The following is a 113701-nucleotide window of genomic DNA, read 5'->3' on the forward strand; positions in this document are numbered from 1 at the left end:
GGTCAACGCCGGGCTGGGTCTGCTGACCGTCATCGGGCTGCCGTTCGGCCTCACCTACGCCGGCGGTGCGGTCCTCGCCGACCAGAGCCTGACCCTGTTCCTCAGCTGCACCGGCGTAGCGATTCTCCTGGTCGCGCTGCTGCTGTTCCTGTTCCCGCCGCTGCGCCAGATGGTCGACGCGCTCGGGCCGCGCACCCGCCGGCGGTCATAGCCGCGGTTCGGTGGATCGCGCGGGTGCGCGATCCACCGGCCGGCTCACAGCGCGACGAACTGCAGGCCGCGGGCCTTCAGAGCGGGAATCACGACGCTGAGCGCCTGGTACGTCTGCGAACGGTCGCCACCGCCGTCGTGGCAGAGCAGGATCTGACCCGGTTTCGCGGCCAGCATGCGGTGCTCGATCGTGGTGGCGCCCGGCGTCGTCCAGTCGCGCGGGTCGTTGCTCCAGTCCAGGGGCAGCAGGCCGGCGTGGGCGATGTCCTTCAACAACTGCGGGGACCAGTCGCCACCGGGCGAACGGAACAGCTTGGGGACGTACCCAGTCGTCTTGTTGATCTTTGCCTGGGCCTTCTGGATCTCCTTGCGGGCGACCCGGCTCGGCTTGGCCCCGAGCTTCGTCGGGTGGCTCCAGGTGTGATTGGCCAGCTGGTGACCGGCGTCGGTGACCATCTTCGCGACCTGTTCGTGGCCGAGCACCTGATTGCCGATCATGCAGAACATCGCCGGTACGTGGTACCTGTCCAGCAGCTCCAGGATCTTCGGCGTCCAGATCGGGTGCGGGCCGTCGTCGATCGTCAAGGCGATCGCGTCGGTGGGGAAGGCCGGGGTGCCGGCCGCCTTCGCATACTCGGCCAGGGTGGAGATCGGCTTGCGCTGGACCGGGATCGGGGAGGCGGTGACGGTCGCACTCTCCGGGGCGCGCGACGTGACGACCGCCGATGGGGCCGGGGCGGGCTTCGCGGAGTCCTGCCCCGAGTCGTCGCCGCCGGAAACCACGGCGACGGCGGTCGCGGTCGCGGCGACGCCCGCCACCCCGGTGAGACCGAGCAGCAGCCGGCGGCGGGTGAAGGCACCGCCGACCGGCCTCGGCGGCGCCTGCTCCGGCGCCGGTTGGGGCGCCGGCCGGGTTGTTCTCGCCGGTGCCGGGGACGCCGCCGGCGCCGGCGCGAAGACCGAGCGCTGCGTGACGGGGCGCGTCACCATCGCCGCGGGCAGCGCGATCGTCGCCTCGTCCGGCGGGGTGCCGATCCGCATCGGCGTGGTCGCCTCGTCCGCGGGGGTGCCGATCCGCATCGGCGTGGTCGCCTCGTCCGCGGGAGTGTCGATCTGCATCGGCGTGGTCGCCTCGTCCGCGGGGGTGCCGATCCGCATCGGCGTGGTCGCCTCGTCGGCCGCGGATTCGATGCGGAGGGGCGTGGTGGGCTCGTCCTGCGGGGCGCCCGCCTCGATGAGCGTCGTCGTCTCGTCGTCGACGGTCGCGGCGGGCATCGCCACGGTTGCCTCGTCCGGCGGGGTTTCGGCCGGAATGGCGGTGGTCGTGTCGTCCGTGGGGTTTCCCGCGCTGATCACCGTGGTGGTGTCGTCAGCCGGAAGCGCCTTCGTGGGCTCTTCCGCCCCGCTCTCCGCTTTGATGACCGTGGTCGCCTCGTCGGCCGCGTTGTCCGCGGGGATCACCGCAGTGGCCTCGTCGGCCTCGGCGTCGGCGGAGATCGCCTCGGTCGGCTCGTCCGCCGGGACCGCCTCCGTCACCTCGTCCGGTGTCTCGGTGGCTTTTGCCTGGTCGGACGGGACGTCTCCAGGTTTCGTCACCCTGGACTCGTCGGACATCAGTGCCTCCCCATAGGCCTTGCGGCGGCCGGCCCGCGGACTACTGGCTCGCCAGCGGGCGACGCTATCACTCCCGGTCAATTTCAGCCGAAAGGATGACATTTATCGATCACATTCGGTCGCTGAGAAGCAGATACGGCGCGCCCGGCACCGCCGGGCCTGCCTCTCACGCTGGTCAGGCGACCAGGAACTTCGCCGACATGAAGACCACCAGGCACACCGCGTGCAGCGACACCCCGATCACCAGCACCGCGCGATCGACGGCCGGCCGGTCGCCCATCCGGGCCAGCACCAGCAGCACCGCCACCGCCTCCATCACGTACCGCGCCGCGGACTGCATCGACCGGCCGCCGACCTCCGTCGACAGCAGCAGCACCAGGGTCAGCGCACCCTGCACGACGAGATAGACCTGGTCCCGCCGGAACTTCCACGGCCCGGCCAGCGTGAGAATCAGCAGCACCACCGCGAGCAGAGTCGTGCCCGCGTCGATCAACGAGCCCAGCGTCGACGCGTCCAGCGGCCCGCCGATCTGCTGCACGGCGATGACCCACGCGCCGCCGGGGAACGTGTACCGCCGCCCCCACTGATCCTGCGCGACGCTGAACGCCAGCGGATTGCCCAGCTCGATCGCGCAGTACACGCTGTAGGCGATCACCCCGAGCGGCACCAGAGCCAGGCTCAGCACGTCGGCCCGGATCCGGCGCGGCTGCCAGCCGAGCTGCCGCAGGTACTCGATCGCCAGCGGCGCGATCAGCAGCAGACCGAAGAGCCGGGTCGCCGACGACAGCGCCCCCAGGGCTCCGGCCAGCCACCAGTGCCCGCGCCGGCCGGCGTACAGCGCACCCACCGCGAGCAGCAGGAACAGTGACTCGTTGTAGCCGATGAACAGGAAGAACCCCATCGGGAACGCGGCCAGGTACCAGGTGGCACGCTGAGCCACCCGCGGCCCGAACTCGTACTCGGCCAGCCGGTGCAGCACGGCCAGGGCGCCGAACGCGGCCAGGTTGGCGACGACCAGCGCGGCCGGTACCCCACCCCCGAACAGGCGAATGAGCAGCGGATACAGCGGGAAGAACGCCGGGAAACCGGGCCCGAGGTGGTAGCCGCTCTCGGCGATGCGCACGTAATGGCCGGCATCCCAGCTGTTCCAGCCCAGCACCATCGTCCACAGATCCGGCGCCTTCCCGCCGCGCGGCAGCCACGCCAGCGCGCTCACCGCCAGGTGCGTCCCGGTGAAGACCGCCCACACCGTCAGCGCCGCGCGCAGAGCCGCAGGCCACGGACGCCGAAGAGTCAACAGCCGCTTTTCCCGTACGTCGATCGGGGGCGCTGTGGGGTGCTCGATCAGAGTTTGCACAGCACGTCCTCGGTCGACTTGTTCCCGGACACGGAATCGAACGTGACGACGTACGCGGGACGGCCCTGCAACGTCGTGAAGACGCGCGCCACGTACTCGCCGAGCAACCCCAGGCAGAGCAGTTGCAGCGCACCGAGGAAGAGCACCGCCACCAGCAGCGACGTCCACCCCGGCACCACGTTCCCGGACAGGTAGGCCGCCCCGCCCGCGCCCGCCAGCACCGCACACAGCACGATGCCGCACAAGCCCAGCCAGGTGGCGACCCGCAGCGGCGCGGCCGAGAACCCGACAATGCTGTCCAGCGCCAGCCGGACCATCTTGGCCAGCGGATACTTCGACCGGCCGGCGGCCCGCTCCGCCCGCGTGTAGGTCACCTCCCCGCTCGGCAACCCCAGCCACGGCACCAGCAGCCGGTAGACCGGCAGGTGCTCGGGCAACTCGGCCAGCGCGTCCACCGCCGTCCGGCTGAGCAGCCGGAAGTCACCGGCGTTGTGCGGCACCGCGGTCCCGGCCACCCGCCGGATCAGCCGGTAGTACAGCCCCGCGGTCCAGCGCTTGAACGGGCTGTCGCTGCTGCGGTCCGCGCGCACCCCGTGCACCACGTCCAGGTCCGCGGTCTCGGCCAGCCGCAGCATGTCCCCGATCGTCTCGGGCGGATCCTGCAGATCGACGTCGATGCTGACGACGTACGCCCCACGCGCGCGACGCAACCCCGCGGTCAGAGCGTTCTGGTGCCCGCTGTTCCGCCGCAACCGGACCACCCGCAACTCGGGCCATCGGTGCCGCAGCCACTCGAGCACGACGGGAGTGCTGTCCCGGCTGCCGTCGTCGACGGTGACCACCTCGTACGACACCCGGAGGTCGTCGAGCACGGGCCGCATCCGCTCAGCGAAGAGCGGCAGCACCTCCTCCTCGTTGAAGACCGGTACGACAACGCTCAGTCGTGGCGCCTCGCTACCCATGTGGGGCTCCCCTCGTGATCGGTTACCGCGGGGATGTTGACCGAGGCGGAGGCCCGTTCCGGGGCGCGTCCGGCAGGCCTGGCACATTCAGGGGATACGTACAGCCACCACACAGAGTTCTATGTCTCAACCTTCGCTTCCGTGCAACCGATCGCCCACCCCGGCGAGTCAGGGGATGATGGGGTCTTCGTCAGCGGCCGGCGTGGGCCATGGTGTCGACGACCGCGGCGACCGCCAGCAACAGAACCGGGTTCTGCCCGGGCGCGACCTCGACGCCGTAGGTGTCCGCGATCCGGAACCACTTCTTCGACACCTCGGCCACCGTCGCGCGGCCCTCCGTGATGGTGTACTCGTGATCGAGCACGTTCCCCTGCACGTCCAGGTCAGGATCGTCGTTGACCTTCACTGTCCACCGCTCGCGAAGCGGGGTGATCATCGCTGCCGCCGGCGTCCCAGCATGGCCGCCTCCCGATCGAATCGATGCGCGGGCACCACGCCGGAGACGACACGCCGGCGCACCCGCTGTCAACGCTTGCCGGGGCCAGCCTCGCTGCCGGTCCGCTCCCGGGCATCCTCCCGGCGGAGTGAGCCGCGACGACCGGACCGGCCGGGACGTCAGCCGGTCCGGTCGGTCGAGGCGGCCGGCTCCTCCCGCGGCTCGATCGGGGCGAGCCGCTCCCACAGGGCGGCGGTGACGAAGCGGTACGAGTCGCGCTCATCCGAGGCGATCCGCTGCCGGTGGGCGGGGGGTGAAGCGGGTGCCGGACCCGTTGCCTGCGGTCGTGAGACCGTCCCGCCCGCGGGCCTTCGCGTCGTACATCGCGACGTCGGCCGCGTGCAGCAGGGCCGCCCCGCTCAGGCCGTCCCGGGCGGTGGCCACGCCGATGCTCGCGCCGACCGTGACGTCGTGGCCGAGAACGGTCATCGGCACCCGGATCTGCGCGGCCAGTTCCGTGGCCCGGGCCCGCGCCTGCTCGTCGGTGAGCGGCCCGGCGCTGAGCACCGCGAACTCGTCGCCGCCGAGCCGCGCGACCAGGTCGCCCGGCTCGGCGCAGGAGCGCAGCCGCACGGCGACCGCGGTGAGGACGGCGTCGCCGGCGGCGTGCCCGTACGTGTCGTTGACCGGCTTGAACCCGTCCAGGTCGAGGAGCAGCACCGCCCGCTCGTGGCCGTGCTCGTCGAGGTGACGCTGGAAGAGCGCCCGGTTGGCCAGCCCGGTCAGCGCGTCGTGGAAGGCCAGGTGTTCGAGTTCGGAGGCGAGCCGCTCCCGTTCGGCGAGGGACGCGTTCAGCTCGGCGACCTTGGTGTCCAGCATGCTGAGCAGCCGGGCGTTGTCGGCGAACGCGGCCAGTTGCCGGATGACCACCAGCACTGAGCTGACGACCGAGCCGGCCACGACGATCCAGGTGGCCGGCTGCCACCCGCTGACCGCGAGCACGCCGATGAGCAGGGCGAAGGTCCCGCCGACGGCGGCGTAGGGCAGCAGGCTGTACGGCCGCCGGCTCGACCACAGCCGGGCCGGCCCGCCGGAGCGCACCCGCAGGTGCTGGACCCGGGTCGCCGCCGTCAGGGCGGCCACGGCGACGACGGTGGCGGCCTGGTCCCAGGCGACGTGGCCGTGCGTGATCAGCAGCGGCCGGAAGCCGGTGGCGGCCCCCTCGAACGCCGCGGAGAGCGACAGCAGCCCACCGGCCAGCGGGATGAACGGCTTCACCGGCATCAGCAGCAGCTTGACCAGGGAGAACACCGCGACCATGTAGATGGCCGGGCCGAACAACAGCGAGATCAGGCGGCCGCTCCCGGCGACCCCGGCGGCGCCCGCGGTGACCGTGAAGTAGCAGCCCAGCGTCGCGGCGAACACCAGCACGGTCGCCGCGTCCAGCAGGAACCGGATCCGTTCGTGCCGGGTTCCGAGCCCGACCGGCACGGTGAGCAGGGCCGCCAACAGGCAGAGCGTGCCGGCGAAGATCCCGGCGCTGTAGACCGGGCCGCCGACCGTCGCCTCCGTCGTTCCCGGCGCCCGCAGGTACACCACGAACTGCCAGGTGTCGCTGATCAGGAAGATCGTCCCGGCGAGCCCGACCGAACCCCACATCCGGCGCTCGGGTGCGGTGACGCGCGGGCAGCGCCCGACCCGGAGGCCGCTGACCGCGGTGACCAGGCACAACACCATCAGCGCGGGCCAGACCAGCGCGCCCATGACGTGACCGCCGGTGTCCAGCACCGCGGTCACGAGGGTGCCCAGCGCCGTGAGCCCCAGCGCGACCAGCACGGGGTCACGGCGCAGCGGCGACCGGACGGTGTTCACGACTACGCCTATCGGCCCGCGGCGGCCTGCCATGAGACGGTCGGCGGAACCGTCGTACGGCGGCATGGTGGTCACCCGCCCGGCGTGAGGCGTCCGATCATCGCGTGCGCGGCCGCGGTGACCAGGGCCCGGTCGTAGGTGACGACGAACTCGAACTGCCGGTCGGGGTCCGGTCCGGTGTCACCGAGGTCGCGGGCCATCAGCGCGGCGGCGGTGTGCGCGCCGAGCACCACGACGGTCCACTCGGTGGCCAGCGGGTCGTGCACGGACAGGTTGCCGCCGCGCACCCCGGGCGCCGGTTCGGCCGGCATGTCGACGCCGAACGCGGCGACGAACGGCAGCGCGGCGGCGAGATCGGTGAACCGCCGGTGCGTCGACGGGCGGAAGAACTTGACGTGTTCGAACGCCCCGAACAGCACCGGTGGCACCGCCGCCTGCATCGCCATCAGCTCCAGCGTCTTCGACAACGGCACGAGCAGGTGCTTGGGCGCGTGCCGGATGTGGCGGCCCGCGCCGACCGACTGGTACGGGGTCGCCCGCAGGCTCGCGCCGATCGGGCGGGCGGCGAACCGTTCGGGCCGGAACGTCGAGGGCGTGAACCGGCGCTCCCCGCGGCTCCACAGCCAGCCCTGACCCAGCGTCGCGCCGAGCACCATGGCCCGGGTCAGGTCCTCCGGTGTCTCGATGCCCTCGGCGACGACCTCCGCGCCGGCCTGCTCGGCGTAGGCCCGGACCGCGCCGGCCACCGTCACGGTCACCGGGTCCTTGACCGTGCGCAGCAGTTTGAGGTCGAGCTTGACCACCTCGGGCCGCAGCAGCGGGATGAACGCGAGCGATTCGGGGTGCACCCCCACGTCGTCCAGGGCGATGGCACAGCCGGCCGCCCGCAGCCGTTCCGCCCCGGCCAGCACCCCGGCCAGGTCGTCGGCGAGGGCCCGCTCGGTGATCTCGACGACCACCTGGACGTGTGGCGCGCGTTCGGCCAGCACCGCCACGAGCATGTCCAGCCGCCGGGTCAGCGTGGTCGGCTCGACGTTGACGAACAGGGTCACCGGCCGCCCCTGCGAGAACGCCGCGGCGTCGGTCAGCGACGCCCGCAGCGAGGCCCGTTCCAGGTCGGCGAGCCGGTCGAGGCGACTGGCGGCGTGCAGCAGCTCCATCGGCGACTGCCAGACGGTGTTCGCCGGCCCGCGCAGCAGCGCCTCGAAGGCCAGCACCGCCCCGCTGTCGACGTCGACGAACGGCTGGTAGACGCAGTGCAGCAGTTGCCGGCCGAGCACCTCGTCGAGGCTGAGTTCGGACCCGTGACGCGTATCGACGACACCCATGTCCGACCGTTCGGCATGCGAGGCGCGGATCTGAGTGCCGGCGATCAGGGCGGCGCGTCCGGCGGGTTCGGCCCGGTGGGTGCTCGCGCGCGTTGGTCAGCGCCTCCTGTGCCACCCGGTGGAGCGCCGGATCCACGGCCGGGTCCTGGGCGCCGGGGGCGCCGTCGACGCGTGCCGCCGGACGGGGGCGCGCACATCCGGCGCGGGCCGGCAGCCGGGTCCACCACCTCCGGTGGAGGCGAGCGCCGTCAGGAGGACGCGGGCGCCGCCGTCGGCTCGCCGACCGGACTCTGCTCGCCGGGTGTCCGGGGCAGCAGCGCGGCCAGCCCCACCATCACCGCCGCCACGATCACGATCCCGACGAAGATCCGGTGTACGGCCGTGGTCAGCCCCGCCGCCGTCACCGCCCCCGAGCCGAGCACCGCGTTCGCGACCGCGCCGAACACGGCCACGCCGAGGGCACTGCCGAGCGACCGCAGGAAGATGTTGTTCGCCGTGACCACCCCGCGTTCGGCCCAGCCGACGCTGGATTGCGCCGCGATCAGTGTCGGCGACGCCGTGAGCCCCATGCCCAGGCCGATGATCAGACAGAACGCGGCCACCTCGAGCACGCTGGAGTGCCGCCCGAGCAGGAGCAGCAGGGCCGACCCGGCGAACACCAGCACGGTGCCGGCCAGCGCGCACACGCGGAAGCCGTGGCGCAGGTAGATCCGGCCGGCCTGGCTCGCCGAGACCGGCCAGCCCAGGGTCAGCGCGGCCAGGGCCAGCCCGGCCACCAGTGGCCCGGCGCCGAGCACCTCCTGGGCGTAGGTCGGCACGTACGAGCTGAGCGCCATCAGGATCGCGCCGATGCCGACGGAGAGCTGGCCGCTGGTCACCAGCAGCCGCCGGCGGAAGATCCAGAGCGGCAGGACCGGCTGGGTCGCGGTCCGCTCGACGAAACCGAAGGCGACCAGCATCGCCGCGCCGAGCCCGAGGATCCCGATGCCGGCCGGTGACGCCCAGCCCCAGGCCTGGCCGCCCTCCAGCACCCCGAGGACGACCAGCGTCAGCCCGAGCGTGAGCAGCACCGAGCCGCGGTAGTCGATCACCGGGCGCGCACGGTCCCGGCTCTCGTGGAACTTGCGCATGATCATCCAGGCCGCCAGCAGGCAGAGCGGGATGTTCACGAAGAAGATCCAGCGCCAGCTGACGTACTCGCTGAAGACGCCGCCGAGTGTGGGGCCGACGACCGAGGAGACGCCCCAGACGCTGGCCACGTAGCCCTGGACCTTGGCCCGTTCCGCCACCGAGTAGAGGTCGCCGACGATCGTGATGGTGGTCGGCTGGATCGCCCCGGCGCCCAGCCCCTGCACGACGCGGAACGCGATCAGCATCCAGATGTTCCATGCCGCGCCGCAGAAGATCGAGCCGAGCAGGAAGAGCGCGATGCCGAAGAGGATCACCGGCTTGCGCCCGAACATGTCGTTGAGCTTGCCGTAGATCGGCACCGACACGGCCTGCGCGAGCAGGTAGATCGAGAAGAGCCAGGGGAACTCGTGGAAGCCGCCGATGTCGGCCACCACCGACGGCACCGCCGTCGCGATGATCGTCGAGTCGATCGCGATCAGCCCGGTCGCGAGCATCATCGCGCCCAGGACCGCACCCCGGTCACCGCGCAAGCCGAGTGTTCTGTCCGCCATTTTCGTCACCATAAACCCCGCTTCGGCGTACGGCCGGGTGGACGCCCCCGGGGTGGCGTGGCCCACGGCACTCCTTACCTGGGCCTCGCGTGCAACCATCCGAGCCGTCCGCAGCGAACACCGGAGAGGACCTACGTGCGGAAGGGAGGTCGATGAGCTCCGACGACGAGCTCGCCGGGCGGTTACGCGCCGGCGACCAGGCAGCTCTGCGAGTGGCGTACGAGCGGCACGGCGCCGCCGTGCTCTACCTGGCCCAGCGGCTGCTGGGCAATCGGGCCGACGCCGAGGACGTCACCCAGGTGACGTTCGTCGCGGCATGGACGGGCCGGGACGGCTTCGACCCGCAGCGCGGCACGATGCTCGGCTGGCTGCTGGGCATCGCCCGGCGCAAAGCCGTGGACCGGCTGCGGTCGGCGGCCCGCGAGGAACGCAAGGCGGAGACGGTGGCGGCCCAGCCGGCCGCGCCGGTCGAGGACACGCCGGAACGGATCGTCGACCGGCTGGTCGTCGCCGACGAACTGGAACGGCTGCCCGAGGACCAGCGACGCACACTGGAGCTGGCGTTCTTCGACGATCTGACCCATCCACAGATCGCGGCGGTCACCGGGCTGCCGCTGGGCACGGTCAAGAGCCATATCCGCCGGGGTATGGCGAACCTGCGACGCCGTTGGGAGGTGGACGGTGCAGCACTTGGATCCCGATCGGCTGGTCCTTCTCGCGCTCTCTGAAGAACTCGAGGAGCTGTCCGAATCCGACCACCTGGTGACCTGCGCGAGTTGCCGGCACGAGATGCGGGCCCTGCGTGAGGTCGCCGAGATCGGCGCGGAGGTGCAGGACCTGCGGGACCTGCCCGCGCCACCGGAACACATCTGGCAGGCCGTCGCCGAGGGCATCGCCGCGGCTCCGGCCCCGGTGACCGACCTCGCGGAACACCGGGCCCGGCCCCGGCGGCCCCGGTCGCGCTGGTTGATGCCGGTGCTCGCCGCGGCCGCGGCCGCCATCGTCGCGGTGGCCGGCACGGTCACCGTCGAACGGTTCACCGGCCGGGACGCCGGCGAGCGGGTCACCGCCCAGGCCACGCTGAGCCCGCTGGCGACGGTGCCGGCGAGCGCGGGTGGCGACGTGCGGGTGCTCGCCGACGGGCAACTGCGCATCGACGTACGCAATCTGCCGTTGACCACCGGATTCCACGAGGTGTGGCTTCTCGATCCGGACGACACGACGAAAATGGTCGCGATCGGTAACCTGCCGGACCGGCCTGAGGCCGTGCTGCCGCTGCCGCCGGGCACCGATCTGAACCGCTATCGCCTGGTCGACGTCAGCGACGAACCGCACGACGGCGACGCCGCGCACTCCGGCAACAGCCTGCTGCGCGGAACTCTCACGAAATAGGTGCATCCACGGCCGCCGGGCCGGACGAAGTACGGGGTGGTGGCACCGAAGCCACCATCCCGTACTCCGGAAAGGACGCACGACAATGAGGATCACCCGAGTCGGCAAGCGGGCCGCCGCCGTAGCCACCGCCGCGATCGTCGCCTCCGCCCTCTCCACCGCCCCGGCCGCCGCGCACACCAAGACCAAGCCGCTGGGCACGAAGTCCCTGGCGGCGGTGCTGACCGCGGACAAGAGCGGGTTCGACCGCAACGGCCACGACTACGACATCCTGACCGCCGCGGTGCAGGCCGTGCTCAAGGCCAAGCCGAACAGCCCGGTGAAGGTGCTGACCGACGGCAAGACGGCACTGACCGCGTTCCTGCCCAACGACCGCGCGTTCGAGCTGCTGGTCGCCGACATCAAGCACAGCAAGCGCCTGCCGGGCGAGAAAGCGGCGTTCACCGCGGTCGCCGGCCTGGGCATCGACACCGTCGAGACGGTGCTGCTCTACCACGTGGTCCCGGGCGCGACCGTCGATCGCAAGGCCGCTCTCAAGTCCGACGGCGCCAAGCTGAAGACCGCCACCGGCGCGACGATCAAGGTCGACGTGTACGGCCGCTGGCACAAGCGCATCGCGCTGATCGACGCCGACCGCAGCGACCGCAACCCGCGCGTCAACCGGTTCGACATCAACAAGGGCAACAAGCAGATCGCGCACGGCATCGACCGGGTGCTGCGCCCGATCGACCTGCCCTGACGGTGACGGCGTGGGGCGCGGAGGCGGCAGACTCGCGCGTCCCACGCCGTACCCGGGAACAAGGTCCTTCCCGGAATACGCTGAACCCTTCGTGATCATCGCTGAGCCCCGGCTCTCCCTGCTCGATCGCTCCCGCACGCGGATCGGCGAACCGGACGCGGCGGCGCTGCACGGCACCGTCGCGCGCGCCGCCGAGGCCGAAAGGCTCGGATATCACCGGTTCTGGGTGGCCGAGCACCACGGGGTTCCCGGCATCGCGGGCGCCGCGCCGGCCGTGCTGCTGGCCGCGGTCGCCGGCGCCACGACGGTCATCCGGCTCGGTTCGGCCGGCGTGATGCTGCCGCACCACCAGCCGCTCGTCGTCGCCGAGCAGTTCGCCACGCTCGCCGCGTTCGCCCCGGGCCGGGTCGACCTGGGGCTGGGCCGCTCGCCCGGGTTCACCGCGCCGGTCCGGCGGGCCCTGCGATCGACCGACCGCGACTTCGCCGCCGACCTGGCCGAGCTCCGCGGTTTTCTCACCGGCACCGCCGAGATCACCGTGCACCCCCGACCCGACCGGGCCATTCCCCTGTACGTGCTGGCCACCGGATCCGGACTGCCGATCGCCGCCGAGCTCGGCCTCCCGGTGATCGTCGGCGGCCCACTCCTGCGCGACGGCGGTGAGCGGGCGCTGGCCGACTACCGGCGTGCCTTCCGGCCGTCCGAGCAACTACCCGAGCCGTGGGTCGCGATCAGCCTCGACGTGCTGGTCGCCGACACCGACGCCGAGGCCGCCGACCTGCTGTTGCCGGAGGCCCGGGCGATGGCGCGGAGTCGTACCGCCGGGGTGTTCCCGCCGCTGGAACCGGTGGCCGCGGCCCGGGGCGCCACCCGGACCGCACGGGAGCAGCGGTACGTCGAGGAGACCGTCGCGGCGGCGGTCACCGGCTCCCCGGACCGGGTCGGGAGCCGGCTCGCCGAGTTGTTCGACCGCACCGGCGCGGCCGAGCTGGTCGCCGCCGGCAGTACCTTCGACCGGGACGCCCTGCGCGCCTCGGACGCGGCGCTGGCCGCCCTGCTCGGCAGCCGATCAAGATCGTAATTGCTTCACGCCTTAAGTAATTCTTAGACAGAAAAGCTTGAGGCTTGAGGCGTCGGTGCCCTAGCTTCACTTCAACGTTGAAGTCAGCGAAGGGGATCGACATGACCGCGACCGCTCTGCCCGCCGCCCGCGTGACGTGGAAGGCGACGCTCGCCGCGCTCGGCCTCGCCGTCGTCGGTGCCCTGGTCATCAACACGGTGATCGCCCTGGTCGCCCGCGCCCTGGGCGTGCCGAGCGAGTTCCAGCAGCTCACCCTGCCGGTCTACGGCCCGCTGACGGTGATCGGCACGCTGATCTCGGCGATCGTCTGGCGGGTGGTGGTCAACCGCAGCGCCCGCGCCGGACGGGTGCTGCGCGTGCTGGTGCCGGTCGTCCTGGTGCTCTCGCTCATCCCGGACGTCATGCTGCTCGTCTCGAAGTCCCAGCCCGGCACCACCACGGGCGGCGTGATCGCGCTGATGCTGATGCACTTCGGGGTGGCCGCGGCGGCCGTCCCGGCGTACCGGAGATTCATGCCCCCGCGCGGCTGAAGCCCGACGCGGTCAGGACCTGTTCTCGCCGGTCCGCCCGTGCTGCAGCCGGCTCTGCTCGCGGATCATCTCCTGCAGACGGGCCTCCGCGCGCCGCCCCGGCGGACGGCCCGTGCTCACGGCCCGCAGCCGGGCGGTCTGCCGGGCCAGCCGGCGCAGGCGATGCTCGACGAGCCGGTCGACGTGCAGCGCGATCCACCCGCAGAGCACCGCGAGCGGAACCTCGATCAGCACGGCCGAGACGATCGCCATCGGCCGCTCGGCCCGGCTCGACAACGTCACGTCGAACCACGCGTCGACCAGCAGCAGCGTGGCGGTGGAGGCGGCGAACAGGCCGACCCGCTGGCGGCCGCGCCACGCCGTCCATGCCGTCGCGAGCAGGCCCAGCACCAGCAGCACGTCGAAGCCGACCCACGCGGTCCGGTAGTTGCCGATGTGCATCCGCTGCGGCAGCGTGAGCGACAGATAGACCGTCCACGGGATGGTGGCCACACCCAGCACGGCGAAGACCGGCGCCACCCACCTCGGCGTGGGGCGCCGCTGCAGGCTGGTCACCGTGGCCTCGGACTCGCTCATCCTCCGAGCATGCCACCACAACCTCAGAAGATCCTTCGCGCGTACGCCATGAGCCTCACAGCCATCCGGCCCGGCGCAACAGCCAGTAGAGGACGGTGGCGCCGAGCACGATCAGCAGCATCGCGTCGGCGTAGCCGTGCTGCCAGGTCAACTCGGGCATGTGGTCGAAGTTCATGCCGTAGACCGCACCGACCGTGGTCGGCACCGCGGCGATCGCGGCCCACGAGGCGATCTTGCGCATGTCGTCGTTCTGTTCCACGTTCACCTGGTTGAGCCGGGCCTGGAGCAGGGCGTTGACCACCTCGTCGAAGCCGGTGACCTGCTCCATGACGGCGGTGTGATGGTCGGCGACGTCACCGACGTACCGTCGAATGCCCTTGGGCATCTCGGTGAACCGCTTGTCGAGCAGGGTGAGCAGTGCCCGGTGCAGCGGCACCACGGCCGCCTTGAACTTCATGAGCTGACGTTTCAGCTGGTAGATCTGCTCGACCGAGACCGGCGTCTGCGCCTCGAACAGGGCCTCCTCGGTCAGGTCGAAGTCGACCTGCATCGCGGCCGCGATCTCGACGTAGGCGTCGACGAGGTGATCGACAATCGCGTACGCCACCGACCACGGGCCCTGGGCCAGCAAGTCCGGCTCCGAGTCCAGCCGGTCGCGCAGCGAGCCGAACTCCATCACGTTGCCCTGACGCACGGTGATGACGAAGTGCGGGCCGATGAAGAGCCGGACGAAACCGGTGCTGACGATCTCACTGGTGGCCAGGATCCGCTCGTGCTCGACGTAGCGGGCGGCGCGCATGACGAGGAACGTCACCTCGTCGTACCGCTCGACCTTCACCCGCTGCTCGCGGTGCAGGACGTCCTCGACCAGCAGCGGATGCAGGCCGAACACGTCGGCGACGCGGGTGAGCGCGGCCTCGGTCGGCTCGTGCAGGCCGAGCCAGACGAACCCGCCCTCGTGCTCCCGCGCCTGCTCGTGCAGCCGGGTCAGGTCCGCGGCCGAGCCGGGGCTCTCGACGGCGACCCCGTCGACGAACAGATCGCAGCCCACGATCGCGGTGTGGTCGGCGCGGCGCTGGCCGGGCGGCCGGGGCGGTTGCCAGGCCCGTCGGGCATCCAAGATCTCGTCACCCCCGTTCGCAGCGTACTGCCGCGGCGGTCAATTGGAACTGAACTGTTTGTGCACTGCCTCCTCGTAGCGTCCGGTGTGCCGACGTCGGCACTACCGAGGAGCCGCACCATGACGAAGACCATCGCCCGCCGTCGGCCGGCGCCGCGCGCGAGCACGCCTGACCGCGCCTCCCGGGGAGCCGGGCGACCGCACTGAAAGCCCACTCCCCGCTCCTGGGGTCCATCCCCTGTGGTGCCCGCCGGGCGGTGGCGGGCACCACCCTCTCCTTCAGGAGGACCGATGTCCGGCATCCCCGCGAACAGGTATCCATGACGACGATGACCGTCACCCCGGGGCTGGACCTGGAGGTGACCGCGCTGACGAGTGCACCGGGGATCCGGCTGCGCGGCGAGGTGGACATGTCGACCCTGCCGCTCCTCGAACTCGCACTGGACCTGCTCACCGACACACCCGGCGACGTCAGCGTGGATGTGCGCCTGCTGACCTTCATCGACGTACCCGGGTCACGGGCGCTCGCGCACGCCGCCCTCCGGCTGCGGGCCGACGGCCGGAGGATCCGGCTGGACGGGGCGACCCCATCGGTCCGGCGCCTGCTGGGGGTGCTCGGCTGGGCCACGCTGTTCGACTACTGACCGGCCGGGGGTGTCCAGTGGTAGTGCGTCGACGTGGTGATCTCGTGGAAGCCGCACCGCCGCAGGATGGGTGCGCTGTCCGGCGACGCGTCCACGTGCAGCAGCCGGAAGCCGCGGGCGACCGCCTCCCGCGCCCGGGCGGCGAGCAGCGCGCGGTAGAGGCCCCGCCCCCGCCACTCCGCTGCTGTCGTGCCGCCCAGCAGCGCGACGAACTCGGTGCCCGGGTGGTAGAGCGCCCAGGCCGTGCAGACGACCTGGTCGCCGGCCTCGGCGACCAGGATGGTGATCTCGTCCGGGGCGGTTACGACCCGGGCGATGAGATCGTCAGCGATCCAGGAACCGTCGATGTCCCAGACGCGGGCCTGGTGGTCGCCGATGCGGCGCAGGTCCGCCTCGGCAGTGACCTGCCGCAGCACGACCCCCTCGGGCAGGACCGGGTCGGCGGCCACCTCGGCGGCGAGACCGATCAGCACCGTCGACGGCCGCTCCGGGACGAACCCGGCCGCGACCAGGCGTTCGGGAAGATCCGCGGGCCGGTCGTGGGCTCGTACCTTCCATTCGACGCCCTCGCCGCGGGCCTGGAAGTAGTCCCGCTGGCGGGCGATCAGACGGTCCAGCTCGGGACCGGTGACCCCGGGGTCGCGCGGCGCCCGGATCCGTCCGACGGGCCCGCCGACGACGCGGCGGACCGGACCGTCGTACTCGTGGGTGATGCCGGCCGGGGCGGCACCGGGCGGAGTGCGCATCTGCGCGTCGTAGGCGTCCAGCAGGGCGGAAGTATCGACCATGGTCACATGGTGCCGGACCGCGCGGTCACGTGGTGGCCACCAGCAGGCTCTCGCCGCTGGACGGCCGGAGCCCGTCGGAACGGCCGGCGAAGTACCGCTCGGCGAGCGCGGAACCGGGCACGTGCCGGACACCGGCGAAACCGGCTCGGCGGGCCGTCTCCAGCATCTGCGCCGGGGTGTAGAAGCTGACGAAGGGTGTCCCCGACGCCTGCGCGCCGGCCGTGCTCGCCCGCAGGCCGGGGCGGTCGGCCTCGTCGACCAGCTCGATCGGCAGCAGGAACGTCATCGCCAGCGTCGAGCCGGGCGCGCACCCGGCGACCGTACGCAGGGTGGCCGCGGTGGTGTCCCGGCTCAGGTACATCGAGACGCCGGTGGAGACGACGACCGCGGGCCGGCCGGGGTCGAAGCCGGCCGCGACCACCCGCCCCAGCCAGTCCGGATCGTGCTCGAAGTCGACCGGGACCAGCCGCAACCAGTCGGGGACGCCGTAGCCCAGCTCGACCAGACGGCGACGCTTCCACGCCTGCGGGCCGGGCTGATCCACCTCGAAGATACGCAGGTGGGCGGCGATCTCCGGCCTGCGCTGGGCGAACGTGTCCAGGCCGGCGCCGAGCACGACGTACTGCGTGACGCCGCGGCCGGCCTGCTCGACGACCAGGTCCTCGACGAAGCGGGCGCGGGCGACCATCGCGGCCCGGAAGGCGCGGGTCACCCGCGGGTCCATGTCCGGCCGGCGGCGCCAGTCGTCGCCGGGGGCGGCCAGGCGCAGGCCGATCGTGTCCTCCAGGACATACGGCGCGTCGTCGGCCTCGACGTGCATCGCGCGCCACAGGGCGGTCCGCACCGCGGTGCTGTCCGGTGCCTCGATCCGCTGATCGGTCATCGCGCGCTCTCAGCTCTTCGCCGGGGCCTGCAGGCTCCACAACCGGCCGTCGGGATCGCGGACGATCGCCGCCCGGGTGCCGTAGTGCGTGTCCTCGAACGGGGACACCACCTCGACGATGGCGGCAGGGTCGAACGCGTCCGCGTCCGGGACCCTCAGCACGATCTCGGTCCGCGGTTCCCGGGACTCGGGGACCTCGGCGACGAACACGTACGGCCCCGGGCCGTTGCGCAACCGGCCCGAGTGGTGGTCGGTGGTGAACTCCAGCTCGAAGCCCAGAGCCTGGAAGAACTGTGCGGCCTTGCCCCAGTTGTGAGTCTCCACGAACACGGCCTCGATGCCCTCGGTCGCCATGTCAGGTCTCCTTCTCGGTCGGCGGCTGCTGTTGTCGATGCGGGTCCTCGAGGTAGGCGCTCAGCGCGGCGGCGACCAGAGCCGACAGGGACGTGCCGGTCTCGACGGCGCGGATCTTCACCTGCTTGATCAGGCCGATCGGCAGGTAGACGTTGAACTGTTTGACTTCCTCGGCACCCACCGGACGAAGCTAGCATGCTAGCAAGCTAGCCGGAAGTCACCGGACGGCACTGCGCCGGGCGACAGTGGTGGGATCGGCGATCGGGCGACCCGGGCTTGTGGTCCGGCCGGCAGCGCGCCGTACGCTCCCGGCCGGCTCTCACCGTGGTCATTCCGCTCGGACAATCCCTTCGACCGTCGCGAACGGCCGTCTTTCCGATAGCGCGTTCGGCCGGTCGGGGCGACCTCAGCCGTTCGGGGGCTCGGCGGACCCGGCCGATATGTGAGTTCCCGGCCGCTGAGCCGATCCGGCTGTCGACGGGACCGGGTACGTTGCTGATCCCCACGTGCCCGAGGATGGCTCATGTTGCGTCTGTCCCGCTCTGTCGGCGGCCGGCCGGTTCGCCCAGCCGAGTTGAGCTCCCGGCGCATCAGTTCACGCAAGGTCGTCCTGACGGCCACGTTTCTCGCGCTGGCGGCCGGCGGTGCCGCGGCCTGTGACAACAGTGCCGTCGACGAGCAGGATCACGCCGGAGAGCCGGCCTACGTCTACGACTCCGGCAGCGGCGGCAGCGGCAGCGGCAGCGGCGCCGGTGCGGTGGCCGAGGATCCGGTCACCGAGGAGGAGCCCGTCGACGAGGATGCCGCCGACGAGGATGCCGCTGACGATGAGCCCGCCGACGAGGTGTTCTACTGCGCGGACGAGGAGGGGGAGATCGTCGACGAGGAGAGCTGCGACGACGACGACACCGGCCGGTATTTCATCTGGCACTCCACGTCCTACTCCCGCGGCCTCGGACCGGGGACGTACCTGGACGGCGGCGACTATTTTCCACCCGATGACACCGCGAGCCGGCGCGCGTTCAAGCTGCCGACCGCCGGGCGGGTCTCCAACGGCACCGTGAAGACCAACGTCGTGGGCCGCGGGAGCAGCGGTTCCACGACCGGCGGTTTCTCGTCGTCGGGAGGCTGACCGGCAGCCGTCAGCTCACCTGCGGAAAGGCGCTCAGGAAGCGCGGGCCGTCCGCACGAGAGCTGCGCGGGCCGTCCGCACGAGAGCTGCGCGGGCCGTCCGCACGAGAGCTGCGCGGGCCGTCCGCACGAGAGCTGCGCGGGCCGCCCGAAAGTCAAGAAGAGATTCCTGCCGGGCGGGACGCCGGGGCAGCCCTTGAGCTGACCGCCGCCCCGGACCAGGGTGATCCGCCTGACCGGCGCCTACTGCCGCCCGGCGGCGGTGGTGAGGATCTCGGTCACCACCCGGGCGGCGGCGTCCGGCCGGCCGTGCGCCGCGGCGGTCGCGGCCATCGTGGCCCGCCGCTGCGGGTCGGCCAGCAGCGTGGTGAGGGTGGCGTGCAGGTTCTCCGGGGTGGCGGTGTCCCCGTCGAGCATGATCGCGGCGCCCGCCGCGGCCAGGTGCCGAGCGGTGATGCGCTGCTCGTCACCGGCGGAGACCGGGTACGGCACCAGCACGCACGCCTTGCCGAGCGCGGTCAGCTCGGCGACCGTCCCGGCCCCGCTGCGGGCGACGACGACGGCGGCCGCGGCCAGCACGTCGGGCAGTTCGTCGTGGATGAAGTCGACGACGTGGTACCGGTGGGCGAGATGCGCCGGGAGTGACGCGGCCACCTGCCGCATCTCGTCCAGCCCGTGGCCGCCGCACTGGTGCACGATCTGACAGTGCTCCAGCAGGTACGGCAGCGCGCCGGTCAGCATGCGGTTGATCTGCTGCGCACCGGTGGCGCCGCCGGTCACCAGCACCACCGGCACGGCCGGGTCCAGCCCGTACGCGGCCAGGCCCGTCCCGGCGTCACCCTGGAGCACCGCCGGCCGGATCGGGTTGCCGGTGACGACTGCCCGGCTGCGCGCCCGCGGCGACAGGTGGTCGAGCGACGCCTCGTGGCTGAGCAGGATCCGGGTGGCGAATCGGGCCAGGATCCGGTTGGCGAGGCCGAGGCTCAGCGTCTGCTCGTGCATCAGGTAGGGCACCCGGAACAGGGCCGAGGCCAGTCCGATCGGTACCGAGACGAACCCGCCCGTGCTGAGCACCACCGACGGCCGGGCCCGGGCGACGGTGAACGCGGCCTGCGCGATGCCCAGCGGGATGCGGAACGCGTCGACGAGGTTGCGGGCCAGGTCGCGCGGGGACAGCGAGCGGCGCAGCTTGCCGGTGGTGACGGCCTTGAACGGGATGCCGTTGCGTACGGCGATCTTGGCTTCCAGCCCGTCGGCGACCCCGACCCAGAGCACCTCGGGCGTGGTGCCGGTCTCGGCGAGCCGGGCCTGGACGGCGTTGACCGTGGTCAGCGCGGGGTAGGTGTGGCCGCCGGTGCCGCCGCCGGTGACGATCATCCGCAGCGCGTGCAGCCGCTGGGTGCTGTAGATGGACATGCCAGGTCACTTTCGGATCGCGGTCACGGACGAACCCGGGGCAGTCTAGTCAGGCAACGGACTGTCAACGGTGGGCAACTCGGCGTGGACGGCGCAGGTGCCGTCCGGTCGCATCCCGCTGCTGATCGTCCCGCCCGCGGCTTCCGCGCGCTCGCGCATGCCGGTCAGCCCGTGCCCGGTGCACTCGCCGCGACGGCCGTGCCGGGCACGTTGCTCGTCGACGTGGCGCGACCACGGACCGTTGCGTACATGCTCACCAGTGCATAATTGCGGGACCGCCGCGGCTGAAGCGCCGCCGTACCGTGACGGAGCCCATCGTGAAACCGACACCCGCGCCCCGTAACACCCGCCAGCGTGGCGAGGTGATGGCGCTGCTGCAGGAGGTCGACGGGGCCCGCAGCGCCCAGCAGCTGCACATGCTGCTGCGCCAGCGGGGCGCCAAGGTCGGCCTGACCACGGTCTACCGGACACTGCAGATGCTGGTCGACGCGGGTGACGCCGACGCCGCGCGGCTGCCCGGCGGCGAGCAGCTGTTCCGGCTGTGCAGCCGCGACGGTCACCACCACCACCTGGTGTGCCGTGACTGCGGCAAGACGGTGGAGATCGCCGGCCCGGCGGTCGAGCGCTGGGCCGACGAGGTCGCCGAGGCGAACGGGTTCACCGACGTGCGGCACACCATCGAGATCTTCGGAACCTGCCGCGACTGCACGGGTCCCGGTTCCGGGGTGGCTTGCGGCTGACCGGGCTTCGCGGCGCGTCCGGGCCGGGCCGGAAGGAAAGGCCGTCGGATGAACTGATGGTCATCTTGCCATTAGACGATTATTTTTGAAAACGATTATCGTTCTGCTCCTCAGTGACAGGAGTGGAATCGATGAAAATCCGGCACGGCATCCTTTGGTTCGCGTCCCTGACCGCCGCGACGACCGTCCTGGCCGGCTGCGGGTCCGGCGACGCGGACACGGACGCCGCCGCGGCGACGGGCGGCAAGCCGCTCGCGGTGGTCGCCACCACCCCCGAGGTCGCCGACTTCGTGCGCAACATCGGCGGCAGCGACGTCTCGGTGACCCAGATCATCAAGGTCGGCGTCGACCCGCACGAGTACGAGCCCACCCCGGCCGACATCCAGGCCATCGGTGCGGCCGAGGTGGTCGTCAAGAACGGCGTCGGCATGGAGAAGTGGCTGGACCAGACCATCGAGTCGGCCGGCTTCAAGGGCACCGTCGTGGACTCCGGCCAGGGCGTGACACTGCGCAAGGGCGACCCCGGCGACGAGGAGGCGGCCGACGGCGACCCGCACATCTGGCACAACCCGCAGAACGCCAAGATCATGGTCACCAATATCGAGAAGGCGCTCGCCGTGGCGGACACCAGCCGGGCCGCCGCGTTCGCCCAGAACCTCACCGCCTACTCGGCGAAGATCGACCAGCTCGACGCCGACAACGAGGCCGCGTTCGCGAAGCTGCCCGAGGCCGACCGCAAGCTGGTCACCAACCACGACGCGTTCGGCTACTACGTCGACCGGTACAAACTGCAGTTCGTCGGCTCGGTCATCCCCAGCATGGACACCTCGGCCGAGCTGTCCGCTCAGCAGCTCACCGACCTGGTCGCCAAGATCAAGGAGACCGGCACCAAGGCGATCTTCACGGAGAGTTCGCTGCCGGCCAAGACCGCCGAGGCCATCGCCGAGCAGGCCGGGGTCAAGGTCGTCGGCGGCGAGGACGCCCTCTACGGCGACAGCCTCGGCGCCGCCGGGACGCCGCAGGGCACCTACCTCGGCGCCGAGGCGCACAACACCCAGGTCATCGTCGCCGCGCTGGCGGGCTGAGATGACGCCGGCCCTGACGTACTCGGGGGTGAGCGTCGGCTATCAGGGCACCCCGGTGCTCACCCACGTCGACCTGGAACTCGCCCCGGGGCAGCGCCTCGCCCTGGTCGGCCCGAACGGGGCCGGCAAGTCCACCCTGATCAAGTCGGTGCTCGGCCTGGTCCCGGTGCTCGCCGGCACCGCCACCGTGCTCGGCGACCACCCCGCGGCGGCCCGGGGCCGGGCCGGTTACGTGCCGCAGACCGACACCCTCGACGGCGACTTCCCGGTCAGCGTCCGGCAGGTGGTGATGATGGGCCGCTACCGCCGGATCGGCTGGTGGCGGCCCGCCCGCAAGGAGGATCGGGACGCGGTCGCCGACGCCCTCGACCGGGTCGGCCTCGCCGATCGGGCCGGGCACCGCTTCGGCACCCTCTCCGGCGGCCAGCGCCAGCGCGTCCTGCTGGCCCGTGCCATCGCCGCCGAACCGCGCCTGCTGCTGCTCGACGAGCCGTTCAACGGCGTCGACGCGGTCAGCCAGGACGCGATCGTCCGGGTGCTGCGCGAACTCTCCGGCAGCGGAACCGCACTGGTCCTCAGCACCCACGACCTCGACGTGGCCCGGAGCCTGGCCGACCTGGTGTGCCTGATCAACGGGCGCCAGTGGGCGGCCGGGCCCCCCGCCGGGACCCTCAACGAACAAAACCTGCGCCAGACGTACGGCGGTAGCACGATCAGCCTCGCCGACGGCCGGATGGTGCTCGTCGAGCCATGATCGAACCGTTCACGGCACCGTTCATGGCCCGGGCCCTGGCCGAGATGGTGCTGCTGGCACTGATCTGTGGCCCGGTCAGCGCGTTCGTCTTCGCCCGGCGGCTCTCGTTCGTCTCCGACGCGCTGACCCACACGATCTTCCCCGGCGTGGTGATCGGCTTCCTCGCCGGTGGCCTGGACGGGCTCTTCGCCGGTGCGCTGGTGGCCGGGGTCGTCACGGCGGTCGTGCTGACCCTGCTGACCCGCGGCGGGCGAGTCTCCGACGACGCGGCCACGGCCGTGGTGCTGACCGCGATGTTCTCCGTCGGGGTGGCGATGGTGTCGCGGCGATCGTCGTACACCTCGGATCTGACCTCGTTCCTGTTCGGCCGGCTGCTGACCGTTTCGCCGCGGCAGATCGCGGAGACCGCGGTCCTGGTCGTGATCGTGCTGGTCGCCCTGCTGATCGGCGCCCGGGCGCTGCTGTTGCGCACCTTCGACCCGGGAGGCGCCGCAGCCGCCGGCTTCCGGGTCGGCTGGCTCGACCTGTGGCTCAACATCCTGGTCGCGCTCGTCGTGGTCGCCGCCGTCCGCGCGGTCGGCACCATCCTCGTGGTCGCGCTGCTGATCGTGCCCGCGGCGGCCGCCCGCATGGTCACCGACCGCCTGGCGGTGATGGCCGCGCTGGGCACGCTGCTCATCCTCGGCGCCGGTTACGGCGGACTGCTGCTGAGCTGGACCGCCTCCATCCACCACGGAGTGTCGCTGACCTCCGCCCCGGCGGTGGTGCTGCTGCTGGTGGCGGCGTACTGCCTGCTGATCCCGGTACGCCTGATCCGTGACCGCCGCCGTCGCACCGCGACCGTGCCCCGACCGAGGAGCTCCGTCCATGAACTGGTGGGATGACGCCCTGCACCGGGCGACCGCCGAGGTGATCCTGGTCGGGCTCCTCGCCGGGCTGATCGGGGTGCAGGTGGTGCTGCGCCGGCTGTCGTTCTTCACCATGGCCCTGACCCACGCCACCTTCCCCGGCGTGGTGGCGGCCTCCATCATCGGCGTGAACATCCTGATCGGTGGCGCGGTGGCCGGTGCCGCCGTCGCCCTCGGCGTGGCCGCGCTGACCCGCCGCCGCGGCCAGGACGCGGCAGCCGCCACCGGCGTCGTCCTGTCGGCCGGGTTCGCGCTCGGCGCCGCACTGGTCGCCACGCAGAGCGGATTCAGCCGCGACCTGTCCTCGTTCCTGGTCGGCTCGATCCTCACGGTGACCGTGCAGGATCTGATCACCACGCTGGTCGCGCTGGTCGTCGCCGGGCTCGTCCTGACACTGGCCGCACGCCCGCTGCTGCTGGTCGGTTTCGATCGCACCGCGGCCCGGGCAGCCGGGCTGCCGACCGGGGCGTGGGACGTCGTGCTGCTGCTGACCATCGAGGTCGTCGTGGTGACGCTGGTGCCCGCGGCCGGGACGATCCTGGCGCTGTCACTGATCGTCGCGCCGGCCGCGGCCGCCCGGTTGTGGACCGACCGGCTGCCGGTGATGACCGTGCTCGCCGTGGTGTTCGCGGTGGGCAGCGGGCTGGCCGGGCTGTGGGCCTCCGGCCGGTTCGACATCGCCGCGGGGGCCGGCATCTCGCTCACCGCGACCGCGGTCCTGCTGGTGTCCTGGGCGGTGACCCGGCTGCGGGCGATCACCGCGCCGGCGACGGTGGTGGTGCGGGCATGACCACGACGCGGCCCCGGCTGCGACCCGGACGTCAGGCGGTGCGCAGGTCGAGGCTGTGCCACCTGGTGGCCTCGGCGGTGCCGGTGGACCACCACAGCATCCCGCCGCGCGCGGATGCGGAACCGGCGGCGGGACTCAGGCCGACGGTGTTGCCGGTGCTGAGGTCGTACACCCGTAGGGCGGCGACGCCGGTCACGTCCGATCCCGGGACGGTCCGGGACAGGATCTCGAAGCGGTCCAGAATCGCGACGTCGACGACGGCGGCGAGCGCGTCAGCCCCGGCGATACGCCGCCGGTCAGCGCCACCGACCTGATCTCGGTGGCCGCGTCCGCGGCCGCCGCAATCATTCCGCGCTCGAAAGAGCGAGCGTTGTCCATTCTCCGAAGAATTGCTCATATGTTCGATTGCGCATGTGGTTCACCACTCGTGAGCGGCGGATTGTGGGCGTACGAGCGGTGAGCGACCTCGTGCAGGGCCAGGTGATGCGTGGCGACGAGGTGGTGCGGCCGGAAGCGGATCAGGCGGCCGCTGTGCCCGTCGTCGCCGGGCCGGCCGGCCTCGCCCCACTCGATCCGCGCGGTGCCGGACAGGTGGAGGCTGCCGCCCGTGGCGAAGTCGGGGAAGAGCAGCGCTGCCTCGGGGTTCACGGCCAGGTTGCCGAGGCTGTTGAACATGTTGTTGCCCGGGTAGTCGGGCCACCACAGACCGCGGTCGTCGACGCGGACGAAGCCGGGCGGGCCGCCGCGGTGCGAAGCGTCGGCGCCCCGGTCGGGGTGTGCGGTGCCGAGGAAGAACGTGTCGGCCGCGCGGATCAGCGCGAGGTCCGCCGGCTCGGGCGTGGTGCCGTGGCGCGTGTCGTCCTCGGCGGTCGCCGGCGGCGCGGCGTCGTCCGGGGCCAGCAGGCGCGGCTGGATGAACTGCGGACAGTTCCCGTACGCCTGCTCGGCGTCGACGACCAGCAGTTTCGCGGTGGCGACGGTGAGGGTGCCGTTGATCCGGACCCGCCGCTGCCGGGCGAAGTCGACGCTCGTCGTGCCGACCTGCTGCCCGGCGGCCAGCCCGGTCAACGGGTCGCCGGCCGCGATCCCGGCGTGCACGGCCAGTTCGGAGCCGGACCGGACCTCGAGCAGGCCGGGCCGGCCGGCGACGGCGGTGGTCCACAGCCGGCCCGCCCCGTCCCGGGCGGTGAGGGCCAGGAAGGTGCGCTCGGCGAGGAAGCGGGCGATGCCACCCGACAGCTCCGTCGGTTCGAGCATGCGCGAGAGGCGGGCGGCCTCGTGCCGTACGCCGGCCTGGCGCTGCACCGCGATCTCGCCACCGTGAAATCCCGTGTCCGTTCCCATCCGCCGATGGTGGCCGGGATCAGTGAAGATCTAGTGGACTTCGCCTTCCGCGCCGGGTTCAGCCCGCGCGGCCTGCTGATCACCGACGACGTGGAGCGCGACGCCACGGCCGGCTTCGGCACCGGCCCTCGCCGCCGACCTCGCCGCGGGCCCGGTCGCCACGGTGCGTCTGCCCAGCCGGGTGCCGTTCGGCTGCCACGGCAACCGGCTCGCCGAGGACGAGACCAGTTTTTCCGCGGCGATCCAGTCGAATTCCACAAGTCCTTCACTCCTGATCTTTACCGTGGGGCCTCAATTCACTCGAAGGAATCTCTGTTGACCTCTCCCAACGCGGTGCGCCTGCAGGTCATGGGCTCGTTGCGGGTCTGGCGGGGCGGCGTTGAGCTCGATGCGGGCCCGCGTCAGCAGCGGTGCCTGCTGGCTCTCATGGCTGCCCAGGTGGACCGCCCGGTCGGGATGTCCGACCTGATCGATCTGATCTGGGGCGCGGGCCCACCGGGTAGCGCGGTGAATGTCATCCACAAGTACGTCGGAGCCCTGCGCCGCCTGCTCGAACCGGGCCTGGCGCTGCGGTCCGGCGGGTCCTTCATCACGCGCCGGGACAGCGGGTACCGCTTCACGGCCGGCCCGGAGTCGCTCGACCTCGTCGAGTTCCGCCAGGGGGTCGCGCTGGCGAAGGAGTCGCTGGGGCGGGACCGGCCGGACCGGGCGCTCGACCACTACCTCGACGCGCTGCGCCTCTGCGAGGGCCCGGCCGGTGGCAGCCTCGCCGACAGTGCCGGCGCCACCGCGGTCTTCGCCGGCATCGACGGCGAGTTCCTCGACGCGGCCATCGCCGCCGCCGGGGTCGCCGTGACCCAGGACCGCCCGGCCGTCCTGCTCCCGGCGCTGCGGCTGGCCGCGCGGATCGGGCGGCTGCACGAGCCGGTGCACGCCGCCCTGATGACGACGCTGGCCGCCGGTGGTCATCAGGCCGAGGCGCTGGAGACGTACCGCAGCATCCGGGAACGGCTCGTCGAGGAGCTCGGCATCGACCCGGGACGCGAGCTGCAGGAGGCCCATCAGCAGGTGCTGACGCAGGCCTCGCCGTCGGTCGTGGTGACCAGGACGCCGGGTGCGTTCCCGGCGGCCGAGGACGCCGCGGCCGGCTCCGCGCCGCTGATCGTTCCCGCCCAGTTGCCGCCCGACCAGCCCATGTTCGTGGGCCGGACCGTCGAACTGGGTGTCCTGCACGACCTGGTCGACTCGATGCGCGACGACCGGCGGACCAGCCCGATGGTGGTCGCGGTCGACGGCATGGGCGGCGTCGGCAAGTCGACCCTGGTCACGCACTTCGCCCACCAGGTCGCCGGCGAGTTCGGCGACGGTCAGCTCTACCTCGACCTGCGGGGCAACGAGGGCGAGGACGGCAGCGTCCCGGCCGCCGAGGCCCTGCGATCCCTGCTGTACGGCCTGGGCCTGCGCGCCGCCGACGTGCCGGACACGTTCGACGCCCTGGTCGGGGCGTACCGCAGCCTGACCGCGGGCAAGCGGATCCTGGTGACGCTCGACGACGTGCGCGACGCGTCGCAGGTGCGGCCGCTGCTACCGAACTCGGCCGACGGTCTCGTGCTGATCACCAGTCGCCGCCCGCTGGTCGGGCTGGCCGCCTCCGACGGCGCCCGGCTCTACCGCGCCTACGTCCCGGACCTGGCCGAGGCCCGGCAGCTCCTCTCCAGCCGCTTGGCGTACCTGCGCAACCCGCGGGCGATCGGCGTCGAGCCGGACGTCATCGACGAGATCATCGAACTGTGCGGGCGGCTGCCGCTGGCGCTGGCGATCCTGGCCGCGCGACTCAGCGTACGCCCGCAGTTGTCCCTGGCCACGGTGGCGGCCGAGCTGCGTGACCTCGACCAGCGCCTCGCCGCCTTCCCCGAGGGGCGCGGCGTCACCGACCCGCGGACCGCCTTCTCCTGGTCCTACCGGCAGCTCAGTCCGGGCGCGGCCCGGATGTTCCGGCTGCTGTCGGTGGCGCTGGTGCCGGGCATCACGATCGACGCCGCTGCCGCCCTGGCCGGGCAGGACCTGGAGTGCGCCCGGGCGCAGATCGAGGAGCTGACCGAGGCCGCGCTGGTCGCCGAGGGGGAGAGCGGCTGCTTCACCTCCCACGTGCTGGTGCGGGCGTACGCCGGCGAGCTGTTCCGCACCGTCGACCCGGTCGCCGCCCAGCGGGCCGCGATCACCCGGCTGCTGCAGTACTACCTGCACAGCAGCTACAACGCGCAGGTGGTGCTGGAGCCGAACCGTACGCCGATCGCCCCCGCGCCGCCGGAACCGGGCGTGGTCCCGCGCCGGCCGCGCTCCTACCGCGAGGCGATCGACTGGTTCGCCGGTCAGAGCGAAGTGCTCAAGGAGGCGGTACGCGTCGGGGCCGACCTCGGCTACGGCATCGTCCCGTGGCAGCTGGCCATCACGATGCAGCAGTACTTCGAGTGGTTCGGCCACTTCCAGGACTGGGAGGACGTCATGCGGTTCGCGTTGCGGGCCGCCCGCGAGAAACGGGACGTGGTCGGCGAGGCCCACGTGCTGCGCAGTCTGGCCGGCGCACGGTGGTTCCTGAACGCGTACGAGGAATGTCTTGATCTTCTCTCGGCCGCCCTGCGGGTCTTCGTGGAGCACGGCATGCTGCTCGAACAGGCCCTGACGCACATCAACTTCCACTCGGTGCACACCGCGCTCGGCGAGCACGAGAAGGCGCTCGAACACGCGCGGATCGCGGTCGGGCTGTGCCGCGCGGCCGGCAACGAGAAGTCGGAGATGCGCTGCCTGGACTGCATGGGGCGGTCGCTGACCCACCTCGGCGAGTACGAGAGGGCTGCCGTCGAGCTGCAGCAGGCGCTCGACCTCAACCTCGCCGTCGGCCGCCGGCACGAGGAAGCCATGATCCGGGTGTCGATCGCGCACAACCTGATCGAACGCGGACGCACCGAGGACGCGGTGGCGGAACTGAAACGGGCGGTCGAGGCGGCCCGGTCGGTCGGCCAGGGGCCGTACCACTTCGAGGCGTTCCGCAGCCTGGCCGAGCTGCTGATCGAGACGAAGGACCTGGCCGGGGCCCGGGAGGCGTTCGACCGGGCCGGCGGGGTGCTGCAGTCGTTCCAGGGCGGCGGGCCGCGGCACATGCGGGCCGCGCTGAGCCGGCTGGCCGCGAAGCTGCCGGGCCGCCCGTAGGACACCGGGGTCGCCGGGCGCCGCAGCCGGGGGTCACCTGCTTGATGATCGTGCCGCTCACCCCGGGCCGGCCGGGGTGGCCAGGGCCGTTGTGCCGGCCGCGACGGCGGCGGCCGGGGTGCAGGCGAGGGCCGCGCCGGCGATCGTCCGATTCCGCAAGGTTCTTCCTTCCGTGGATGCGCTGTCGAGGCCAACGGTAGGGACTGTCGGTGAGCGATCAGTTGATCTGCTTACGAGAACTATGAAGTGGGGATACATCGCGCGCCCGTACCGTCCGTTCCGCTGACGAACGGAAGGTGAGAAGTTGACTGTCAACGTTTTCTACGACGACGACGCCGATCTGTCGATCATCCAGGGCAGGAAGGTCGCGGTGATCGGCTACGGCAGCCAGGGTCACGCGCATTCGTTGTCGCTGCGTGACTCGGGCGTCGAGGTCGTGGTCGGTCTGCAGGAGGGCTCCAAGAGCCGTCCGAAGGCCGAGGAGCAGGGCCTGACCGTGAAGACCCCGGCCGAGGCGTCGGCCTGGGCCGACGTGATCATGGTGCTGGCACCGGACACCGCCCAGCGCGGGATCTACGCCGAGTCGATCGCCCCCCACCTGTCCGCGGGCAAGGCGCTGTTCTTCGGCCACGGCCTGAACATCCGCTTCGAGCTGATCAAGCCCCCGGCCGACGTGACCGTGGCGATGGTCGCCCCGAAGGGCCCGGGTCACCGCCTGACCTGCCCCACCCATCGATGAGGACCGGCACGGGAAACACCCCGGTGCCGCCGGCACAGCGCGGCGTACCGGTGACCGCAGCCGGTGACGACGGGCGTCTGAACCCGTCCGTCCGGGTCGGCCCGGGTCTCCGGCCCGGACCACCCCGGACGGACGTACCATGATCGGGTTGTTCGTGGCCGTGAGCTCGTCCCGCTGATCTGAGGAGTGTTGCCGGCATGGCCACCCCGGGTCCGGCCTCCTCCGGCGGCGACGGGCTGTCCCTCTGGATCCTCGGCCCGCTGCGGATCTGGCGCGACGGCGCCGAGGTCCCCATCCCGCCCCGGCACCAGGCGCATCTGCTCGCGCTGCTGCTGGCCCGGGCCGGCCGGTCGACGAGCACCGACGAACTGATCGACCTGCTCTGGCAGCACGAGCCGCCGGTCAGCGCCGTGAACGCCCTGCACCGGTACGTCGGCGCACTGCGGCGACTGCTGGAACCGGGGCTGCCGGCGCGCGCGGCCGGGTCCTACCTGACGCGCCGGGGCAGTGGTTACCTGATCGAGGCCGGACCCGGAACCCTGGACCTGATCGCGTTCCGCCGGCTCGTGAGTGCCGCCGCGGAGTCGCGCGCCGCCGGCTGCCCGGAGGCGGCGCTCGACGCGTACGCGCAGGCCTTGAAATTGTGGAACGGGCCGGCCGGCGACGGACTGCGCCGCGAACCGGCTCTGGCCGCGGTCTTCGCGGCGCTGGACGAGGACTTCCTGAGCGCGTGCCGGGCGGCGGCCGAGCTGGCGAGGTCCCTGGGCCGGCCCGGGGCGGTGCTGCCCGCGCTGCGGCTCGCGGCGGTGATGGCGCCGCTGGACGAGGCGGTGCACGCGAGCCTGATCGCCACGCTCGGCGCGGCCGGGCAGCAGTCCGAGGCGCTGTCGGCGTTCAGCGCGGTGCGTCGCCGCCTCGTCGGGGAACTCGGCGCCGAGCCCGGCCCGGTGCTGCGGGAGGCACACCGGCAGGTGCTCACCGACAGCGCGGCTCCGGCGCCGGCCCGGGTGACCGGGGTCTTCGTCGGGCGGGAGGCCGAGCTGGCCGCTCTGGGGCAGGCCCTCACCGCCGCGATCGGGGGCGCGCCCGGGCTCGTCATGGTCGAGGGTGAACCCGGCAGCGGCAAGACCCGCCTGCTGGAGGAGGCCGCCGAGCAGGCCCGGCGGCGCGGGGCGCTGGTGGTCTGGGGCCGCTGCCTCGACGGGGCCGGGACACCGTCGATGTGGCCGTGGGCGCAGGCGCTGCCGGCGATCCTGGCCGAACTGCCCGCCGCCGCAGGGGCCGGGGAACTGCGCCGGCTCACCGACCCGGCCCGGCCCGCAGCACCCGACCAGGGCACCCGCTTCCGACTGTCCGAGCAGGTGGCGGCCGTGATCCGGCAGGCCGCCGCGACGCGCCCGACTCTGCTGATCATCGACGACCTGCAGTGGGCCGACGTGGCCTCCCTGGAACTGTTCGGCCACCTCGCGACCCGGCTGTCCGGCCGGACCGTGCTGGTCGGCGCGTTCCGCGACCGGGCGCCGGCGCCCGAACCTGAGCTCGCCGGGCTGCTCGCGACGACCGCCGGGGTGCCGGGGCGTCGCCGGGTCCGGCTCGGTCCGCTGAGCCCGGCCGAGGTGACCGACCTGCTGCGCGAGGAGGCCGGCACGCAACCCGATCCGGCCGTCGTCAAGAGCATCCATTCCCGTACGGCCGGAAACCCGTTCTTCGTCCGCGAGCTGTCCCGTTTCGTCGACGAGAACGGGATGCTCGCCCCGGAAGTGCCCGCCTCGGTGCGTGACGTCGTCCGTGACCGCACGGCCGGCCTCGACGCCGACGCGCGGGAGTTGCTGCAGGCCGCCGCGTTCATCGGCCGCGACGTCGACCCGGCCCTGCTCGCCCGGGTGATCGGCGCCGGCGTGCCGGACTGCCTCGCCCGGGCCGAACCGTTGCGGGCGCTCGGGCTGCTCGCCCCCGTCACCGGCACCCCGGTCGCGCTGCGGTTCGCGCACGACCTGGTCCGGGAGGCGATTGCCGGGACGACGCCGTCGCCCGGCGCGAACCACCTGCACCTGCGGATCGCGGACGCCCTGCAGGAGACGGGGGCGGGCGGCGCGGCGGTGGAACGGCTGGCGCATCACCTGTGGTCGGCCGGTCCGCTGGCCGACCCGGCCCGGACCGCCCGGGCCCTGCTGCACGCGGGTGAACGGGCGGCGTCCACGTCCGCGCTGGAGGCCGCCACGCATCACCTGGGGTCGGCCGCCCGTACGGCCCGGACCGCGGGACTGGCGGAGCTGGAACTGGCGGCGCTGACCCGGCTCACCGCGGTCGCCGGGATGCGCGCCGGCTACCACACCTCGGCGCCCGGGATGCTGCAGCGGGCCGAGCAGCTCGCCTGGTCCCTCGGCCGCGAACGGGAGGCCACCGACCTGCTGTTCTCCCGCCGCGCCGCCCACTCGCAGGCCGTGCAGCTGGGCGTGAGCGGGCGGCTGGCCCGCCGGCTGGCCGACCGGGGCAACGCGTCCGGCGACCCGGTCGTGCGCGCCTACGGCCTGCACGCCTGGGGCATCCACCAGTGGGATCTGGGCCACGTGGGCGAGGCGTTCCGGCACCTCAGCCGGATGAGCCGGGTGATCGGCGAGGATCGCGGCCGTCGTGGCGAACAGCCCCTGCGGTACGACCTGCGGCTGATGTCGGCCGGGATGCTGGCCGAGACCACCGCGCTGCACGGGGACGTGCCGGCCGCGCGGTCGATGCTCGACGCCCTGGAGGCCGAGGCCGGGGAGGACCCGTACGCGATCACGGTCGCGGCCAGTTTCGCGGCGCGGACCGCGACGATGGCCGGCGACCCGGGGTGGGCCCGGGCGGCCGCCGAACGGGGGATCGCGGCCGACCCCGGGTTCTCGTACACCTTCTTCGGCACCTATGCGCGGCTCGCGCGGTGCTGGGCGGCGGCTCTGACCGGCGACGACCCGGCCGGTGCGGCCGCCGAGGCGGAGAAGATCATCATCGGGCGGCTGCTCGACCCGCCCCGGTCCAACCTGCACCTCTGGTACGGACTGCTCGCCGAGATATGGCTGGCCGCCGACCGGCTCGACGAGGCCACCGGTGCGCTCGAGCAGGCCGGGCACTTTCTCGAGGCGCACGGTCAGCGTTACGCCGAAGGCCTGCTGCTCCTGCTGCGGGCCCGGCTCCTGCAGGCGCGGGGCGAGAGCGCCGCGACGGTCCGGGCGGCGGTGCGAAAGGCCCGCGCGCTGGCCGTCGAGCGGGAGGCGCACCTGTTCGCCCAGCGCTGCGACGAGGTCCCGGGCTCGCCGATCAAGTAGTTTTCCAGTCGCCGTTGCGAGGATGACCGGCAGCGGGAGGGGGTGCGAGCGTGGTGGGAACCGGTCGTCCGATCGGATGCCTGCGCCTGCGGATCCTCGGCCCGCCGCGGATCTGGCGCGACGGCGTCGAGCTGGACCCGGGGCCCCGGCGGCAGACCTACCTGCTGGCGCTGCTGCTCGCGCGGGCCGGCCGGCCGATCCCGGCCCGTGAGCTGATCGACCTGATCTGGGACGAGCACCCACCGGCCGGTGCGCTCAACGTCGTCCAGAAGTACGTCGGCGGCCTGCGCCGGCTGCTCGAACCCGGCCTGACCGCCCGCGGATCCGGCTCGTACGTGCAGCTGCGCGGCGCCGGGTACGTGTTCGCCGCCGACCCGTCGACGCTGGACGTGACCGCCTTCCGCGACCTGGCCGGCATGGCCGCGGCCGCGCTGGACGAGCAGCGCCCGCAGGAGGCGCTCGACGGCTGGATCGAGGCGCTCGCGCTCTGGCACGGGTCGGCGGGGGAGGGGCTCGACCACGGGCCGGCCGCGATACCGACGTTCGCCGCGCTCGACCGCGAGTTCCTCGACACCGTCGTGGCCGCCGCCGAGCTGGCGGTCTCGCTGCGGCAGCCGGGCCGGGTCCTGCCGTCGCTGCGGCTCGCCGCGAAGATCGCCCCGCTGCACGAGGCGGTCCGGGCCGCGCTGATCGCCGCGCTCGCCGCGACCGGTCAGCAGGCCGAGGCGCTCGCCGTCTTCCACGACATCCGCGGCCGGCTCGCCGGTGAGCTCGGCGTCGGCCCCGGCCCGGCGCTGGAGTCCGCGCACCGGCGGGTGCTCGACCAGGTGGCGCAGCCGGTTCCGGCGGTGGTGCCGGCCCCGGTCGTCCGTGGCCCGTCGCCGCCGGTGTCCGAGCTGGTCGGGCGCGGCGAGGAGCTGACCGCGTTGCGGCAGGCGATCGAGTCGGGGCTGACCGGCGGCACCGGGCTCGCGGTGATCGAGGGCGAACCCGGGTCGGGCAAGACCCGGCTGGTCGAGGAGGCCGCCGCCGACGCCGGGCGGCGCGGCGCCCACGTCGTCCGCGGTGACTGTTACGAGGGCGACGGCACCCCGTCGATGTGGCCGTGGGTGCGGGTGATCGGCGCGATCCTCGACAGCCTGCCCGGCCCCGCGCGCGAGCGGTGGACCGCCGGGGAGCTCGGCAGCCTGGTCGAGGCCCGCGACGACGTCCTGCCCGGGCCGATGATGCCGGAGAACGACAGCCAGTTCCGCCTCTTCGAACGGGTCGCCGCGGTGGTCGCCGAGGCGTCGCAGCTGCGCCCGCGCGTCCTGGTGATCGACGACCTCCAGTGGGCCGACCTGGCCTCCCTGCACCTCTTCGCCCACCTGATGACCCGCCTGCCCCGCGGCACCGTGCTGATCGGCACGCTGCGCACGGTCGCGCCGGCGCCCGGGCCGGAACTGACCCGGGTCCTGGCCGCCGCCGGCCGCGTGCCGGGGCTGCGCCGGGTCCGGCTCGGTCCGCTCGGCCCGGACGAGGTGGCCGAGCTGGTCCGCCGCGAGACCGGTCAGGACCCCGGCCGGGGCACCGCCCGCAGCATCCACGCGAGAACGGCCGGCAACCCGTTCTTCGTCCGGGAACTGTCCCGCCTCTTCGCCGACTCCGGGGTCCTCACCAGCGAATCGGTGATCCGGGCGGGGGTGCCCACCACCGTCCGCGACGTCGTCCGCGACCGGATGGCCGGGCTCGACGAGCACGCTCAGGGCCTGCTCCGGATCGCCGCCCTGGCCGGCCGGGACATCGAGATCGGCCTGCTCGCGCGGGTCGCCGGCCTCGACGCGCAGACCTGCCTCGACCGCCTCGAACCGGTGGAGGAACTCGGGCTGCTCGGGCCGGTGCCGGGCCACCCGTACGCGGTCCGGTTCACCCACGACCTGGTCCGCGAGTCGGTCATCGGGTCGACGCCGCGGCCGCACGCCCCCGCGCTGCACCTGCGCGTCGCCGACGCCCTCGAACAGGCCGGGCCGGGCGACGACTCCACCGCCGAACGCCTCGCCCATCACCTGTGGGCGGCCGGTCCGCTGGCCGACCCGGTCCGGACCGCCACGGCGCTGATCCGGGCCGGGCGCCGCGCCGCCGCCAAGTCCGCGGTGCAGGCCGCCGAGCAGCACCTGCGGTCGGCGGCCCGGACCGCCCGCAACGCCGGTCTGCCCGAACTGGAGCTGACCGCGCTGGCGCTCACCGCGGCGGTCGGCATGCAGTCGCGGTACGGCGCCGCCACCCGCGACGTGCTGGAACGGGCCGAGGAACTGGCCCGCGGCCTCGGCCGGGAACTCGAGGCCACCGGCTTCCAGTTCTCCCGCTGGCTGGTCCACGCCACCCTCATCGAGCTGGATCGCAGCCGGCCGGTCGCCCGCCGGCTGCTCGACCAGGGGCGGGTTTCGACCGATCCGACGGTACGGACGTACGGACTGCGGGCCTGGGGTCTGCACCAGTGGCACATCGGCAACATCGGTGAGTCGTTCCGCTACCTCACACGGTCGAGCGAGATCAGCGCCGCCGGCCGGGAGGACGAACCGGTCCGGCACGACGTCGAACTGCTGATGGACGGCATGCTCGCGGAGACCACCGCACTGCACGGGCGGATGAGCGAGGCGCGGGCGATGTTCGACCGGGCCGAGGCCGCCGCCGACGACCCGTACGCGATCACGGTCTGGTCCTCGCTGGCCGCCCGCACCGCGGCGATCGCCGGGGACCCGGCCTGGGCGCTGCACGCGGCCGGACGCGGGATCGCCGCCGACCCCGGCTTCTCGTTCGTCTTCCTCGGCAACTACCAGCGGCTGGCCCGCTGCTGGGCCCTCGCGGTCACCGGCCGGGACGCCACCGGTGCCATCGCCGAGGCGCGGCGGCTCATCGACGTGAACCTGCTCGACCCGGTCCGGACCTGCGTCGCCACCTGGCACGGGCTGCTGGCCGAGATGGAACTGGCGGCCGGGCGGCTCGGCGAGGCGGAGGCGGCCCTCGACCGGGCCGATCACTTCCTTCAGGCGTACGGGCAACGCTACGCGGAAGGCCTGATCCTGCTGCTGCGGGCGCGACTGCTGCACGCGCGCGGCGCCCCGCCCGGCGCGGTGCGGGCCGCCGCCGAGTGGGCCTTGACGCTGTCGGCCGAGCGTGAGGCCCACCTGTTCGTGTCCCGCGCCGAGGAGTTCCTGGCCACGCTGGACCGATAGCACCTATGCGGCGCGGCGCAGTTCCGGCCGCTGGTCGTCCCGCCAGCTCGCGGTTGCGGTGGCGGTTCCGCCGGCGCTGAGCTGCCCGGCCACGAGCGCCAGCGCCAGCGGCAGCCGCTCGCACCGCTCGACGACCTCCCGGACCAGCTCGGCGTCGGCGGCGAGCGCGGCGACCGGCCGGTGCGGCGAGTGCGCCAGCCGCCGGCGGAACAGCGCGCGGGCGGTCGCCGTGTCCGGCAACTCGACGTGCAGCAGATCGGCTCCCTCGAACGCGGCCAGGTCGATCAGCGGCTCCCGGCTGGTGACCAGGATCAGGCATCCGGCCGAGTTCGGCAGCAGCGGCCGTACCTGGGACACGTCGGACACGTTGTCGAGCACCACCAGGACGCGCTTGCCCGCGATCCGGCTGCGATAGGTGCCGGTCCGCGCCTCCACGGTCTCCGGCACGGCCGCCGCGGGCATCCCGAGCGCGGTGAGGAACGCGTGCAGCGCCCGGGTGGGCGACAGCCCGGCGTGTTCCGGTGCACTCCCGCGCAGGTCGAGGTAGAGCTGACCGTCCGGGAACCGGCCCGCCACGAGGTGCGCGAACTGCGTGGCCAGCGTCGACTTGCCGACCCCGCCCACGCCGTGCAGGGCCACGATCATCGGACTGGTCCGGGACTCGGCGAGTCGTCCGGTCAGCGCCGCCAGTTCCTCGGCCCGGCCGACGAAGGCCGGCAGTGCCGGGGGCAGCTGGGCCGGTCGCGCCGGTCGGACCAGCGCAGCCGCCCCCGGCGCGGCCGGTCGCCGCAGGACCCGCCGGTGCGCCTCCCGCAGCACCGGACCGGGGTCGATGCCGAGGTCCTCGGCCAGCAGGTTCCGGATCCCCTCGAACGCCGCCAGCGCCTCCGCCTGCTGCCCGTCCGCGGCCAGCGCGCCGATCAGGTCGGCGCGCACCTGCTCGTGCAGCGGGGCCATCCGGGCGGCCATCCGCAGGGCGGGCAGCACCCGGCCGGGGCGGCCCAGCTCGGCGGCGAGGACGGCGGCCCGGCCACAGGCGGCGTAGAACTCCTCGTCGAGCGCGATGGCGATCGGCGTGGTGGCGGGCCCGGGCGGCAGCGACTCGGCGGTGGAACCCTGCCACAGCCGCAGCGCCTCGGTGTAGTGGTCCAAGGCCTCGGCAGGACGGCCGGCCGCCTGTTCGGCGCGGGCGCTCCGGACCAGGTGGCGGAAACGGGACAGGTCCACGGCGTCCGGGTCGGCGGCGAGTGCGTACCCGTTGCCGCGGCGCAGCAGGTAGGCGCCGGTCTCCCGAGGAAGCAGCGCCGGTTCCAGCAGCCGGCGCAGCGAGCCGACGTACTTGTGAAGGATGTTGAGGGCACTCATGGGCGCTTCCTCACCCCAGACCATGTCGATCAGCTCGCCGGCGCTGACCGGCCGGCCGGCACCGGCCAGGAGCAGGGCCAGCACGTGGGACTGTTGCGGCGGGCCGATCTCCTGCTCGGCCCCGTCCCGCCGGAATCGCAGGGGGCCGAGGATCTGGAAGCTCGGGGCGCCGGCCCGATGGGTGTTCACCACTGCTGTCACCGGGCTGATACTCGTCGCCGTGGTACGACCGGGGAACGCCTCGCTGGGCAGACCGGCCAGATGCGCCGGTCACACTGGCCGGTGGCTAGCGCCCCGGTGCGGCCCGGGTTCCCGTCCCCGGTCAGTACAAGTTCAGTGCGGCCGTCAGTGCGGTCGAAGTGAACCTTCAGTCCGGTCGGTCAGACTCCGTCCGAAACCTAGGACGGGGGCCGAAATGGTTGTGGCGTCGACTGTGTCAGCACGAGTTTCCCGGCCGGTGGTCACCTTGGTCGGCCGTGCCGACGAGTGCCGGATCCTCGACGAGCTGACCGCGGCGGTCCGTGCCGGGCACAGCCGCGCGATGGTGCTGGTCGGCGACCCCGGCATCGGCAAGACCGCGCTCCTGGGCCACGTCGTCACCGGTGCCGGCGACACGGAGGTGCTGCGGGCGACGGGCATCCGGGTCGAGGCCGACCTGCCCTTCGCCGGCCTGCACCAGCTGGTCGGCTCGATGGACGAGCGGATCGAGAGCCTGCCCGCACCGCAGCGCAAGGCGTTGCGCGTCGCCTTCGGCAGCGAGGACGGCGACGCCCCCGAGCCGTACGTGGTCGGCCTCGGCGTGCTGCATCTGCTCGCCGGCCGGGCCCGGCAGCGCCCGGTCCTCTGCGTCGTCGACGACGAGCAGTGGCTGGACCGGGCCACGGTCCTGGTGCTGTCGTTCGTGGCCCGGCGCGTGGAGGCGGCGGTCGGCTTCGTGTTCGCCTCCCGCCGCGCCGCGCCCGAACTCGACGGGGTCCCGGCCCTGGTCCTCGCCGGGCTCTCCGCCCACCACGCCGGGGAACTGCTGGACTCGGCGCTGACCGGCCCGCTCGACCCGAGCGTCCGCAACCAGATCGTCGCCGAGACCCACGGGAACCCGCTGGCGCTGCTCGACCTGCCCCGCGGGGTCGCCCCGGCCGAGCTGGCCGGTGGCTTCCGCTTCCCCGGGGCGTTGCCGATGCCGGAGCGGGCCGAGGCCGCCTACCGTGCGCACCTCGACGCGCTGACCGGCTCCGCGCGACAGTTCCTGCTGCTCGCCGCGGCCGATCCGATCGGTGACCCGACGACGCTGTGGTCCGCCGCCGCCCGGCTCGGCCTCGACCCGTTCACCGCCACCCAGGCGCTCGCCTCCGGCCTGGTCACGATCGGCGCCCGGGTCGAGTTCCGCCACCCGCTGGCGCGGACCGCCGTCTACCGGGCCGCGGGGCTGGAGCAGCGTCGCGCGGTCCACGACGCCCTCGCCGCGGTCACCGACCCGGGTTCCGACCCCGATCGCCGGGCCTGGCACCGGGCGCACGCCGCGCCCGGCCCGGACGAGGAGACCGCCGCCGAGCTGGAACGATCCGCCGACCGGGCGCGGGCCCGGGGTGGCCTGGCCGCGGCGGCCGCGTTCCTGGAACAGGCCGCGACGCTGACCGCCGACCCTCGGGCCCGCGTCCGCCGCCTGCTCTGCGCGGCCGAGGCGGCCCGCGACTCCGGGTCGCTCGACGCCGCCCTCGCGCTGCTGGACGGTGCCGGGCTGCGGGCGCTCGACGAGCTGGACACCGCGCGGCTGATGCGGATCCGGGGCCTGATCGCGATCGAGCGGCACGGCCGGGCCGAAGCCGTCGGTCTGCTGCTCGGCGCGGCCGCCCGGTTCGCCGCCGCCGGTGCGCCCGAAGCCCGCGAGACGACCCTGGAGGCACTGGTCAGCGCGCTCTACGACGCGGAGTCGCACGACGAGCTGGTGGCCCGGACGGTCACCGCGGTCGCCGACACCGCGTGCCGCCCGGCCGACCCGGTGACGCTGACCGACCTGCTGCTGCGCGGGCTCTACCTGCGCGTCACCGAGGGGTTCGCGGCGGCGGCGCCGACTCTGCGGCGGGCGCTGCATGTGATGGCCGAGGCGCCGACCGGACGGCGGCCCGCGTTCGGTGCGTTCCGGCTGATGGCGATGCTGCCGATCGAGCTCTGGGACGAGCCGGCCTGGGGTGCGCTGGCCACCCGCCTGGTCGCTGTCTGCCGGCGCGAGGGGGCGTTGGGCGTACTGCCGGCGGTCCTGAACTTCGCGGCTTTTCATCGGCTCTACCAAGGGGACTTCTTCGCGGCCGGGGCGTTGCTGGACGAGGCCGACGCGGTCGCCGTGGTGACCACCGGTTCGTCCAACCGCTACACCGAGCTGGTGGTCCGCGCGTGGCGGGGCGACGCGGCCGGCCTGGGCGCACTGCGGGATCAGCTCGGCCGGCAGCTCGCCGGGACGGCCGGGCCGTACGCCTTCTGCGCCGGTTACGCCGAGGCGGTGCTGGCCAACGGACTCGGGCAGTTCGACGTCGCGTTCGAGGCGGCCAAGCGGGTGTTCGAGGCCGGGCCGACCGCGGCCGGTTCTGCGGTGGTCTCCGAGTTGCTGGACGCCGCCTCCCGCACCGGCGACACCGCGGAGCTGCGGACGGTACGGGACTGGCTGGCCGCCCGGGCCACGGCCGCCCCCGGCCCGTGGGTGTCCGGCATCCACGAGCGCAGCCTGGCCCTGCTCGCCCCGGAGGACAGCGCCGAGCACCACTACCTCGAGTCGATCTGGCACCTGACGCTGACCGGCGCGCGGCTCGAACTGGCCCGGTCGTACCTGCTGTTCGGGGAGTGGCTGCGCCGCCGGGGCCGTCGTGCCGACGCGCGCCCGCACCTGCGGCAGGCGCAGCAGACCTTCCAGGAGCTGGGCGCCGAGGGTTTCGCCCGGCGGGCGGCCCGGGAGCTGCAGGCGACCGGCGACGGCACGGCACGGATCGCGGAGAAGCGGCACGAGGCCCTGACCGCGCAGGAGGCGCAGATCGCGAGCCTGGCCAGCACCGGGCTGAGCAACCCGGAGATCGGCATCCGGCTCTTCATCAGCCGCCGGACCGTTCAGTACCACCTGCGCAAGGTGTTCCTGAAGCTCGACATCTCGTCCCGGGCGCAGCTGCGGCTCGCCCTGCGGGACACCGATCTAGAGGTAGCCCTCGCGTAGGGCGTGGGCGACGGCGTGCGTCCGGTTCCTGAGCTGGAATCGGACGGTGACGCCGTGCAGGACGTTCTTGACGGTACGTTCGGACACGGCCAGCCGCCCGGCGATCTCCCGGGTCTCGAGGCCGTCGGCGAGCAGCCGGAGCACGTCCAGTTCCCGGTCGGTCGGCGGCTCGGCCGTCTCCTCGCGGCCCGGTGTCTCCCGGCGGGCCCGCACGAGGGCGTCGACCAGGTGACCGACGGCGTCGCTGGGCAGGTCCGGGTCGTCGCGGGCGGCCGCCCGGACCGCACCGACCAGCCGTTCCCGGGTGATCTGGTGGCGCAACACGATCGCCGAGACGCCGCTGTCCAGTGCCCGCAGCAGTTGCTGCTCGTCGAGGCGCGCGACGACCAGCACGACCCGGCCGGTACGGCTGAGCCGGCGCAGCGCGGTCAGCACGAGACGCCCCACCCGCTCGGCGAACAGGACCGTGACCGCCGCCGGGTCCTCGCCGTCCCGGACGTCGACCAGTGGACTGGATCGCAGCAGGCAGGTCAGTCCGGCGTGGATCAACGGGTCCTCGTGGTACACGGTGACCGGGATCGGGGCGGGTCCGGCGCCGGTGCCCGGCATCGCGGCTGCTGACACCGACGTGCTCCTGACTGTCTTCGAACCCGGCTCGTTCCCGGCGGACGGAGGATAGGAGTCGCGCACTGAAGTCTCACTGACTCCGGACTGGAGTTCCCCGCCCATCGGCCCGGATGCATGCCCGATCAGGCGTGATCGCCTGGTCCGGACGCCCGGCCCGGGCCGGCCCCGTTGTACGATTCGGGACGTCGGCTACCTGCGGTGACGACCGGATGGGAGCGATCCCGGCGATCGTCGGCTCACCCGAGCCGAGTTGCCCGATCGAGCAAACGGCATCGGGTCTGGGGGTGGTCGGGGGATGGGTGACGGTGCGCCGCGCCTGGCGATTCTCGGCCCCCTGCGCGTCTGGCGCGACGGCGCCGAGCTCGATCCGGGTCCTCGCCAGCAGGTGCTGCTGCTCGGTCTGCTGCTGGCCCGGGCCGGGCAGCCGGTCAGCGTCGGCGAGCTGATCGACCTGATCTGGGGTGAGGCCGCGCCGGCCACGGCCGGGAACGTCATCCAGAAGCACATCAGCATCCTGCGGCGCCTGCTGGAACCGGAGCTCCCGGCCCGCGACACCGGGTCGTACCTGCGGCTGCACGGGAACGGCTACCGGTTCGCGGCCGATCGTGACGGGCTCGACCTCGTCGCGTTCCGGGAACTGGTGCAGGCCGCCGCGGCCGCGCTCGCCCGCCACCAGCGGGAAGCGGCGCTCGACTCCTATGTGGAGGCGCTGCGGCTGTGGCGCGGCCCGGCCGGTGACGCGGTCGACGCCGGTCCCGCCGCGAGGGCCGTCTTCGCCGCCCTCGACCAGGAGTTCTTCACCGCGTGCACGGCGGCGACCGAGCTCGCGGTCACGCTGGGCCGCTCCTCCCGGGTGCTGAGCCCGCTGCGGCTGGCCGCCTCGATGGCGCCGCTGCACGAGCCGCTGCAGGCCGCGCTGATCTCCGCGCTCGCCGCCGCCGGGCACCGGGCCGAGGCGATGTCGCTGGCCGGTGCGGTGCAGGAACGCCTGGTCAGCGAACTCGGCATCGATCCCGGTCCGGCGCTGCAGACGGCGTACCGGCAGCTGTTCGGCCCGGCCTCGGCCGAGGCGACCGGCGGGGCCCGGCCCGAGCGCGGCATGGTCGGGCGCGCCGAGGAACTGGCCGTGGTCCGCCGGGGGATCGACTGGGCCTTCGCCGGAGGCACCGGGCTGGTCGTGGTGGAGGGCGAGCCGGGCGTCGGCAAGACCCGCCTGCTGGAGGAGGCGGCTGCCGAGGCGGAGGGCCGCGGCGCGTTCGTGGTCTGGGGGCACTGCCTCGAAGGCGACGGTACGCCCTCGATGTGGCCGTGGGTGGAGGTGGTCGGGGCGATCCTGGCCAGCCTCCCCGGTGACGCGCAGGGCGAGTGGCTCGCCGGCGAGCTCGGCCGTCTGCTGGCGCGCGGTGACGCCGCGCTCGACACCCCGCTGCAGGCGGACAGCGGCGCCCAGTTCCGGCTCTTCGAGCGGATGGTCGACCTGGTCGCGCGGGCCGCGTCGCAGCGCCGCCTGGTACTGATCGTGGACGACCTGCAGTGGGCCGACCTCGCCTCCCTGCACCTGTTCGGTCACCTCGCGGCCCGGCTGCCGGCCGGTGTCACGCTGATCGGCGCGCTCCGGTCGCACGCACCCGTCCCCAGCTCCGACCTCACCCGGACCCTGGCCGGGGCGAGCCGTCTGGCCGGCCACCGCCGGGTCCTGCTCGGCCCGCTCGACGCCGGCGAGGTCACCGAACTGGTCCGCCGCGAGACCGGCCGGGCCCCGACCGCAACCGCCTCCCAGGGCATCCGCGCCCGCACCGGCGGCAACCCGTTCTTCATCCGGGAACTCGCGCGCCTGCTGATGGCCGGCGGCGGTGAGGTCAGCGAGGAAGCGGCGGTGCGCGCCGGCGTGCCCGCCACCGTCCGCGACGTGGTCCGCGACCGGATGACCGGCCTCGACGACAGCACCCGCGGCCTGCTGCAGGTCGCGGCCCTGGTCGGGCGGGAGGCCGAGGTGAGCCTGCTGGCCACGGTGGCCGAGATCGACGTTCCGGCCTGCCTGCGCCGGCTGGAACCGGCCGAGGCGCTGGGACTGCTCGGCCCGGCGCCCGGCAACCCGTTCTCGCTGCGGTTCTCGCACGACCTGATCCGCGAGTCGATCGCCCGGAGCACGCCGCCGCGGTGGGCGCCACGGATGCACCTGCGCGTCGCCGACGCCCTGGAACGAACCGGCATCGAGGGGGAGTCGGTCGCCGAGCGGCTCGCCCACCACCTGTGGGCGGCGGGTCCGCTGGCCGACCCGGCCCGCACCGCGTCCGCGCTGCTGCGCGCCGGTCGCCGGGCGGCGGCCAAGGCCGCGTTCGACGTCGCCGAACGCCACTTGCGGTCGGCGGTGCGCGTCGCCCGGCCGGCGAGCCTGGCCGAGACCGAGCTGGCGGCGCTCTCGCAGCTCACCATGGTGCTCGGGATGCAGGCCGGGTACGTCGGCGCCCCGCCCGACATCCTCGAACGCTCTGAGGAACTGGCCCTCGGCCTCGGCCGTGAGCTGGAGGCGACGACCTTCCTGTTCACCCGCTGGACCGGGTACTCGCAGGGCCTGCAGGTCGACCTCAGTGGACGGCTGGCCCAGCGGCTGCGCCGGCAGGGCGAGGCCTCGGCCGATCCGGTCGTGCGGGCGTACGGCTGGCTCGCCTGGGGCGTGCACCAGTGGGAGATCGGCGCCATCGGTGAGGCGCTGCGTTTTCTGACCCGGGCGGTCCGGGTCACCCCGGAGGGCGCGGTCCGGCGTACCGACGCCCCGCTGCTGCGTGACCTCGGGCTGCTCTCGGCCGGGATGCTCGGGATGGTCACCACGCTGCACGGCGACGTCGCCGAGGCCCGGAAGCTGTACGACGTGATGGAGTCCGACGCCGGGGACGATCCGTACGCGGTCACGTTCGGGGCGACGTTCGCGGCGATCTCGGCCGCGGTGGCCGGCGACCCGGAGTGGGCGCTGGCCGCCGCGAAACGGGGCATCGCGGTCGACCCCGATCTCACCTTCGGGTTCCTCGGCACCTATCAGCGGCTGGCCCGGCTGTGGGCGCTGGCCATGACCGGGACCGACCCGGGCGGCGCGGCCGGCGAACTCCGGCAGATGGTCGAGTCGCGGCTGCTGGACCCGCCCCGCTCCTCGATCGTCTCCTGGTACGGCGCGCTCGCCGAGATGTACCTGGCGGCCGGGTCCCTCGACGAGGCCGGTGCCGCGCTCGACCGGGCGCAGGAGGCGCTCGACCGTTACGGGCAGCGTTACGCCGAAGGGCTGATCCTGCTGGTGCGCGCCCGGCTGGCCCAGGCGCGGGGCGAGCCCGCCGAGGTCGTCCTGGCCGCGGCCGAACGCGCCCGCGCCCTGTCGGCCGAACGGGAGGCCTACCTTTTCGTCCACCGGGCCGAGGAGTTCGTGCGCCGCCGGGCCTGACGGCGCGCCCGGCCCCCTTGGTCAGGAGACCGGTCCGGCCGTCTCGAGCCGGTTGACCAGCCACCGTTCGACGCGGTCGGCCAGGTCCGGCCAGTCGTGGTCGAAGACGTACGAGTGCCCGCGCCCGGCGATCGACACCAGGTCGGCGACGGCCGGTGAGTCCCGGTACAGCCCGTGGGCGGCCCGGACGACCACCTCGGGCACCGTGTGGTCCTGCTCGGCCGCGACGATCAGCAGCGGGGCCCGGTCGCCGGTCCGGACGTCCACGGCCGCGGGCGAGGTGCGGCGCAGGTTCGCGGTGGCGATCTCGAACAGGGTCCGGGCCGGGCCGGGCATCGCGTACGCGGTGTGCAGCGCGCGTGACTCCTCCGCGGTGAGGACGTTGCCGAAGGCGTACCGGAATTGGTTCTCGGAGAGCGCGACGGCCCGTCTGGTGTTGCCGGGCCACCTCAGCGCCGGGAACGACGACCGCAGCTGCGCCACCGGCACCGGCGTGACGCCCTTGATCGGCGCCGGGCTGATCGCGACGGCGGCCCGCAGCCGGTGGCTGACGCCGAGTTTCTGGGTGATCAGGCCGCCGACCGAGTGACCGATGACCACGGGCGGCTGGTCGAGGGTGTCGATGATCCGGCCGTAGTGCGCGGCGATGTCGTCGAGGCCGTGGCCGGCGAGCCGGTCGGCCCGGCCGCGGCTCTCCTCGACGGTGTCCGCGTCCCCGGGCCAGCCGGGCGCGATCGGCCGGTAACCGGCCGCCGCGAACCGGTCGATCCACGGCTGCCACGACGACGAATGGATCCACAGTCCGTGGATGAAGACGACAGGTATTCCGGCGACGGTCATCGGGTGCTCCAAAGTTCGGCTCTGCTGTGCCGGGAGTCAATACCGGTGCAGGTGACGGCGTCTGAACGCCCGCCCGCGCGCGTTCACTCGTTCTCCACTGACGGTCGTCACGATCGGCGGTGTCAGAGCGAGAGTCGAATGGGAAACACAGGGAGCACCACATGGCGAAGCCGTCGATCGTCCTCGTGCACGGCGCGTGGGCCGATGCCTCGAGCTGGAACACCGTCGCCTCCGAGCTGCGGAGCCTGGGATTCACCGTCCTGGCGCCGCCGAACCCGCTGCGAGGTGTCGCCTCCGACGCGGCGTACCTCTCGTCGTTCGTCGCCCAGCGCACGACCGGGCCGGTCGTACTGGTCGGCCATTCCTACGGCGGCGTGGTGATCTCGAACGCCGCGACCGCCGGCGGCGACGTGAAGGGCCTGGTCTACGTCAACGCGTTCATCCCGGCCGAGGGCGAGTCGATCTTCCAGATCCTCGGGGGGTCGGGGTCGGCGCTCGACGTGCCGGACCCGACCACCGTCCTGGACGTCGTCGGCTACCCGGGCGGGCCCGAGGGTGACGCCGAGGCCTTCCTGAAGGAGGACAGCGTCTACCGCTACTTCGCCCAGGACCTGCCGGAGGAGGACGCGTGGCTGGTCGTCGCCGGTCAGCGGCCGATCACCCTGAGCGCGAACGCCACCGGTTCGGAGAAGGCGGCCTGGCGGACCCTGCCGAGCTGGGCCGTCATCGGCACCGAGGACCGGGTGATCCCGCCGGCCACGCAGCGGTCCATGGCCGAGCGGGCCGGCTCGAAGATCACCGACGTCGCCGCCTCGCACGTGTCGATGGTGTCGCACCCGGAGGCCACGATCGAGGTCATCCTGACCGCGGCCGCCGAGGCCGGGAACTGACCGCCGCGTTGCCGGTTCGTGCCCGAGCGGGCCGGCAGCGCGGATTCGCGATCCAGTTCGCGTCAAGAGGCTCCCCTTAGCGTTCGTCGGGGAGAGCAGCAAGCACGAGGGGACCGCGACGCACGATGAGCAGCAGCCGCCGACCAGGCACGCACAGTTTTCAGCACGCCGGCATCCGGCAGGTCTACCACGTCGCCGGTGCCGGCCCGGTGCTGATCGCCCACGCCGGTGGCCCGGGCGTCGAGTACACCTACCTGCGCTCGCCGGAACTGGAGAAGCACTTCACGATGGTGTACCCGGAACCGGTCGGCACCGGGACGTCCGGGCGGCTCCCGGACGGCGCGACGTACGTGGAGACGTACGCGGAATTCCTCGCCGCCCTGATCGAGCACCTGGGGGAGCCGAAGGTCCACCTGCTCGGGCACTCGCACGGTGGCCTGGTGGCCATGCGTTACGCGATCGACCACCCCGAGCGGGTCGCCGGCCTCGCCCTCTACAGCGCGACCCCGACGACCGACGCCGAGTTCCGGGCGGCCGAGCAGGCGCTGGCACTGGCCTACGCCGACCGGCACCCGGACGTTCCCGAGGCCGCGGGCCTGCTCGACGCGCTCGGCACGTTCGGCGACGCCGGGACCGACGAGGCGGCCACCGAGGTGTTGCGCCTGGCCCTGCCGCTGTACTTCGCCGACTTCTGGGGCCGGGAGACCGAATTCCACGAGCTTCGATCGACGGTACGGGCGTGGGCCACCTCCTTCCCGTCGACAAGGGCCGACCTTCGTCCCGAACTGCCGTCGATCACCGCCCCGACCGTGGTCATCGTCGGCCGGCACGACTTCATCTGCGGGCCGGTCTGGGCCGGGATGATTCACCGGGGTGTTCCGGGTTCCCAGCTGGTGATCCTGGAGAACAGCGGCCATTTCGGCCAGATCGAGGAGCCCGGCGCGTACGTCGAGGCAGTCACCCGGCTGCTCCGGGACGCCGCCGGCGGCCTGCGCACCGCGTTCCGTCAGGGCGACACCGACCGGGTCGTGCGTCTGGCCGAGGCCGAGCTGGAACGCGCCCGAGCCGCCGCCGACCCGGCCGGTGTGGTCGAAGCGCTGTACGCCCTGGCCCGCGTGGCCCTCCGCGGCGACGACCTGACCCGGGCCGAGCAGCTGGCCGCGACGGCGCTGGCGGTCGCGATCCGGGCCGGTGACCGGCGCCTGGAGGAACGGCCCCGGCACGTGCTCGCCGCCGTCGCCCGCCTCTCCGGCGACTACGAGCGCGCGCTCGGCCTCTACCGGGCCGGCATCGAGCTCAACGAGGCACTGGGCCAGCCGGAACTGGTCAACGCCGAGTACCACAACCTGGCCTTCACCGAACTTCACCTCGGCCGGCTCGACCGGGCCCGGGAGCTGTTCGAGGCCGGCCGTGACCGGGTGTTCCGCGAGGGCTGGGACGCGTTCGTGCCGTATCTGGGCGTCGCCGCCGCGGCCCTGGCCTCGGCCGAGACCGACCATGCCCGGGCCGCGCGGATGATCGGTCTCGCCGACCGCGCGTACGCCGTCGTCGGCCAGGTGCCGGACCCGGACGACGCCCAGGAGTTGTCCCGGGCCCGGGCCGCCGCCGTGACCGCGCTCGGCCAGGAGCGGTTCGACCGGGAGTACGCCCTCGGCGCCGCCCGCCGGCCCGAGGACGCGCTCGAGTACACCGCGGCGGTGCGCTCGTGATCGCGGACCGGACGGCGGCCGCCTGGTTCGCGTCGCTGGAGGCGCTGTGCCGGACCGCCCCGGGCGGCTGGTACGCCGAGTGCGGCACCTCCCGCGCGGCTACGACCGGCTCCCGGATCCCGGCGCTGAACAGCGCGTACGGCGTCACCCTCGATCCCGACCCGGCGTCGCTGGACGAGATGGCGCTCGCGGTCCGTGCCCGCGATGTCCCCTGGTCGATCAGCGTCCGCGGCCCGGCGACTTACCCGATCGTCGGCCTGGCCCTGCGGCACGGCCTCCGCGAGTGCGAGGAGTCACCGGTGCTGGGCTGCCCGGCCGGCGACGTGGTGTTCCGGGACCCGGCGGCCGCGCCCGGGGCGATCCGGCGCGTGAGAGCGGCCGAGTGGCACGTCTACACCGACGTCCTGGCCCAGGCCTTCGAGGCGTCGGCCGAGGTGTTCGGCACGATGATGGCCGGCGAGGTGCTCGACCATCCCGCGTTCGCCGGGTACCTGGCCGTGGAGTCCGGCCGCCCGGTCGGCACCGGCCTGGGGATGCCGGCGGACGGCGTGATCGGCGTCTTCAACGTCGGCGTGATCCCGTCGCACCGCGGGCGCGGCATCGGCCGGGCGATCACCGAGCGGATCCTCGCCGACGCGTTCGCCGCCGGGGCGGACACGGCCTACCTGCACTCCTCGGCGATGGGCCGCCCGCTCTACGAGTCGATGGGCTTCCGCCACCTCGAGACCCGGACCGTCTTCACCGCCCGCTGAGGTTCGTGCGGCGGGTGACCGCTCGGTACGTTTACGTCGTCCGCTGGTCCGTCGATCCCGGAGGTTCACCGGCGTGTCCGTGCGTGTGCAGATCCTCGGCCCGTTGCGCCTGTGGCGTGACGACGTTGAGCTGGACACCGGCCCGCGGCAGCAGGCCTGCCTGCTCGCCCTGCTCGCGGCGCGGGCGGGGCGGCCGGTCAGCACCGACGAGCTGGTCGACCTGATCTGGGGCGAGGACGTGCCGGGCAGCGCCCTCAACGTCATCCACAAGTACATCGGCGCTCTGCGGCGGCTGTTCGAGCCGGACCTCCCGGCCCGTGAGGCGGGCGCGCACGTGCTGCGCCGCGGCACCGGCTACATGTTCTCGGCCGGTCCCGGCACGCTGGACCTGGTCGCCTTCCGCGCCGGGGTCGCGGCGGCCCGCACGGCCGTCGCCGAGGACGCGCCCGCGGTGGCACTCGACCACTACCTGGAAGCGCTCGCGCTCTGGCACGGCCCGGCGGGCCACGGCGTGTCCCCGCAGCCGATCGCCATGTCGGCGTTCAGCGCGCTGGACGCCGAGTTCCACGACGCCTGCGTGGCGGCGGCCGGGCTCGCGGTGCGGTCGGGCCGGGCCGAGGCCGCGCTGCCGGCGCTGCGCCTGGCCGCCGCGACGGCGCCACTGCACGAGCCGGTCCACGCCGGGCTGGTCGCCGTCCTCGGTGCGGCCGGGCACCGGTCCGAGGCGCTGGCGGCGTACCGCGAGGTGCGGGCGCGCCTCCGGGACGACCTGGGCATCGAGCCCGGCCCGGCGCTGCGCGAGGCCCACCTGCGCATCCTCGCCCCGGCAGCGGAGCCGGCCGCGCCACGACCGGCCGTGATCACGCCGCGAGGCCGGGGCGACGGGCTGGTCGGGCGGGCCGGGGAGCTGACCGTGCTACGACAGACGCTGGACACGGCCTTCGCCGGCGGCACCGGCCTGGTCCTGGTCGAGGGCGAACCCGGGGTGGGGAAGACCCGCCTGCTGGAGGAGGTCGCCGCCGAGGCCGGCCGGCGCGGGGCACTCACCGTCCGCAGCTCCGGCACCGCCGGTGACGGGACCCCGTCGATGTGGCCGTGGGTGCGGGCGATCGGCGCGATCCTCGACAGTCTTCCGGCTCCGGTGCGTGACGAGTGGCTCGCCGGTCAGCTCGGCCGGCTCGTGAAACCCGGCCACCACGATGTCGCCGCCGCGCCGGTCCTGCCCGACAACGGCGCCCAGTTCCGCCTCTTCGAGCAGGTCGTCGCGCTCGTGGGGCAGGCCTCGGCCCGGCGGCCGGTGCTGCTCGTCGTCGACGACCTGCAGTGGGCCGACGCCGCATCGCTGGAACTCTTCGGGCACCTCACCGCCCGGCTGCCGCGCGCCACGGTGCTGGCCGGCGCGTTGCGGGACCGTGCCCCGGCCCCCGGAACGGAACTGTCGAGGATGCTGGCGGCGGTCAGCCGGGTGCCCGGGCAGCGCCGGGTCCGGCTCGGGCCCCTGGACCTCGCCGGGGTCGCCGAGCTGATGCGACGCGAGAACGGCCGGGAGCCGGACATCCGGATCGCACGGAGCGTTCACGGCCGTACCGCGGGAAATCCGTTCTTCGTCCGTGAACTGTCGCGACTGCTGGCCGACGGCGGCGCGCCCGGCGACGACCGCACACCCGGGTCGGGAGTGCCGGCCACGGTGCGCGACGTGGTCCTCGACCGCATGTCCGGTCTCGACGACAATGCCCGTGACCTGCTACGGATCGCCGCTCTCGTCGGCCCGGAGGTGGACGTGGTGCTGGTCGCCGGGGTCGGCCGCATCGACGTGGAGACGTGCCTCGCCCGCCTCGAACCGGTGGAGGCGCTGGGCCTGCTCGCCTACGAGCCGGAGGACCCGTTCTTCTTCCGGTTCGCCCACGACCTGGTCCGGGAGGCGGTCTCCGAGACGACGCCGCCGCACCGGGCGAAACCGCTGCACCTGCGGATCGCGGACGCGCTGGAGGGCCTCGACCCGGGCGACGAGTCGGTGGCCGAGCGCCTCGCCCACCACCTGTGGGCGGCCGGTCCGCTCGCCGGCCCGGCCCGCACCGCGAACGCCCTGATCCACGCCGGTCGCCGGGCGACGGCCAAGGCCGCGTTCGGGGCGGCCGAGCGGCACCTGCGCTCCGCCGCGCAGGTCGCCCGGACCGCCGGGCTCGCCGCGGTCGAGCTGGACGCGTTGGTGCAGCTCACCACCATCGTCGGCATGCGATCGATGTACGCCGGCGCAGCGCTGGACCTGATGGCCCGAGCCGAGCACCTGGCCCGTGAGCTGGGCCGGGAACGGGAAGCGACCGACTTCCTCTTCTCCCGCTGGGCGGCGCACGCCCAGGCCATCGAGCTGGACCGCAGCGGCCCGCTGGCCCGTCAGCTGCTCGACCGGGGTGAGGCGTCCGACGACCCGGTCCTGCGGGAGTACGGCGTCCACGCCTGGGGCATCCACCAGTGGTCGATCGGCAACATCGGTACGGCGTTCCGCTACCTGAGCCGCTCCGGCCGTGACCTGACACCGCGGGAGCAGGATCCCCTGCGGCACGACCTGCAACTGCTCTCGGCCGGGATGCTGGCCGAGACCACCGCACTGCACGGTGACGTCGACGGCGCGTGGGCGATCGTCGACGCGATGGAGAAGAACGCGGGCGACGACACGTACGTGCTGACGGTCTGGGCCGCGTTCGCCGCCCGGATCTCCACGATGATCGGCGACCCGGGCCGGGCCCTGCGCGCCGCCGAGCGGGGCATCGCCGCGGACCCGGAGTTCGCGTTCGGCTTCCTCGGCACCTACCAGCGGCTGGCCCGCTGCTGGGCGCAGGCCCTGACCGGCCAGGACCCGGAAGGCGCTGCTGCCGAGGCCGGACGGCTCATCGAGACGATGCTGCTCGACCCGCCCCGGTCGTGCGTCGCGACCTGGTTCGGCCTGCTCGGTGAGATGCTGCTGGTGGCGGGCGCCCTGGACGAGGCCGGTGCCGCACTCGACCGGGCCGGGCGCCACCTGGAGGCCCACGGCCAGCGCTACCCCGAGGGGCTGTTGCTGCTGTTCAGAGCCCGGTTGCTGCACGCACGGGGTGAACCGGACGAGGTGGTCCGCGCGGCGGCCGAGGAGGCGCGACGGCTCTCCACGCGACGGGAGGCCCACCTGTTCGCCCGGCGGGCCGGGGAATTCCTGGCCACGCTCGGCTGACCGGTCAGGCCGGCGCGGCCACCATGACCACGACGGGCCCGTCCGGCCCGGATGCCGGCTGGCGGTGCCGGCCGACGTAAAGCGTCCCCGTCTCCCCGCCGGCCGCCGGTTCGGCGGGACCGGCCGGTGCCGGGTGCCCCGCGGTCCGGCGATCCGCGCCGCTGCCGATCGTGATCTCGACCATTTCTGCCACCTGACCTCGTCGTGGCGAAGTGCGAGGGCGAGCGGGCCTCGTTGCCGGCTCACCCCCGCGGCTTCGCCTACCCAAGTTAGGCAATCCCACTTGACGTGATGTGGAGGTTCAGTGGACGTCCCCCGATCGGTTCAGGGAAACGTCCGTCCTTACCGGGCTCGGTAGCGATGCGGGTCCCGGCCTTCATCGCCGCCGCGGGGATGCCGATATCCATGCGGCATGGACAGCGGCCCTGGCGGCTCGCACAGGAGTTACCAGGAAGGGACGGCACGGCATGAGTGTGACCTTGGAGCAACCGCAGCCGTGGGCTGTGCCGCTGGTCAGCGTGTCGCTCGGCGGCGGCGAGGGACGTACCTGCCGGGTCACCCGGCAGGCCGACGGCACTCTGCACCTCGGGCTGACCTGCTTCGCGATGGTCGGCGTCGACGCGACGCTGCTGTGGACGCAGAACAACCGCGGGTGCAGCATCGACGGGACGGTCATCGCCCCGCCGCCGGGCGGCCTGCCCGGTGTCTACCTGCGGGTGGACGGGGCCGCCGGTGGCATCCAGCGGCGCCGGACCGAACGCGTGCGGGTGCAGCTGCCGGCCGCGGTGCGGCTCCCGTCGGGGCAGCTGTTCCCAGGCCGGACGGTCGACCTGTCCGCCGGTGGCGCGCACGTGACCGTCGACCTGGACGAGATCAGCGACGACTCGCTGCTCCAGCTCGTCGAGGACCTGGAACGCGACGCGCTGATCGACGTGCAGATCGGTCTGCCGGACGGGCTGGCCTCGCTCACCTGCCAGGTGAAGGCCGGCGGCGAGGAGCCCGGCGACGTGCGCCTGCTCTTCGTGAACGTCAACCCCGAGGTCCGTGCGCGGGTCGACCGCTTCGTCAAGGCGAGCCGGACGGTCGCGGTCGGCTGACCGGTCGCTCAGGCGGCGGCGGTCGTCGCCGCGGGCCGCCGGCCGAGCGCGGGAGCGACCGGACACGAACAACCACCGTGAGCGCCGGCCGGACCCGAAGATCAACTGCTTCGCGCGTACGTCGTCAGCACCGCTCCCGGGCCGGTCGCGCTCAACGGTTGCCCCGCCGGCCGGCTGATCGCGGCAACGCGCAGGTCGGCCAGGACGCCGCGGGTCTGGGTCAGGTCGGCCCGGCCTCTCCGTGGGCCGGTTCACCGGGGACGCCGGCGATGGGACCGGCCGGCTCCGCGCCGAACTTCAGGCGTGACCGGCGGCACACGTACTGCAAATTTGAAATAACTGGGGACGCGGTCCGGTTATGGGGATCGACGGTCCACGAGGGACCGAAAAGATCCAGGGAGTGGTTCTGATGGCGAGCAAGACGATCGCGGTTGTCGGCGCTACCGGTGCTCAGGGCAGCGGTGTGGTGCGGGCCGTCCTCGCGTCCGGAGGGGAGGAGTTCACGGTCCGGGCACTGACCCGTGACGTGAACTCGGCCAAGGCGCGCGAACTGGCCGCCCTCGGTGCTGAGGTGGTGGCCGGTGACTATTCCAGTCCGGAGGGCCTGGCGGAGGCGTTCGCCGGCGCGGACGGGGCGTTCCTGGTCACCGATTTCTGGACGCACATGGATCCGGAGAAGGAGCAGGCGTACGTCCGCAACCTCATCGACGCGGTGCAGAAGGCCGGCGTGAAGCACGTCGTCTGGTCGACGCTGGAGGACACCCGCGAGCTGATCCCGGTCGACGACCCGCGGATGCCGACCCTGCTCGGCAAGTACAAGGTGCCGCACTTCGACGCCAAGGCCGAGGCCGACGAGTTCTTCCGGGCCGCGAACGTGCCGACCACGTTCCTGCGCACCACGTTCTACTACGACAACCTGGCCGACGCCCTGGCCCCGGCCCGCGACGAGCAGGGCAACCTGGTCCTGACCATCCCGATGGGCGACGCACCCCTGGCGGGGATCGCGTCGGCCGACATCGGCCGGGTCGCACTGTCGATCTTCCGCGGCGGCGACCGGTTCGTGGGCCGTACGGTCAGCATCGCCGGTGACGTCCTGACCGGTAAGGAGATCGCCGAGGCCCTGGGCGACGCGCTGGGTGAGCCGGTCGAGTACCGCCCGGTCACCCACGACCAGTTCCGCGCGTTCGGGTTCCCGGGTGCCGACGAATACGGCAACATGCTGCAGTACTACACCGAGTTCGCCGACGAGTTCACCGGCCCGCGTGACCCGGCCCGGGTTCGTGAGCTGACCCCGGAGGTCCGGTCGCTGCGCGAGTGGCTGGCCCAGGAGGGTTACCGCCTCCCGGCCGCCGCCTGACGGACGAAAAGGGGCGGGGACGCAGAGTCCCCGCCCCTTTTCCGTGCGGGAGACCTTGGTGGTGAAGCTTCAGAACCTCTTCGTCTGCAGGCCGGTGTAGCCGCCGCTGCTGGTGATCTTGCCGTTGTCGACGCTGATCACGCCGAACCTGCCCTGCAGCTCGAACTGGCCCGAGTCGCCGGCCGGCACGATCGTCCAGATCTGGGACGCCCGGCCGGCCACGCAGGTCTCCAGCTTCAGCGCCGTGCCGGACGTGTCGGCGACGCACGAGCCCGCCCCGAGGTCCTCGTCGTAGAACGGCGGCTTGATGACCACCCGGTTCTTCTGGCTGACCGGCGCGGCCTCGAGCGACATCATCGTGGCGTCGGTCGCGCTCGTGCCGGTGAAGTCGACGACCCCGTTCTTCCCGACGGCCAGGTAGCGGTCGAGGCCGTCGTCGGCGACGTCGATGAGCACGCCCGCGCCGAGCGTGACGCCGATCCGCCTCAGTTCGCTGAGGTCCGAGGTGGCCGACCCCGGCTCGGCCGGGGTGGTGGTGGCCTTCGTGGTCGGCGTCCTCGACGGCACGGCCGCGGTCGTGGTCGTGGCGGCCCCGGTGGCGTCCGGCCCGGCCGAGGACCCGATCGGGGCCGCGGAAGGGGGGCCGGACGGCGCGCTGACCGGCGTCGAGCCGGCATCCGAACACGCGGACAGAGCCATGGCGCTCGCGAGGGCGACCGCTCCGGTGATGATCGAGCGCATGCAAGGTCTCCTTGTCGGGGGATCAGCGGTGTCACCGCGATCGTGCGTGACCGGGGTGCAGATCCACTGGACGGACGTCCGCCTCCGGCCGGCGGGAATGCACTGTCCATGAAGTCGGCCGCGCGGCTGCTCTCCGGTGCCGCCGTGGGGATGCTGACCGCGACCGCCACCGCTTGTCTGATGGAGCTGCACACCCGGGCGCGTCCCGGGGCCGGCCGGCGCGCCGGGCTGCTCCGGGCCGGCCGGAGTACCGGGAGCCCGTCCGGTGGGTGATCGCGTGTTGTATCAACTGTGCTGTGGATATGAACTTGCTGGTCTGCGGGCGGCGCGGCCATCTGACGTACGCGCCGGCCGAGGACGACCTTCGTGCCCGGCTGCACGCCGAGACGGCGCTCGGCGCGGCCTGGCGGTGCCTGCGCTGCGGTGACTTCGTGCTCGGCGCGCCCCGGATGACCGGCCCGGCCGCCGACGCGCCGCTCGTGCCGCGGGGCCGGGCGCTGCGCGACGCGATCATCCTGCGGCTGCTGGCCTTCGAACGGTTCGTCAAGGGGGTGTTCGTGCTCGCCGCCGGTTACGGCGTGATCCAGTTCCGGGACAGCCGCGACGCCATCCAGCGCGCCTTCCACGAGGACGTTCCGCTGCTGAAACCGTTCACCGACAAGATCGGCTGGAACCTGGAGAACTCGGCGGTGGTGGAGACGATCCGCCGGGTCATCGAGGCCCGGTCGGACACGCTGCTCTGGGTCGGCATCGCCCTTCTCGCGTACGGCGTGCTCCAGCTCGCCGAGGGCACCGGCCTCTGGCTGCTGAAACGCTGGGGCGAGTACTTCGCGCTGATCGCCACGTCGTTCGGCCTGCCGATCGAGGTCTACGAGCTGACCGAGCGCTTCACCTGGTTCCGGGTCGCGGCCCTGGTGATCAACGTGGCCGCGGTGGTCTACCTGCTGGTTTCCAAGCGTCTGTTCGGGCTGCGGGGTGGCCGCGCGGCGTACGAGGCCGAGCGGCACGAGATGAGCCTGATGGAGGTCGAGCACGCCGCCGAGGGGCAACCGGCCGGCGTGCCCGGATAGTCACCCACCCGGTGCAGAACCGGGCACAGGGTCTGCGGCTCGCGGGTGACCTCGCCGGAGCCGTATCGGCTGGCTCCTCACCGGCGGGGCGGCCACGTCGACCCGGATCCGGCTCGGGCGCCCGACGCGTGACTCCGGTCGAGAAAGATCGGCTCGCCCTCCGCCCTCCGCCCTCCGCCCTCGGCCCTCCGCCCTCCGCCTCCGGCTCGGGCGCACGGGCGACGCGAGCGGGCCGTGGCCGTACGGAAGCCCGGTTTTGCGGGTTCTGAAGGTTCTCCTCGAGCATCGGCCCGCGGATTGATCCCGGGGGCAGCCGCTCCCCGTACTACCGGGCAGCAAACGGAGGTTCACGGAAGGACGGTCGCGTTCGTGGCGCCCGCGCACCTGCATCAACCGGCGGCATCCGCCACGGTTCCGCGTCCCCGCGTCGCGTACCTGCAACCCGGGAACGACCCCGAGCAGTGGCTCGGGGATCGGCCGAACATGTACGAGACGGACTGGACGCCTCGCCGTCGCCACCGTCGCCGGCGTTCCGGCCGCGGCCGATCGGTCGTGCTCGTGATGACCGCCCTCGCGGCTGCCGTGGGCGGGGTCTACGCCGTCGGCCGCACCGACCGGCCGGCCACCGCGCCGCTCGCGGTCGACGCCGCGTTCGCCACCGCCCGCCCGGAACCGACGACGCCGACGGCGCCGACACCGACCGCACGCCCCCGGGCCCGGGTCTCCTCGGCCCCGGCCCCGCGGGCGAAGACGTCGTCGCCCGCGCCCCGGCCACCGCGGCCGGTCAGTGGCCTGAACCAGGCGCAGATGAACAACGCCGCGGTCATCGTGCGGGTCGCCCGGGACCGCGGGCTGCCCCGCCGGGCGATGCTGGTCGCGATGATGACCGGACTGCAGGAATCCGACCTGCGCAACCTGGCCAACCCGACCGTCCCGGCCTCCCTCGACCGGCCCCACGAGGGCAGCGGCGACAACTTCGACTCGCTCGGCGTCTTCCAGCAGCGCCCGAGCCAGGGCTGGGGCAGCGTGGCCGAGCTCATGGACCTGCGATATGCGAGCGGCGCCTTCTACGAGCGGCTGCTGCGCGTCGACGACTGGGAGTCGAAAGCTCTCGGCGATGCGGCGCAGGCCGTGCAGCGGTCGGCGGTGCCCGGCGCCTACGCCGATCACGAGGACCGAGCGGCCGCCATCGTCGACGCCCTGCTCTGAGCCGGCCACGCCCCGCGGCCGAGCCGTTCTGGTCGTGTCGACGCCGATGAATCCTCGGTCATGGCGGTCACCGTAGGCCGTCGCCGCCCGCTGCCCGGCTCCCTGCGACACACTCCAGGGATCGGAATGTGACCGCTACCACACCTTGCAACCGGCGGTCGGACCCGGGCGTCAACCTCCGACATCGGCCGGCCGGGCCCGTGGAAGGTGAAGGAACAGGACATTGCCAGGTAGGTCGGACTTCGAGGACTTCTACGCGGCGTCGTCCGCGCGAGTGCTCGGGCACCTGTTCGTGATGACCGGGAACCGGGCGGAGGCCGAGGACGCCGTCGCCGAGGCCTACGCCCGGGCCTGGCAACGATGGGCGACCGTCTCCGCCGCGGACAGCCCGGAGGCCTGGGTACGCCGGGTGGCGTCCCGCATCGCGATCAGCAGCTGGCGCAAGGCCGTCACCCGGTTACGGGCGCATCACCGTTACGCCGTCGACGAGCGGATCGACGGCCTGAGCCCGGACCACGTCGCCCTGATGCAGGCACTGCGCGACATCCCGGCCGCGCAGCGCCGTGACATCGTCCTGCACCACCTCGTCGGCCTGTCCGTGGAGGACGTGGCCGCCGAGACGGGTGCCCCTACCGGAAGCGTGAAAGCCCGGCTCACCAGAGGACGCAGAACCCTCGCGGCCCTGCTCGCCGATCAGGACCCGAGGAGCGTGCGCAGTGAATCCGCAGCCTGACCTGCATGATCAGTTGTCCGCCATCGCCGAGCACGGCCGCCGTACGCTGCGGCCCCGCCCCGTCGACGCGATCATCGCCCGTGGTGGCCGGCGCCGGCGCCGTGCCCGGGCCGCCGCCGGCGCCTCCGCCCTCGCCGTGATCGCGATCGCGGTGACCGCGGTGACCCCGTGGTCCCCGCGGCGACCGGACCCGCTCTCGGCACCGGCGGACGCGCCGGCCCAGGCCCCGGCCAGTCCGGCACCGGCCCCGGATCTGACCGGCCGGGCGCCGGTGACGCTGCAGCTGGCCGCCGGCGCCGGCAGCACGGTCGTGGCCGGTGCCGACGACGACGATCACGTGCTGGCCGACACCGGGCAGACCAAGCAGTACCGGGACGAGGACGAGACCGCGCGCAGCCGCTGGTTGCTGCAGCCCGACGGGACGACCTTCACGATCGCCCTGGCGAAGGCCCGCCCGGCCGGGAGGGTCTGCATGACCGGCGCCGCCGACGGCAGTGTCCGGGTCCGGCTGTGTGGGGCCGGCCGTGACCAGCGGTTCACCCTCACCCCGATCTCCAACCGCCAGGTGTACGTGCTGAGCCTGGACGGGTCACCGGTCCGGCTCAGCACGAACGGCCAGCTGACGACCCGCGGCACCAGCAGCCGGGTCGAGCTGCTCGTCGCCCCCGCGGAGTAGGGCGCCGGTCAGCCCGCGGCGTCGAGGCCGTCCAGTGCCGCGACGTCCTCGGGGGCGAGCGTGAGGCCCGCACCGGCGATGTTCTCCCGCAGGTGCGCCACCGACGAGGTGCCCGGGATCAGCAGGATGTTCGGCGACCGTTGCAGCAGCCAGGCCAGGGCGACGGCGATCGGTGCGGCGCCGAGCCGCTCCGAGACCTTCGTGAGCGCCGCGGACTGCAGCGGGCTGAACCCGCCGAGCGGAAAGAATGGCACGTAGGCGATGCCGTCGGCGGCGAGCTTGTCGATCAGCTCGTCGTCCTGCCGGTGGGCGAGGTTGTACCCGTTCTGCACGCAGACGATCGGCCCCAGCGACCGGGCCTCGGCCACCTGTTCCGCGGTCACGTTGCTCACCCCGAGGTGCCGGATCAGGCCCTGCTGCCGCAGGTCGAGGAGCGTCTCGAACGCCTCGGCCACCGATGCGGGCCGAGGTCCCCGCGCGTCGCCGAGCCGCAGGTTCACCAGGTCGAGCGTCTCGAGACCCAAATTCACGAGATTTTCCCGTACGGATCGGCGCAGGCTTTCCGGGTCCCGGGCCGGCGGCCACCCGCCCTTGTCGTCCCGGACCGCGCCGACCTTCGTCACCACGTGCAGTGACTCGGGGTACGGGTGCAGCGCCTCGCGGATCAGCTGGTTGGTGACGTCCGGCCCGTACGCGTTGCTGGTGTCGATGTGGGTGATGCCCAGTTCGACCGCCTCGCGCAGCACGGCCAGCGCGCCGTCGCGGTCGGCGGGCGGCCCCATCACCCAGGGACCGGCGAGCTGCATCGCGCCGTATCCGAACCGGGTGACGGTCAGGTCGCCCAGTGTCCAGGTGCCGCCGGGAAGGGTTGTCATCGTGGTGCCTTTCGTCCAGGAAGTAACTTCACTCTGGCGCGGTAACGTTCTGCCGGGAAGTACGCACTTCAAAGTTCGTTAGTCACCCCACCGGAGGACCGGGCGACGATGGCCACGACCACCGCAACGCAGAAGAAGACCCAGGCCAAGGCGGAGTACGACGCCTTTCTGGCCGGCTGCCCCAGTCGCAAGCTGCTCGACCGGCTCTCCGACAAGTGGGTGGCGCTGATTCTGTCCGCCCTCGGCAGCGACGGCTCCCACCAGGTCGACATCAACTGCGCCGGCACGCCCCGCGCCATGCGCTACTCGGAGTTGTCCCGCCTGCTGGCCGGCGTCAGCCAGAAGATGCTCACCCAGACGTTGCGCGCCCTGGAACGCGACGGCCTGATCAGCCGCACCGTGACGCCGACGGTGCCGGTGACGGTCAGCTACGAGCTGACCGAGCTCGGCCTCTCCCTGCACGAGCTGATGCGCGGCCTCAAGTCGTGGGCACAGACCCACATGGACGAGGTGCTGGCCCACCGCGAGACCTACGACCAGCGCACCACCGCCTGAAACACAGGCCCCGCGCCGTCCGGAAGGTGATGCACCGCCGGCTCGTCGGTGATCCTCTCCTCGACGGCGACGTCCTCACCGTTCCGGGATCGGACCTGAGAATCACCGTCTACACCGCCGTGGCGGGCGGCGCTGACGCCGAAAGCCTCGAGTTCCTGCGGGTCAGCGCCGTGCACACGGTCACGGGCTGACCGCTGCCGCCCGCCGGGCGCGCGCGGGGCCCGTCGGCGGCGGGTAGGGCTTACCCCCGTACTTCATCGGGGGTTGTCCTCACAAGGAATCGGGTGGTCAGCGGGATCGGACGGCGGGGCTGCGGAACCAAGAATTGATCTTGTTCCGATCCGCTGTCTGCGAGGAAAACCATGAGTGCACCGATGTCATCTCGTCTCCGCCGGGCGGTTCTCGCCGTCACGCTCCCCGTGCTCGCGGCCGGGGCGCTCGCCGCCTGCGACGACTCCACGCCCGCAGCGGTGGCGGCGTCACCGGCGGCGTCGAGCGGCGCGGCGGCGGTCACGGAGACCCGCATGGTCACCAACCAGGGGCACCGGCTGGCGTTCTACGTCACACCCGGGCACCTGCCGGCGATCGTCCTGGACGCGGGCGGCGGCGAGGACGCCACGCAGTGGAAGGACCTGGTGCCGCGGCTGTCGGCGGCCACCGGTTCGGAGATCATCACCTATGACCGGGCCGGCCTGGGCCACAGCGACGAGGTCAAGGGCGCGTGGGACGTCCACGCTGCGGTGTCCGACCTGGAGGCCGGCCTGCGGGAGCTGAAGGTCACCAAGAAGGTGATCCTGGTGTCGCACTCGCAGGCCGGCGAGGTGGCCACCTATTTCGTGCGGGCCAACCCGAAGCTCGTGACCGGCGCGGTGCTGGTCGACGCGAGCCTGCCGCAGTTCTACACCGACGCGGAGATCGCCCGCGTGGTGGCCGCGACCCAGCCGCAGGTCGACGCGGCCAAGGCGGCCCCGTCGACGAAGGAGACGCGTCAGCTGATCGCGACGGCGCAGAACTACGCGCCGATGCACCACGCGTACCACAAGGTGACCTGGCCGGGCGGTGTGCCGGCGACGGTGATCGTCTCGGAGAAGACGCCGTTCGACGGCTCGCCGGAGGACGCGCAGTGGTGGCGTGACGCCGCGGCCGCGGTCGCGGGGGCCGGCCCGGACCGCACGCTGGTCACGGCCGTGGGCAGCTCGCACGAGATCCCTCAGGACCAGCCCGATCTGGTCCTGAGGGAGATCGAGAAGATGGCTCAGCGCTCCTGATCAGCGGGCGACGATCACCTGCGATCCGCGTACGGCCACGCTGGCCCTGACGGACGCCGCGAAGCTCGGTTCCGGCGAGTCCGTCCTGGTCATCGGGGCGACCGGTCCGGTCGGCCGCACCCCGGTCCCGGTGCTGGCGGCGGCCGGCGCCGAGATCGTGGCGACCGCCCGCACGACGGAGGCCGCCGAGTTGCCGCGCCGTCTCGGCGCTGACCGGACGGTCGGCTGCGCGGACTGTCCGAACGGCGTCGACGTCGTGTTCGACCTGGCCCTCTACGCCGACGGTCTGCCGTCGGCGGCCCGCAGCCTGCGCCCGGGCGGCCGGCTGATCTCGATCATCTTCCCGCCACCGGAGCCCTCGCAGCTGGGACGCGACGACGTGGAGCAGGTCTACCGGATGCACGCGGGCGAGCTTCGGCGACTGCGCGGACAAGTGCCTGGCCGTCACTCCGGGTCGGAGCGGTTCAGGATCCGGACCCCGGCGGCGTAGCGCAGGAGGTCGGCGTCGCTGACGGTGAGCCCGCCGCCGACGGTGATCTGCAGGGTGGCGTTCCAGCCGGGCACGTCGACGGCGAGGGTCACCTGGTCGTTCCGGCGGGTCAGCACGGCGTCGTGCCCGCCGACCTTCTGGTTGACGCCGGTGAGTTGCTGCCGCTTGCGCAGCACCGTGGCGAACTCGCCACCACCCGGCCGGGTGAAGATCATCCGGGAGGCCGTGACGGTGTCGCTCCGCAGGCCGTCCGGGCTCAGACCGAGATCAAACGGCGGTAGTACGGCGACGGCCCCGCCGGTCATCGCGTCGGCGAGCGCCACCACCTGCGCCGGCGTGTACGTGTCGTCGGTCGCCAACCGGATCCACCGGCTCGGCGACTCCTTCCAGTACACCGTGAGCTGCTTGGCCGGCGCCACGTCGACCGTCCGCAGGGTCGCGGCGTGTCCGCGTACCGTAATCGGGGTTTCTGATGCCTCGGTGGTGAAGACCGGTTCGTGGCCCGACACGGTGATCGTGACGTCGGCGTGGTGGCGGTTCTCGGTCGCCTCGAAGAACGCGATCAGGTTCCCGTCGTCGATCGACGCGACCGGGGCGCTCATCCCGTCGGTGGCCGGCAGCGTGTACGGGAACACCGGCGCCGTCCACCCGGCGCTCAGCGTCACCGCGTTCGCGGTGGACGAGGAGTGCGCGGACGACGGCGGCGCGACGGACGGCCGGTTGCTCGCCGCGGGCGCGGACGACCGGGCCGGGGCGGACGGCGCGGCGGTCGCGGCCGGTGGCGACGCGACCGGCGGCATGACCGGCTGCGGACGGGTGACGAGCATGGTGACGACGGGGATGCCGGCGACGACGACAGCGGCCGCGGCGGACACCGCGGTGACGGTGACCAGGCGGCGCCGGCGGTAGCGGCGGGACCGCTCGTGCACACCGCCCAGCAGACCCGACCCGGACGGGGCGTCGTCGGCGGCGTCGTGCAGCGTCTCCGCGAGCATGCGGTTCAGGTCATCCATCGCCACCGGCTCCTCTCTGGGTCAGGGTGGTCCGCATCCGGTCGAGCGCACGGGCGGCCTGCGACCGAACCGTCGACTTGCCGACGCCCAGCAGCGCGGCGATCTCCTCGTCCGGCAGGTCGCAGTAGAAGCGCAGCACCAGCACGGCCCGCTGGGCGCGGGGCAGCCCGCGCAGCAGCTGCCACATCTGGTCGCGGGCCACGACCCGGTGGTCGGGCGCGTCGGACGGGGCCGGTTCCGGGACTTCGGCGAGGACCGCTTCCCGGTACGCGCGACGCCGCCGCCAGGACAGGAACTGCCGCACGATCGCGGTCCGGACGTACGCCTCGGCGTTGTCCATCGCGGTGATCCGATCCCAGCGGCGGTGCAGTCGCGCGAGCACCTCCTGCACGAGATCCTCGGCGAGGTGGGCGTCGCCGGAGAGCACGTACGCGAATTTGAGCAGCGCCCGGCCGCGGCCCTGCACGAAATCGTCGAAGTCGGTGGTCATCGTGGCCCGTTCGCCTCGACGCCGGAAACCTCCGGACGCCTGGTCGGCGCCGGAGGTCTCGGAGGCGTTGCGGAATCGGGACAGCGGTTCAGCACGCCTCATGGACGTACGACTTCGAACCCGGAGTGGTGACGTCGACGTCACGCAGCACGATCGACAGGCGGCTGCCGTAGGAGTTGCACGCCTTGGTGAAGCCGCTGCGCGAGTACTCGATCACGATCACATTGTTGCCGTACGAGGCGGTGTAGGCACCGCACTCGTCGTAGTCCGCGCATTCCTCGGCAACGGCGAAGTCGAAGCCGATCTTCTTGACGTTCGCGCTGCTCAGGTCGGCGGTGTTCTTCTGCCCGATCGCGAGGCCCTTGGCGTGTGCGCGGGTGGACAGCGCGGTGGCGTACGCCACCGCCTGGGCCTGGGTCAGCAGGTTTTTGGACCGGCTGTACGAATCCAGGTTGTCGGGCTCGACCGCCCGGAATCCCTTGGCCGCGCACTGGTCCATCCAGCCGCCGACGATGCCGGTCAGCGCGGTGCGCTTGGCCTCGGTGGAGAAGTCCAGCATCAGCTCGTCCCAGTCCTCGTCGATCACGAGGTTGCCGGCGGCGTCGTGCAGCAGCAGGTCGGGGTGGTTGGTCTTCCACCACGACTCGGCGCCGGGCTGGGCCTGGAACGCGTTGACGTAGCAGATGTTGTAGATCCCGGCGGCCGGCGCCGCTTCGCTGTCCCGGCTGACCACGGTGGTGCCGGTGGGCGGGGTGTAGGCGCCGCCGATCTGGTAGTCGAACGTCGCGTTGGCCGGCGGCGGCGTCCATGTGCCCGGCTTCGCCGTGGCCGTGGCCGTGGCCGCCGGCGTCGCGCTCGCCGGGGCGGACGACGGCCGTGCCGAGGTGGCCGCAGGGGAGGCCGCCGTCGGGGATGCCGTCGTGGGCGATGCCGTCGTGGGCGATGCCTTCGTGCTGGTAGCGGCCTTGGTGGGCGCGCTCCGGGTCGGCTTGGCGCTGTGCCAGGGGCCACGGGTGCCGGCGTTCGCAGTGCCGATGCCGATGCCGGCAGCGACGACCACGACGGCGGTCATGGCGAAGCCCAGTTTGAGCTTCCGGCGGTCGATGGCCATGACGGTGACTCCTCGGGGTGGGGGAAGGGTTCCTCCCTCTGAACGCGATGGACCGGCGCTGTTGCTGCTGACTTTTCGAGATTTCTTTGGGTGGACCCGCGATGACTCCCGGTAGTCAGCCGCGTTCGTGGGAACAAATTTGTTCGCGATCGAGGTCGCGCGGCAATGAATGGTGACCGCCGGAATGGTGATCGACGCTTGAGCCATGGTGCCGAGCGAACTAGACGACCGGTCTACTCATGATCTAGGCTGACGGCATGACGCAGAACGCTCTCGCCGTACGCGGTGTCGTGTCGCCAGGCCCGGCCGCCGCCCATCGGGCCTGGCTGGGGCCGGCCGCCGGTGCCTTCGTGGTCGCCTGGGGCGCCAACATGTTCGCGGCGCTGCTGCAGACCTACCGCGCCGACTTGAGCGAGGTGCAGGTGCTCGGCCTGTTCGGGGCGTACGCGGTGGGGCTCATCCCGGCGCTACTGATCATGGCCCGGTTGTCGGACCGGCTCGGCCGCCGTCGCGTCCTGGTGGCCGCACTGGTGCTCGCCGCGCTCGGGTCGGCGACGATCCTGCTCGCGCACGGGGCGTTCGCGGTGATCCTGACCGGTCGCATCATCGTCGGGATCAGCGCCGGCGCCGCGTTCGGGCCGGCCACCGCGTGGATCAAGGAGCTCTCCGACGCCACCGGGCCGGCCGGCGACGGGCCCCGGCGGGCGGCGATCGCGCTGACCGCGGGCTTCGCGGCCGGGCCGCTGCTCTCCGGCGCGGTCGTCCAGTGGTTGCCGTCGCCGCAGGTCACGGCGTACGTGATGCACCTGGTCCTGGTCGCCGTGGCGTTGCCGTTCGTGACCCGGGCGCCCGAGCCGGCGACCACCCGCGGCACGGTCGACCCGGGCGACGCGGACCGCGGCTCGTTGCGGTCGGTGCTGACCAGCCGGATCTTCCTGACCGCCGTCGTGCCGACCGCGCCGTGGGTGTTCGGGGCGGCAACCGTGGCCCTGGCCGCGCTGCCGGTCCTGGTGCCGCTGGGGCACTACGGCCCGATCGGCAGCGGCGTGGCCGCGGCGGTGACCCTGGGCACCGGCATCGCAGTGCAGCCGTGGGCCCGGCGGCTCGCCCGTCGCTCGACCGCCGCGCCGTTCCGCGCCGGCGTCACGGCGGTGATCGCCGGCATGCTGGTGGCCGCGGCGACCGCCGCCACCGCCTCGCCGGTGCTGCTGCTGACCAGCACCGTGCTGCTGGGCTCGGCCTACGGGTTCTTGCTGGTCAGCGGGCTGCAACTGATGGAGCGCCTGGCCCGCCGTGACGACATCGCCACACTGGTCGCGGTCTTCTACGCCCTCACCTACGTCGGCTTCGCCTTCCCGGTCCTCGTGCAGGAGCTGGGTGGCCTGTGGAGTCCCGCGCTGGTGCTCACCGGCGCGTCCGGCCTGGGGCTTCTGGCCATGGTGGCCACGCTGTTCGCCTGGCCGCCGCTGCGCGGCGTTGCGCAACTTCGCGCGGGACACCTTCCCGGTCGACGATCACACCCCACGGCTGGCGCAGTGGCCGGTGACCTCGGACGCCGGTGACCTGGTGGAGTCGGCCGTCGTCGCGGACCTGCGCCGGGCCACCGGCCGTTTCCCCGGGGACCGCGGGCCGGCCCGCCCCGTCAAGGACCTGACCGCGGGCAACGAACGGTTAGATGCGCCTCGCCCTCGTCGCCGGCGTGCCCGACCCCGCCTTCGACTGACCCGGCAGCTCAGACATCCGCAGGCCGGCGGTGAAGTCCGTGGACAGTTTCACGCCGTGCGCGTCGACCACCGGGCCAGGACGTCGTCCACGTCGGCGAACTCGGGTGGATCCGCAGCGGTCGGTGACGAACATGGCGCCGACCCTCACCGGACAGCGTCAGCAGCCTGTCGAGGTCCAGTCGTCGCGGGTCAGCTCGTACCGGACGTCGTCGGCCGTCGCCGAGACCAGGCGCATGCCCAGACGCCGCATCAGGGCCTGCGACGCCGTGTTCGCGGGGGAGCAGGTGGCGGTGACCCGCGGTGGCGCCAGGGTCGCGAAGACGTGCCGGAGGAGGGCGTGCACGGCCTCCCGGGCGTAACCCCGGCCGTGATAGGCCGGGTGGAACTGGAAACCGGCATCCGGGGTGGCGGCGGGATCGGCCGGCAGCCAGACCCCCACGTCACCGATCACCCGGTCGTCGGCGACGTGATGAACGGCAAGAGCGTGCCAGGCGTCCAGCTTGCCGTCGTCGAGCGTGGACTGGGCGGTCAGATAGTCGGCCGCCTGGGCGGGCGTCATCGGCTCGCCGGGCAGGTGACGGCGTACCACGGGATCGCCCTGATAGTCGAGGAAGTCCTCGAGATCGCCGGGCGTGAAACGACGGAGCAGCAGACGTGCGGTTCTGACGGTGGTCTCCTCTTCGCGGAGCGGCAATCCTTCCAGCCACGGCGGGCCTGAACAGTAGCGCTGGCACCACCATTTTTCCGGGCCACAGCATTACTGCCTGACCCTCGCCGCGAAAGACATCCTTACCCTGCTCGGTTCGCCGCACGGCGGCCGTGAATCACGGGGGAGGACATATCATGCCGGAACTGGGAAGCCGCGGAGTCAGCCGACGGCTCGTGCTGGGCGGCGCCGCCGCGGGCACGGCCGGAACCCTGCTGGGCCCGGCCGGCCCCGCGCACGCCGCACCGCGCTCGATCGACCAGGTGGCGCGCCGGCTCGACCGCCACCTGATCGAGCTGCGCCGCGACCTGCACCACCATCCCGAGACCACCGGTCAGGAGTCCCGCACCTCCGCCGTGGTCGCTCGCGAGCTGCGCGCCGCCGGGCTGGACGTCACCACCGGCATCGGCGGCCACGGCGTGGTCGGCGTCCTCACCGGGTCCCGCCCCGGCCGGACCGTCGCCTACCGCGCCGACATGGACGCGGTCCCGCCGCAGGACCAGATCGAGGGCGGTGCCGAGGCGGCCCACCTGTGCGGCCACGACCTGCACACCACCGTCGGGGTGGGTGTCGCGCTGACCCTGGCCCGGCTGCGTGACCGTCTCGCCGGCCGGCTGGTCTTCGTCTTCCAGCCGGGGGAGGAGTCGCTGGCCGGCGCCCGCGCGATGCTCGACGACGGCGTGTTCGACCGGGTGCGTCCCGAGGAGATCCACGCCCTGCACTGCGGGCCGTTCCCGGTCGGGACGTTCGCCACCACGGCCGGGTTCGGCCTGCCCGGCCAGGACCGCGGCACCGCCACGCTGACCGGGCCGGACGCTGCCGCGAAGGCGAACGCGCTCGCTGCCGACCTGGCCGCTCTCAGCACGGTCGCCCGGCCGGCCAACTCGTCGGACCTCGAACAGCTGGTCGCCGAGATCGAACGGCCGGGCACCGCGCTGTCCCGGTTCGTGTTCATGCAGGCCCAGCCGACCGGCACCGGCGTGCGGTTCTCCTACCGCTGCTGGCCGCAGGACCGGTACACCGAGGTGCGCGCCGCCGTCCGCCGGCTGGCCCAGTCGTACGGCGCGACCGCGGTCGACTTCCCGGCCGACCCGTTCCCGGCGATGGTCACCCCGCAGCGGGAGGGCCAGGCGCTCCACCGCTACCTGCGCCGCACGATCGGCACGAGCAGAACCATTCCGACGTACGCCGCGGTCCCGTTCAGCGGTGAGGACTTCGCGCTCTTCCTGGACCGGATCCCCGGCACGTACACGTATCTGGGTGTCCGCCGTCCCGCTGCCGACATCAAGACCGCCTATCCGCACTTCGGTGCGTTCGACCCGGACGAGCGGGCGATCGGCCACGGCGTCCGGGTCATGGCCGGCTGGCTGGACCACCGCGCCCGGTCCTGAGAGCGAGCCACGCCGGTTCTCTAGCATGGCCGGGTGACCTTCTCCGCCCGGTTCTCGGCCATCCGGACGGCCCGGGAGCAGCTCGACGAGCAGGAACTGGAGCTCATCGACCGGGCCCGGCACGCGGGCGCGACCTGGGCGCAGATCGCGCAGGGTCTGGGACTGGGCAGCCGGCAGGCCGCCGAGCAGCGCCGGCGCCGGCTGGCCGCGTTGCGCTGGTCGCGACGCAAGCGGCTCGACCTCGCGTACTCGGAGAGGATCGCCGCCATCCGGGAGACCGTGCTCACCCTGCAGCGGTGGATCGAGGCGGACCGCCGGTGGGACACCCGTTTCCGCCGGGCCGCCCTGGTCCGCAGCACCTCGGGGATCGCTCTCGACGCCGATCCGGGCGCGCTCTACGAACTGGCCCGGCACATCGCCGCCGACCTGACGCGGGCGCGGGAACAGCAGTTGCCGCTGCCCGCGCGGGACGCCGCCTCGCTCCTGAGGACCCTGCTGTCAACAGGGAATTGACACCCTTGTTCCGCCCCGGCTCAAGTCCGAGCATGAGGATCTCCCGCCTCGTCCTTGGAGAACCCATGCGCCGTCCCGCCGAAGTGGGGCTGACCGACCTGCTCCGATTGCGGAACTCGCGTGTCTACTTCACCGGGACACTGCTCTCGCTGTTCGGCGACAACATCCTGACGCTGGCCGCGGGCGTGTGGATCAAAACGCTCACCGGCAACGACGGCGCGGCCGGGCTCACCTCGTTCTTCCTGTACGGGCCGGCCCTGTTCTTCCCGTTCTTCGGCGTCTGCGCGGACCGGTTCCGGAAACGCCCGATGATGCTGGTGATCAACCTGGTCATGGCGCTCACCGTGCCGTGGCTGCTGGTGGTGCACGACAGCAGTCGGATCTGGGTGATCTACGCGATCCTGCTGGTCCAGGGCTTCGCCGTGGTCGCCCTGGCCTCGGCGTCGAGCGGCCTTCACGTGGAGATGTTCCCGGGACCCCTGCTGGCCACGGCCAACGGCTTCATGACCTCGCTGCAGGAGGGCTTGAAGGTGGTCGCCCCGACGGTCGGCGCCGCGCTGTTCGTCCTGGTGGGCGGCGGTGGGATCGGCGTGATCGACGCGGGGACGTACGCCGGTGCGCTGGTCGCACTGTGGACGATCCGGGTCGACGAGCCGGCGCCCGCGAGAAGCGGTGGACGGGCCGGCCTCACGATCGGCCTCAAGTATCTGTTCGCCCGCGCCGGCCTGCGCCGAGCCGCCCTGTCCGCCTGCGTCGTCACGCTGACCGGTGGCCTCCTCACCTCCGCGCTGTACGGCGTGCTCGACACCACCCTGCACCGGCCGCCTGCGTACCTGGGCATCGTGGTCGCGGCCCAGGGCGCCGGCTCGATCGTCGGCGGCCTGCTCACCGGCAGGCTGTCGGCGCGCTGGGGTGCCCACCGGCTGGCGAACACCGGCATCGCCGTGACCGCCCTCGGCACCGCCCTGCTGCTGGTGCCGGCATGGACCGGGGTGCTGGCCGGCAACGCGATCCGCGGAGCCGGTCAGACCTGGGTGCTGGTCGGCGTGATGACCCTGATGCAGCAGGTCACCCCACGCGAGATGATCGGCCGCGTGTCGTCGTCGCTCTACCTGATCGTCTTCCTCCCGCCCGCCGTGGCGGCCCTGTCCGGCGCGCTCCTCATCCAACTGGTCGACTTCCGGGTGCTGATCGCGGCCGCCGCGTCGGCCTGCCTGTTCACGGCGACAGTGAGTGCTGCCGATGCGACCGCGAACCGTCCGCGATAGCTTTCCCCCATGTCCCGTACGCGCCCTGACGAAGTTCTCAAGCTCCTCCAGGAGTTCGTCCACCGCATCGACCAGTTCGACCGCGACGCCCCCGAGGTGGGCGCCCTGGAGATCGGCTGGCGCGGCGAGACCGAACGGCTGACCATCCGCCAGCCGGTCGCGCGCGCCCTGGCCGAGGCCCTGATCGCCTACCACGACCCGCGCGACAACGGTGCCTGCGCGCACTGCGCCACCGGCCGCCTCGACAGCAATCTCACCTGCCGTGACTGCGGCATCGTCCAGGGTGTCTTCGGCCAGACGCTCGCCAGCTTCTTCCAGCACCAGCAGACCACCCTGGACGGCCCCCGGCCGGACCGTGCGGCGCTGGAGGGCTGACCAGGAAGAGTCCATGGTGGACGAGAGCGGTGCGACCGTGAGCTGGCCGAGCGGCTGCGGCCGGCCCCTGACGTCCCCGCGCTGGTGCTCTGGGGCAGCTGGACCAACCGTCCACCGATGGCCGAGCCGACCCGCGCCACCTTCCAGCTGGTCCGCCTGACCACCGGCGAGTGGCTTCTCGAGCAGCCGATCGGCACACCCCGGCTCGCCGGCCGCAGCCAGGTCCCGCCCACATCCCGGCCCGCCGGGGGTCAGGTCCGGCCGATGATTGGCGCGGCTGCCGCCCCTGTGCGGATCGGCGCCGAGGCTGGCTCGAGGAACCGGCCGGCATGATCGCCTCCCCGCTCTCCTGGTTCCCGCGAAACCGCCTCCGTCTGAAAACCCTCATTCCGGCGTACGTGTCGAGCAGCCCCCGCCTCGGAGATCCGTCACGTCCCGTCACGCCTGTCGAGGCGACGCTTGCGTGCGGGTTCGACATCTGTCAACCTCGACGCATGTCGAAATCGCCGACCGTGTCATCCGTCGCCGAGGATGTGCCGTGCTGCGCGCCGATGGCGGACGAACGGATTCCGGCCGAGGTGTCCGGCCCGCTCGCGCAGGCGTTCAAGGCGCTCGGTGACCCGATCCGGTTGCAGCTCATGTCGATGATCGCGTCCGCCGAGGGCGGGGAGATCTGCGTCTGCGATCTCACCCCGGCGTTCACCCTTTCCGGGACGACGATCTCGCATCACCTGAAGGTGCTGCGCGAAGCGGGCCTGGTCGACGCCGAGCGGCGTGCGAGCTGGGTCTACTACCGCTCCCGCCCCGGCCTGATGCGACAGCTCTCCCTGCTGCTGGCGGTCGACGAGCCCGCCGAGGTCTGACTCTCGCCGAGGTGGATCACAGGTGCGCGCTGCGCCGTTCGATGAACGGCGGTGTGTGCGAAGCCGGCCTCGCGCTCGCATCCGCACCGTCCCTGCGGCGACGCGTTCGAGGCCGTCTACACCGACCTGGCCGGCCGCATCGACCGGATCGCCCCCGCCGCCCACCCGAGCTGACGAAACCGCCGCCACACCTCCGCCCGGCCAGGTGAACTGTCGGGTGGGCCAACCCTGTCCACAACCTCGACCGGAGCTGCACTCACATGCCTTCCCACCCACCCTGGCGGCGGCTGCTGGCCGAATTCCTCGGCACCGCCCTGCTGGTCACCGCCGTCGTCGGCTCCGGCATCATGGCCACCACCCTCTCGCCGAACGACGTCGGACTCCAGCTCCTGGAGAACTCGGTCGCCACCGCGTTCGCGCTCGGCGCGCTGATCCTGACCTTCGGCCCGATCTCCGGCGCCCACTTCAACCCGGTCGTCTCCGCCGCCGACTGGTTCCTGGGCAGGCGTGCGGGCACCGGGATCAGCGGCAGCGACCTGGCCGGGTATGTCGTCGTCCAGATCCTCGGCGCGATCGGCGGCTCGATCCTGGCCGACCTGATGTTCGACTTGGCCCCGGTCACCTTCTCGACCAAGGACCGCGCCGCCGGCCATCTGTGGCTCGGCGAGGTCGTCGCCACGGCCGGGCTGTTGCTGTTGATCTTCGCACTCGGCCGATCCGGGAAAGCCGCCGTCGCCCCGGCCGCGGTCGGCGCGTACATCGGCGCCGCCTACTGGTTCACCAGCAGCACGAGCTTCGCCAACCCGGCCGTCACCATCGGCCGGGCCTTCACCGACACGTTCGCCGGTATCGCCCCCGGCTCAGTGCCCGGCTTCATCGTCTTCCAGGCCATCGGCCTGATCGTCGGCATCGCCCTGGTCCTGGCGCTGTATCCCGGCACCGGGCAGACCGCGGACGACATCGTCGTCGAACACCCCGCGACCGCAGCCTGACCAACCCCAGTTCACCCCACCCACCGCGAGGAAGTCATGACCGACACCAAGCCCACCGTCCTGTTCGTCTGTGTCCACAATGCCGGCCGCTCCCAGATGGCCGCCGGATGGCTGCGGCAGCTCGCCGGCGACGCCGTCGAAGTCCGCTCCGCCGGCTCGGAACCCGCCGACCGGATCAACCCGGCCGCGGTCGAAGCCATGCGCGAAGTCGGCATCGACATCACTGACCAGACCCCGACGAAGCTGACCTGGGACGCCGCCCAGGAATCCGACGTCATCATCACCATGGGCTGCGGCGACGCCTGCCCGATCTTCCCCGGCAAGCGGTACGAGGACTGGAAGCTCGACGACCCGGCCGGCAAGGGCGTCGACGCGGTCCGCCCCATCCGCGACGAGATCAAGTCCCGCATCGAGGTCCTGCTCGCTGACCTGAACGCGGCCCTCTGACGTGGATCAGCGCGTCGCCGGCGGTGATCGGTTCCGACCTTCGGCTGCACCGCTTTCCGGCACCTCGATCGCGTTCTTGCCCTCCGCACCGTCGGGTCGGTGGTCGGCGAGGAACGGCCGGGTCCCCGGCTGACCTGGGCGGCGTGGTGCTGGCCGAGGCTGCGACGGAGAAGTTCGGCGGTGACCCGGTTGCCGAGATCCGTCGCAACCTCAGGTCGTACCTCGAAGATCTGGTGATTCGCTGATGACGCCGGCCGGGCTCGCGTGAAGCAGAATCAGCCGAAGAGGGCCTTGGCGATGTCGGCGTAGAAGACGGCGGGGTCGCCCGAGAGCGACGCCTTCACGTTGGCCGTCGGCTTGTCGGCGATCACTTCCAGTTTCCCCGCTTCCAGGCCGTCCAGCGCCGCGATGACCACCTCGATCGGCGGCAGCTTCGGGATGTCGTAGCCGGCCATCATGTCGGTGTCGGCGATGGCCAGGGCCAGTGCGGTGACCTGGGTCTTCTGCTCGGCCAGTTCGAGGCGGATGCCGTTGGTGAGCGACCATTCCGCAGCCTTGGAGGCGGCGTATCCGTTGCTGGAGGGCGCGAAGGCGTACCAGCTCAGCGCCGAGATGACGTTGAGGATGGCACCTCCGGCGAGCCGGGGCGCGAAGGCACGGGTGACGTTGAGCGTGCCCCAGAAGTTGGTGTCGAACTCGCGGCGGATGTTGTCGGTGGAGGGGCCGAGCAGCGGGGCGTCCGTGGAGATGCCGGCGTTGTTGATCAGGATGTCGAGTTCGCCGACCTGTGCCGCCGCGGCCTCGATCGACGCCGGGTCGGTGATGTCGAGTGGGAGGGGGACGACGCCGGGGATGTCGATGGAGTCGGGGCGGCGGGCGGTGGCGTAGACGGTGGTGGCGCCGCGGGCGAGGAGTTCCGTCGCGAAGGCCTTGCCGAGTCCGCGGTTGGCGCCGGTTACGAGAGCTTTTGTGCCGTTGATCTGCATACCGCTACGCTAAGACCTCACGTTGACGTCAGAGGCAAGTATTGCGAGGTGGATCACTGTGCGTATCGGGGATCTGGCCACGAAAGCGCAGGTGAGCGTGCGGGCGTTGCGGTACTACGAGGAGCAGGGGCTGCTCGCCTCGACCCGCAGCGACAGCGGCCAGCGGCACTACGGTGACAAGGCGGTCAACCGGGTGCAGCTGATCCAGCAGCTGTACGCCGCGGGCCTGTCCAGCAAGACGATCGCGGAACTCCTGCCGTGCGTGGACGCCGGCGTGAGCACGCCCGAGTCGCGGGAGCGGCTGCTGGCCGAGCGCGACCGGATCAACACCCAGATCGCCGACCTGATCCTCACCCGCGACCGGCTCAACGAGATCATCGACGTGACGTCGAGGCCCAACCCGCAGTGCGACTACGTCTGACGCCGCCGCCGGGAAACACCAAGGATCAACCCCGGGTGCGGGTACGGCCTCAGCCCCGCACCGTTGCCCCGACCCGGCGTTCCGGCGGGCACCACCGCGTCAACGGCGCACCCGGTAGGTCAGGTGGAGCACCCGGTCGCCCTGGATCACCACGTCCGGATCCTCCAGCCGGTGCGGCGCGCCGACCGGCCCGAAGAAGCGCTTGCCGGCCCCGAACACGACCGGCACGACGTCCATCCGCACCTCGTCGACCAGGCCCGCGGCCAGCACCTGACCACCGACATCGCCCGCCGCGACCTCCACGATGCGGTCACCCGCGAGCTCCCGCGCCCGGGCCACAGCCGCCTCCACCCCGTCGACGAAATGGAACGGCGCCCCGGAGTCCCAGCCGTCGGGCGGCGGCCGGTGCGTCACCACGACCACGTGGTCGATCCCGCTCGGCGGCTTGCCGTCCCAGCCGTCGGTCAGGTCGAAGACGTGCCGGCCGGCGATCGTCACCCCGATCCCGTCCCAGTACGGCCGCACGTAGGCGTAGGACGCCGGCGACACCTTCAGCCCGCCGCTGTCGTCCAGCGCGACGTCACCGCTGGTCAACCAGTCGAACAGCGGACCAGGCTGATCGTTCTCGTCCGCGACGAAACCGTCCACCGACACCGAGGCGTACAGCACCACCTTGCCCACGGGGCTCTCCTCTGCTGGGGAATGCCCCCAAACTAGCGTGGTCCGAGCGGCCGTCCTTGTAAGAAATCAATCGGCCGGCAGCGGCCAGTTGTCCAGCGTGTGACCGGGATGCTCGCGCAGGAAACGCTGCCGGACCTCGGCGTACCGGGTCGGCGTCAGCCCGGTGAACGCCCGGAACTCGTGCCCGAAATGGGCCTGGTCGAAGTAGCCCGCGCCGGCGGCGACGCCGCCCCAGTCGACCGGTGCGGTGAAGTCGATCGCCAGCATGGTGGCGGCGAACCGCTGGGTGCGGGCCAGCCGCTTCGGCGTGACCCCGACCAGCTCCTTGAACCGTTGCGTCAGATGAGTGCTGCTGACCCCGGCCGCCGTTCGCAGGTCACCGATCGCCACCGCGCCGCTGGTCGCCGCGATGACACCGCTGGTGTGTCGGACCAGCCCCAGCCCGGAGACCTCACCCAGCCGGCGCAGCAGCTCCTGCTCGAACAGGGTCAGCATCTCGTGCGGTCCGTTCGCGCCCGCCAGCCGGTCCCGCAGCTCGGCGACGGCGGGGCGGCCCCAGACCTGCTCCACGGTCAGCGGGCGGTCGACCAGCTCGACGGCGGGCATCGGCAGGAACGGCGCCAGCCCCCAGGGCTTGACGTGCGCGCCGGCCGACCGGGTCGGCGACGGGTAGCCGAACTCGTACGCGCGGGTCGGCGTGGTGATGACACAACCGTCGGCGAACGCGCCGGTGCCGATGCGGAACGGCGCCCCGAGGTTGACGATGAGCAGCGCGCCCGGCATCGGGGGCAGGACCAGCCGGGCGTACGGCGGGGTGCCCTCCAGGTAGTAGAGGTCGTCGATCAGCCCGTCCAGCGGCGGGCGCGGCACTCGCGACACGTACTCCATGCCCACAGCATCGCCCCCATCCGGCTCACCGCGGCGCTGTGGGTCCTGCTTCTCCGGATGCAGCTGCCGTCCCGCCGGGCGCGATGACGATCGCCGCCCGGATCCGGGCTTGCAGTTCGACCGGATGACCCATGATCATGACGGCGGATCACCGCGGAGGAGGACGGCATGACCAAGGAGTACGACACCTTCGGTCCTTGGATCGACGAGGTCCGCACCACCGCGGACCTGCCGCGCCTCTACCGTGACGCCGGCCTCGACCCCGCCGCGTTCGAGCTGGTGTTGAAGGTTCCGCGCAACATCGAGCGGCGCAATGCCACCCCCGGCATGCACCTGTACGACGCCTTGATCGCCCTCGACGTGGAAACCCTCACCGTGCTGCACCGCCGCGACGACACGTTCGACGCCGTGCGCGTGCCGCTGGACCGGATCGTGGCGATCGAGGAGAGCGTCCAGCTGCTCGACGGCCGCCTGACCGTCCACACCACCGACGGCGGCGCGCTGGTCGTGAACTTCAACGGCTCGGCCAAGGAGCCCATCCGCAACCTCGTCCAGCTGGTCCGGCAGCGCTACCTGCCGGCGTTCGCCCCGGAGCCGGCCGAACCCATCGGGCCGGAGCCGCGGATGGGTCCCGTGGACGCCGGACTGCTCAACGACTATCGCCGGATGGTCGCCCGGGAGCCGCGGTTCCGCCTGCTCAACAGCTCCGCGCGGCAGCGGGTCGTCGCCGCGGCGTGGCAGGAACGGCTGTACCGCAGGACCTGGCCGCTGCACCTGCAGGCCTCGATCGTCGGCACCGACGACCGGGAGATCGTGATCGTGCATCGCCGTAACTGGTTCACCCGGCACGGCGACGAGGTGTCGATGGCCCGCACGTTCCTGCCCCGGGCCCGGATCAACGCGTTGTCGGTGTGGCGGCACGAGCACTTCCAGGGCGTACACGAGATCGTCGCGCAGGCCGGCGACACCGTTCTCCGGTTCCCGGTGGCGGCCGGCCCGGTCACCGAGGCGCTTCTCGCCGGCTGACCGGACGTCAGTCGATCAGGTCGTACTCGGGGCAGCGGGCCTGGTACGTCGTGTTCGCCAGGTTGCCGGCCAGCGCGGCGGCGATGCCCCGCAACGGGTGCGCGTGGCCCTCGGCGTTCTGGATCTCGTGCCGCGCCCCGGCCGCCAGCCACGAGATCGGCGGCATCGGCAACGTTATGATCCACTGCTCAACTCGCCGGTCGGGCCACCGAAATACGTGCTCGACGGAGTCACCTCGAACGCACGGACGGATCCCGATGACCGCTGAACCGCAGAACAACGGCTCCTGGCAGCCACAGCCGGGCTACCCCCAGCAGCCCGGTTACGGCCAGCCGCAGGGTTACCCCCAGCAGCAGGGTTACACCCCGGAACCGGGTTACGGTCAGCAGCCCGGCTACGACCAGCAGTATCAGGCGGGTCAATACGCGGCGCCCGCCCACACCCCGGCTGCTCCGGCCGGGTATCCGCCGCAGGCATACGCCCAGCCCGGTTACGCCCAGCCCGGTTACGCCCAGCCCGGTTACGCCCAGCCCGGTTACGCCCAGCCGGCGCCTTACGGTCAGCCCGCATACCAGCAGCCGCCGATGGCCGCGCCGTACGGCGGCTACGGCGCCGCGCCTTTCGGGGCCATCGCCGAGGCGCCCGGCATCGGCATGGTCATCGTCATCACGGCGATCTTCGGCATCTTCGGCGCCATCCCCGCGTCCCGGCGGGCCAAGAAGGCCGAGGCCCTCGGCCTGCCCACCGGCAAGTACTGGCAGGCGTTCGGCATCACCCTGGTCGCGGCCTGGCTCCTGTTCTTCGCCCTCGGCAGCCTCAGCGGCTGACTCCCGAGGCCCCGGGCGTGATCGCGCCCGGGGCCTCGGGTCAACTCCTGCGGAGATCGCCGCCGAGCGGTCCGCCCGGCCCCGTGACGCGGCCGGCATCGACCCGGCCGCCCCGGTCGTGCCGGCCCGCATCGCCCCGGTCACACCGCCGGCATCGCCGGAACCCGGGCGGCGCCGCTCTGCTGATCGAGCTACACCGGCGTAAAGCCGGCGCCGGGACTCGAACCCGGAACCTGCCCATTAAAAGTGGAAGTATCCGATGCCTGCGCACCGGGAACCCACATCTGAAATTGTTTTCTCTCCTGAGATCAGAGCGCTCGCCGGTGTGTTTTCGCCAAGAGGAAGTAACCGTCGAGCGGCGCACCAGGAGGTGCGCGAAGAACCTGACAAGACACCTCGCAGGAGAGCCAGCCGATTTGTGGCCGTACGAACCGGAACGGGATCGATTCGCACCCGAACGGCTCTGACCCCTTTCGTTGAAGGGCCGTGCGCGGCGCCGAATGAGGAGGCACATCCACCGGCAATCACGAAGGGCCCGGCCTCCATGCGTTCCGTCACCCCAGTCGTCGCTCGTTCCCTCTCCCTGCTGCTGGCGGCAGGGGCGGCGGTCTCCTCAGCGACGACTCCGGCGTCCGCGGCCACGCCCTCGGCGGTCCGCACTCTCGCGCAGGGAGCCGTCCTCGCCTCCACGATCGTGCCGGGAACGCAGGTCGCTCTCACGCCGGCCCAGCGGCTCGCCGCGGTCCGGTCGGCCAAGCAGATCAACTACTACCCGGCCGGTGGCAGCTGGACCCGGATGTGGACGGATTTCGACGCCAAGAAGATCGACGCCGACCTGGCCAAGGCGCAGGCGCTCGGGGCGGACAGCGTTCGCGCCATCGTGTTCCCGTCGGTGTTCGGCTACCCGACCGTGAAGACCGAGTACAAGAACAAGCTGGCCCAGTTCGTGTCGCTGGCCGCGGCTCGCGGCATGACCGTGAAGATCACGCTGTTCGACTGGTGGGACGGCTATGCCGACGTCACCGGCAGCAGCGCGTGGGCGACCGCGCTCCTCGCCCCCTACCGCAACGACGAGCGGATCATCTCGATCGAACTGCAGAACGAGCTCGACCCGACCGACGCGTCCGCGATCGGCTGGGTGAAGAAACTGCTGCCGGTGATCCGCAAGGCCGTACCGGGGGTTCCGGTGACCATCCCGATCAGCTCCTCGGCGGGCATCGCCGGCCTGGCCACGCTGAAGTCGGCGATGGCGGCGACGCCGCTGGACTACTACGACTTCCACCTGTACGGCAACTCGGAGCGCGCCCTCGCCTCGATCCGCCGGGCCCAGGCCGCCGTGGCCCCGGCCCCGCTGGTGATCGGCGAGACCGGCACGAACACGCTACAGGCCGGCGAGGGTGAGCAGGCCGCCTACCTGGCCCGGGTGTTCGCCGCGGCCGAGGTGGCGGGCGTCAACGCGGTCGCGCCGTGGACGCTGAACGACTTCACCGCCGGCAGCATCCCCGATTCCGGCGTTGCCCGGATCCCCGAGCAGTACTGGTACGGCCTGTACCGGGCCGACAGCACGGCCAAGCCGGCCGCCGCGGTGGTCAAGGCCGAGTGGACCGGCGCGCCGTCCCCGGCCGGTCTGATGGACCCCGGATTCGAGAACGCCGCTGGTCAGACGCCGTGGCGTTCCTACCTGTCGGAGCTCGGCACACCCACCCGCACGCAGACCGCCGCGCGGTCCGGGGCATGGTCGGTGATGCTCACCAACACCGGCAGGACGGCGGCGGGCTCCCCGTCGTACCGGATCTCGCCGATCGCGCCGGTGCAGCCCGGCCAGCGCTGGCACGCCGAGGTCTGGGCGCGCGGCAAGAACGAGACGGGCTCGACGCAGATCGCGCTGAGCTGGTTCGACGTGAACGACCGCTGGATCGGCGGCGGCTCCTCGGCCGATCTGCCGTCCGGCACGAGCGACTGGACCCGGCTCTCGGTCGACGGCGTTGCCCCGGCGGGCGCGGCCAGTCTGCAGGTGCACCTCAAGTCGGGCGCGAACACGGGGTCGGTCTGGTTCGACGACGTCGCCGTGACAGCCTCCTGAGCCCCGCAAGGACGATGTGCCGGTACGGGTGAGCCCGCTCCACCCGTACCGTCGAAGGGTTTTGCCGGAACGGGGTATTTAGCAACTGACCTGCAGCCCGCCCGGTCTCACGCGTGGGGCCGGGTCGCCGAATCAGAGGGCATGATTCGTGGACGGCGTGAGGGCAGCGGCTTGCGGAAGGTGCCGGGCAAGCGGTGGACGGCCGGGCAGGTGTCGGCCGCCGGATACGGGTCGATCATCGGCGTGCTGGCGCTCGGCGGCGCGGCCGCTCACCTGGGCATCGGTGCCGCACAGGCACATCGGGCGCCGATCGACCGTACCCATCAGGTGCTGGACACGATGTCGAACCTGCGCGGCCAGTTGCAGGATGCGCAGCGCGGTGAGCGCGGTTTCGTGCTGACCGCCGACGAGCACTACTTGCAGCCGTTCACGTCGGCGGCGGTTCAGGTACCGCAGACCCTGGCGCGTCTGCGTCAGCTGTTCGGTGCCGACACCGCGCAGCAGCCGATGCTCGACGATCTGCAGGCCTCGGCGACCGCCACGGTCGACTACCTCGGCCTCGCCGTCACGCAACTGCAGAACGAGGGCTTCCGGGATGCCCGGCCCGACGTGCTCGGCACGGCCGGCACCGAGACCCTGGACCGTGCCGAGCAGATCCTCGATGCCCTGCGCCACGACCAGCTGACGGTGCTGCGCGCTCAGGAGGAGCAGGCGCAGAGCCAGGAGACGCTGGCGCTCTGGCTGGCCACCGCGGCGCTGGCAGCGGCTGCGGGGATCGCGATGACCGCCTGGCGGGCCACCCGATCGGTGACGCAGGCCGTCGCGGCGGGTCCCGCCCCGGCTCCGGGCCCCGTCGCGGCTTCGGCTCCTGCCGAGGTCGAGACGGAGGTGAACTGGCACACCGCGCTGCGGGTGCTGCTGGCCGAGGACGACCCGGTCAACCAGAAAGTCGCCCAGTTCATGCTCGGCAAACTCGGCCACCGCGTCGACACCGTCGCCAACGGCCTCGAAGCCGTCCAGGCGTTGCGGGCCGCCGACTACGACGTGGTGCTGATGGACGTGCAGATGCCGATCCTCGACGGACTCGAGGCCACCCGCCTGATCCGCTCGGAGTTCCCGGCCGACCGGCAGCCGCACATCATCGCCATGACCGCCAGCGTGCTCGCCGAGGACCGGGCCGCGTGCCGCACCGCCGGCATGAACGACTACCTGCCCAAGCCGGTCCGGCTGCCCGAACTGACCAGCGCCCTCACCCCGCTGCTCCTGGACTTCGGCCACGACGAGCCTGCCGACGATGCCGTGACCGCGACACCGCTCGGTGTCCATCGGGAGGCGGAGGTCCGCGCCCGCCTGGCCGACATCAGCGACGGCGAACCCAGCGGACCCGAACGGACCCTGCTCGCCCGGCTGCTGCGCTCGTTCACCACCGGGACCCCGGGCGGCCTCGACCGGCTAGCCGAGTTGATCACCGCCGGCGACGTCCCCGGGGTCCGGAGCCAGGCACACGCCCTCAACGGCTCCGCCTCCAACATCGGCGCCGGTCACCTGGCCGGCATGTTCGCCGCGGTGGAGACCGACGCCCGTGCCGGCCGACTGCCCAAGGGCCCGGCCACCATGACGGCCATCCGCGCCGAGTACGCCGCCGTCGTGCCGGTGTGCGAACTCATCGCCGACGAACTGTCCCTGGCCGCGACCCACTGACCTCGCGGGCCGAGCCTTCCTGCTCGGCCCGCCACCATTCGTGGCCTCACCGAGAACGGTGAACGCCGTCCGGACACGCCGGTGGTCCAGCCGGCAGCGCGCCGCATCCTTTTCGGCTGGTGCTCACCGTGGTTGTCCGTCCCTCACGACAGCCAGGGGAGGGGCGCCGGCCTCTGCGGCGGTATCAAAACTTTCCCGGAGAGTACGAGACGTCGCCGTGCCGGGTGGCCGGACCGGTGTCTTCACAAACACGAAATGATTCTGTTCAATGTGTGGGAGCGCTCCCAACCATCTAAGGGGTAGCCGTGCGCCGTGTCCTCGTCCCCCTCCTGGCTCTGCTGACCGCCCTGGCCGTGCTTCCGCTGATCGGTGGCCCGGCCGCCGCCGCGGCCGGCTACAACTACGGTGAGGCGCTGCAGAAGTCGATGTTCTTCTACCAGGCGCAGATCTCCGGCGCGAAGCCGTCGTGGAGCCAGGTGTCCTGGCGCGGCGACGCGGCGCTCAACGACGGGGCCGACGTCGGGCGGGACCTGACCGGCGGCTGGTTCGACGCCGGTGACCACGTGAAGTTCGGCTTCCCGATGGCGTTCACCACCACCATGCTGGCCTGGGGCGCGGTGGAGTACCGCGACGCGTATGCCTCCTCCGGCCAGCTCACCTCGCTGCTGAACAACCTGCGCGTGCCCAACGACTACTTCGTCAAGGCCCACCCGTCGGCGAACGTTCTCTACGGCCAGGTCGGCAAGGGCGACGACGACCACAAGTGGTGGGGGCCGGCCGAGGTGATGCCGATGGCCCGGCCCGCGTACAAGATCGATGCCACCTGCGGCGGCTCGGACCTGGCCGGGGAGACGGCCGCGGCCATGGCCGCCAGCTCCATCGTCTTCCGGCCGACCGATCCGGCGTACGCCGACAAGCTGCTCACCCACGCGCGGCAGCTCTACACGTTCGCCGACACCGTGCGGAAGGCGTACAGCGACTGCATCACCGACGCGGCGGCGTACTACAAATCCTGGAGCGGTTACCAGGACGAGCTGGTGTGGGGCGCGATCTGGCTGTACCGGGCGACGGGCGAGACGGCGTACCTCAGCAAGGCGGAGACCGAGTACGACGCGCTCGGCACCGAGCCGCAGACCTCGACGCACTCCTACAAGTGGACGATCGCCTGGGACAACAAGCAGTTCGGCGCGTACGTGCTGCTCGCGAACCTCACCGGGAAGCAGAAGTACATCGACGACGCGAACCGCTGGCTCGACTGGTGGACCGTCGGCGTCAACGGCGAGAAGGTGCGTTACTCCCCGGGCGGCGAGGCGGTCCTGGACAGCTGGGGGTCGCTGCGCTACGCCGCCAACACCGCGTTCGTGGCGCTCGTCTACAGCGACAAGACCGCCGATGCCACGCGCCGGAGCCGATACCACGACTTCGCGGTACGGCAGATCAACTACGCGCTGGGCGACAACCCGCGGCAGTCCAGTTACCTGATCGGGTTCGGGGCGGGCTCACCGAGGAATCCCCATCACCGTACGGCGCACGGCTCCTGGTGGGACAACATGACCGTGCCCGCGGAGACCCGGCACGTGCTCTACGGCGCGCTGGTCGGCGGGCCGTCCTCGCCCGACGACGCGTACACCGATCAGCGCAGCGACTACGTCATGAACGAGGTCGCCACCGACTACAACGCCGGGTTCACGTCCGCGGTGGCCCGCCTCTACCAGGAGTACGGCGGAACCGCTCTCGCCGGGTTCCCGCAGGCCGAGAAGCCGGACATGGACGAGATCACCGTGGAGACGACGGTGATGCAGGACGAGCCGCGTGACACCGCGCTGAAGGTGATGATCTACAACAAGTCGGCGTATCCGGCGCGGGCGCTGACCAGCGCGTCGTACCGGTACTACTTCCGCCGGGAGGGCACCGCGGCGATCCAGGTGACCCCGGGTTACACGCAGGGCTGCCCGTCACCGTCGACGGCCCGGCAGGTCTCCGGGGACCTCTGGTACGTCGAGGTCAGTTGCGCCGGACACACGATCGCACCGGCCGGGCAGTCCGCGTACCGGATGGAAGTTCAGTTCAAGGTGGGCGTGGCCGACGGCGGGACGTGGGATCCGTCCAACGACCCGTCCTACCTGGCCGGCACCGGGCTGAACCGCAACGTCCCGCTGTACGAGGCCGGCAAGCTCATCTGGGGCAGCGAACCGGGCACCACCTCGGCGTCGCCCTCGCCGTCGGTGTCCACCTCGCCGTCGTCCTCGCCGTCTTCCTCCACCTCGCCGTCGTCCTCGCCGTCTTCCTCCACCTCGCCGTCGTCCTCGCCGTCTCCCTCCACCTCGCCGTCGCCCTCCACCTCGCCTTCGCCGTCGACCAGCCCGTCGCCGAGCGCCGGTTGCCGGGTCACGTACACGACCAGCGACTGGGGGAGCGGCTTCACCGGAACCCTCACGATCGTCAACACCGGGACGACACCCTGGACGGCGTGGACGGCGGGCTTCGCCTTCCCCGGCTCACAGAAGCTCGGCCAGGGCTGGTCGGCGGTGTGGAGCCAGACGGGCGCGCAGGTGACCGCGGTCAACCAGTCGTGGAACGGCGCGGTCCCGGCCGGTGGTTCGGTCAGTGCCGGCTTCAACGGCACCTACACCGGCAGCAACCCACCGCCGACGGCCTTCACGGTCAACGGCCTGACCTGCGCCGCCGGATCAGCCTGACCGTGCTCGTCGCGGTGAGTCGAGGCGGCCGGGTCACGATGGCCAGGACCGGCCGGGTCCCCGGTGCGCCTCCGGTGGCCTGGCCGGCCCGCCCGGCATCGGAGGGCATCGAGGACCAGGACCGGCCGGGTCCCCGGTGCTCCTCCGGTGGCCTGCCCGGCCCGCCCGGCATCGGAGGGCATCGGTGCCGCAGGGTCAGCGCAGGCCGGTGTCGATCGCGCTGAGCAGGGTGCCCTGTTCGTCGTCGCCGCTCAGGGCCCACACCCCGATGCCGCCGAGGGTGTGGGCCTTCACGTAGGCGGCCTTCACGCTCATCGTCTCCGCGTCGTCGAAGGTCCAGAACGTGCTGCCGTCGAACAGCCAGGCGGCCGCCGCGATCGGGTCCCAGTACCGCTGATATCCGCTGTCCCGCAGGCTCTTGACGGTCCGGTAGTCGAGCGGGGCGGGCTCGGTGATGACCGCCGCGGTCTGGAACAGGCCGTTGCCGGCGTCGGTGACGCCTTTCCAGCCGCGGCTGTAGAACGGGACGCCCAGCACCAGCCGGTTCGGGGCGACGCCGGTCGTGACGAAGTTGTCGAGATAGAGGTCGACGTCGCGCCGGGTGACGTTCGAACCGGCGGCCGTGTTCGGGTGCAGCGCGGCCTGATGGTTGGTCTTGTGCGGCGTCTCCCGGGCGTTGTGCATGTCGTAGGCCATCACCAAAGCCCAGTCGAGGTAGGTGAAGATCTTCGGCAGCTCGTAGGCCTGCGCGACGATGCTCTTGCTGCCACCCAGCGCCGCGGTGAGGAGCAGGTAGTCGCCGGTCGCCGCGTAGATCTGGTCGAGCTGGCGGCGGAACTCCTTCAACAGCAGCGTGAAATTGGTCTTGTCGGCGGCGTCGACCGAGCCCGGGTACTCCCAATCGATGTCGATGCCGTCGAAGACCCCGGCCCCGGCGCCGGGCGTGGCCTGCGGCAGGTTGCCCTTGATGTACAGGTCGATGCAGGACGCGACGAACTTCTCCCGGGACTCCGCGGTCGCGGCCGCCGTGGTGAAGTTGGCCGACCCGGAACCACCGCCGATCGAGATGGAGGTCCGCAGGCGGTAGACGGCCTTCAACTTCTTGATCTGGTTGAACGTGCCGGCCAGGGCCTGGCCGGGCTGGTCCGCCGCCCCGTCCAGGGTGTCCGTCGCGGGGAGCAGCCGCTGGTAGTCGTCGGGCACTGCCAGGCATTCCCCGGTGCTGGAGACTCCGGCGAACGCGTACTGCAGGTTGGTCAGCTGGGCCGCGGAACCCTTCTGTACCAGGTCCCGGACGGTGAAACTGCCGGCCGCGCGGGAGAGGTAACCGACCCGCCGATAGGTGGTGGTCGCGGCGGCGTCGGCCGCGGGTGTCGCGACGGGCAGGAACAGGCTGGTGGCGACGACCACCATCACCGACATGACGCGATGGATCCGCACAGGATGAAGCCCTCTTGGTAATTTTTCCGGATCTTGATGGAGTGCCGCAATCATATCGGCCGATATGACACGGGCCGTCAGCCCGCCAGCAGGAGCGTCCGAGTCAGCTGGTAAGGACAGCCCGCGGCCTCGAACGCGCCCGCGGTGGCGAGAACCCCGTCCCGGTCGCCGTCGAGCAGGGCGGCCGCCCGGTCCAGCAGCGCACCGGCGATCGGGTTCCCGGTGACGGCCGGACGGGTCTCGGTCAGCAGCCCGGTGGCGCCGGGGTCACCGGCCAGCACGGCGGCCTCGACCCGGAGCGCGACGTGCCACTGCTTCAGGATTCCGGTGCGCCACGCGCCCGGGGCGTCCAGCCGTTCCCGGGCGAGCGCCGGCTCCCCGTGGTGCAGCCGCGCGATGGCGTCGAAGGTGGGTGCGTAGCCGGCGCGGTCCTCGGCGGTGACGCCCATCCGGTCGAGGACGGCGAGCCACTCGTCCCGGGCGGCCCGGTCGCCGCGCAGGTCGTGGACCAGCGCGACGGCGGCGGCGGCCGGGCCGAAGTTGCGGGCCGGTGGGCGGCCCGCCCGGGTCCAGCCGTCGAGGAACCGGCCGCTCGTGGCGAGCACGTCGGTGTCGTGGCCGGCGAGGGCGTCGGCCATCAGGATCCGGGACGTCGCGACGTGCCCGGCCTCGGCCAGCAACGGCAGGTCGCGCAGGTGGCCGCCCCAGCGCCGGGCCGCGACCAGATCACCGGTGCCGATGCAGGTGGCGGTCGCGATCAGGAGTGCGTCGATCAGCTCGTCGGCGACCGCCGGGGTCAACTCCAAGGGTTCCAGCAGTTCGACGCGGCGGCGGGCGCTGGCCGAGGCGGCAAGCTCGTCACCGGTGCGGCGTTGCGCCCCGGTCAGGGCGAACAGCGCGGCCGCCTCCCCGACGGGATCGTCGAGGCGGTGAGCCAGGTCCACCGCGTGCTCGGCGAGGGTGGTCATCCGCGATGCGGCATCCTCGTTTCTCTCGGCGAAGAACGCGTAGCCGGCGGCCGCGCAGTCGGCCAGGGCGACCGCGGCCTGCGCGGCGAGGTCGTCCCCGGCGAGCTCGCGGGCCCGGGCGAGCAGCGCCGCCGGCTCGTCGCGCGGCGGGCGTTCGGTGAAGGCCCCGGCCTTCCGGAAGTAGGTGGTGGTCGCGGTCGCGAGGTCACGCGCCGCGCCGGCCGCTTCCCCGGCGGCCCGCCACAAGCGGTACGCGTCGTCACCGCGCATCCGGCACGCGGCCACGCTCGCGGCCTGCCGCAGTGCGGCGGCGGGCTCGTCGGTCAGCGCGGCGGCCTGCTCGTACCGCTGCTGGGACTCACCGATCAGATTGCGGTCGAAGGCCAGCCGCCCGAGCAGCCACGCCAGCCGGTGAGCGTCGGCCCGCCGGTCAGGCCGGTCGGCGGCCCAGCTCAGCGCGGCCCGCAGGTCGTCGGCCACCGCGTCGAAGCGGACCCGCCAGCCCTCCTTCTGCGAGGCCGCCAACTCCTCGGCGGTCTGCAGGCACCAACGCAGATGCCGCGCGGGTGCGGTCTCCTGCTCACCGGCCGTCGAGAGCTGCTCGGTCCCGTACTGCCGGATGGTCTCCAGCATCCGATAGCGGGTGCCGCCCGCCGGCGCCATCACGCTGAGCAGGCTCTGCTCGGCGAGCCGGGCCAGTCCGTCGGCCACGTGCCCGGGCGTCAGGGGCGCGAATCCGGCCACCGTCGCCGCGGCCGCGGCGGTGAACGGCGAGACGAACACCGCCACCCGGCGCAGCAGGGCCAGATCGTCGCGGCTGAGCAGTGCCTGACTCCAGTCGAGCATGGCGCGTACCGACCGGTGCCGGTCGTCGGCCCGATATCCGCCGACGAGCAGTCGCAGATGGTCGCCGAGGCCGGTGACCAGCCCGTCGAGCCCCAGCGTGGGCAGCCGCGCGGCGGCCAGCTCGATCGCCAGCGCCACCCCGTCCAGCTTCCGGCACAGGTCGGCGACCTGCTCGGCCTGCCCGTCGTCGACGGTCCGGCCCACCGCCGCGGCCCGCTCCCGGAACAGGGCGATCGCGTCCTCGTCGAGGGAGAGCGGCGGCACCGGGTAGACCCACTCGAACGGCACCATCAGCCGCGCCCGGCTGGTGGCCAGCACGCTCACCCGCGGGCAGCGCGCCAGCAGCCGCTCGATGAACGGCGCCACCCCGTCGGTCAGGTGCTCGCAGTTGTCCAGCACCAGCAGCGCCTGCCGGTCGGCGAGCGCGGTCGCCACCGCGTCGTCGAGGCCGCGTCCCTGCTGCTCACCGATGCCGAGGGCGGCCGCGACGGCCGCGACCACCATGGCCGGGGCGGTGACCGGGACCAGGTCGACGAACCACACCCCGTCGCCGAAGTCGCCGGCCAGGTCGGCCGCCACGGACAGTGCCAGCCGGGTCTTGCCGACGCCACCTGGCCCGACCGCGGTGACCTGGCGGTGCCCGGTGACGGCCGCGCGCAGCGCCCCGCGTTCGCAGACCCGGCCGACGAACGGGCTCACTGGCGCCGGCAGGGGAGCGGACGTCCGCGCCGGGCGGGCCCGGCCGGCCAGCTCGCGGCGATCGGCCGCCCCGAGCTTGCGCAGCAGCGACGACACGTGGGTCTCCACGGTGCGCACCGAGATGAACAGCGCGGCGCCGATCTCGGCGTTGGTGCGATGCTCTCCGAGCAGGGCCAGGATCTCGGCCTCACGGGGTGAGATCCCCGGCGTGGCTGGCTGCTTCGACACGCGGGCCATTCTCACCTACCCCGGCTACGCGGTGCTCTCCGTGGTCAGCACGGATGCCGGCGGCCCCCGCCCGGCGGCAGGCTCTTCCCATGTCCATCAAGACGATCATTTTTCCCGTACGCGATCCGGCCGCGGCCGGCGCACTGTACCGGGCGGTGCTGGGCGTGGAGCCGTACGTGGACGAGCCGTACTACGTCGGCTTCCGCGTCGGGGACCAGGAGATCGGCCTGGACCCGAACGGTCACCACCACGGCATGACCGGCCCGGTCGGCTACTGCCACGTCGACGACGTGCGCGCGATTCTGCACACCGCCGTCGCGGCGGGCTGGCACACCCGGCAGGACGCCAAGGACGTCGGCGCCGGCCGGCTGGCCGCCGTCGTCGAGGACCTCAACGGCAACGTCCTCGGCCTCCTGCAGCGCTGATCCCACCTTTCGAGAGGAACACCGTCATGACCAGCATCGAGCACCTCACCCTCGAAGTCGCCGACCCGGCCACCGCCGAGGCGTTCTACACCGACGTCCTCGGGCTGGGCGCCCGGGTCCGGGTCCGGGCCTCGCAGGCGCCGACGACCGGCTTCCGCGGCTTCACCCTGTCGCTGATCGCCGCCCAGCCGGCGAACGTCGACGCGTTGATCGACGCGGCCGTCGCCGCCGGCGCCACCACGCTGAAGCCGGCTGAGAAGTCCCTGTTCGGCTACGGCGGCGTGGTCCAGGCGCCGGACGGCACGATCGTGACCGTCGCGTCGTCGTCCAAGAAGGACACCGCCCCGGCCGCCCCGGAATTCGACGACGTGGTCCTCCAACTGGGCGTGGCCGACGTGGCCGCCGCCAAGCGCTATTACGTGGCGAACGGCTTCGTCGTGGGCCGCAGCTTCGGGAGCAGGTACGTCGAGTTCACCGCGCCCGCCCGTACCGTGAAATTGTCGCTCTTGAAGCGAAAAGCCCTGGCCAAGGCGGCCGGAGTGGCCGTCGACGGCACGGGATCGCACCGGGTGGTGATCGGCGGGGGAGGGCCGGGCACCGACCCGGACGGCTTCACCCGGGAGGCCGCGTCCGCCTGAGCCGCCGCGGTCGGCCGGTCAGTCCGACCAGGTGCCCAGTGCGGCGATGACGGCGTCGACCAGGCCGGGGCCGGCGGCGGCGTGCTCGATGGTGCTGCGGTAGTACAGCGGGCCGATGGCCAGGGCGGCGGCATCGCGGCTCGCGGCCGTCAGGGTGACCTCGCCGCACCGGACGGCACGTGGTGGCGATCGGTCTTGATCGCGGGTGCGAGGTGGTGGCCCTCGTCCGCCGGCGGCGTCGAGATGCACGTCGCGCTCGACTACCTCGCCGCTTACGGCCTGATGACGCGGCTCGCGGACCCACTGCGGCGTGGCCGGGCGCGGCGCCGCACACCGTGTTCCCGCTGACCTTCGACGACCTGCTGAACGTCACCGGCGGCCGGTCGCTGCGGGTCGCCGCCGACTGACCGCGCCGCCTGCCGGTCACGGCGACTCCCGATACGAGGGCCGGCCGTCGCACGCCCGGCGGCCACCACGGCGGCGCCCCCCCGGCGGCCGGGGCCCGGCCACGGCCCGTCCGGTGCCGTTTTCCCTCTCAGATGTGCCGGTCGCGCTGGGCGACACCGAGCGGGCCGTACGGGTACTCGCCGACCACCGGGGTGCTGGCCTCGGTGAGCAGCGCGGTCTCCTTCTCCGACAGGTGCAGTCCGGCGGCGCCGAGGTTGTCGTCGAGCTGCTCCAGCGTGCGGGCGCCGAGGATCACCGAGGTCACGGCGGGGCGGTCGGCGAGCCAGGCGAGCGCCACCTGCGACATCGACGCGCCGCGGTCGGTGGCGACGCTGCGGACCGCGTCAAGGATGTTCCAGGTACGGGTGTCGGAGTTGCGCGGCCCGTACGCTTCCATGCCCCGGCCCGGGTCCTCGCCCAGCCGCGTGGCGCCGGTCGGCCGGCTGTCGCGCTGGTACTTACCGGTGAGCCAGCCGCCGCCCAGCGGTGACCAGGGCAGGATGCCGATGTTCTCGTTGCGGCACACGTCGACCAGCTCGAACTCGATCTCCCGGACCAGCAGGTTGTACTGCGGCTGGAGCGTGACGATCGGGGCCAGCCCCCGGAACCGGGTGATCAGGGCCGCCTTCTGCAGCTGCCAGCCGAGGAAGTTGCTGACCCCCACGTAGCGGATCTTGCCGGCCCGGACGGCGTCGTCGAAGAACGCGAGCGTCTCCTCGAGCGGGGTCAGCGGGTCCCAGGCGTGTGCCTGGTAGAGGTCGATGGTGTCGACGCCGAGGCGGCGCAGGCTGGCGTCGAGCGCCCGGGACAGGTTCACCCGGGTCAGCCCGGCCGAGTTCGGGTCGTCGCCCATCGGGAAGCGCCCCTTGGTGGCGATGACGAGCTGATCGCGTACGCCGGATCGGGCCGCCAGCCAGCGTCCGATGACCTCCTCGGAGATCCCCCGCGAGTAGACGTCGGCGGTGTCGACGAAGTTGCCACCGGCCTCGACGAATCGATCGAGCTGGGCGTGCGACACCTCCTCGCTGCTCTCGTTGCCGAACGTCATGGTCCCCAGGCACAGCGTCGAGACGATCGTGCCGGTGCCGCCCAGCGTGCGGTACTCCATCAGTCAGCCCCTCTCTCCGAGAAGGTCTCAGTATTCCTCCGGCCGGGCGGTTCAACCGTCCGGCGCGTGCGCAGGATCGGACCGTGGCTGCGGGAACGGCCGGAACGCCCCGTTTTGCCGCGACCTGTATCGTGGCGTCCGGCCGGGCAGTGATCACGATGAATCAGAGGTGCTGATGGACGCCGCTGTGCTGGCAGTGCAGCAATGGGTCAACGCCACGTATGCCGGGGTCTCCGGATATGTCGCGATCACCGAGGACGGCAGCGCCGGACGTCAGACGATGGCCGCGCTGACCCGGGGGCTGCAGCACGAGCTGGGGATCACGGCGCTCTCGGACAACTTCGGCCCGGCGACGCTGGCGGCGCTGACCGCGCACGGCCCGATCGGTCCCACCGAGACGAACCGCAACCTGGTCCGGATCGTCCAGGGTGGCCTGGTCTGCAAGGGCTATGCCACTTTCGGTCTCGACGGCGTCTACGGTACGGCCGTGGCCGCCGCTGTCGGGGCGCTGATGACCGACGCCGGGCTCGGTGCGCGGATCGACGGCACGGTCGTCCCGAAGGTCTGCAAGGCGCTGTTGTTCACCGACGGCTACCGGTTGGCGTCCGGTGCCTCCGCGCCACTGCGCGCCGCCCAGCAGTGGATGAACGACCGCTACCTGAACCGGTCGGCGTTCGTCGTGCTGGCCTGCGACGGCCGCCGTTCCCGCGAGTTCCTGACCGCGCTGATCTTCGCCGTGCAGTACGAGGGCGGCCTGACCGACGCGCAGGCCAACGGCAACTTCGGCCCGCTGACCCAGGCCGGGGTCAAGGCGAAGGGCCTGGTCAAGAAGGGTTCTTCCGGCCCGTGGGTACGGTTGTTCTCGGCCGCGCTCACGCACTACCCGGCGACGCCGATCTTCGCGGGCGACTTCGACGAGCCGCTGGCCGCCGCCGCCCGCGCGGTCCAGGAGTTCTGCGGGCTCACCGGGAACGGCGAGGGTGACTTCGCCACCTGGGCGTCGCTGCTGATCAGCACCGGTGACCCGGCCCGCCCGGGCACGGCCGCCGACACCGTCGACGAGGTGACCACGGCCCGCGCCCGGGCCCTGGTGGCGGCCGGGTACCGCACGATCGGCCGCTACCTGACCAACGTCGAGGGCAGCGACTTCGACAAGAAGATCAAGCCCGGTGAACCGGCCACCCTGGCGGCCAACGGACTGCGCCTGTTCCCGATCTTCCAGACGTACGCGGATTCGGCCTCTTATTTCGGCTGGGCACAGGGCTACGCGGACGCACTGAGCGCGCACGACGCGGCGGTCGGGCACGGCATCGACGCGGGGGCGGTCGTCTGGTTCGCCGTCGACTACGACGCGACCGACACCGAGGTGACGCAGCGGGTCGTCCCGTACTTCCTCGGGGTCGACGCCGGTTTGCGGCAGCGTGGCAGCCGGTACTCGCACGGCGTCTACGGCGCTCGGAACGTGTGCAGCCGGCTCGCGGCCGAGGCGTTCCCGCGGTGGAGCTTCGTCAGCGGGATCACCTCCGGCTGGACCGGAAACGTGGCGTATCCGCTGCCCACCAACTGGGCCTTCGACCAGATCTCGACGATCGACGTCGGCACTCTCGAGATCGACAAGTGCGTGCAGCGGACCGGCACCGACGCGGGGGAGGGCGCCTTCGGCTCCACCGCGACCGGCCTGGCCGCCTACCTCGACTGGATCGACCGGCTGCACGAGCTCGCGGTCGCCTACGACAACGGCGACCCGGGCGAGCGGGTCCTGGAATACCTGCGGGCCGGCCGCTACGACAACTGGCAGACCCGGAGACTGGCCGGCGGCACGGACGCGGCATTCGCCGGCTACGTCGACGCCACCGGGCTGGCGCGCGTGCGCACCTACCGCGACCCGGTCGCCGGGGTGGACGTGGACGTCAGTCGATGGGGTGCGGCGACCCTGGCCGAGCTGCGCGGACGTGGTGACGCCGGCGGCTGGGGCGGTGACCTGATCGCGTTCTACGGCGGGTGGCGGTTCACGGCTCCGGCCGTCGCGGCCCGCGACTACTGCGCGGCGTACCTGGCCACCAGCGCGAACCCGGCCGCGCTCGACCTCGCCGGGCTGGTCGCGGACGTGGACGCGTACCTGGCCGCGACGGCCCTGCGCGCGGGTGCCACGCTCGGCGCCCACCTGCGCGGCGCCGACCGCGGTGTCCGGTTCAGCCTGTTCTACCGCGGCCGGTTCGGCAGCGACCCGACGGCGGCCGCCACCGCCGCGCAGAGCCTGCTCACCGACACCGGCGACGACGTGGTGACGGCATACCGCACGCTGCTGCTGCGCGGGCTGGCCACGACCCCGGTGACCGTGGACGACCAGCTGCGGCAGTTCTGCCGCGGCTTCGCCGACCGGCTGGTCGCGCTGACCGAGAACGAGCAGATCCAGATCCGTCGAGGAAAGGTGTCCTGATGCGGCGACGTACCCTGCTGGCGTCGGCCGGAGCCGGAGCCGTGCTGACCGTTCCCGGGCTGCCCACCGCCCCGGCCGAGGCCGCGGTCGGACCCACCCTGCGGACGTACGCCGTGCAGGGCACCGACCTCACGGTGGCCCTGCTGCCCGGTCCGGCGGCGACGGTCCTGCTCTACGCGGCTCGCCGCTTCCACTACGAGATCGACGCCCTCCGGCCGGGCGATCTCGTCACCGACGCCTCCGGCACCGTCCTCGACGTCCGGCCGGGGTGGTACCCGGCGGGGGCACGGGACGGCTTCATGCCGTACCAGCAAATCGTGGTTCATGACATCGTCGCGCAGTGCGACGGGATGCTCGGCTGGGGCGGGGACGCGCGCACGCCGCGCGAGGGCCGCTTCGAGATCGCGGTGCCGCCGGCCGACCACCGCCTGCGGGCGCTGGCGAAGCGCCTGGACACCGAGGCCGCGTCGCCGAGCCGCCGGGTCGGGGCGGGCACCGCCCTGCCGTTCACGGCGGACCGGCTGCGCCGCGCGCAATCGGTCCGCCGCAGCATGGCCCGCTGACCCTTCGCTCAGCTCCTCACCAGCGTGGACGTGCCCGATTCCACGGTGTACGACGCGGTGGTGCCGACCGGGGCGTCGCGCACGGCGATCGTCTCGACCGGGCGGGACTGTGGTCGAGGCCGTGGAGCAGCCGGCGCTCCTGATCCTCACCGGTCGTGGGCGACCTGTCAGTCGACCTCGACGGCCCGGCGCGGCAGGCCGTGGTCGCTGATCAGGCGGGTCCACAGGACCACCCCGGCGGGCAGCGGGTCACCGCTGGTCACGCCGAGGGGGAAGAGGCCGGCCGGCGCGGCCGCGCCGGCGGCGCCACCCGGGAGAGCGACGGCACCTGCGGCGAGGGCGGCACCGGAGAGAAGTTGACGACGAGTAGCCATGCGGATCACCCGATCCCGCGACGGTGACGCCGGGTGACGCCGGAGCGGATGATGCCCTACCCATTGACGGCTTTGCCTGGCCGTAGGCTGTGTGCTGATGGCTACGCGAGGTGTTGAAGGTGCTTACCAAGGGGCGCTTCGGGCGTTTCAGAATCCGATGCTCGCCTTGCTCCACCAGATGCACGCGCCGTTCGTCGTGACGGTATTGGCGATGGTCTTCACCGCCGAGCGCCCGACCGTCGTGGTGGCGGACGCGCACGCGGAGATCAACGACGCCCTCGACCAGTTGCGGGCGGCCGGGTACGGCGACGAGGACAGTCAGCCGCTTCCCGCCGGCAACGCGCGTGATCTCTGCCGGCAGTGGGTGCAGGCGGGATGGCTGGTCCGGCAGGTGTCCGACGCCGACGCCGAGGTGTACCGGCTCTCGGCGTACGGCGTCGGTGCTCTCGAAGTCGCCGGGCGGGTCGGCGGCTCGCGCACCAGGGTGTCGGAGTCACGGGTCCGGACGTTGCTGGAGGCGATCGAGCGACTGTCGCAGGACGCCGATCCGGATCTGATGTCGCGGATGGTGCGCCTGCACGAGGAGATCCAGCGGCGGCAGAAGGAGCTGACGCGGCTCGAGAAGGGCGGGGCGGTCGAGACCGCCGACGACGAGCAACTGCTCGAGGCGGCCGAGAACGTGCTGCACCTGGCGCGGGAGCTGCCCGCCGACTTCGCGCGCGTGGCGGAGTCGATCAAGGCCATTCAGCGCGACGTCGTCGCGGAACTGCGCCAGGACGTACGGCCCACCGGGGAGGTGCTGCGTGAGTACCTGGCCCGTGGCCAGCGGATCCTGGACGCGACGCCGGAGGGTCGCGCGTTCGCGGGGGCGTTGCGGCTGATCGGCGACCCGGCGCAGATCGACACCTTGTGGGGTCAGCTGCGGATCGTGCTGCGGCACCGGTTCACCGAGTTGCTGCCGGAGCAGCAGCGGCGCGAGCTGACGGAGATCTCCCGGCGGATCGAGCAGGGGGTCAAGGAGGTGCTGGCGGCCCAGCGGCAGGCGTCGCACGTGATCACCACTCAGGTCCGCAACCACGATCCGATGCGGGACCGCCAGGTCGACGAACTGCTGCGGGACGTGATGTCGGGCCTGCACAAATGGGTTTCCGGCTCGCGCCGGGGCGAGGCCGTCGAGCCGTTGCGCCGCCTGCCGGTCGCCGACGTCGGTCACCTGCGTCAGCGGATGAGCGACCTGCGGCCCCCGCAGCCGCCCGCGCCGTTGCCGAACTGGGACGAGTCCGAGGATCCACCGGACGCGGACACGCGCGCCTGGGGCGGCCCCCGGTACGCCGACCTGCGTACCCACTGGGAAGTTTTTGCCGGTGAGGCGGCGAGTGTCGACGTGGTGGCGGCGTTCCGCGCCGCGGCCGAGGAACTCCGGCGGCCGGTCGACCTGCTCGGCCTGCTGGAACTCGCCGACGGCGCCGGGATGACGGAGACGGACGAGGTCGCGGTGGTCGAGACGGTGCGCCCGGACCGGACCCGGCGACGGTTCGCTCTCGGCGGTGTGGTGGCGGCGAACCCTGCCGGTGCGGACGGGAGTGGTGACGGTGAGTGAACCGGACGGTGCCGGCAGCTGGGCGGCGGGTGTGACGGCGGGGTTCATCGACCCGCTGTCCATGGAGGAGGACCCGGCCGAGCTGTTCGCCGGCGACGCGGGCACCCTCGACATGGACGTACGCCGGGTGCTGGTCCAACTGCTGCGGCGTAAGTTCCTGGTCGCCGAGAAGAACCCGGCGCAGTGGCGCACGCTGCTGGAGAACCAGCAGATCATCGAGTCGCGGATGCACGACCTGTTCGTCCGTCTCGTGGTCGACCAGGACCGCGGCGTCGCCTACAAGCAGCAGGTGCGGTCGATGGAGCTGGACGTGCCGATCCTGCTCAAGGACGACCCCTACAACCGGGCCGAGACGCTGGTCCTGGTGCACCTGCGGACCGTCTTCCAGCGCGAACGCGGCACCGGGGAGACGTCGGCGCGGGTCGACATCGAGGAGCTGGAGCAGACCGTGCTGACCTACTTCGACCCGCACGACCTCAACCTGGCCCGGCGCCAGCAGGAGGTCCGCAACGCGGTGCAACGCCTGGTCACCGAGGGTCTGCTCGCGGAGGAGTCCGCGGGCCGGTACCGGATCACCCCGATGGTGGAGGTCGTCCTGAGCACGGAGAAACTCGCCGAGCTGAACCAGTGGCTGCGCGAACAGAACGAGGCCACGGCGTGAGCATGATCGATACCCTGTTCGGGCTGATCCCGGCGGCGTCGCGGGGCCAGCAGTGGGTGGCGCGGGACCTGCAACTGGTCAACTGGGGCGGCTACGACGGGTACCACCACCTGCGGCTCGCTCCCGGCGCGACGCTGCTGAGCGGCGGTTCCGGGTCGGGTAAATCGACGCTGATGGACTCGTACATCGCGCTGCTCATGCCGCACACGACGCCGTTCAACGGTGCGTCCAACGGCGGCGTGGTCGGCCGGCCCAGGGGCAAGGATCAGAGAAACATTCTTTCGTACGCCCGGGGCAAGCTCGACGAGTCACGCACCGACGGCGAGACGAAGGTGCGGGTGCTGCGGGGCGACGGCCGTGACACCTGGTCCGCCATCGCGATGACCTGGGTCGACCACACCGGTGCCGAGTTCACCGCGCTGCGCGCCTGGTACGTCCCGTCGTCCGCCCGCATCCTCGACGACGTCGTGACCGTGCGGGCCACCTGTGACCGCGCCTACGACCTGCGGGCGCTGGAAGGTCCCGCGGCCCGCAAACTCGCTCGTCCCGAGGTCCTGGCGACCGGCCTGAGCTGGAGTGACACCGATCGGGACTTCACCGCGCGGCTGCACACCACGCTCGGCATCGGCGCCGCCGGCGACGGGAACAAGGCGGTCGCCCTGCTCGGACGGATCCAGGCCGGCCAGCAGATCACCACGGTCGACGCCCTCTACAAGACGATGGTCCTGGAGGAGCCGTCCACCCTGGCCACCGCCGACGCCGTGGTGCAGCAGTTCGACGAGCTGTCCGGCACCCGGACCCGCATGATCACCGCCCGCCAGCAGGTGAAGGCGCTGACCCCGATCCGCGAACACCGGCGCATCATCGACGACGCGGCGGACCGGCTGCGGGCGATCGACGAGATCGGGTCCTTCACCGACGCGGCGTCCCCGGCCGCGTTGTGGCGGCACCAGCGGCGCCTCGACCTGCTGCGCGCGGCCGAGAACGATCTGGATCAGCGGCACCGCCGGGCCCAGGACGAACTGGCCGAGACGAACTCACTGGTCACCGCGGCCGAATCGCAGCGCGACGGGGTGTCCGACACGATCCGCGCCTCCGGTGGCGACCGCATGGACACCGCGCAGCGCGAGATCCGGGTCGTCGAGCTGCGGCTGGGCGACGTCGAACGCGCCCGGGAACGACTGGACCGGGGGCTGGGCACGATCGGTGCCACGGTCGCGACGGCTGAGGACTTCGCCGGGCTGATCGAGACGGCGCGCCGGTCCCTGGCGGACGCGGACGCCCGGAAGAACGCTCAGAACGCGTACGCCGAAGCGGTTCTGCAGGAAAAGGAAGCCAAGCGCGAGCTCAACGGGCTGCGTGCCGAGCGCGACGCGGTCAAAACACGCCGCGGCAACATCTCCACGGAGCTGCACGCGGCTCGCGCGGCGCTGGCCGAGGCCGCCGGGCTCACCCCCGACGACCTGCCGTTCGTCGGCGAGCTGATCGAGGTCCGCACCGAGTTCGAGCCGTGGCGCGACGCGTTCAACCTGGCCCTCGGCGGATTCGCCACCCGGATGCTGATCGACATCGGGCGCTTGAACGCGTTCCGCGAGGCGATCAACGCGGTCCCGACCGCACGACGGATCCCGTTCGAGGGCGTACGCACCGGGCAGCGCGACGAGGTCGGCCTCGACAGCAACACCCTTCCCGGGCGGCTCGACTACCGGCCGTCGCCGTTCACCGCCTGGCTCAAGAGCGAACTCGCCCGCCGGTTCGCCTACGTCTGCGTCGACACGCCCCGGCTGCTGCCGCAGTACAGCAAGGCCCTCACGATCACCGGCCAGACGTCGGACGGCAGCCGCGGCGCGCACGGCGGGCAGGGCCGGCCCAACGTGCTCGGCTTCACCAACAGCCGGACGCTCGCCGACCTCGAGACCCGGATCGACCTCGCCCGCAAGCAGCTCGACGACGCGGCCGCCGGGGTGGTGCGAGCGGAGGAGGACCTCAACTCGCTCGAAGCGCGCCGGGCGGCGTACCAGTCGTTGACCGAACTGTCCTGGGAGCAGGTGGACGTCGACGCGGTGCGCGCGGAACTGAATCGGTGGAACGGTGTCATCGACGAGATCCGCGCCGGCAACCCGGAGATCGACCAGTTGCAGCACCAACTGGACACCCTGAAACAGCAGGTCAGAGAGCTGACCGAGCGGGTCGGCCGGCAGAAGGACGCCGTGGAAGCCCTCGGGAGGTCGTGGGCGTCGATCGTCGACGAGGTGGATCGCGCCCAGACCGCGGTGGACAAGGCCGCCGACTCCGGCGTCGAGGTCGGCGAGGAACACCGGCACTACCTGGAGACGCTCTTCGACGGCGACACGGACGGGCTCGACCAGTTCGACGCGGCGGCCAAACACGCCACCGAGCGGCTCCGCGCCGATCGGCAGAACGCGACCGAGTCGATCGGCCGGTCGAGGAAAGCGCTGCACGACACGTTCTCGACGTTCCTCGAACGCTGGCCGAACCCGAACCTCGGCATCGACCCGGACGCCTCCTACCGCGACTTCGACCACCTGCTCACCGACCTGGAGACGAGCGGCCTGCACGAGCTGGAGACGGAATGGCGGGACAGTCTGCTCAACCTGTCCGGCAACGACCTGACCGGTCTGGACAGCGAACTCGCCGCCGCCGTACGGGAGATCCGCGACCGGATCGACCCGGTCAACCGCATCCTCGCCGACCTGCCGTTCGCCGACGACAACCATCGGCTGCGCATCGACCCGCAGGAGAGCCACTCCACGGCGCGGGCCCGGTTCCGCAAGGAGTTGCGCGACGTACGCGCCGTCATCGACAAGGCGGCGACCGAGGACGACCGGGAACGCGCCTACCACCGGATGGCCAAGGTGATCGACCGGATCCGCCGGTCCGCGCCGGACTTCGCCGACCTCGTCGACGTACGCAACCACGTCCGGATCAGCGCCGAGAAGATCGACCTCGACGGCCGGCACGTCGCCGTCTACGACCACATCGGCGAGAAGTCCGGCGGCGAGTCGCAGGAACTCGTCGCGTTCATCGTCGGCGCCGCGCTGCGCTACCAGCTCGGCGACGCCGGCGCGGCCCGCCCCCGCTACGCCCCGGTCTTCCTCGACGAGGCGTTGATCAAGGCGGACGCGCACTTCACCGGCCGTGCCATCGGCGCGTGGCGCGGACTGGGCTTCCAGCTGATCATCGGCGCACCCAACGACAAGCACAGTGCGATCGAGCCGCACGTCGACGCGGAGTACGTGATCCTCAAGAACACCCACGGCCGGTCCCGGGCGAAGCTGCTGGTCGGCGTGGAATGACCACCGACCTCCCGGTCACGCTCACCGCAGACCTGGACGGGGCCGCCGTACGCCGCTGACGTCGCGGGTGGCGCATGCGGAGAGCTGGAGGTGCGACCTGAGTCGTACGCCCCGGTTCATCATCGCGGCGGACGCCGGGAACCCCGCCGAGCCTTAGCGTTGCCGCTGTCCCTGGTTCCTCGGCCACCGGAGTTGTCCATGTCGTCGCACCCCTCGAACACGCCGGCCGGCATCCTGTCGCACGTGCCCGCCCGCGGCCGGAGTCTGCTGGTGGACCTGCTGGTCTCGGGTTCGGTGGCCGCCCTGTCCACGTGGTGGTGGCATCAGTTCCGCATCGGCGGCCTGATCTTCGGGGGGCTCACCGGGTCGGTGCTGTTGTGGCGGCGATCGCACCCGATCGCCGTCGCCGGCGCAGTGGCGACGTTGACCGCGCTCACCGCGACCATCGAGGTGAACGGGTCGAAACTGCACGACGGCGTGCAGCTGATCACGATCGCCGTCGCGATGTACTCGGTCATCGTGCACGCGGTGACACTGCGGCGGGCCGTGGTGGGCGGGTTGGCGACGTGGCTTTTCGCGTCCCTGCTGCTGCCCGTGCAGTCCGGGCCGCCGTTTCCCCTGGTCGAGCTCGCGCACAACTTCGGGCTGATCTTCGGCTACGGGGCGGTGATGTGGGCGGTTGCCCTCAGCGTGCGGTATGTCCGCCAGATGCGGATGAACGCGTCCGAGCGACGGGCCGGCGCCGAGCGGGAACGCCGGCACATGGCCCGTCTCACGGTCGCCGAGGAACGGGCCCGCATCGCCCGGGAACTGCACGACATCGTCGCCCACTCGCTGACGGTGATCATCCTGCAGGCCAACGGCGCGGCGTACGCCTTCGACCGTGATCGGGAACGCGCCCGCGAGGCGTTGCGGACCATCGGCACCACCGGCAGCGACGCCCTGGAGGAGATCCGGCAGCTCGTCGAGTTGCTCCGGGCCGACAGCGACGACCCGTCCGACCGCGTGCCGGTCACGCTGGACCAGCTCGAGACCGTGGTGCAGCGCGCCCGCGACGCCGGTCTGACCGTCGAGTCGGTCGTGCACGGCACGCCGCCCGAGGTGCCCGGCGGGGTGGCGCTCGCCGTCTGCCGGATCGTGCAGGAATCGCTGACGAACACGGTGAAGCACGCCGGCCCGGACCCGTCGGCCACCGTGACGGTCGACTACCGGCACGACGCCATCGACATCGAGGTGACCGACTCAGGCCCCGGCGGTGCGCCCACACCCGCGGGCGGGCACGGTCTGGTCGGCATGCGCGAGCGGGTCGCCCTCTACGGCGGAACCTTCGAAGCCGGGCCGGGGCCGGACGGCGGCTGGCGCGTGCATGCCGGCTTGCCGATCGGCGCGGCGGCTCGTGAGATTGCTGCATGATCAGGATCGTTCTCGTCGACGACCAGCATCTGGTCCGGGCCGGCTTCCGGATGGTCCTGGACTTCCAGGACGACATGACGGTGGTCGGCGAGGCCGGCGACGGCGCCGAGGCGCTGCGTCTGCTGCGCACCACCCCGGCCGACGTCGTCGTGATGGACCTACGGATGCCGGTGCTCGACGGGGTCACGGCGACCAGGCGCATCTGCGCCGCCGGCCGGCCGGATCCTGAGCAAACTCGGCCTGTGTGACCGCGTACAGGCGGTGGTCTTCGCCTACGAGTCCGGGCTGGTGCGGCCCGGCGGCTGGTGCGCTGACCACGACCATCTACCGGGCCGGTGAGTCGTCAGGATCGCTACCTGAGGCGGCGCCGGGGACGGGTGATGGTGCGGAGGACCTCGTCGCGGTCCTTGGCCGATATCACGCTCCGTGGAAGTCCCCACCTGCCTCGGTTTCTCGCCCGATCGACGCGCGGACGCATCGCTGCTCGAATGCGACAGCTGCGATGCACGCCTGGTTGTGCGCCTCGGATTCCGGAGCCCGTCAGGCAGCTTCTGGCCGTCCTGTACCGCCTGATGGCAAAAGGTGTTTGCCGTACTGCACGACATCGGCGACTCGCGTCCCCGGGCCCCAAAATTTCGGCCGTAGAAATCACGACTCGAAAGGTGGGACCCGAACCTGCGGCGAGGTGGGCTCGGCACTCGCGCGTGAAGCCACCTGCCCCGCTGTCGTGGTGAGCACTTGGCGATCAGATCGCTGGCGTCTCCTCCGCGCTGGTACCAGCATTTCGGGAGTCGGAGGTGCGAGATGATCTGGCCTCGCAGTATCGGGCGAGTTTCGGGCCACCTGGTAAACACGATGACGGGCCGGGCGCGCTCGGGAACGATGGCCGACGTGAATGGACACGAGTCAGAGGTCAGGTTCCGTGATCCGCCGGTCTGGCTACAGACACTGGCGATCGACGACATCGACGTGGTGTGCCCGCACTGCGGATGCCGTGCCGTGGTCAGCGCCGAACCCGTCGAGGGCGCTGTCGCGATGCACTGGCCGCGACGGTTTGTCTGCACGGGTTGTGTCTCCGCTTCGGAGTGGCAGCCGAAGGGCGGAAGTTCCTGCTGGGGCGGGCCGGTCGATCCGTACTTCCGCCTTCCGTTGTGGCTACAGGAACGATGCTGCGGCGGACAGACGCTCTGGGCGTTCAACGAGGCGCATCTTGCCCTGCTGGCCGACTACGTCAGGGCAAAGCTCCGGGAACGTAACCCGCAACGGCCCGGCCTGACAATGGTGGCCCGGTTGCCGCCGTGGTTGAAATCGGCCAAGAACCGCGACGAGATCCTCCGCGCGATCACCCGTCTCCGACGCCGCCTCAGGTAGCGATCCTGACGACTCACCGACCCGGTAGACGGTCGTGGTCAGCGCGCTGGGTTCTGTGTCGAGGCGGGCCCTGGGGCGGTGAAGTACTTGAATTTTTCGATCGTGAGATTCAGCCGGGCTGACGGCGTCGGGGGACTGGAATTCGATCTTCATCGAGCTCGCGCACGTGACCGCGTCGTTCCACCGGCCGTCTTCCTCGGCGCGGGCACCGATCCGGTGGCCCCACCGCTGAACGGCGGGCCACCGGATCACTCCCGGTGGGTCAGATCTTGGCGCCGACGGCGGAGCCGTTTGCCGGCACGAGGTAGTTCGAGGCCGGGACGGAGCCGTCCGCGGCGCGCGCGCCGGTGATCGTCGACGAATCGGTGCTCAGCAGGGTCCAGGTGCCGCCGATGTTCCACGAGTTGCCGGAGGCGGTGGAGGAGCCGAGCGCGACCGCGGTGGCGTTGCCGACCGCCAGGTTCGCGGTCAGTTTCGCGGTCGAGCCGCCGTCGAAGTCGAAGCCGGTCTTGACGTTTTTGTACGCGGTCGAGCGGTTCACCGTGATCGCACCGGTGTTGCCGTTGTCGGTGAAGCCGTGCGCCGCGTTGCTGAACGCCATGCTGTTGGTGACGGCGTGGGCTGCCGCCGGGCCGGTGCCGCCGCTGCCGCCGAGCTTGAACCCGTTGCCGTCACCGGAGAAGTTCGGGATGCTCCACCGGTTGTACCCGTTGCCGTACGCGATCGAGTTCTGGATTCTGATCGGGGATGTGAAGCTCCAGGCGTCGAAACCGTCGTCGATGTTGTTCCACAGGCGTGCGCCCTGCACCAGGTTGCCGGTGCCGCTGCCCTCTTTGACGCCCAGGCCGTCGGCGCTCTCGCCGTTCTTGCGCGGGTCGCGGTTGTTGTAGCTGTCCAGGTTCAGGATCGTGTTGTTCGCCGAGGTGCCCTGCAGCTGGAAGCCGGTCTCGTAGTTGTCGTGGGTGATCAGCCGGTCGAACGTGTTGCCGTTGCAGCCGTCGCAGTACACCCCGTACGGCCCGTGGGCGATCTCCAGTCCGACCAGTTTCCAGTACGACGCCTGCATGTGGATCGCGCCGCGCTGGGCGCTGGGGATCGTGGAGCCGACCGCGCCGGGGGTGTAGCCGAGCGCCTCCCCGTCGATGATCACCTTCTCGGTGCCGTACCGGGTGAGGGTGATCGGGGTGGTGGCGGTGCCGTTCTTGGTGATCTGCAGGTTGGCGGTCAGGGCGTACGTGCCGCCGCGTACCGCGATCGTGCCGCCGGCGGTGACCGTGTCGATCGCCTTCTGAATGGTGGCGAACGGCGCTGCGAGCGTGCCGGCGTTGCTGTCGCTGCCGGTGGTTGCCACGTAGTACGTGGTGGTGGTCGCGGCGTCGGACGTGCCGATCGCGGCGATGCTGGCGCCCACCATGGTGACCATGAATGCCGCGGTGATCGTCGCCCGCCGCAGCAGCCTGCGTCCGGAAACTGCCGTCATCCGAGACTCTCCTTGGGGGATGGGGATGGGGGTTACCTGCATCAGTGGCCGGCCGGCGACAAAAGGTTGCTCGCATCGAAGAACAAAAATGAGAGTCCCCGTCTCCCCGGGTCGTCGGCCGTGCGGCCCGCTCAGTCGGACCAGAAGACCTCGACCCGGGAAGCGTCGTCCCGATCGATGACGCACGGGAACTTGTCCGTGCCGGCACCGACCCGGCCGGCCTCGATCGAGTTCAGCGAGTCGCGGATCGTCGCCTCGTACGCGGCACCGTCCTCGGGGTGCACCTGAAGTCTGAACTCGTAGACCGTGTTCTCGTTGAGCACCGATCCGGTGTCCTGAACCGACAGCACGTCCGCGCTGCAGGTGCGACCGCCGCGGATCTGTTCATCGCTCAGGTGATCGATACCCATCGCCTTGTAGGCAAGCCAGAAGGCGCCGCCCATGAATCCGAGAAATGCGATAAAAATGACACCGAACATAATGGGGAACCGCTGGAACCGCTTCGTACTCGACTGCGACACCGATATCGACCCTTCGCCTCAACCTCGACGGCCGTAGCGTAGGTGACCGGTCAACATGTTTCTGTACCGCAGCCGAACGTATCGCGACGGGCAGGAAAACGGCTCGGATTTTCATCCGGATTCCATTGTTCGCGGGGTATGGCAGCACTTCCTGGGCCTGCTGCGGCAGGGGCGGCAACTGCCCGGGCGGCTCCGGAGGCACCAGGCCTGGATCGTCGGCGGCATGCCCCGCACGCGGCGGCCCGGCATCGCGGAACTGATGATCGCCGTGAGTTCGCCGCGTGACGATGACGCGTGATGGGCACCCGCGACACCGTGCCGATCCACGGCGGCGCCGGCTCGTTGCACGGCCCGGATGGTGGTCTCGTCGAGGAGCGCAATTGCGGTGACGGTGGCCTCGACGTCAGGTAGCGGCCGCGAGCTCAGCCCGCGAGGGCGGCGGCGAGCTCTTCAGGAAGCGGCCGGCGTCGGCGCCGGTGGGCAGGTCAGGCGCCGAGTGGTAACGGCTCTGCACGGTTCGTGTCGTTACAACTACGGTCATCCCGGGTACCGGCCTGACTCGTTGCCCACACCGGGGCCGCGGAAGCTTGGAGGCCAGTCCTGTCCACGATCCACCCTGTCCGGAATGCGATCCGGCGGCGAAGCCGTTCAGCAACGACGCGGCTCAGGCAAGCAGCGGTGCCGGCCGGCGAGGCGATCCTGGCCGCCGTCCTGGCCTGGGTCGTCGCCGCGCACGTCATCGGCCATCCCGCGCCGGTCTTCGCCCCGTCGGCCGCGCTGGTCGTGCTGGCCGAGGCGCGGGGGCGCCGGCTGCGGCAGAGCATCGAGATCGTGCTCGGCGTCGCGGCCGGTGTGCTGGTCGCCGACCTGGGCGTGCAGGCCCTCGGGCCGGGAACCGTCACGATCGCTGTCGTGCTGCTGCTGACCGTCGGTCCGATGATCGCCTTCGGGGCCAGCACCACGCTGATCGTGCAGGCGGCGATCTCGGCGATCTACCTGGTCGCGGTGGCCGAACCGAGGATCGACGTGATGCAGTGGCGCTGCCTCGACGCGCTGATCGGTGGCGCGCTCGCGCTCGCGGTCAGCCAGCTCGTCGTCGCCCGCAATCCGCTCGCTCCGTTGGTGCGCGAGGCCCAGCGGACCTTCACCGGCCTGGCCGGCCTGCTCGACACGGTCGATGAGGCGCTGCGCGACGGTGACCGCAGCGCCGCGGACGACGCCTTGCGCCGGGCCCGCGCGGCCCGCACCAGGGTGGAGCGGCTGCAGACCGAGGTGCTGGCGGCCGGCGAGGCGGTCGGACTGCGGGTCGGCCGGCGGCGGTACGTGCACCAGGTACGACAGGTCGAAGCGACCGCCGCCGAGCTGGACCGCGTCGTGGACAACATCTGGGTGCTGGCGCGCAACGCTGTCACCCTCATCAGGCTGGACGTGCCGGTGCCGGTCGAGCTCGGCCGGGCGTTCGGGGCGCTGAGCGCGGCGATCCGGGCCGCGGGCGAGGCCCTGGCCACCGACCTCACCGGCACCGACGATCCGCAGCAGCACGCCGGTCTGGCCGATCACACCGCCCTGGAGGCGGTGCGGATCGCCGCGAAACTTCTGGAGTCCGAGCCGGCCCTGCCCCTGACAATGATCATCGGGCAGATCCGGGCCACCGCCATCGACCTGCTGCGCGGTGTGGGACACGATGACGACGTCCTCGATCGGGTGGACGAGGCGGTCGGGCTCACCGTGCCCTGACCCGGAGAGCCTTTCGTCGGACGTCCGGGGCAGCATCTACCGCTTGGCCGTGTCGGGCGTGTTCTCGGACAGGTTGATGCGCTGTGTCGGCACGCTGCGGGCCGCCGCCTCGGCGTCGAGCTGCCAGAGCAGCGCTTTCGGGATCTCCCGGGTGATGTCGCCGGCGTGCCGGGGCCCGGGTAGGAGCCCGGCCGGAGCGGCGACCACGAACGGGCGGTCGGCCACCGTCGGGTCGGCCAGCCGGGGGCCCAGCCGCCAGATGACGATCGGCATCGCGCACACCAGCAGGCTGGTGCAGGGCCAGAGCAGGGCCGCGCCGCTGGCGTAGTGCCGGACGAACGATACGGCGACGGCGACGAGCAGCACGGCGCACCACCCGAGGTGGTTGCGGAATGTCCGCAGGCCGTCCTGGCTGCTGCTGGCCCCTTTGGGCGTGACCACGAACTTGGCCGGGCGGCGCAGGATCGTGCTGACCAGCTGACCCGCGTACAACGGGGCGGCGATGATCGACATGAGCATGCCGGTCAGGCCCCATGAGTCCGGGGGTTCGTAAGGGCTGACGTTGTACCGGCGGTTGTGGATGTAGAGCCACAGCGAGAACGCGGTCGCGTCGGTGTACAGCGCCAGCCAGGTCTGTGGGGCGATGGTCATGCCGGTGACGCCCAGGCCCAGGAACAGGACGGCGTTGAGGATGCCGAGCAGCCAGCCGATCGCCATCGACGGGTAGAACGTGGTGATCAGTGTGTAGTGCAGCATCGCCGGTGGGGACAATTTGAAGAGCCTTTTCCAGTACGTACTGGAAAGGATCTCGAAGGTGCCTCGTGACCAGCGTCGCTGTTGGCTGAAATAGTCACTCCAACTGGTCGGCCCCTCACCCGCGGACAACACGTCGGGGGTGTAGACGGACTTCCAGCGGTTGCCGGTGGCCGGGTTGCGACTGGTGTGCAGGCTCAGGCCGGTGGCCATGTCCTCGGTGATGGAGTCGCTGAGCCCGCCGATGCTGCGGAGCGCGGCGATGCGCATGGCGTTGTTCGTGCCGACCAGCATCGGTGTGCCGTAAAGGTTGGCGGCACGCTGGATGACGCTGTGGAACGGGAACTGCTGCGATTCGGCGGCCCGGGTGACGAATTCGGTGCTGTTCTTGTAGCACTGCGGGCCGACGGCGTAGGCGACGTCGGGATCCCGGAAGTATCCGAGGATGCGTTCGGCGAAGTTGGCCAGCGGCACATGATCCGGGTCGACCGAGAGCAACACGTCGTACCGGTCGCCGTGTTTGTCGATCCAGGCGTTGTAGTTGCCGTGCTTGGTCTTGGCCCGGAACGCGCCGACCGGCTGGTTGTACTTCTCGATGCCCTTGCGCGAGAAGTGCCGGACCCCGATCTCGGCGCAGACCGCTTTGACCTCGTCGTCGTCGCCCTCGTCGAGCAGCCAGATCTCGAACGGGCCGTCGTGCCGGATCCGGGTGGCCGCACGCAGCGTGTCGCGGACCACGTCGATCGGTTCCTTGCTGGGCACGATCGTGGTCAGGAACGCGACGCGCATCGCCGGGTCGGGAACGACCGGGATCGGGTCGCGGGCGGCGATCGAGGCCAGCGACAGTGAGATCACGTTGACCAGCCGCAGCAGTTCGACCACGGCGATGAAGCCGATGACGGCGAGGTTGGCGATGCGGGCGGCCTCGGCGGCCGGCCCGAGATAGGTCGGGCCGATGTGGTCGGGTCGCAGGAGCCAGGCAAAGAAGAAGATCTCGAAGAAGACATTGAGTACGGCGATGAACAGCGCTTTCGCGTGCCGCCACCGTCCGTCGACCTTGCGCTGGTTGCGGAACTGGACCCGGTACGGCTGGTCGGCCGGCGGGACGGTCAGTGGTCCGGCGAGGCGGCTGAAGTGCTCCAGTCGCTCCCACGAACCGTGGGGCGGTGACTCGGGTGACGGCACCAGGATCCTTTCCTCAACATGCGTGCCGCCCCGAACGTCGGCCGTGGGCGGATCGCCGCGCCACCGTAGGCAGTTCGGCTCACCGGCCACAGCGGACAAGCGGCGTTGTGAAGGCTTATGCCCGCTTTGGGTCACCCGTCGGGAGTACTCCATTACGCTGGCTTTCTTCCGGATACCGGGGCTGAAGGGGAGCATGTGGGGACGAAGAACCGACGTCGGTGGTGGCGGCTGACCGCGGCGGGCGCAGCCGCCGTCACGCTCGGAGCGGCCGGGTGCGGCCGCGACGAGCCGGAGCCCCGTCCGCGCCCGGCCGAGTCGGCCGCGACCGCACCGGCGCCCATGGCGCCCGCTCGCTCCGGCAACCCCCTGGCCGGCGGCAACCCGCTGGCCGGAAAGATCCTCTACACCGATCCGGACGGGGATGCCGCCGCGCAGATCCGGCAGTGGGCGGCGCAGGGCCGGCACGGCGACGCGCGGACCCTGGCCAAGATCGCGGAGCAGCCCATCGCCACCTGGGTGACCGCGGGCCCGCAGCCGGTGCGCGAGCGGGTCGCGACGCTGGTCACCGCGGCCGCCGCGAGCAACCGGGTGCCGGTCCTGGTGATCTACCACATCCCGCAACGCGACTGCGGCAGCTACAGCGCCGGCGGGGCCGGGACGGCGGCCGAGTACCGGGGCTGGATCCGCGAGGTCGCCGCCGGCATCGAGCACCGCCCGGCCGTGGTCGTGCTGGAACCCGACGCGGTCCCGCACCTGGTCGACGGGTGCACCGCGGACGACGGGCAGCGCGCGGCGCTGCTGCGGGACGCGATCGCCGTGCTCAAGGCGACCGGCTCGGCCACGGTGTACCTGGATGCCGGCAACCCGGGCTGGATCACCGACACCGACCGGCTGGCCGGCGCTCTGAAGCGGGCCGGGATCGGCCAGGCCGACGGCTTCGCGCTCAACGTGTCGAACTTCGTCACCACCGACGAGAACGTCGCCTACGGCACCGAGGTGTCCGATGCGCTCGGCGGCAAAACCCATTTCGTGATCGACACCAGCCGCAACGGGGCCGGCGCGGTCGACGACACCGAGATCGACGGCGGGCCGCGCTGGTGCAATCCTCCGGGCCGCGCGCTCGGGCCGGCGCCGACCACGGACACCGGCCGGCCCCGGGTCGACGCCTTCCTGTGGGTCAAGAACCCGGGGGACTCCGACGGGGCCTGCCGCCCCGGCGAGCCGGCCGCCGGGGCGTGGTGGCCCGATTACGCCCTGGACCTCGCCGGCCGGTCGGCTTGAGCGGGTGCGCGGGTCACGACACCATCACCCAGTGGGCGACCGAGGGAACGCCGTTGCGGTCGACCGCGAACAGCATGTACGGGCCGGGTGGCAGCAGGGTGCGCTTCGACGGGACGGTGATGGCGATGCCGGTCGCGCCGGCGGTGAAGTCCACGGCCACCGAGCGCTGGTCGACGTTGAGCATGTGGGTGGCCGCGCCCGGCCGGATCAGCCGTACCGATGCGATGTCGGCCGGCGCCGAGGTGGTGAACGTGGCCTTGCCGCCGTAGGTGAGCGCCGACGGCCCGCCGGTGACGGCCGGGCGCTCGCCGCGGAACAGGTAGGGCGGGGTGTAGACCTCGAGGCGCTGCTCGAACGAGCCGGCGATGGTGTTCTTCTTGTCGGCGTAGAGCGGGTCGGAACCCGAGGTCAGGATCCGGCCGTCCGGCAGCAGCAGTGCCGAGCTGTGGTAGTTGCGGCCCACGGCCGGGTCGGCCGCCTCCGACAGCGTGTTGGTGTCCGGGTGATAGATCCGGGCGATGTGGTTGTCGCTGGCCCCGCGACCCCGGTAGTCGCGGGCGCCGTTGGTGATCAGCGTGGTGTCGTCGGGCAGGGTGACCAGATTGGGGTACCGGGTGCCCTCGGGCAGGTCGGGGCCGGGCCGGAACCGGGGCGCCGGGCCGCCCAGGTCGACCAGGTCGATGCGGCTGGTGGCCTTGTCGGACTCGCCGACACCGCCGCCTCCGACGACCATCACGCTCTGCTTCTGCACCGGACCGGACCAGGCCGACATGCTGGTCTCGAGCTGGTCGGCGTCGCGGATGCCGGGGACGGGGCGGAAGCTGTTGTCGGTCAGGTTCCACAGGCCCGGGTCGCGACCCTTGTCGGCCGGCCCGTAACCGGAGTTGGAACCGGTGTAGAACAGCACGCCCGGCTGGGCGGTCTGGAACAGGGTGGGGTAGGTCGGGAAGTAACGGTTGAGATCCTTGCGTACCGTCCAGGCCTTGGTCTTGGGGTCGAAGATCTCGTTCTGCGAACCGTCGACCACCTGACCGCCGCCGTCGAGACCGGAAACCGCCAGTACGGAACCGTCGGGCAGACCGGTCAGGGTCGGGTACCAGCGCTTCTCGTGCATGTCGGCGACCCGCTGGTACCGCTCGGTGACGGGGTCGAACTCGTACGTCTCCTTGCGCCCCTGATAGTCCTGCTTCTCCATGCTGATCTTCTCGGCCAGCCCGTAGATGTTCTGCACGTCGGCGCCGGTCAGCGCGTCGATGCGGTACTGCCCGCGCTGGGTGGTGGCGTAGCGGGCCCCGGCGTCGGCGGCGTCGACCCAGACCGTCGTGGTCGCGGCCGTCACCGTCACCTTGCCGCCCTTGACGCTCTTGGTCGCGGCCGGGACGGTGAACTCGGCCGCGGCCAGGTAGCGGTGACCGTTGTCGGCCACGAACACGGTGCCCTTGGGGAAGCTGCGCGGCTTGTCGGGCGACTCGTTCTTGACCGTCATGACGCCACCCGCGTGGGTGACGTCCGGTTCCAGCACTTCGTAGCGCAGCGTGCCCCCGGCGACCAGGAGTTTGCCGTCGGGCAGGAACGTGTGCCCGGCGCAGAACAGGTCGGTGGGCGTCGGCACCAGCGTGGCCTTGCCACTGACCGGGTCGAACACCAGGGTCTTGAAGGTGCCGGCCTTGAACTGCTCGAGCTTGTTGCCGGAGCCGGCGATCAGCAGGATCCGGCCGGACGGCAGCAGCGCCGCGTGGATGGCGTTGACGCGCAGGCCGGCGGGCAGTTCCACGGTCTGCCAGAAACCGTGCGTGGTCTTGTACGGCATGCTGTTGACCAGCCGTTCGTGCTCCCATCTGTGATACGCCGACCAGACCGGTGGCACGTTGACGAGGGTTACTGCGGTCAGGGCCAGCATGGGCACCAGAGCTTTGCGGACGAACCAGTTGCCGGTGGAGCGAGTCACGGCGGGAGACCTCTCGAGTGGGCGACCCGGAGAACGGTAGAAGCCCTACTATGTAGGTATCAATCCCTCGATAGTGGACAGTCTTCGGCGCGCCGCGTTGCGGCGAGCTGCCGGCGAATGTATCGGCGCTGTATGCCCGCTCCCTAGCCTGACGTGCTGTCATCATCGGCATTCAGGAAGGCAGCTCAGGTGAGATTACGCACGGTCCTGGCGAGTCTGGCCGCGGTCGTCATGGGTGGGGCCCTCCTCGCCCCGCCTGCCGCTTCGGCGGCGGCTACCACCGCGACGATCGAGGATTCCGCGCAGGGCACGGGGGTCGGGCAGGTCGAGTTCTCGTCCGGCTGGAGCAAGTGCACGACCAACTGTGGGCTGGCCTCGGACAACAGCTTCCGGTGGACGTCGACGGCGGGCTCGAAGCTGACGATCCGCTACACCGGGCAGCAGATCACGCTCTACGGCGTGAAGGAGCCGTGGGCCACCATCGCGACCGCGCAGATCGACGGGAACGCGGCCACCGATGTCGACTTCTACGCCGCGACCTCGTCCGACGAGACGGTCGAGGTCTTCCGATCGGCAACCCTTCCGCAGGGTACGCACACGCTGGTGCTCACCATGACGGACCGGCGTAACCCGGCGTCGGCCGGTGGGTCGTCGATCACCTTCGACAGTGCGGTCGTCACGGGCGACGACACCCCGGTCGTCCCGGCCGAGACCGTTGTCGAGGACACCGCGACCGGCACGACCGACGGCAAGGCCGAGTTCTCGTCCGGCTGGAGCAAGTGCACGACGAATTGCGCCCTGGCCTCGGACAACAGCTTCCGGTGGACCTCCACCGCCGGCGCGTCGGTGAAGGTGCGGTTCACCGGTACGCAGATCACGGTCTTCGGTCTGAAGGAGCCGTGGTCGAACATCGCGACGGCGAAGATCGACAGCAACGCGGCGACGGACGTGGACTACTACGCGGCCACGGCCACCACCGAGACGGTCGACGTCTACACGTCGCCGGTCCTCACGCAGGGCTCGCACACGCTGACGCTGACCATGACCGACCGGCGTAACCCGGCCTCGGGCGGAGGTTCCTCGATCACCTTCGACAGCGCCCTGGTCGTCGGCAACGGCGGCGCCACCGAGCCGCCGGCCGGCCGCGACCACCGCTCCGGCCTGCCCTGGTCCGACGGCGGCTGGTTCAGCCACAACGGATCCCAGGCCAAGGCGTTCGGTGATTGGCGCGGCGCCCCGGTCGACAACATCGAGGCGTTCACCGACCGGGCCAACTGGGACAAGCAGCTGAACTCCTGGTGGGGCGACCTCAGCCTCACCGGGTCGGGCTTCCAGAAGGCGACCGACGACTTCATCCTCGCCGTGCCGCTGTGGACCGATGACGGGGACGAAGGCACGGACGACCAGTGGACGACATTGGCGCGGAAGATCGCCTCGTTCGACCCCGACGGCTACGTGCGCCTCGGCTGGGAGATGAACTGCTGCTTCTCGTACGCCCGGGACCGCGACGAGTGGCGCCGGCAGTACTCACGCGCGGTCGACCTGATCCGCGCGGCCGCCCCCGGCCTCAAGATCGTGTTCAACCCGAACGAGGGCGTGAGCAACAACGACACGATCGCCGACCCCCGGACGCTGTTCGTGGACGGCAAGGCGGACGTCATCGCGATCGACGCCTACGACTGGTGGGAGCCTTACACCAGTGACTACAACGTGCGCGGCGTCGACGGCGACGGCGACGGCGTCGGACACTTCAA

The 113701-nt window shown here is 72.1% G+C and carries 102 protein-coding genes, 1 tRNA gene and 2 pseudogenes (2 of these 105 cut by a window edge); 64 read left to right on the forward strand and 41 right to left on the reverse strand.

Annotated elements, in window-relative coordinates:
- Positions 1–211, forward strand: the end of a protein-coding gene (locus ACH442_RS15880; RefSeq protein WP_396338739.1) for a hypothetical protein. It extends 980 nt beyond the left edge of the window; the window shows 211 of its 1191 coding nt (coding positions 981–1191); its start codon lies beyond the left edge, outside the window; the stop codon is at positions 209–211.
- A 44-nt stretch (positions 212–255) separates the two neighbouring features.
- Here the strand turns inward: ACH442_RS15880 and ACH442_RS15885 are convergent, their stop codons facing one another.
- The 7 genes from ACH442_RS15885 to ACH442_RS15915 all read right to left on the reverse strand — a co-directional run bounded on the left by ACH442_RS15885 (position 256) and on the right by ACH442_RS15915 (position 9461).
- On the reverse strand, positions 256–1824 hold the full coding sequence (locus ACH442_RS15885; RefSeq protein WP_396338740.1) for a polysaccharide deacetylase family protein: 1569 nt from the start codon (positions 1822–1824) through the stop codon (positions 256–258).
- A gap of 175 nt (positions 1825–1999) precedes the next feature.
- Positions 2000–3181, reverse strand: a complete 1182-nt coding sequence (locus tag ACH442_RS15890) for a mannosyltransferase family protein (RefSeq protein ID WP_396338741.1) — start codon at positions 3179–3181, stop codon at positions 2000–2002.
- Positions 3169–4143 carry a glycosyltransferase family 2 protein gene (locus tag ACH442_RS15895; RefSeq protein ID WP_396338742.1) on the reverse strand — a complete coding sequence of 325 codons (975 nt, stop codon included), beginning with the start codon at positions 4141–4143 and terminating at the stop codon, positions 3169–3171. The genes ACH442_RS15890 and ACH442_RS15895 overlap by 13 nt, the downstream gene beginning before the upstream one ends.
- 190 nt (positions 4144–4333) lie before the next feature.
- The gene (locus tag ACH442_RS15900; protein WP_396338743.1) at positions 4334–4579 is read right to left on the reverse strand and encodes an LURP-one-related family protein; all 246 of its coding nucleotides are present in this window, start codon (positions 4577–4579) and stop codon (positions 4334–4336) included.
- A 279-nt stretch (positions 4580–4858) separates the two neighbouring features.
- Positions 4859–6451, reverse strand: coding sequence for a diguanylate cyclase domain-containing protein (locus tag ACH442_RS15905; RefSeq protein WP_396338744.1), 1593 nt, complete (start codon positions 6449–6451; stop codon positions 4859–4861).
- Positions 6452–6522: 71 nt separating this feature from the next.
- Positions 6523–7779, reverse strand: coding sequence for an EAL domain-containing protein (locus tag ACH442_RS15910; RefSeq protein ID WP_396338745.1), 1257 nt, complete (start codon positions 7777–7779; stop codon positions 6523–6525).
- Positions 7780–8027: 248 nt separating this feature from the next.
- A complete protein-coding gene (locus tag ACH442_RS15915) occupies positions 8028–9461 on the reverse strand; it encodes an MFS transporter (protein WP_396338746.1) in 1434 nt (477 codons plus the stop codon).
- Between the two features lie 152 nt (positions 9462–9613).
- Between ACH442_RS15915 and ACH442_RS15920 the strand changes: the two genes are divergently transcribed.
- From ACH442_RS15920 to ACH442_RS15940, 5 genes are all read left to right on the forward strand, one after another.
- Entirely contained in the window at positions 9614–10189 is a 576-nt protein-coding gene (locus tag ACH442_RS15920; RefSeq protein WP_396338747.1) for an RNA polymerase sigma factor, read from the forward strand.
- Positions 10143–10853 carry an anti-sigma factor gene (locus tag ACH442_RS15925; protein WP_396338748.1) on the forward strand — a complete coding sequence of 237 codons (711 nt, stop codon included), beginning with the start codon at positions 10143–10145 and terminating at the stop codon, positions 10851–10853. Before ACH442_RS15920 ends, ACH442_RS15925 begins: the two co-directional genes overlap by 47 nt.
- An 85-nt stretch (positions 10854–10938) precedes the next feature.
- Positions 10939–11592 (forward strand): fasciclin domain-containing protein, encoded by a 654-nt coding sequence (locus ACH442_RS15930; protein WP_396338749.1) that lies wholly within the window; start codon positions 10939–10941, stop codon positions 11590–11592.
- Positions 11593–11683: 91 nt separating this feature from the next.
- Positions 11684–12673 carry an MsnO8 family LLM class oxidoreductase gene (locus tag ACH442_RS15935; protein ID WP_396338750.1) on the forward strand — a complete coding sequence of 330 codons (990 nt, stop codon included), beginning with the start codon at positions 11684–11686 and terminating at the stop codon, positions 12671–12673.
- Positions 12674–12774: 101 nt separating this feature from the next.
- Complete coding sequence (locus ACH442_RS15940) at positions 12775–13203, forward strand: DUF6069 family protein (protein WP_396338751.1); 429 nt, start codon at positions 12775–12777, stop codon at positions 13201–13203.
- A gap of 12 nt (positions 13204–13215) precedes the next feature.
- Here the strand turns inward: ACH442_RS15940 and ACH442_RS15945 are convergent, their stop codons facing one another.
- Both ACH442_RS15945 and ACH442_RS15950 read right to left on the reverse strand, forming a co-directional pair.
- The gene (locus tag ACH442_RS15945) at positions 13216–13779 is read right to left on the reverse strand and encodes a hypothetical protein (protein WP_396338752.1); all 564 of its coding nucleotides are present in this window, start codon (positions 13777–13779) and stop codon (positions 13216–13218) included.
- A 55-nt stretch (positions 13780–13834) separates the two neighbouring features.
- A complete protein-coding gene (locus ACH442_RS15950; RefSeq protein WP_396338753.1) occupies positions 13835–14899 on the reverse strand; it encodes a magnesium and cobalt transport protein CorA in 1065 nt (354 codons plus the stop codon).
- 320 nt (positions 14900–15219) lie between these two features.
- Here ACH442_RS15950 and ACH442_RS15955 point away from each other — a divergent pair, with 320 nt between their 5' ends.
- Entirely contained in the window at positions 15220–15543 is a 324-nt protein-coding gene (locus tag ACH442_RS15955; RefSeq protein ID WP_396338754.1) for an STAS domain-containing protein, read from the forward strand.
- Here ACH442_RS15955 and ACH442_RS15960 read toward each other — a convergent pair.
- Genes ACH442_RS15960 through ACH442_RS15975 form a run of 4 tightly spaced genes read right to left on the reverse strand, consistent with a single transcriptional unit; the run spans position 15537 to position 17749 of the window.
- On the reverse strand, positions 15537–16331 hold the full coding sequence (locus ACH442_RS15960) for a GNAT family N-acetyltransferase (RefSeq protein WP_396338755.1): 795 nt from the start codon (positions 16329–16331) through the stop codon (positions 15537–15539). The two genes, ACH442_RS15955 and ACH442_RS15960, sit on opposite strands and share 7 nt — an antisense overlap.
- A gap of 25 nt (positions 16332–16356) precedes the next feature.
- The gene (locus tag ACH442_RS15965; RefSeq protein WP_396338756.1) at positions 16357–17214 is read right to left on the reverse strand and encodes a class I SAM-dependent methyltransferase; all 858 of its coding nucleotides are present in this window, start codon (positions 17212–17214) and stop codon (positions 16357–16359) included.
- 9 nt (positions 17215–17223) lie between these two features.
- Positions 17224–17568: a VOC family protein gene (locus ACH442_RS15970; RefSeq protein WP_396338757.1), complete on the reverse strand. Its 345-nt coding sequence runs from the start codon at positions 17566–17568 to the stop codon at positions 17224–17226.
- Position 17569: 1 nt separating this feature from the next.
- Positions 17570–17749 (reverse strand): CopG family transcriptional regulator, encoded by a 180-nt coding sequence (locus tag ACH442_RS15975; RefSeq protein WP_396338758.1) that lies wholly within the window; start codon positions 17747–17749, stop codon positions 17570–17572.
- Between the two features lie 342 nt (positions 17750–18091).
- Between ACH442_RS15975 and ACH442_RS15980 the strand changes: the two genes are divergently transcribed.
- The gene (locus ACH442_RS15980) at positions 18092–18700 is read left to right on the forward strand and encodes a hypothetical protein (protein WP_396338759.1); all 609 of its coding nucleotides are present in this window, start codon (positions 18092–18094) and stop codon (positions 18698–18700) included.
- A 242-nt stretch (positions 18701–18942) separates the two neighbouring features.
- Here ACH442_RS15980 and ACH442_RS15985 read toward each other — a convergent pair whose 3' ends face one another.
- On the reverse strand, positions 18943–20115 hold the full coding sequence (locus ACH442_RS15985) for a UDP-N-acetylglucosamine--N-acetylmuramyl-(pentapeptide) pyrophosphoryl-undecaprenol N-acetylglucosamine transferase (protein WP_396338760.1): 1173 nt from the start codon (positions 20113–20115) through the stop codon (positions 18943–18945).
- 314 nt (positions 20116–20429) lie between these two features.
- Between ACH442_RS15985 and ACH442_RS15990 the strand changes: the two genes are divergently transcribed.
- The 5 genes from ACH442_RS15990 (at position 20430) to ACH442_RS16010 (ending at position 24392) form a co-directional block, all read left to right on the forward strand.
- Positions 20430–20855, forward strand: a complete 426-nt coding sequence (locus ACH442_RS15990; RefSeq protein ID WP_396339010.1) for a Fur family transcriptional regulator — start codon at positions 20430–20432, stop codon at positions 20853–20855.
- A 131-nt stretch (positions 20856–20986) separates the two neighbouring features.
- Positions 20987–21940 carry a metal ABC transporter substrate-binding protein gene (locus ACH442_RS15995; protein ID WP_396338761.1) on the forward strand — a complete coding sequence of 318 codons (954 nt, stop codon included), beginning with the start codon at positions 20987–20989 and terminating at the stop codon, positions 21938–21940.
- Between the two features lies 1 nt (position 21941).
- Positions 21942–22694, forward strand: a complete 753-nt coding sequence (locus tag ACH442_RS16000; RefSeq protein ID WP_396338762.1) for a metal ABC transporter ATP-binding protein — start codon at positions 21942–21944, stop codon at positions 22692–22694.
- Complete coding sequence (locus tag ACH442_RS16005) at positions 22691–23578, forward strand: metal ABC transporter permease (RefSeq protein ID WP_396338763.1); 888 nt, start codon at positions 22691–22693, stop codon at positions 23576–23578. Before ACH442_RS16000 ends, ACH442_RS16005 begins: the two co-directional genes overlap by 4 nt.
- A complete protein-coding gene (locus tag ACH442_RS16010) occupies positions 23562–24392 on the forward strand; it encodes a metal ABC transporter permease (RefSeq protein WP_396338764.1) in 831 nt (276 codons plus the stop codon). The genes ACH442_RS16005 and ACH442_RS16010 overlap by 17 nt, the downstream gene beginning before the upstream one ends.
- A 31-nt stretch (positions 24393–24423) precedes the next feature.
- Here ACH442_RS16010 and ACH442_RS16015 read toward each other — a convergent pair whose 3' ends face one another.
- Genes ACH442_RS16015 through ACH442_RS16025 form a run of 3 tightly spaced genes read right to left on the reverse strand, consistent with a single transcriptional unit; the run spans position 24424 to position 25994 of the window.
- Positions 24424–24789, reverse strand: a complete 366-nt coding sequence (locus tag ACH442_RS16015; protein WP_396338765.1) for a hypothetical protein — start codon at positions 24787–24789, stop codon at positions 24424–24426.
- Entirely contained in the window at positions 24786–25736 is a 951-nt protein-coding gene (locus ACH442_RS16020; protein WP_396338766.1) for a pyridoxamine 5'-phosphate oxidase family protein, read from the reverse strand. Before ACH442_RS16020 ends, ACH442_RS16015 begins: the two co-directional genes overlap by 4 nt.
- Positions 25737–25766: 30 nt before the next feature.
- Positions 25767–25994: a hypothetical protein gene (locus ACH442_RS16025; protein WP_396338767.1), complete on the reverse strand. Its 228-nt coding sequence runs from the start codon at positions 25992–25994 to the stop codon at positions 25767–25769.
- A 57-nt stretch (positions 25995–26051) separates the two neighbouring features.
- Here ACH442_RS16025 and ACH442_RS16030 point away from each other — a divergent pair, with 57 nt between their 5' ends.
- The 4 genes and pseudogenes from ACH442_RS16030 (at position 26052) to ACH442_RS16045 (ending at position 36205) form a co-directional block, all read left to right on the forward strand.
- Positions 26052–28946: a BTAD domain-containing putative transcriptional regulator gene (locus ACH442_RS16030; protein ID WP_396338768.1), complete on the forward strand. Its 2895-nt coding sequence runs from the start codon at positions 26052–26054 to the stop codon at positions 28944–28946.
- A gap of 304 nt (positions 28947–29250) precedes the next feature.
- Positions 29251–29658, forward strand: a pseudogene (locus tag ACH442_RS16035) (NAD(P)-dependent oxidoreductase); the annotation flags it as partial.
- A 224-nt stretch (positions 29659–29882) separates the two neighbouring features.
- The gene (locus tag ACH442_RS16040; protein ID WP_396338769.1) at positions 29883–32990 is read left to right on the forward strand and encodes an ATP-binding protein; all 3108 of its coding nucleotides are present in this window, start codon (positions 29883–29885) and stop codon (positions 32988–32990) included.
- 50 nt (positions 32991–33040) lie between these two features.
- On the forward strand, positions 33041–36205 hold the full coding sequence (locus ACH442_RS16045) for an ATP-binding protein (protein WP_396338770.1): 3165 nt from the start codon (positions 33041–33043) through the stop codon (positions 36203–36205).
- Positions 36206–36208: 3 nt separating this feature from the next.
- Here ACH442_RS16045 and ACH442_RS16050 read toward each other — a convergent pair whose 3' ends face one another.
- Positions 36209–37771 (reverse strand): BTAD domain-containing putative transcriptional regulator, encoded by a 1563-nt coding sequence (locus ACH442_RS16050; RefSeq protein ID WP_396338771.1) that lies wholly within the window; start codon positions 37769–37771, stop codon positions 36209–36211.
- A 256-nt stretch (positions 37772–38027) separates the two neighbouring features.
- Between ACH442_RS16050 and ACH442_RS16055 the strand changes: the two genes are divergently transcribed.
- Positions 38028–40769: an AAA family ATPase gene (locus ACH442_RS16055; RefSeq protein WP_396338772.1), complete on the forward strand. Its 2742-nt coding sequence runs from the start codon at positions 38028–38030 to the stop codon at positions 40767–40769.
- Here ACH442_RS16055 and ACH442_RS16060 read toward each other — a convergent pair.
- Positions 40749–41393 carry a response regulator transcription factor gene (locus ACH442_RS16060; protein WP_396338773.1) on the reverse strand — a complete coding sequence of 215 codons (645 nt, stop codon included), beginning with the start codon at positions 41391–41393 and terminating at the stop codon, positions 40749–40751. The two genes, ACH442_RS16055 and ACH442_RS16060, sit on opposite strands and share 21 nt — an antisense overlap.
- 298 nt (positions 41394–41691) lie before the next feature.
- Here ACH442_RS16060 and ACH442_RS16065 point away from each other — a divergent pair, with 298 nt between their 5' ends.
- Positions 41692–44829 carry an ATP-binding protein gene (locus ACH442_RS16065; protein WP_396338774.1) on the forward strand — a complete coding sequence of 1046 codons (3138 nt, stop codon included), beginning with the start codon at positions 41692–41694 and terminating at the stop codon, positions 44827–44829.
- A gap of 21 nt (positions 44830–44850) precedes the next feature.
- On the opposite strand, the gene ACH442_RS16070 is transcribed toward ACH442_RS16065, so the two are convergent.
- The gene (locus ACH442_RS16070) at positions 44851–45669 is read right to left on the reverse strand and encodes an alpha/beta hydrolase (protein WP_396338775.1); all 819 of its coding nucleotides are present in this window, start codon (positions 45667–45669) and stop codon (positions 44851–44853) included.
- 161 nt (positions 45670–45830) lie between these two features.
- On the opposite strand from ACH442_RS16070, the gene ACH442_RS16075 reads away from it, so the two are divergent.
- The 4 genes from ACH442_RS16075 to ACH442_RS16090 all read left to right on the forward strand — a co-directional run bounded on the left by ACH442_RS16075 (position 45831) and on the right by ACH442_RS16090 (position 52228).
- A complete protein-coding gene (locus ACH442_RS16075) occupies positions 45831–46559 on the forward strand; it encodes an alpha/beta fold hydrolase (RefSeq protein WP_396338776.1) in 729 nt (242 codons plus the stop codon).
- Positions 46560–46684: 125 nt separating this feature from the next.
- Positions 46685–48268: an alpha/beta fold hydrolase gene (locus tag ACH442_RS16080; RefSeq protein ID WP_396338777.1), complete on the forward strand. Its 1584-nt coding sequence runs from the start codon at positions 46685–46687 to the stop codon at positions 48266–48268.
- The gene (locus ACH442_RS16085) at positions 48265–49020 is read left to right on the forward strand and encodes a GNAT family N-acetyltransferase (protein ID WP_396338778.1); all 756 of its coding nucleotides are present in this window, start codon (positions 48265–48267) and stop codon (positions 49018–49020) included. The genes ACH442_RS16080 and ACH442_RS16085 overlap by 4 nt, the downstream gene beginning before the upstream one ends.
- Before the next feature lie 73 nt (positions 49021–49093).
- On the forward strand, positions 49094–52228 hold the full coding sequence (locus ACH442_RS16090) for an ATP-binding protein (protein WP_396338779.1): 3135 nt from the start codon (positions 49094–49096) through the stop codon (positions 52226–52228).
- Between the two features lie 4 nt (positions 52229–52232).
- Here ACH442_RS16090 and ACH442_RS16095 read toward each other — a convergent pair whose 3' ends face one another.
- On the reverse strand, positions 52233–52412 hold the full coding sequence (locus tag ACH442_RS16095; protein WP_396338780.1) for a hypothetical protein: 180 nt from the start codon (positions 52410–52412) through the stop codon (positions 52233–52235).
- A gap of 283 nt (positions 52413–52695) precedes the next feature.
- Here ACH442_RS16095 and ACH442_RS16100 point away from each other — a divergent pair, with 283 nt between their 5' ends.
- Together ACH442_RS16100 and ACH442_RS16105 are read left to right on the forward strand one after the other, a co-directional pair.
- Positions 52696–53325 (forward strand): PilZ domain-containing protein, encoded by a 630-nt coding sequence (locus ACH442_RS16100; RefSeq protein ID WP_396338781.1) that lies wholly within the window; start codon positions 52696–52698, stop codon positions 53323–53325.
- Positions 53326–53734: 409 nt separating this feature from the next.
- The gene (locus tag ACH442_RS16105) at positions 53735–54682 is read left to right on the forward strand and encodes an NmrA/HSCARG family protein (protein WP_396338782.1); all 948 of its coding nucleotides are present in this window, start codon (positions 53735–53737) and stop codon (positions 54680–54682) included.
- Between the two features lie 69 nt (positions 54683–54751).
- Here ACH442_RS16105 and ACH442_RS16110 read toward each other — a convergent pair whose 3' ends face one another.
- The gene (locus tag ACH442_RS16110; RefSeq protein ID WP_396338783.1) at positions 54752–55423 is read right to left on the reverse strand and encodes a hypothetical protein; all 672 of its coding nucleotides are present in this window, start codon (positions 55421–55423) and stop codon (positions 54752–54754) included.
- 108 nt (positions 55424–55531) lie between these two features.
- On the opposite strand from ACH442_RS16110, the gene ACH442_RS16115 reads away from it, so the two are divergent.
- From ACH442_RS16115 to ACH442_RS16135, 5 genes are all read left to right on the forward strand, one after another.
- Positions 55532–55696, forward strand: a complete 165-nt coding sequence (locus ACH442_RS16115; RefSeq protein ID WP_396338784.1) for a hypothetical protein — start codon at positions 55532–55534, stop codon at positions 55694–55696.
- Between the two features lie 29 nt (positions 55697–55725).
- Positions 55726–56493 (forward strand): DUF2127 domain-containing protein, encoded by a 768-nt coding sequence (locus ACH442_RS16120; RefSeq protein ID WP_396339011.1) that lies wholly within the window; start codon positions 55726–55728, stop codon positions 56491–56493.
- 369 nt (positions 56494–56862) lie between these two features.
- Positions 56863–57702: a hypothetical protein gene (locus ACH442_RS16125; protein WP_396338785.1), complete on the forward strand. Its 840-nt coding sequence runs from the start codon at positions 56863–56865 to the stop codon at positions 57700–57702.
- Between the two features lie 223 nt (positions 57703–57925).
- Positions 57926–58435 carry a sigma-70 family RNA polymerase sigma factor gene (locus tag ACH442_RS16130; RefSeq protein WP_396338786.1) on the forward strand — a complete coding sequence of 170 codons (510 nt, stop codon included), beginning with the start codon at positions 57926–57928 and terminating at the stop codon, positions 58433–58435.
- Positions 58419–59111, forward strand: coding sequence for a hypothetical protein (locus ACH442_RS16135; protein WP_396338787.1), 693 nt, complete (start codon positions 58419–58421; stop codon positions 59109–59111). Before ACH442_RS16130 ends, ACH442_RS16135 begins: the two co-directional genes overlap by 17 nt.
- Before the next feature lie 8 nt (positions 59112–59119).
- On the opposite strand, the gene ACH442_RS16140 is transcribed toward ACH442_RS16135, so the two are convergent.
- Positions 59120–59986: an aldo/keto reductase family oxidoreductase gene (locus ACH442_RS16140; protein ID WP_396338788.1), complete on the reverse strand. Its 867-nt coding sequence runs from the start codon at positions 59984–59986 to the stop codon at positions 59120–59122.
- 108 nt (positions 59987–60094) lie between these two features.
- On the opposite strand from ACH442_RS16140, the gene ACH442_RS16145 reads away from it, so the two are divergent.
- The 4 genes from ACH442_RS16145 to ACH442_RS16160 all read left to right on the forward strand — a co-directional run bounded on the left by ACH442_RS16145 (position 60095) and on the right by ACH442_RS16160 (position 62299).
- Positions 60095–60541 (forward strand): winged helix-turn-helix transcriptional regulator, encoded by a 447-nt coding sequence (locus ACH442_RS16145; RefSeq protein WP_396338789.1) that lies wholly within the window; start codon positions 60095–60097, stop codon positions 60539–60541.
- 29 nt (positions 60542–60570) lie between these two features.
- Positions 60571–60732 (forward strand): hypothetical protein, encoded by a 162-nt coding sequence (locus ACH442_RS16150; protein ID WP_396338790.1) that lies wholly within the window; start codon positions 60571–60573, stop codon positions 60730–60732.
- Between the two features lie 183 nt (positions 60733–60915).
- Positions 60916–61809, forward strand: a complete 894-nt coding sequence (locus ACH442_RS16155; RefSeq protein WP_396338791.1) for an alpha/beta fold hydrolase — start codon at positions 60916–60918, stop codon at positions 61807–61809.
- Positions 61810–61900: 91 nt separating this feature from the next.
- Entirely contained in the window at positions 61901–62299 is a 399-nt protein-coding gene (locus tag ACH442_RS16160) for a zinc-binding dehydrogenase (protein WP_396339012.1), read from the forward strand.
- Here the strand turns inward: ACH442_RS16160 and ACH442_RS16165 are convergent.
- The 3 genes from ACH442_RS16165 to ACH442_RS16175 are packed head-to-tail and all read right to left on the reverse strand — an operon-like array spanning position 62254 to position 64913.
- A complete protein-coding gene (locus ACH442_RS16165) occupies positions 62254–63312 on the reverse strand; it encodes a hypothetical protein (protein ID WP_396338792.1) in 1059 nt (352 codons plus the stop codon). The two genes, ACH442_RS16160 and ACH442_RS16165, sit on opposite strands and share 46 nt — an antisense overlap.
- On the reverse strand, positions 63305–63904 hold the full coding sequence (locus tag ACH442_RS16170) for a SigE family RNA polymerase sigma factor (RefSeq protein WP_396338793.1): 600 nt from the start codon (positions 63902–63904) through the stop codon (positions 63305–63307). The genes ACH442_RS16165 and ACH442_RS16170 overlap by 8 nt, the downstream gene beginning before the upstream one ends.
- Positions 63891–64913 (reverse strand): endo alpha-1,4 polygalactosaminidase, encoded by a 1023-nt coding sequence (locus tag ACH442_RS16175; RefSeq protein ID WP_396338794.1) that lies wholly within the window; start codon positions 64911–64913, stop codon positions 63891–63893. Before ACH442_RS16175 ends, ACH442_RS16170 begins: the two co-directional genes overlap by 14 nt.
- Before the next feature lie 257 nt (positions 64914–65170).
- Here ACH442_RS16175 and ACH442_RS16180 point away from each other — a divergent pair, with 257 nt between their 5' ends.
- Entirely contained in the window at positions 65171–66475 is a 1305-nt protein-coding gene (locus ACH442_RS16180; protein ID WP_396338795.1) for an MFS transporter, read from the forward strand.
- A 319-nt stretch (positions 66476–66794) separates the two neighbouring features.
- On the opposite strand, the gene ACH442_RS16185 is transcribed toward ACH442_RS16180, so the two are convergent.
- Positions 66795–67331 carry a GNAT family N-acetyltransferase gene (locus ACH442_RS16185; RefSeq protein ID WP_396338796.1) on the reverse strand — a complete coding sequence of 179 codons (537 nt, stop codon included), beginning with the start codon at positions 67329–67331 and terminating at the stop codon, positions 66795–66797.
- Between the two features lie 149 nt (positions 67332–67480).
- Between ACH442_RS16185 and ACH442_RS16190 the strand changes: the two genes are divergently transcribed.
- The 9 genes from ACH442_RS16190 (at position 67481) to ACH442_RS16230 (ending at position 73192) form a co-directional block, all read left to right on the forward strand.
- Positions 67481–68734 carry a M20 family metallopeptidase gene (locus ACH442_RS16190; RefSeq protein WP_396338797.1) on the forward strand — a complete coding sequence of 418 codons (1254 nt, stop codon included), beginning with the start codon at positions 67481–67483 and terminating at the stop codon, positions 68732–68734.
- A 33-nt stretch (positions 68735–68767) separates the two neighbouring features.
- Positions 68768–69247, forward strand: a complete 480-nt coding sequence (locus ACH442_RS16195; protein WP_396338798.1) for a hypothetical protein — start codon at positions 68768–68770, stop codon at positions 69245–69247.
- 65 nt (positions 69248–69312) lie between these two features.
- Positions 69313–70515 carry an MFS transporter gene (locus ACH442_RS16200; RefSeq protein WP_396338799.1) on the forward strand — a complete coding sequence of 401 codons (1203 nt, stop codon included), beginning with the start codon at positions 69313–69315 and terminating at the stop codon, positions 70513–70515.
- Positions 70516–70524: 9 nt separating this feature from the next.
- Complete coding sequence (locus tag ACH442_RS16205; RefSeq protein WP_396338800.1) at positions 70525–70890, forward strand: hypothetical protein; 366 nt, start codon at positions 70525–70527, stop codon at positions 70888–70890.
- 117 nt (positions 70891–71007) lie between these two features.
- Positions 71008–71223 (forward strand): hypothetical protein, encoded by a 216-nt coding sequence (locus ACH442_RS16210; RefSeq protein WP_396338801.1) that lies wholly within the window; start codon positions 71008–71010, stop codon positions 71221–71223.
- Positions 71224–71384: 161 nt separating this feature from the next.
- The gene (locus tag ACH442_RS16215) at positions 71385–71753 is read left to right on the forward strand and encodes an ArsR/SmtB family transcription factor (protein WP_396338802.1); all 369 of its coding nucleotides are present in this window, start codon (positions 71385–71387) and stop codon (positions 71751–71753) included.
- Positions 71754–71804: 51 nt separating this feature from the next.
- Positions 71805–71927, forward strand: coding sequence for a hypothetical protein (locus ACH442_RS16220; RefSeq protein WP_396338803.1), 123 nt, complete (start codon positions 71805–71807; stop codon positions 71925–71927).
- An 86-nt stretch (positions 71928–72013) separates the two neighbouring features.
- A complete protein-coding gene (locus ACH442_RS16225) occupies positions 72014–72745 on the forward strand; it encodes an aquaporin (RefSeq protein WP_396338804.1) in 732 nt (243 codons plus the stop codon).
- Between the two features lie 36 nt (positions 72746–72781).
- Positions 72782–73192: an arsenate reductase ArsC gene (locus tag ACH442_RS16230; RefSeq protein ID WP_396338805.1), complete on the forward strand. Its 411-nt coding sequence runs from the start codon at positions 72782–72784 to the stop codon at positions 73190–73192.
- A 275-nt stretch (positions 73193–73467) separates the two neighbouring features.
- Here the strand turns inward: ACH442_RS16230 and ACH442_RS16235 are convergent, their stop codons facing one another.
- Entirely contained in the window at positions 73468–74178 is a 711-nt protein-coding gene (locus ACH442_RS16235; RefSeq protein WP_396338806.1) for an SDR family oxidoreductase, read from the reverse strand.
- 58 nt (positions 74179–74236) lie between these two features.
- Between ACH442_RS16235 and ACH442_RS16240 the strand changes: the two genes are divergently transcribed.
- A complete protein-coding gene (locus ACH442_RS16240; protein WP_396338807.1) occupies positions 74237–74599 on the forward strand; it encodes a MerR family transcriptional regulator in 363 nt (120 codons plus the stop codon).
- A gap of 99 nt (positions 74600–74698) precedes the next feature.
- Here ACH442_RS16240 and ACH442_RS16245 read toward each other — a convergent pair whose 3' ends face one another.
- Together ACH442_RS16245 and ACH442_RS16250 are read right to left on the reverse strand one after the other, a co-directional pair.
- Positions 74699–75280 carry a dihydrofolate reductase family protein gene (locus tag ACH442_RS16245; RefSeq protein ID WP_396338808.1) on the reverse strand — a complete coding sequence of 194 codons (582 nt, stop codon included), beginning with the start codon at positions 75278–75280 and terminating at the stop codon, positions 74699–74701.
- 66 nt (positions 75281–75346) lie between these two features.
- The gene (locus ACH442_RS16250) at positions 75347–76168 is read right to left on the reverse strand and encodes a helix-turn-helix domain-containing protein (protein WP_396338809.1); all 822 of its coding nucleotides are present in this window, start codon (positions 76166–76168) and stop codon (positions 75347–75349) included.
- Positions 76169–76336: 168 nt separating this feature from the next.
- On the opposite strand from ACH442_RS16250, the gene ACH442_RS16255 reads away from it, so the two are divergent.
- Entirely contained in the window at positions 76337–77194 is an 858-nt protein-coding gene (locus ACH442_RS16255; protein ID WP_396338810.1) for a hypothetical protein, read from the forward strand.
- A 7-nt stretch (positions 77195–77201) separates the two neighbouring features.
- Here ACH442_RS16255 and ACH442_RS16260 read toward each other — a convergent pair whose 3' ends face one another.
- Entirely contained in the window at positions 77202–77360 is a 159-nt protein-coding gene (locus ACH442_RS16260) for a hypothetical protein (RefSeq protein ID WP_396338811.1), read from the reverse strand.
- A gap of 91 nt (positions 77361–77451) precedes the next feature.
- Here ACH442_RS16260 and ACH442_RS16265 point away from each other — a divergent pair, with 91 nt between their 5' ends.
- Positions 77452–78021, forward strand: a complete 570-nt coding sequence (locus tag ACH442_RS16265; RefSeq protein ID WP_396338812.1) for a hypothetical protein — start codon at positions 77452–77454, stop codon at positions 78019–78021.
- A 205-nt stretch (positions 78022–78226) separates the two neighbouring features.
- Here ACH442_RS16265 and ACH442_RS16270 read toward each other — a convergent pair.
- Positions 78227–78288, reverse strand: a tRNA-Ser gene (locus ACH442_RS16270).
- 277 nt (positions 78289–78565) lie between these two features.
- On the opposite strand from ACH442_RS16270, the gene ACH442_RS16275 reads away from it, so the two are divergent.
- From ACH442_RS16275 to ACH442_RS16285, 3 genes are all read left to right on the forward strand, one after another.
- Positions 78566–80104 (forward strand): cellulase family glycosylhydrolase, encoded by a 1539-nt coding sequence (locus tag ACH442_RS16275; protein WP_396338813.1) that lies wholly within the window; start codon positions 78566–78568, stop codon positions 80102–80104.
- Between the two features lie 141 nt (positions 80105–80245).
- Entirely contained in the window at positions 80246–81805 is a 1560-nt protein-coding gene (locus tag ACH442_RS16280) for a response regulator (RefSeq protein ID WP_396338814.1), read from the forward strand.
- Between the two features lie 305 nt (positions 81806–82110).
- The gene (locus ACH442_RS16285) at positions 82111–84504 is read left to right on the forward strand and encodes a glycoside hydrolase family 9 protein (RefSeq protein ID WP_396338815.1); all 2394 of its coding nucleotides are present in this window, start codon (positions 82111–82113) and stop codon (positions 84502–84504) included.
- Positions 84505–84699: 195 nt separating this feature from the next.
- Here ACH442_RS16285 and ACH442_RS16290 read toward each other — a convergent pair whose 3' ends face one another.
- Both ACH442_RS16290 and ACH442_RS16295 read right to left on the reverse strand, forming a co-directional pair.
- Positions 84700–85926 (reverse strand): glycoside hydrolase family 18 protein, encoded by a 1227-nt coding sequence (locus ACH442_RS16290; RefSeq protein WP_396338816.1) that lies wholly within the window; start codon positions 85924–85926, stop codon positions 84700–84702.
- A 95-nt stretch (positions 85927–86021) separates the two neighbouring features.
- Positions 86022–88685, reverse strand: a complete 2664-nt coding sequence (locus ACH442_RS16295) for a LuxR C-terminal-related transcriptional regulator (protein WP_396338817.1) — start codon at positions 88683–88685, stop codon at positions 86022–86024.
- Between the two features lie 89 nt (positions 88686–88774).
- On the opposite strand from ACH442_RS16295, the gene ACH442_RS16300 reads away from it, so the two are divergent.
- Both ACH442_RS16300 and ACH442_RS16305 read left to right on the forward strand, forming a co-directional pair.
- Positions 88775–89110, forward strand: a complete 336-nt coding sequence (locus ACH442_RS16300) for a VOC family protein (protein ID WP_396338818.1) — start codon at positions 88775–88777, stop codon at positions 89108–89110.
- Positions 89111–89136: 26 nt separating this feature from the next.
- On the forward strand, positions 89137–89748 hold the full coding sequence (locus tag ACH442_RS16305) for a glyoxalase (RefSeq protein ID WP_396338819.1): 612 nt from the start codon (positions 89137–89139) through the stop codon (positions 89746–89748).
- An 18-nt stretch (positions 89749–89766) separates the two neighbouring features.
- Here the strand turns inward: ACH442_RS16305 and ACH442_RS16310 are convergent, their stop codons facing one another.
- On the reverse strand, positions 89767–89997 hold the full coding sequence (locus ACH442_RS16310) for a hypothetical protein (RefSeq protein WP_396338820.1): 231 nt from the start codon (positions 89995–89997) through the stop codon (positions 89767–89769).
- Between the two features lie 286 nt (positions 89998–90283).
- Positions 90284–91303, reverse strand: coding sequence for an aldo/keto reductase (locus tag ACH442_RS16315; protein WP_396338821.1), 1020 nt, complete (start codon positions 91301–91303; stop codon positions 90284–90286).
- Between the two features lie 175 nt (positions 91304–91478).
- Here ACH442_RS16315 and ACH442_RS16320 point away from each other — a divergent pair, with 175 nt between their 5' ends.
- On the forward strand, positions 91479–93743 hold the full coding sequence (locus tag ACH442_RS16320) for a glycoside hydrolase domain-containing protein (RefSeq protein ID WP_396338822.1): 2265 nt from the start codon (positions 91479–91481) through the stop codon (positions 93741–93743).
- Positions 93743–94306 carry a hypothetical protein gene (locus ACH442_RS16325; RefSeq protein ID WP_396338823.1) on the forward strand — a complete coding sequence of 188 codons (564 nt, stop codon included), beginning with the start codon at positions 93743–93745 and terminating at the stop codon, positions 94304–94306. Before ACH442_RS16320 ends, ACH442_RS16325 begins: the two co-directional genes overlap by 1 nt.
- A gap of 167 nt (positions 94307–94473) precedes the next feature.
- On the opposite strand, the gene ACH442_RS16330 is transcribed toward ACH442_RS16325, so the two are convergent.
- Entirely contained in the window at positions 94474–94680 is a 207-nt protein-coding gene (locus ACH442_RS16330) for a hypothetical protein (protein ID WP_396338824.1), read from the reverse strand.
- 97 nt (positions 94681–94777) lie between these two features.
- Here ACH442_RS16330 and ACH442_RS16335 point away from each other — a divergent pair, with 97 nt between their 5' ends.
- The 6 genes and pseudogenes from ACH442_RS16335 (at position 94778) to ACH442_RS16360 (ending at position 103042) form a co-directional block, all read left to right on the forward strand.
- The gene (locus ACH442_RS16335) at positions 94778–96280 is read left to right on the forward strand and encodes a DUF3375 domain-containing protein (RefSeq protein WP_396338825.1); all 1503 of its coding nucleotides are present in this window, start codon (positions 94778–94780) and stop codon (positions 96278–96280) included.
- Positions 96273–96941, forward strand: coding sequence for a DUF4194 domain-containing protein (locus ACH442_RS16340; protein WP_396338826.1), 669 nt, complete (start codon positions 96273–96275; stop codon positions 96939–96941). The genes ACH442_RS16335 and ACH442_RS16340 overlap by 8 nt, the downstream gene beginning before the upstream one ends.
- 2 nt (positions 96942–96943) lie before the next feature.
- The gene (locus tag ACH442_RS16345) at positions 96944–100258 is read left to right on the forward strand and encodes an ATP-binding protein (RefSeq protein WP_396339013.1); all 3315 of its coding nucleotides are present in this window, start codon (positions 96944–96946) and stop codon (positions 100256–100258) included.
- 198 nt (positions 100259–100456) lie between these two features.
- The gene (locus ACH442_RS16350) at positions 100457–101671 is read left to right on the forward strand and encodes a sensor histidine kinase (RefSeq protein ID WP_396338827.1); all 1215 of its coding nucleotides are present in this window, start codon (positions 100457–100459) and stop codon (positions 101669–101671) included.
- Positions 101668–101892 (forward strand): annotated as a pseudogene (locus ACH442_RS16355) (response regulator transcription factor); the annotation flags it as partial. The gene ACH442_RS16350 and the pseudogene ACH442_RS16355, both read left to right, overlap by 4 nt.
- Before the next feature lie 583 nt (positions 101893–102475).
- Positions 102476–103042 (forward strand): hypothetical protein, encoded by a 567-nt coding sequence (locus ACH442_RS16360; protein WP_396338828.1) that lies wholly within the window; start codon positions 102476–102478, stop codon positions 103040–103042.
- A 262-nt stretch (positions 103043–103304) separates the two neighbouring features.
- Here the strand turns inward: ACH442_RS16360 and ACH442_RS16365 are convergent, their stop codons facing one another.
- Together ACH442_RS16365 and ACH442_RS16370 are read right to left on the reverse strand one after the other, a co-directional pair.
- Positions 103305–104522, reverse strand: a complete 1218-nt coding sequence (locus tag ACH442_RS16365; RefSeq protein ID WP_396338829.1) for a right-handed parallel beta-helix repeat-containing protein — start codon at positions 104520–104522, stop codon at positions 103305–103307.
- 131 nt (positions 104523–104653) lie between these two features.
- Positions 104654–104965 carry a hypothetical protein gene (locus tag ACH442_RS16370; protein WP_396338830.1) on the reverse strand — a complete coding sequence of 104 codons (312 nt, stop codon included), beginning with the start codon at positions 104963–104965 and terminating at the stop codon, positions 104654–104656.
- A gap of 133 nt (positions 104966–105098) precedes the next feature.
- On the opposite strand from ACH442_RS16370, the gene ACH442_RS16375 reads away from it, so the two are divergent.
- Both ACH442_RS16375 and ACH442_RS16380 read left to right on the forward strand, forming a co-directional pair.
- Positions 105099–105341 carry a hypothetical protein gene (locus ACH442_RS16375; RefSeq protein WP_396338831.1) on the forward strand — a complete coding sequence of 81 codons (243 nt, stop codon included), beginning with the start codon at positions 105099–105101 and terminating at the stop codon, positions 105339–105341.
- A gap of 380 nt (positions 105342–105721) precedes the next feature.
- Positions 105722–106780 carry an aromatic acid exporter family protein gene (locus ACH442_RS16380; RefSeq protein WP_396338832.1) on the forward strand — a complete coding sequence of 353 codons (1059 nt, stop codon included), beginning with the start codon at positions 105722–105724 and terminating at the stop codon, positions 106778–106780.
- A gap of 36 nt (positions 106781–106816) precedes the next feature.
- On the opposite strand, the gene ACH442_RS16385 is transcribed toward ACH442_RS16380, so the two are convergent.
- Positions 106817–108718, reverse strand: coding sequence for a glycosyltransferase family 2 protein (locus ACH442_RS16385; RefSeq protein ID WP_396338833.1), 1902 nt, complete (start codon positions 108716–108718; stop codon positions 106817–106819).
- Between the two features lie 195 nt (positions 108719–108913).
- Here ACH442_RS16385 and ACH442_RS16390 point away from each other — a divergent pair, with 195 nt between their 5' ends.
- A complete protein-coding gene (locus tag ACH442_RS16390) occupies positions 108914–109999 on the forward strand; it encodes a glycoside hydrolase family 6 protein (protein ID WP_396338834.1) in 1086 nt (361 codons plus the stop codon).
- Positions 110000–110012: 13 nt separating this feature from the next.
- Here ACH442_RS16390 and ACH442_RS16395 read toward each other — a convergent pair whose 3' ends face one another.
- Positions 110013–111947 (reverse strand): galactose oxidase-like domain-containing protein, encoded by a 1935-nt coding sequence (locus tag ACH442_RS16395; protein WP_396338835.1) that lies wholly within the window; start codon positions 111945–111947, stop codon positions 110013–110015.
- A gap of 189 nt (positions 111948–112136) precedes the next feature.
- Between ACH442_RS16395 and ACH442_RS16400 the strand changes: the two genes are divergently transcribed.
- A protein-coding gene (locus ACH442_RS16400; protein WP_396338836.1) for a hypothetical protein crosses the window boundary here: on the forward strand, positions 112137–113701 show its 5' portion. Its footprint extends 310 nt past the window's final position; only the first 1565 of its 1875 coding nucleotides appear in the window; its start codon is at positions 112137–112139; its stop codon lies off the right edge, out of view.

Origin of the sequence: Actinoplanes sp. NPDC020271 (assembly GCF_044388125.1) — a bacterium.
Taxonomy (GTDB): Bacteria; Actinomycetota; Actinomycetes; order Mycobacteriales; family Micromonosporaceae; genus Actinoplanes.

Bases quoted from the DNA above. Each gene is read 5' to 3' on its own strand.
- ACH442_RS15885 (WP_396338740.1), bottom strand. From the start codon at position 1,824: ATGTCCGACGAGTCCAGGGTGACGAAACCTGGAGACGTCCCGTCCGAC.
- ACH442_RS15895 (WP_396338742.1), bottom strand. From the start codon at position 4,143: ATGGGTAGCGAGGCGCCACGACTGAGCGTTGTCGTACCGGTCTTCAAC.
- ACH442_RS15900 (WP_396338743.1), bottom strand. From the start codon at position 4,579: ATGATCACCCCGCTTCGCGAGCGGTGGACAGTGAAGGTCAACGACGAT.
- ACH442_RS15910 (WP_396338745.1), bottom strand. From the start codon at position 7,779: ATGGGTGTCGTCGATACGCGTCACGGGTCCGAACTCAGCCTCGACGAG.
- ACH442_RS15915 (WP_396338746.1), bottom strand. From the start codon at position 9,461: ATGGCGGACAGAACACTCGGCTTGCGCGGTGACCGGGGTGCGGTCCTG.
- ACH442_RS15920 (WP_396338747.1), top strand. From the start codon at position 9,614: ATGAGCTCCGACGACGAGCTCGCCGGGCGGTTACGCGCCGGCGACCAG.
- ACH442_RS15930 (WP_396338749.1), top strand. From the start codon at position 10,939: ATGAGGATCACCCGAGTCGGCAAGCGGGCCGCCGCCGTAGCCACCGCC.
- ACH442_RS15940 (WP_396338751.1), top strand. From the start codon at position 12,775: ATGACCGCGACCGCTCTGCCCGCCGCCCGCGTGACGTGGAAGGCGACG.
- ACH442_RS15945 (WP_396338752.1), bottom strand. From the start codon at position 13,779: ATGAGCGAGTCCGAGGCCACGGTGACCAGCCTGCAGCGGCGCCCCACG.
- ACH442_RS15955 (WP_396338754.1), top strand. From the start codon at position 15,220: ATGACGACGATGACCGTCACCCCGGGGCTGGACCTGGAGGTGACCGCG.
- ACH442_RS15960 (WP_396338755.1), bottom strand. From the start codon at position 16,331: ATGGTCGATACTTCCGCCCTGCTGGACGCCTACGACGCGCAGATGCGC.
- ACH442_RS15965 (WP_396338756.1), bottom strand. From the start codon at position 17,214: ATGACCGATCAGCGGATCGAGGCACCGGACAGCACCGCGGTGCGGACC.
- ACH442_RS15970 (WP_396338757.1), bottom strand. From the start codon at position 17,568: ATGGCGACCGAGGGCATCGAGGCCGTGTTCGTGGAGACTCACAACTGG.
- ACH442_RS15980 (WP_396338759.1), top strand. From the start codon at position 18,092: ATGTTGCGTCTGTCCCGCTCTGTCGGCGGCCGGCCGGTTCGCCCAGCC.
- ACH442_RS15985 (WP_396338760.1), bottom strand. From the start codon at position 20,115: ATGTCCATCTACAGCACCCAGCGGCTGCACGCGCTGCGGATGATCGTC.
- ACH442_RS15995 (WP_396338761.1), top strand. From the start codon at position 20,987: ATGAAAATCCGGCACGGCATCCTTTGGTTCGCGTCCCTGACCGCCGCG.
- ACH442_RS16000 (WP_396338762.1), top strand. From the start codon at position 21,942: ATGACGCCGGCCCTGACGTACTCGGGGGTGAGCGTCGGCTATCAGGGC.
- ACH442_RS16005 (WP_396338763.1), top strand. From the start codon at position 22,691: ATGATCGAACCGTTCACGGCACCGTTCATGGCCCGGGCCCTGGCCGAG.
- ACH442_RS16010 (WP_396338764.1), top strand. From the start codon at position 23,562: ATGAACTGGTGGGATGACGCCCTGCACCGGGCGACCGCCGAGGTGATC.
- ACH442_RS16015 (WP_396338765.1), bottom strand. From the start codon at position 24,789: ATGAGCAATTCTTCGGAGAATGGACAACGCTCGCTCTTTCGAGCGCGG.
- ACH442_RS16020 (WP_396338766.1), bottom strand. From the start codon at position 25,736: ATGGGAACGGACACGGGATTTCACGGTGGCGAGATCGCGGTGCAGCGC.
- ACH442_RS16040 (WP_396338769.1), top strand. From the start codon at position 29,883: ATGGCCACCCCGGGTCCGGCCTCCTCCGGCGGCGACGGGCTGTCCCTC.
- ACH442_RS16065 (WP_396338774.1), top strand. From the start codon at position 41,692: ATGGGTGACGGTGCGCCGCGCCTGGCGATTCTCGGCCCCCTGCGCGTC.
- ACH442_RS16070 (WP_396338775.1), bottom strand. From the start codon at position 45,669: ATGACCGTCGCCGGAATACCTGTCGTCTTCATCCACGGACTGTGGATC.
- ACH442_RS16075 (WP_396338776.1), top strand. From the start codon at position 45,831: ATGGCGAAGCCGTCGATCGTCCTCGTGCACGGCGCGTGGGCCGATGCC.
- ACH442_RS16080 (WP_396338777.1), top strand. From the start codon at position 46,685: ATGAGCAGCAGCCGCCGACCAGGCACGCACAGTTTTCAGCACGCCGGC.
- ACH442_RS16095 (WP_396338780.1), bottom strand. From the start codon at position 52,412: ATGGTCGAGATCACGATCGGCAGCGGCGCGGATCGCCGGACCGCGGGG.
- ACH442_RS16100 (WP_396338781.1), top strand. From the start codon at position 52,696: ATGAGTGTGACCTTGGAGCAACCGCAGCCGTGGGCTGTGCCGCTGGTC.
- ACH442_RS16105 (WP_396338782.1), top strand. From the start codon at position 53,735: ATGGCGAGCAAGACGATCGCGGTTGTCGGCGCTACCGGTGCTCAGGGC.
- ACH442_RS16110 (WP_396338783.1), bottom strand. From the start codon at position 55,423: ATGCGCTCGATCATCACCGGAGCGGTCGCCCTCGCGAGCGCCATGGCT.
- ACH442_RS16115 (WP_396338784.1), top strand. From the start codon at position 55,532: ATGAAGTCGGCCGCGCGGCTGCTCTCCGGTGCCGCCGTGGGGATGCTG.
- ACH442_RS16120 (WP_396339011.1), top strand. From the start codon at position 55,726: ATGAACTTGCTGGTCTGCGGGCGGCGCGGCCATCTGACGTACGCGCCG.
- ACH442_RS16140 (WP_396338788.1), bottom strand. From the start codon at position 59,986: ATGACAACCCTTCCCGGCGGCACCTGGACACTGGGCGACCTGACCGTC.
- ACH442_RS16145 (WP_396338789.1), top strand. From the start codon at position 60,095: ATGGCCACGACCACCGCAACGCAGAAGAAGACCCAGGCCAAGGCGGAG.
- ACH442_RS16150 (WP_396338790.1), top strand. From the start codon at position 60,571: ATGCACCGCCGGCTCGTCGGTGATCCTCTCCTCGACGGCGACGTCCTC.
- ACH442_RS16155 (WP_396338791.1), top strand. From the start codon at position 60,916: ATGTCATCTCGTCTCCGCCGGGCGGTTCTCGCCGTCACGCTCCCCGTG.
- ACH442_RS16165 (WP_396338792.1), bottom strand. From the start codon at position 63,312: ATGGATGACCTGAACCGCATGCTCGCGGAGACGCTGCACGACGCCGCC.
- ACH442_RS16170 (WP_396338793.1), bottom strand. From the start codon at position 63,904: ATGAGGCGTGCTGAACCGCTGTCCCGATTCCGCAACGCCTCCGAGACC.
- ACH442_RS16175 (WP_396338794.1), bottom strand. From the start codon at position 64,913: ATGGCCATCGACCGCCGGAAGCTCAAACTGGGCTTCGCCATGACCGCC.
- ACH442_RS16180 (WP_396338795.1), top strand. From the start codon at position 65,171: ATGACGCAGAACGCTCTCGCCGTACGCGGTGTCGTGTCGCCAGGCCCG.
- ACH442_RS16190 (WP_396338797.1), top strand. From the start codon at position 67,481: ATGCCGGAACTGGGAAGCCGCGGAGTCAGCCGACGGCTCGTGCTGGGC.
- ACH442_RS16200 (WP_396338799.1), top strand. From the start codon at position 69,313: ATGCGCCGTCCCGCCGAAGTGGGGCTGACCGACCTGCTCCGATTGCGG.
- ACH442_RS16205 (WP_396338800.1), top strand. From the start codon at position 70,525: ATGTCCCGTACGCGCCCTGACGAAGTTCTCAAGCTCCTCCAGGAGTTC.
- ACH442_RS16210 (WP_396338801.1), top strand. From the start codon at position 71,008: ATGGCCGAGCCGACCCGCGCCACCTTCCAGCTGGTCCGCCTGACCACC.
- ACH442_RS16215 (WP_396338802.1), top strand. From the start codon at position 71,385: ATGTCGAAATCGCCGACCGTGTCATCCGTCGCCGAGGATGTGCCGTGC.
- ACH442_RS16225 (WP_396338804.1), top strand. From the start codon at position 72,014: ATGCCTTCCCACCCACCCTGGCGGCGGCTGCTGGCCGAATTCCTCGGC.
- ACH442_RS16230 (WP_396338805.1), top strand. From the start codon at position 72,782: ATGACCGACACCAAGCCCACCGTCCTGTTCGTCTGTGTCCACAATGCC.
- ACH442_RS16235 (WP_396338806.1), bottom strand. From the start codon at position 74,178: ATGCAGATCAACGGCACAAAAGCTCTCGTAACCGGCGCCAACCGCGGA.
- ACH442_RS16250 (WP_396338809.1), bottom strand. From the start codon at position 76,168: ATGGAGTACGTGTCGCGAGTGCCGCGCCCGCCGCTGGACGGGCTGATC.
- ACH442_RS16255 (WP_396338810.1), top strand. From the start codon at position 76,337: ATGACCAAGGAGTACGACACCTTCGGTCCTTGGATCGACGAGGTCCGC.
- ACH442_RS16260 (WP_396338811.1), bottom strand. From the start codon at position 77,360: ATGCCGCCGATCTCGTGGCTGGCGGCCGGGGCGCGGCACGAGATCCAG.
- ACH442_RS16265 (WP_396338812.1), top strand. From the start codon at position 77,452: ATGACCGCTGAACCGCAGAACAACGGCTCCTGGCAGCCACAGCCGGGC.
- ACH442_RS16275 (WP_396338813.1), top strand. From the start codon at position 78,566: ATGCGTTCCGTCACCCCAGTCGTCGCTCGTTCCCTCTCCCTGCTGCTG.
- ACH442_RS16280 (WP_396338814.1), top strand. From the start codon at position 80,246: ATGATTCGTGGACGGCGTGAGGGCAGCGGCTTGCGGAAGGTGCCGGGC.
- ACH442_RS16290 (WP_396338816.1), bottom strand. From the start codon at position 85,926: ATGTCGGTGATGGTGGTCGTCGCCACCAGCCTGTTCCTGCCCGTCGCG.
- ACH442_RS16300 (WP_396338818.1), top strand. From the start codon at position 88,775: ATGTCCATCAAGACGATCATTTTTCCCGTACGCGATCCGGCCGCGGCC.
- ACH442_RS16305 (WP_396338819.1), top strand. From the start codon at position 89,137: ATGACCAGCATCGAGCACCTCACCCTCGAAGTCGCCGACCCGGCCACC.
- ACH442_RS16315 (WP_396338821.1), bottom strand. From the start codon at position 91,303: ATGGAGTACCGCACGCTGGGCGGCACCGGCACGATCGTCTCGACGCTG.
- ACH442_RS16320 (WP_396338822.1), top strand. From the start codon at position 91,479: ATGGACGCCGCTGTGCTGGCAGTGCAGCAATGGGTCAACGCCACGTAT.
- ACH442_RS16325 (WP_396338823.1), top strand. From the start codon at position 93,743: ATGCGGCGACGTACCCTGCTGGCGTCGGCCGGAGCCGGAGCCGTGCTG.
- ACH442_RS16330 (WP_396338824.1), bottom strand. From the start codon at position 94,680: ATGGCTACTCGTCGTCAACTTCTCTCCGGTGCCGCCCTCGCCGCAGGT.
- ACH442_RS16335 (WP_396338825.1), top strand. From the start codon at position 94,778: ATGGCTACGCGAGGTGTTGAAGGTGCTTACCAAGGGGCGCTTCGGGCG.
- ACH442_RS16345 (WP_396339013.1), top strand. From the start codon at position 96,944: ATGATCGATACCCTGTTCGGGCTGATCCCGGCGGCGTCGCGGGGCCAG.
- ACH442_RS16350 (WP_396338827.1), top strand. From the start codon at position 100,457: ATGTCGTCGCACCCCTCGAACACGCCGGCCGGCATCCTGTCGCACGTG.
- ACH442_RS16360 (WP_396338828.1), top strand. From the start codon at position 102,476: ATGATCTGGCCTCGCAGTATCGGGCGAGTTTCGGGCCACCTGGTAAAC.
- ACH442_RS16365 (WP_396338829.1), bottom strand. From the start codon at position 104,522: ATGACGGCAGTTTCCGGACGCAGGCTGCTGCGGCGGGCGACGATCACC.
- ACH442_RS16370 (WP_396338830.1), bottom strand. From the start codon at position 104,965: ATGGGCGGCGCCTTCTGGCTTGCCTACAAGGCGATGGGTATCGATCAC.
- ACH442_RS16375 (WP_396338831.1), top strand. From the start codon at position 105,099: ATGTTTCTGTACCGCAGCCGAACGTATCGCGACGGGCAGGAAAACGGC.